Origin of the sequence: Pantoea sp. B_9, from assembly GCF_008632015.1 — a bacterium.
In the GTDB taxonomy this organism is placed as follows: domain Bacteria; phylum Pseudomonadota; class Gammaproteobacteria; order Enterobacterales; family Enterobacteriaceae; genus Pantoea; species Pantoea dispersa.
Map to the genome: position 1 here is coordinate 226,555 of NZ_VWVL01000002.1, position 115,343 is coordinate 341,897.

Here is a 115,343-nt window from a genome sequence, read left to right on the forward strand (position 1 = left end):
GCGCGCCGTCAGGTGCGGCTTCATGGTGTCGAGCCAGAAGAAGGAGTACTTCACCGACTCGCCTTTGTGTTTGGAACCAAATTTGGTCACCAGATGGTAGGTCGCCAGCGGTTTGGCGATCATCACAAATTCGTAGCCCATGCGGTCGGCGCGGATGCAGAAGTCATAATCCTGATGGCGAATATAGCGCGCATCAAACTGGATTCTGGCGGCATCTTCGCGTTTCAGCACGATGGTACTGGTCTGGATAAAGCCGTAACAGCCAAACAGGTACTCCGCCACGGTCTCGTTTTTACCCGGCGGCTGCATCGGCATCACTTTGAGGAAGCTGCCGTCCTGATGAATATTGACCTGGCTGAAGATGACATAGCGCGATTTACCCTGCGCTTCCAGCTTGCGGATGGTATCGCACACTTCCAGCAGCTTGTCCGCGTGCCACTCGTCGTCGGCGTCGAGGAAGCTGATGAAGTCGCCCTGCGCCAGTTCAATACCTTTGTTGCGCGCGCCGGCACCGTTGAGTTTGACCTCAGACAGCTCCAGTTTGATGTCCAGATCCTGATAGCGCTCGCCGCGCACCACCTGCGCCAGTTCCGCGGCATCAGCGGATTTGTCATCCACGATGATGACTTCAAAGTTGCGATAGGTTTGCGCTTTAACGCAATCCAGCGTCGTGACAATCGATTTCGACGCGTTATAAGCGGGAATTACAATTGAGAAGCGGATGTCCTGCATTGCCAGCACCTCTTAAACAGCTGTTCCAGATTCAACGGTAACGCGAGCGGCCTGTAGAAAGGAATCGGCTTTGTTCTGAAAAATCATGCCGTTAGTATTCTTTTTCAATAAGACTTTTCGTACCGTCACGGAAATACCTAAGATTGTGCTGTGTGTATGTTGGGTAGTGCAAAACGCACCGAAAATAAATCGTTATTATGTTCGCGGTATCAATTTCACCGCCGCAGTTTTCTGCGCTTAATCACCGCACGTTCCGTAGCGGCGCAATTTATTGCGCGATAAATCGCGCCGCTACAATACTCTGCGGTGTATCCGCATATTTTGCAGAGGCGCAAGGTATGGCGCTTAGCCAGAGACGCGCCATAAAAAGGGGCGGAAAATCCGCCCCCGATAGTGCTTAGCTTTTGCTCTCTTTGCCGTATTCGTAGTTGTAATAGTCGTAGCCATAACCATAGGCATTCGACGCTTTACGGACCACGGCGTTGAGGATGACGCCTTTAATCTCGATACCGTTCTGAGCGAAGCGCTTGTAGCTGACATCCAGCTCTTTAGTGGTGTTGGTTTCGAAACGCGCCACCATCAGCGAGGTACCGGCCAGCTTACCGATGATGGAAGCGTCGGTTACAGCCAGAATCGGCGGCGTATCGATCAGCACCAGGTCATAGTTCTTGCTTGCCCAGTCCAGCAGCTCCTGCATGCGACGATGCATCAGCAGCTCAGACGGGTTCGGTGGCACCTGACCGCGCGGCAGGAAGTCAAAACCGTACACGCCCTTCTGAATCATCGCCGGCGAGAACTCGCTCTTGCCTGACAGTACGTTAGACAGGCCGGTCTTGTTATCCGCACCCAGCAGCTCGTGGGTATAGCCGCGGCGCATATCACCATCGATGAACAGTACGCGCTGACCTGCTTTGGATACCAGCGTCGCCAGGTTGGCACAGATAAAGGTTTTACCAATACCCGGGCTGGCACCGGTGATCATCAGGATGTTGTTTTTCGCTTCCATCATGGCGAAGTGCAGGCTGGTACGCAGGCTACGAATCGCTTCGATGGAGAGGTCCGTCGGGTTACCCAGCGCCAGCAGCGTGTTGTGCGGATCCGACTTCTCTTTGCTGCCGCGTCGCGCCAGCGCTTCGGTGTCTTTCTTACGCTGCCACTCGGAGAGCGGTACGCTGGCATAGACGTTCATGCCCAGCTCTTCCAGCTGCTCCGGGTTGTCGATCCCGTGGTGGAACAGCGCTTTCAGCAGCACCAGACCAACCGACAGCATCAGACCAACAATCAGGCCCGCGACAATAATCAGCAGTTTCTTTGGTGCCACCGGGCTGGTGCTGGTTTCAGCACGGTCGATGATGCGCACATCACCCACGGTGCTGGCCTTACTGATGCCCAGTTCCTGCTGACGGTTCAGCAGCTGCATGTAGATTTCCTGACCGGCCTGCACATCACGCGTCAGACGCAGAATCTCCTGCTGGGTCTGCGGCATGGCCGAGATTTTCTTGTTCAGCTGCGCCTGTTCCGCTTCCAGCGTTTTGCGTTTTTCCAGCAGCGCGCGGTACGTCGGGTGGTCTTTGGTGAACAGCTGGGAAACTTCGGCTTCACGGAAGGTCAGCTCGTTCAGCTGGCTCTGGACGCTAACGGACGAGTCGAGCGCCGATTTGGCTTCCAGCGACATGTCCACCGACTCGTTCTGACGACGGAAGGTGTTCAGCTTGTCTTCCGCATCGTCCAGCTTGGCACGCACGTTAGGCAGCTGGGTGCGCAGGAATTCGAGGCTCTTTTCCGCCTGCTCAGACTTACGCTCAACGTTCTGCAGCAGATAGTTGTTGACGATCTGGTTCAGCACGCGGCTCGCCTGCTCCTGATCTTCATCCTGGAACTCCAGGCCCAGCACGCCGGTGGTTTTGCCTTTATCGGCGACGGTCAGCGCGCCGAGTACGGTTTTAATCGCCTGCAGGTCGCTCAGCTTGGTAACGCTGAAGCTGGTGCCTTCGTCAGCCTGAATGCCGCTAACCAGCATGGTGACGTCGCCGTGCTGCTCCAGCTGACCGACGCGGCCTTTGAACAGTTCGTCGCCGTCTTTGCTCACGGTATAGGTCTGCGGACCGGTGACTTCCAGCTCAACGGTACGTTTGTCGATGCTGCGCGGAATTTCCAGGCGTGAAATGGCAATCTGCGCCGGCTTGTTGCCCATCAGGCGCGACAGACCTTTACCGATCACCGGGAAGTAGTTTTGCTGAATGACCGTGTCCAGACCGAGGTCGTTAACGGTTTTACCAATCACCATGCGGGATTCGATAATCTGAATCTCGGTGTCTGATGCTGGCGTGGTCGGAATCACATCCTGTAATTCGTTCAGCACCGAGGCGGTGTTTTTCTGCTCCACCTGCACCATAGCGTCCGCGCTATAGATTGGCGTAGCAAACAGTGTGTAGAGCGTTGCCATCAGCATAAAGAAAGCGGTGACCGCCACGATGATCCAGCGATGATCGATCAGCTGTCCCACAAGATGCGCCAGATCCCATCCATTCGAATCTTCTTTTGGCGCAGTCATAACCTTGTTTTTGATATTCATGGATATTCCCAACTATCGGCTTAGTACGTTAACCCATTTCTGGGTAGCGTTTTCCAGTAACCCGTAAACCTCTTCAAAGGCCTCACGGCTTTTTTTGTACGGATCCGCAATTTCCTGTTGGTTAAGCCAGTGGCCCAGCAGCATGGTCTTCCCCCGCGCCGCCGGATCGATGCGGTTCACCTGCTCAACGTGGCGCTTCTCCATTACCAGAATCAGGTCAAAGTCACGGCACATGCTGGCCGTTAACTGCTGAGCCTCATGACCGTCCAGCGAGACGCCATGTTCAGCGGCGACGGCGCTGGCCGTCTTATCCGCCGGATGGCCCTTGAGGGCGCCAAGACCGGCAGAGGCGATACGGGTATGCGGAAGTGCGCGTTTAAACAGACGCTCCCCGGTGGGGGAGCGGCAAATGTTGCCGACGCAGACGACTAACACTGACTTAATCATGGTAAAACCTTAGTCCGACCAGTTGCGGAAACGCAGCGCTGCGGAGCTTGCATCGTCGATACCCACGATGGTCGGCAGCAGTCCGGAAATCACGCGGTTCCAGCGGGTGATTGGTGTTGCGGTGACGTAGACAATGTCGTACGGCTCCAGTTGGAATTCGGTGCCCATCACCATCGACGCCGCATCTTTGGTGTTCAGCTGATAGATGTTGGCGATCTTGGTGCGGTTAGCACCGCGAATCGGACGAATGACGAATACGCCGGTGGCGTCAGAGGTGGTTTGATCCATGCCCTGTGCGTTACCCAGCGCTTCAGCCAGCGTCATGCCGCTGCGGTCCATCTTCAGCGTGGTCTGCTGTTTCACTTCGCCCATTACGAAGATCTTCAGATCGTCGTTACGCGGTACGTAAAGGATATCGCCCGGATAGAGCAGATGGTTCTGGCTCAGGTCGCCGTTTTGCATCAGCGCCTGCAGCGAAATGCGCTGCTCGCGGCCGTTGTGCGTCAGCACCACGTTGCGCCAGTCGGCGTCGGCGGCAAGACCACCCGCGGCGTTCACCGCATCCAGCACGGTCAGCGGCACGTTGGTAATCGGCTGCTGGCCGGAGGTGGTGACCGAACCGGTCACGTAGGCTTTCTGCGAACGGAACGCGGCCACATTGACATCCACCTGCGGACTTTCAATGAACTGCGCCAGACGACGCGCGATTTCACTGCGGATTTCCGTCACGGTGCGGCCTGCAACGCGCACTTTACCGATGTACGGATAGAAAATGGTACCGTCTGCCTGCACCCAGTTACCGGTGTCGCTGGCGCTACGGTACTGACCGGCCGGCGTGGTCAGCTCAGGGTGATCCCATACGGTGACGTTCAGTACGTCGCCGATGCCAACGCGGTATTGATAGCTCTGAATCTCGTTCTGCAGCAGCGGGTTAGCCTGAGCAACCAGCGGCTTCGGACGCATCTGTTCAACCAGACGCGGCGTCAGAGGGAAGACGTTAACGTATTTGTCGATGTCAAAATTGCTATCCTGTTGCTCAATGACATCTTTTCCGCTAGTGGAAAGGTGCGAACCTGGTTCGATGGTGCACCCGGAGAGGAAAGTCGCGGATACCAGTAACGGTATCAATTTAGTTTTCATTATCATCTGGTTCTTCGCTATCAGTTAATGATTGATAGAGGCGAAAACGCCGCTGTGTAAGCGTCTAACAAAAATAAAGGCAAGGAATTAAACACTGAAACTGAGGTTCATTATCATTAGCTCCCTGGTTTATGTTGTCATCCTGGTTGCAGACGACTTCAATTAAAGTGGGTTATCGTTAAGCGGCTTAATAACCCGCTCTGTTCGGGCTCGATAATGGCAGTTATCAGTTACAGACACTCCCAGCACCGGCAGTTATCAGGCGGGAACGTTATTTCGTCCCCTGCCCTTGCTGTCTATCAATAAGCGCCGTCGCGTTTGAGTACCACGCCGACCGTCTTAAACAGAATCGCGATGTCATTCCACAGCGACCAGTTTTTGACATACCACGAATCGAAATAGACGCGCGTCTCATAGTCAACGTCGTTACGACCGCTGACCTGCCACAATCCCGTCATGCCTGGCTTTGCCATCAGGTAATAATCAACATCACCGGCATAACGGCAGAGTTCATCTTCAATCACCGGGCGCGGGCCAACGAGGCTCATGTCACCGCGCACGACGTTCCACAGCTGCGGCAGCTCATCCAGGCTGGTTTTACGGATGAAATGACCGACTTTGGTAATACGTGGATCGTTTTTCAGTTTGAAATCTTTGTCCCACTCGGCGCGGGCTACCGGGTCGGTGCGCAGCACCTCTTCCAGCACCTCTTTCGAGTTAATCACCATCGAGCGGAACTTCAGGCACTTGAACTTGCGGCCATTGAGACCCACACGTTCGTGACCGTAAATCGGTGGTCCGCCATCACGGCCAACCATGAAGCCGAGTACCAGCAGCGCAGGTGACAGCGCGATGATGATGCTGAGCGCGCCGACGATATCGAATGCCCGCTTCAGGACACGCGAGGTGCGTTTCGCCAGGTTGTTATTCACACGCAGAATCATCACTTCATGGCTGAAGATGTAAGCCATATCGGTGCCGTACAGCGGTACGCCGCGCAACGTCGGGATAACCGAGACCGAGCGACAGTTATGCATCGCCAGCATTTTCAGCCAGCGGTCGCGGTGCTGACTCTGCTCAAACTCAACCGCAACGATAAACTGGGTTTCGCTGTTGGTCAGCTGCCACAGCTCCTGCTCGTTATGCAGCACCGGTACACCGGAGATGCTGGCCTGCGGGCAGCTGCCATCGACGTCGAAGAAGGCGATCACGTCAAAGCCCATCACCTCTTCGCTCTGCAGCGCCTGCCAGGCTTCCTGCGCGTTACGGTTGCTGCCAATAATAATGGTTTGCTTTTTCCACATACCGAAATGATTCAGCACGCGTTTGGAAATAGCACGCGCCAGCGGAATCAGCACCAGCGCTAAAATCCACGTTAATACCCAGACAAAACGGGACATCTGCCATTGTGATAATGCTGAAATTGACAAATCGATGACAGAGAAAATGAGAATGGTACGAAAGATCTCTTTCAGCTCAAACCAGAAGGGTTTGCGATAGGTATAATGACGCAGGCGAACCCAGAACCAGCCTGTACAAATTAAGGACAGACAGACATGGGTGGCGATTTTTAAGTTGAGGTCTTTTTCAGAAATATCTGCCAGTGGAGAATCGGCGAACGAATTAATCAGCGCGAGTGCAATAAACAATGCCGCGTTGAAACAAATTAAATCCGAGCACGCCAGTAAAATTTTTGTCAGAAGACTTTTATATGTAAATTCATTATCGCGCATATTTGACTCTTTTATTTTATTTCCCTTAATCCCTAACGCCTAAGCCTGAGTAATTAATGAGCGATGCACTAACTAAACCAGCGAGACAAACTGCGGCGAACTCCCCGGCATTTAGGCCAATTCTCTTTCCAGTTAAGCAAGAAAATTGTGATAAATACCAACAGATTAGTCTGACTTCCTTTTGCCGCAAGGCCAGACAATTCTTAACCTGTGAAAACCACATCAGGCACGCTACCGCCCTTGGCTGTCGCTGCCAATACCGCTTACAACACCCTATTTTTTGTCCGCGCTTTGTCGCCACGCCGGGAAATACCCGCCTTAACCCGTGCACGATCACAATTCACAACATTAAGAAGCTAAACAGCGCGCTATTAACAACATTGGCGCAGACATTTACTAACACGTTGCTATACTAGTTATTACTGGCTTGTTTACAAGTAGGCCCCGTCTTCCCTGCACTATTTTAGGAAAAAGACTACCAGCCATAAGTATTGATGCCAGCCCCGCCAGGCAATTTCACGCCAAATTTCAGAATAATTCGATACCCGTCTTCAGATTAGTCGCATTAAAAATGTACGCTTTTGCCGCCGGATAAGAATAAATAGTGGTCTTCATCCACACAGGATGTTTATCCATACTTTTCACTTATCGCCCGGCTGAACAAGGTAAGATTAATCCTAATAAGCCGCCAGTCCGCGACATCCGTGCGGCCGGGGCGTATTTGTACCCTGTCTGACGATTAACTATCATCAGACTAAGCTCATTTTTAGACATTATGGTGATGAAAGTATGTGGGAGTGGATCATCGATCCGTCGCTCTGGGCAGGATTAGTCACGCTAATCGTTCTTGAGCTGGTGCTGGGTATTGATAACCTGGTTTTCATTGCCATTTTGGTGGAGAAGCTGCCGCCGACGCTGCGCGACCGCGCGCGGGTGTTCGGCCTGCTGCTGGCGCTGGTATCACGGCTGGTGCTGCTGGCGTCGCTGTCGTGGCTGGTTACGCTGACCCAACCGCTGTTCACCCTCCTCCAGCACAGCTTCAGCGCACGCGACCTGCTGCTGCTGGGCGGCGGTATCTTCCTGTTGTTTAAAGCCACCACCGAACTGAACGCCCGGCTGGAGGGCAGCGACGAGGAATCGGGTCAAAATAACAGCGGTGCTAAATTCTGGCCGGTAGTGGCGCAAATCGTGGTGCTGGACGCCATCTTTTCACTTGATGCCGTCATTACCGCCGTCGGTATGGTCAACGACCTGCCGGTGATGATGATCGCCGTGACCATCGCCATCCTATTAATGCTGCTGGCCAGCAAGCCGCTGACGCGCTTCGTTAACGGCCATCCTACCATTGTGATTCTCTGCCTGAGCTTTCTGCTGATGATCGGCTTTAGTCTGGTGGCAGAGGGTTTCGGCTTCGTCATCCCCAAAGGCTATCTGTACGCGGCCATTGGCTTCTCGATTGTGATTGAGATCTTTAACCAGCTGGCGCTGTTTAATCGCCGCCGTTTTCTTACCGCCGGACGGCCGCTGCGCCAGCGCACCGCCGAAGCCGTGCTGCGCATTCTGCGCGGTGAAGCGCAGCGCGCCGATCTGGATGCCGACACGGCATCGCTGCTGAGCGATAACCAGGGCGCAGCGCTGTTTAACCGTCAGGAGCGGCGCATGATCATGCGCGTGCTGGGTCTGGGTCAGCGCCAAATCAACAGCATCATGACGTCACGCCATGACGTCGAGCACATCGATCTGAGCGAAGACCCGCAGTCGATCATGGATAAACTCGACCGCAACCAGCATACGCGCCTGCTGATCACCGAACAGGGACGCGAGCCGCTGGGCGTGGTGCATGTGATCGATCTGCTGCATCAGTCGCTGCACAGTAAATCGCTGGATTTGCGTGCGCTTATTCGCCAGCCGCTGGTGTTTCCCGAGCGCGTCACCCTGCTGCAGGCGCTGGAGCAGTTTCGCCATGCGCGCACCCATTTTGCCTTTGTGGTGGATGAGTTTGGTTCGGTGGAAGGCGTGGTGACGCTGAGCGACGTGATGGAGACCATCGCCGGCAACCTGCCCAATGAAGGGGAAGAGATTGATGCCCGTTACGATATTCAGCCCGCAGAGCATGGCGGCTGGATCGCCAACGGCCATATGCCGCTGGAAGATTTAGCGCTGTATGTGGCGCTGCCGCTCGACGAGAGGCGCAATTACCATACGCTGGCGGGTTTACTGATGGATAGCCTGCAGCACGTGCCGGCCGAAGGTGAGGAGTTGCGCGTCGGGGATTATCTGCTGCGCACCCTGCAGGTGGAGAACCATCGGGTGCAAAAAGTCGAGATTGTGCCGGTCGCGCCCGCACCGTTTATTTAACCCGGTGCCGGGGCGTGATTTGTTATGCGTGTCCGGCCACCAGTGTTGCGATTTGTAGCGGCGCGATTTATCGCGCATGCCTGACATCCGCACCGTTGTAAATTGCGCAATAAATTGCGCCGCTACCCGTCAGTGCAACACGGGGTCGCTGCGCGGATCATCGCGCGATGAACAATCCGATAACGTCGCCCTGGTCCTTTTATTGCCGCGGTGCAGACTTCTGGCTATCCAGCCACTGATTGAGGCGCGTTTTGGCTTCGCCCTGTAACTGCTGGCGCACCACGTCATCCACCGGCAGTGAATACTGCAGATTGCCCCAGCTGCCGTACATGCGCAGCGGAATCGGCTGGCCGTTGAGTACTTTCGCCAGCCGGTCGTCGCCCTGCCAGCCGCGCAGAATCATATTAATGGTGACATCCAGCTGCTGCTTCACCACATCCACGTTGCCGTGGGTTTGCAGCGCCAGCCGGCTGCTGCCGCCCTGCAGATCCGGCAGCGTGACGTTGCCCTGCTTCAGGCTGATGCGCCCGCTTAACTGTTCAATTCCCTGATCATCCGGCTGATCGTTACTGACGCGATTGCTGACGCGCGCCACGGCGCGGCGCACCATCTGCTGTAAATTCAGCTGCGCCAGCTGCAGATTAGTCGCTTCCAGTTCTGCATTGCCCTGCCAGTTCTGTTTCGCCTCCGCCACGCTCAGCCCGGCACCGCTGATGTCGCCCTGGAGCGAGACCGTGCCCTGCAGCGAAGCTGGCAGTTCCAGCGCTTTAAGCAGCGGCGCGATGGCAATGCTGCTCAGCTCCGGCTGAAACGCCACCTGCGTGACCGGCTGACGGATATCCACCGAGCCGGGAATGGAAAAGTGGCCGTCACCAAATTTGCCCTGCAGCTTGTTGAGCGTCAGCAGCCCGCGCTGATTGCGGGCGTCAATTTGCAGATTGCTGAGCGTCAGACCGCGCCACACGCTGCTGTCAGCGTCGAGCGTCAGCTGTAAATCCATGCTGTTGAGCGGCGAGTCGGCATTATTGTGCGCGCGCGGCTCAGCGATCACCGGCGTGCGCATCACGTTAGCCTGCTGCGTGGTGCTGTTATCGCTGGCGGGCGCGCTGGCCATCAGGTTATCCAGATTGAGCGAGGTCGCGTGCAGCGCGAGGTTGAGCTGCTGCGGCAGGGCCAGCCGGCCCTCAGCGCTGCCGTCGAGGGCGCTGTCGTTCGCGGTTAACTGCAGCTTGTTCAGCGCAAACTGCTGCTGGTCGCCATCCCACTGCGCCTGCCCGCTCAGCGTCCCTTTAATGCCCTGCGGCGGCAGGTTCGCGCCGTCCAGCGTGTACTCCAGTTCATCCAGCTGGCCGCTGATACGGTGCGGATAGTGCGCCACGTCCATCTGCCCTTTCAGGTTCAGGCTGAGATTACGCTGATTGCGCGACACGCGTGTCGCCAGCTCAACGCTGGCCTGCCGGTTATCGTCCTGATTCAGGTTGAGGTTGAGATCGCGGAAGTTGTACTCGTCACCGCCCGGCTGCTGCCAGATGAGCAGGCTATCGGCGATGCGCAGTTTACTGATGTTAAAGGTCCAGCCGTTGCTGGCGGCGATGGCCGGTTCACTGTCGCCCGGCTCAATCGGCGCGCCCTGCGGTTTCTGCACCGCACTGTCCGGCGTGGCGCGAATAATCGCGTTTTTCAGCATCACCTGGCTGACGCTCAGCTGATGCGACAGCAGCGGCCACAGATTGACGTCCAGACGCATATTATCGGCGGTCACCATCGGCTGGCTGGCGCCGGGCGCGGTCAGGCTCATGCGGCCCGCCAGAATGCTGAGCTGCGGCCAGACGTGCCAGCGCAGGTCGCCGCTCACTTCAAGCTGATAACCACTGCGCTGTTTTACCTGCTGTACCATATAGGTACGAAAGTCGTTGGGATTGACCAGCAATACCAGTGCCGTCATGCCCGCTACGACCACCACTAACAGGATGGCCAGCGTGGTTATCAGTCTTCTCATTGCATCCTCATCACCGTCAGATTTCAGGCCGCTGGCGCGAAATCACTCCAGGAGAAACGTTAGTCTTTATCAATACGGCTGGCGTCAGCGCCCTGCTGCCCGCGATATTTGGCGTCTTCGCGGCGATTGTAAGGACGCGCCGCCGGCCCGGACAGCGGTTCAAAGCTCAGTGCGCCAATCAGCATGCCGGGACGCAGCGCCAGCGGCAGCTTACCGGAGTTGTAAAACTCCAGCACGATGCGGCCCTGCCAGCCCGGATCGATACGGTGCGCGGTAACGTGCACCATCAGTCCGAGGCGCGCCAGTGACGAGCGGCCATCCAGCCAGCCCACCAGATCGTCGGGGATGGTGACGGATTCCAGCGTCACCGCCAGCGCCAGTTCACCCGGATGCAGAAAGAACGCTTCGCCTTCCGGCAGCACAATCTCGTCGCTCATCACGCGATCCAGCGCCGCGCTCACTTCATGCTTTGGACCACTCAAATCTATAAACGGTGCGGTGTGGCCGCTAAAGGTACGGAACTGGTTACCGAGGCGCACATCCACGGTAGCACCGTTGATGCGCTCAACCGGCGGACGGGGATCGATGGCCAGCTTGCCGCTGTCCAGCCAGCTTTCAATATCGCGATCGCATAATCTCATCGCAGAAACTCCATGATTTAAGTGTAGCGAAAGGTGGTCAGGTTGTGACAAACCGTTCGCGTCACGTCCATCCGGACGCACGGTGTCCCGTTCCGGTCCCGCTGAACCGGACGGGCGCGTCAAAGATACTGGTTAATTTTGGCCTTGAGGATATCAATGGCGATGCGGTTTTTACCACCGCGCGGCACAATGATGTCGGCATACTGCTTGGAAGGCTCAATAAACTGCAGGAACATCGGGCGCACGGTCTTTTGGTACTGGCTCATCACCGAGTCCATCGAGCGCCCGCGCTCGTTGACGTCGCGCTTCATACGGCGCATCAGGCAGATATCCAGCGGGGTATCAACGAAGATCGAGAAGTTAAGCTCCTGGCGCAGCCGTGCATCGGTCAGCAGCAGAATCCCTTCCAGAATAATCACTTTCTTCGGCTTCAGATGAATACACTCGTCGGTGCGGGTGTGCTCAACGTAGCTGTAAACCGGCAGGTCGATATCTTCGCCGGCCTTCAGTGCGCGCAGATGCTGCAGCAGCAAATCGTGGTCCATCGCGCTCGGATGGTCGTAGTTGGTTTTCACCCTCTCTTCCATGGTGAGGTGGCTTTGATCTTTATAGTAGGCATCTTCGGGGATCACACCGATATGCTCGTCACCGACCTGGTCACGGATTTCACGATAGAGCGTGCTGGCAATAAGACTTTTTCCGGATGCGGATGCACCTGCAATGCCAACGATCACGCACTGATGAGACTTGTCAGTCATACTTTTTTAAGACCTGATAACTGGAGCCGGTTTCTGTCTGCACAAAAACAGGCCGATTGAGAGGGTTAGTTGGCGGCAATTATAGGGATTTCACCGGGTTGATGCCAGTGAAAACCGGCGCGCCGCCTTTTCAGACTATCCCGTTTTGCAGCCAGCGGCTTAATCGATACACTGTTTCTCTGCCCGCCGTGTGACTGGCGGGAGCCCGATAGTCGTTGCAAGGAAAAGTATGAGCTGGAGAACCCTGACCTATTTCGGCGACAGTATGTTGCTGATCCCCACTGCGGTGATCATCGCACTGGTGCTGCCGTGGAAAAGCGACAACCGTCGCACCGTCTGGTACTGGCTGCTGGCGTTTGGCCTGGCGGGCCTGCTGGTCAGCATCTCGAAGATTATGTTTCTCGGCTTCGGCATTGGCAGCGCGCGTTATAACTTTACCGGTTTCAGCGGCCATAGCGCGATGTCAGCGACGCTGTGGCCGGTGATGATGTGGCTGATTTCCGGCCGCTGGCCCACGTTCTGGCGTGCCCTGACCATCGGTATCGGCTATCTGATTCCGCTGATGGTGGGATTATCGCGCCTGGTGATCCATGCGCACTCGGTGAGTGAAGTGCTGGCCGGACTGATGCTGGGCTTTACCCTGAGCAGCGCGTTCCTGCTGAGCCAGCGCCGCACCGCGCTGAAGGGTTTTAGCGTGGTGCAGGTGGCGGTGGCATTTTTGATTCCGCTGTTGCTGATGGGCCACGGCCGCGTCGCCACCACCCAGCAGTTCCTCGAGCGTTTTTCCGCTGACCTCGCCGGGCTGGAAAAGCCCTTCACCCGCGCCGATTTGTTCCGCTAAGTGTGTTTATACCTGGTCGCCATGAATGGCGCCCCTACGACAGTTCTGGTGCAGGATGCCGCCCCCCTAAACCGTTCACCGTTTTTGTAGGGTGCGCATTTATGCGCACCTGGTTTCGCTGAGTGCGTTGTACAACCTGGTCGCCATGAATGGCGCCCCTTCGACAGCTCTGTTGCAGGATGCCAACATCCTAACCGTTCACCGTTTTTGTCGGGTGCGCATTCATGCGCACCTGGATGCAGGCCGCAAAAAAACATTTCCGCACAAAGATATCTGACAGATGTGCTAGCATGGATTAAGAGATTGACTGGCGCATTTTTCTTCGAGTAATCAATGCGCGCTGCTGGATTCGTGCATGACTCTTGAGATAACAACCTCGCAGGATAATCCGCAAAAAAAGTGGCTCAGCGCCCTGCTGCTTTGCGCGCTGGCATTTTTACTTACGCTGTTCTGTCTGGAACTGATTGTCGTCAGCGGCCGCATTTCCCCGCTCTGGTACTCCACCGCGTTAATGACTGTCGTGGTGTTCCGCGCGCCCTCGCGACAGGTACCGCTGCTGCTGGCCAGCTGCGTGCTCGGCACGGCGCTGGCCAATCTGCTGGTGATCGGCCCGGCCCTGAGCAATGTCAAATTCGCCATCCTTAATATGGTGCAGGCCATCCTCGGCGGGCTGATGCTGCGCGCGCTGCTCGACCGCAAAGCCCCGCTCAACTCACTGGCCGACTGGATACGCTTTGCGCTGGCTGCGGGCCTGATCGCGCCGCTGCTGGGCGGCGTGGTGGCGCTGTGGATGCTGCACGTTGACGGCCACGCCTCGTTGCCGTTTTTCTCCACATGGGTGATCTCCGAAGTGATTGGCGTGCTGGCCTTCGGTCCGGTGCTGCTGCTGTGGCCTGATAAACCGCTGCGCCAGCTGATCACGCCGGAACGCCAGCTGGAGACGCTGCTCACGCTGATCGTCACGCTGCTGGCCAGCTATCTGGCGCTGCGCTTCCTGCCGTGGCCGTTTACCTTTATCGTGGTGATTCTGTTCTGGTGCGCGGTGCGCCTGCCCAAATTCGAAGCCTTTCTGCTGTTTTTCCTCAACGCCAGCTTTATCTCGCTGCTGCTGGCGCTCGACTGGGTCAACCTGGCGCGCAACGATCTGCTGCTCGGCCAGATCAGCACCTGGCTGCCGTTTCTGCTGGTGCTGCTGCCGAGCCACGTGATGTCGCTGGTGATGGATGCCTTCCAGCGTGAAAAGCACCACATCAGCGAAAGTGAAACCCGCTTCCGCAACGCCATGGAGTATTCCGCCATCGGCATGGCGCTGGTATCGCCGGAAGGCGGCTGGCAGCAGGTCAACCAGTCGCTGTGCCGCACGCTAGGCTTCGCGGCGGAAGAGCTGAAAAAACTCACCTTTCAGCAGATCACCCATCCGGACGATCTCAACAGCGACCTGCAGCAGCTGGAGCGGCTGATCGCCGGTGAGATCCTGACCTATACCCTGGAGAAACGCTATTTCCGTAAAGATGGCGAGATCGTCTGGGCGCGCCTAACGGTCTCGATGGTGCGTGATGCGCAGCTGCACCCGCTCTACTTTATCGCGCAGATTGTGGATATCTCCGAGCTGAAGCAGAGCGAGCAGGTCAACCAGCGGCTGATGGAGCGCATCACGCTGGCCAATGAAGCGGGCGGCATCGGCGTGTGGGAGTGGAACCTGCTAAACGGCGAGATGTTATGGGACAAGCGCATGTACGAGTTGTTTGCGCTGGAGCCGCACCGGGTACCGAGCTACGACCTGTGGCTGCATCTGGTCGATGTTCAGGAACGTGAAGCGGCCGCGCTCACCATTCAGCAGGCGATTGAACGCCGCAGCGCCTTCCAGCTGGAGTACCGCATCAACCTGCCGCAGGGCGTGCGCTACGTGCGCTCCGAGGCCAATAGCATCATCAGCAAGGACGGGCAGATCGAACGCATGCTGGGCATTTGCCAGGACATTACTTCGCTGCGCACGCTGAATGAAGCGCTGTTCCAGGAGAAGGAACGCATGGCGATCACCCTCGACTCGATTGGTGAAGCGGTGATTTGTACTGACGATGAGATGCGGGTGACCTTCATGAATCCGGTGGCCGAGACGCTGAGCGGCTGGCCGCAGGCAAAAGCGGCTGGCATGGCGCTGAGCGAACTGCTGACGATTACGCGTGGCGCGCAGGGGCCGCGCGTGGAGAATCTGTTGCTGTGCAGCCTGCCCGCCAGCAAAACCACACCGGACCTGGAAGAAGAGCTGGTGTTGCATACCCCGGATGGTGCCCAGGTCGAGATTCACTACAGCATCACGCCGCTGAAAACCCTGACCGGCAGCGACATTGGTGCCGTAATGGTCATTCATGACGTCAGCGAGTCGCGCCGCATGATGAAACGCCTGAGCTACAGCGCCTCCCACGATATGCTGACGCGCCTGCCGAACCGTCACAGCTTTGAACAGCAGCTGAAGCGACTGGTGAATGACGCCGCCGCGCATCACAGCGAGCACGTGCTGGTGTTTATCGATCTGGATAAGTTTAAAGCGGTCAACGATACCGCCGGCCATGCCGCTGGCGATGCGTTGCTGCGCGCACTGGCCGATCTCATGCAACAGCACCTGCGCAATAGCGATGTGCTGGCGCGCCTCGGCGGTGACGAATTTGGCCTGCTGCTGCCCTACAGCAATGTTGACCAGGTGCGCGAGGTGGTGCAGGGCATCGTCAGCGCGGTGCATGACTTTACCTTTATCTGGCAGGACCGGCCGTATCACGTCGGTGCCAGCGCCGGTATCACGCAAATCGATCAGCATAACTGCATCAGCAATGTGGTGATGTCGCAGGCCGATGTCGCCTGTTATAGCGCCAAACACGCCGGGCGCGGCCAGTATCAGGTTTACCAGGAAGTTCAGGGATAAACTGCGGCGCTGCCCATTGCCAGCCCGCGTTGGCTGCGCTAAAGTCGCCCCCTTTTTTCTGGCATGGGGGATACAATGTTTATCGGATTCGACTACGGCACGGCTAACTGTTCCATCGCGGTAACGGATAGCGGCACACCGCGGTTACTGACACTGGAAAACGGTCAGCGCCTGCTTCCCTCCATGATTTGCGCGCCCACGCGCGAAGCCATCAGTGAATGGCTGCACCGCCACCATCAGGTCCCCACGCCAGACAGCGAAAGCACCGCGCTGCTGCAGCACGCGCTGCGTTATAACCGCGAAGAGGATATCGAGGTAACGCCCGCCAGTGTGCAGTTTGGTCTGACCGCGCTGCAGCACTATATGGTCGATCCGGAAGAGGTGTGGTTCGTCAAATCGCCGAAGTCGTTCCTCGGCGCCAGCGGCCTGAAACCCCAGCAGATCGCCTTCTTTGAAGATCTGGTGTGCGCCATGATGCTGCACATTCGCCAGCAGGGTGAAACCCAGCTCGATCAACCGATTGACCAGGCCGTGATTGGCCGGCCAATCAACTTCCAGGGGCTGGGCGGTGAAGACGCCAACCAGCAGGCGCAGGGCATTCTGCTGCGTGCCGCACAGCGTGCCGGGTTCCGCGACGTCGAGTTTCAGTTCGAGCCGGTTGCCGCCGGTCTGGAGTTTGAAGCCACGCTGCAGCAGGAGACACGCGTGCTGGTGGTGGATATTGGCGGCGGAACCACCGACTGCTCCATGCTGCTGATGGGGCCGCAGTGGCGTAATCAGTCCGATCGCCGTGCCAGCCTGCTTGGCCACAGCGGCTGCCGCGTCGGCGGTAACGACCTCGATATCATGCTGGCATTCAAAACGCTGATGCCGCTGCTGGGTCTGGGCGGTAATACGCTGAAGGGCACTGCCCTGCCCGCGCTGCCGTGGTGGAACGCGGTGGCGATTAACGATGTGCCGGCACAAAGCGACTTCTACTCGGCTGCCAGCGGTAAGCTGCTGCGCGATCTGGTGCGTGATGCCGAACAGGGCGATAAAGTCGCACATCTGCTGAAAGTTTGGCAGCAGAAGCTGAGCTACCGGCTGGTGCGCGCGGCGGAAGAGAGCAAGATTGCGCTCTCCGATCAGCGCGAGACCGCAGCCTCGCTGGCGTTTATTGCGCAAACGCTGCAGGCGGAGATCAGCGCCGCGCAGCTGGAAGAGGCGATCAATCAGCCGCTGGCGCGCATTCTTGAGCAGGTGCAGCTGGCGCTGGCCAGTTGTGACACCCGTCCGGAGGTGATTTACCTCACCGGCGGCAGCGCCCGTTCGCCGATCCTGCGCGCCGCGCTGCAGCAGGCACTGCCCGACACGCCCATCGCCAGCGGCGATGATTTCGGCTCGGTCACCGCCGGCCTGGCGCGCTGGGCCGAAGTGATGTTCAGATAATTCCCTCTCCCGCTTGCGGGAGAGGGTTAGGGTGAGGGCCAGACAGCTCCGTGCGATTTTCCCCTCACCCTGCCCTCTCCCAAAGGGAGAGGAAAAAGTCACACATTCTGCCAGATTAGAAATTCACGTTCGCACTGATCCCACCCACAAACGCATCTTTCACTTCGCTCACCGCACCCGGTGCCACCACGTATTGCAGGTTTGGACGCAGCTGCAGCCATTTGGTCAGCTGCGCATTGTAATAAACCTCGTAGTTGTACTCGGAACCATCCTGAATCGGCAGATAGGTTGGGCTGTCGAAATCAGTTTCGCCGTTGGCATCATTCTGCTGACGCAGCGAACGGGTATACGCGCTGTTGACGTGAATACGCGCCGCGCCGACGCCAATCTCATCCTGCGGACGCGCATCAAACGGCCCTTTCCAGGTAAAGCTGATGGACTGATAGTTGTCGGTTTTCGAGGTTTTGTGATCGTTCATCACCGCCTGCACCGTCACGCCCAGACCCCGGCTGGCATCGCCGCCCTGCGCGGTCAGCTGCTGCTGTAACAGCACGTAGCCGCCGTAGGCGTGATCCTTGCTCTGATAAGCGCCATCGCGCCAGCTGCCGTAGTTATCGCCGTTGGCCGACGAGTAGTAGTAACCAATGCGGTAGTTACCCGGCAGGTTGGCCGGCCCGAAGGTCGGCTTCCAGCCCAGTTCCACCGGCACCAGGTTGCCTTCGGAGTTGCTGGTATCCAGACGGAAACCGTCACCGCGATCGTAGTTGGCACTGTTCTGGTTGTAGAAGCCCACCTGGAAGAACACTTCCGGCGTGAAGTTAACCTTCACGCGGCCGCCCCACTGGGAAACCGGCCAGTTAAACCAGCGGTCGCCGCGCCAGTTACCCGCCTGGCCGCTGCCGAATGCAAGGTTCTGGAACTTGCTGTCGAAGTTGTCGAAATCTTCCCCGACGGTGACGCGACCGGCTTTCAGGTTGACAGTGTTATCAAACAGCCCTTTGCTGAGCCAGAACTGCGTCAGACGCCAGGTCTGGCCACGTCCGTACACTTCCTGCACCGATGACAGCATGCCGGTACGGCGGTCTGCCACCTGATCGGAGATGTTGCGACCGTTACGGTCGGTAATGGTCATCTGGAACTGCGCATCCTGCCAGTCGAGCAGTTTTTGCAGGTCAAGATTCAGGCCAAACGCCCACTGATCGCTGTAGCGCATCGAGGTGTTGGTATCGGCACCGCCGCCCAGGTTCGAGGCACTCTCCATGGTGTAGTTAACGTCGAACTTCACGCCGTCGTTTTCCAGCTGCGTTCGGTTACCGCCCCAGTCGCCAAACATATAGGGGGAATCGTAGCTGAACGCATCGGCTGCCACCGCCGACGCACTCAACATAGCAAACATCAGGGTGCCCGCTGCCAGGCGAGGCATATGCTGCACTGCTTTTTTTCTGTTCATGATGATTATTCTTCTGTGAATTTCCGGAGAGGAACGGGCAGAGAATAATGCTGAGGTTATGTCAATTTTTGCAAATCTGTGCGCAGTGAGTGCAAAGGTGACAGTGACTTAACGCAATTGTGACAGCGATCGATGAATGGATATCTTCTGGAGGAAAAAGGCATTTTTTGCGTGGCGAAAAAATTATTACGTGACGGGACGCCGCAGCGTCCCGCTTCGCGTTACGGCTTGCTGGCGCTGGCCAGCTCTTCAATCTCCTGCTTGCTGAGCTCCAGCTCAGTGGCTTTCACCAGCTCATCCAGCTGCTGCAGCGAGGTGGCACTGACAATCGGTGCCGTGATGCTCGGTCGCGCAATCTGCCACGCCAGCGCCACCTGGGTAGCAGAGGCGTCGTGCGAGGCCGCGACATCTTCCAGCGCTTCAATGATGCGCTTACCGCGATCGTTGAGGTATTTTTCTACAATGCCCTGGCCGCGCGCGCTTTTACTGGCGTCTTCCGACTTTTTGTATTTCCCGCTCAGGAAACCGCTGGCCAGCGAGTAGTAGTTAATCACGCCGAGACCGTTTTTCACCGCCACCTGCTCCAGTCCGCTTTCATACTCCTGGCGATCGTACAGGTTGTACTCGGGCTGCAGGGTTTCATAGCGCGCCAGTCCCTCCTGCTTACTGATGTCCAGCGCTTCCTGCAGGCGCTGCGCGCTGTAGTTGGACGCACCGATTGCCCGCACTTTGCCCTCTTTGATCAGCGAGTCGAAGGCTTTCAGCGTCTCCACCAGCGGCGTGCTGTCATCATCACGGTGCGCCTGATAGAGATCGATGACATCCGTCTGCAGGCGGCGCAGCGAATCTTCCACGGCCTGGCGGATATAGGCCGGTTTTAGCCCGGTTTTCTCCGGCGTCAGCTCCATGCCTACCTTGGTGGCGAGCACGATACTGTCGCGCTTACCGCTTTTTTTCAGCCACTTACCGATGATGGTTTCCGATTCACCGCCGGCGTTGCCCGGCGCCCAGCGTGAGTAAACGTCTGCGGTATCAATGAAGAACAGCCCCTTTTCCACCAGCGCGTCGAGCAGTGAAAACGAGGTTTTTTCATCGACCGTCCAGCCAAAAACGTTGCCGCCAAACGTCAGCAGCGGCACGCTGATACCGCTGTCGCCCAGCTGACGGGTTTTGTGTTGACGCATGTGATCCTCCTTAGTGAAACGAGACTGGTCTGTCATTCAGCTTAGCAAAGGAAAAAGTCACGCTTATGCGTATTGCTGCCAAAATATTTACTGAATATGAATACTTAGCGTGCCCGGGGCGATATTCTTAATTCCTTCAATTTTTGCCCGACCCGGGCGACTACAATCATTTCGTTTGCGCCGCGGTTCGTTTGCGCGCGCATGTGGGGAAAACGAAACCGCCGGAGAGCACACAGAGCAATGAATAAACGATTAAAAACGAGCCTGATTAGCGTGGTGGTGCTGGCTGCGCTGGCAGGCGCTTACTACTGGTGGCAGCATCCGGCCGAGCCTGCACAGGCTACCCAGGCTGATGGCCAGCCGCATCACGGACGCGGTGGCAACAACGGCGGTGGACGCCGTCCGCTGGCACCGGTGCAGGCCGCAACGGCGACCACCGAAAGCGTGCCCTATTACCTTAGCGGACTTGGCACCGTCACCGCGGCCAACACCGTTACGGTGCGCAGCCGGGTCGATGGCCAGCTGATGGCGCTGCACTTCACGGAAGGTCAGCAGGTGGAGGCCGGCGCGCTGCTGGCAGAAATCGATCCCCGCCCATGGCAGGTAGCGCTCACCCAGGCACAGGGCCAGCTGGCCAAAGATCAGGCGACGCTGGCTAACGCGCGCCGCGACCTCAGCCGTTACGAAAAACTGGCGAAAACTTCGCTGGTGTCGCAGCAGGAGCTGGATACCCAGCGCTCGCTGGTCAGTGAAACCCTCGGCACCATCAAAGCCGACGAAGGCAATGTGGCCAGCGCGCAGCTCAATCTGACCTACAGCCGCATCACCGCGCCGATTGCCGGACGCGTCGGGCTGAAGCAGGTGGATGTCGGCAACTACATTACCGCCGGCGATACCAATGGTCTGGTGGTGATCACCCAGACGCACCCGATTGACGTGGTGTTCAGCGTTGCCGAGAACAACATCAGCCAGATCCTGAAAGCCCAGAAAAGCGGTCAGCCGCTGCCGGTTGAAGCCTGGGATCGCAGCAATAAAACCCTGCTGACCACGGGTGCGCTGCTGAGCATTGATAACCAGATCGACGTCACCACCGGCACCATTAAACTCAAGGCGCGCTTCAGCAATCAGGACGACGCCCTGTTTCCCAATCAGTTTGTTAATGCCCGGCTGAAGGTGGATACGCTGCAAAACGCAGTGGTGATTCCGACCGCCGCGCTGCAGATGAGCAACGACGGCCACTTTGTCTGGGTGGTGAACAGCGATAACAAAGTGAGTAAGAAACGCGTCACCGCCGGGCTGCAGGATAGCCAGAAAGTGGTGATTGATGCCGGGCTGCAGGCCGGTCAGCGCGTGGTCACCGACGGTCTCGACCGCCTGACCGAAGGCGCCACGGTGGAAATTGTCGCCGCACAGAGTACCGCCACGCACAGCACGCGCGCGGCGCAACCGGCTCGCGGAGAACGTCAATAATGCAGGTGATGCCTCCCGACGCCAGCGGCGGCCCGTCACGCCAGTTTATTCTGCGCCCGGTGGCCACCACGCTGCTGATGATCGCAATTTTGCTGGCCGGCGTGCTGGGCTATCGCTTCCTGCCAGTTTCCGCGCTGCCGGAAGTCGATTACCCGACCATTCAGGTCGTCACGCTCTATCCCGGCGCCAGCCCGGATGTGGTGACCTCGTCGATTACCGCGCCGCTGGAGCGTCAGTTCGGGCAGATGTCCGGCCTGAAGCAAATGGCGTCGCAAAGCTCCGGCGGTGCCTCGGTGATTACGCTGCAGTTCCAGCTGACGCTGGCGCTCGACGTTGCCGAACAGGAAGTGCAGGCGGCGATCAACTCTGCCACTAACCTGCTGCCTAACGATCTGCCAAATCCGCCGGTGTACAGCAAAGTGAATCCGGCCGATCCGCCAATCATGACGCTGGCCGTTACCACCACCAGCATGCCGCTGACGCAGGTGCAGGACATGGTGGAGACGCGGGTGGCGCAGAAGATTTCCCAGGTCTCCGGCGTCGGTCTGGTCACGCTCTCCGGCGGCCAGCGCCCGGCAGTGCGGGTGAAGATGAACGCTCAGGCGCTGGCGGCCCTCGGCCTTACCAGCGAGACGGTGCGCACCGCCATCAGCAACGCCAACGTCAATTCGGCGAAAGGCAGTCTTGATGGCCCAACGCGCTCCATCACGCTGTCAGCCAATGACCAGATGACCTCCGCGGAGGATTACCGCAAGCTGATCGTCAGCTACAGCAACGGCGCGCCGGTGCGGCTGGGCGACGTCGCCACGGTTGAACAGGGCGCAGAAAACAGCTGGCTGGGCGCCTGGGCCAACCGTCAGCCGGCGATTGTGCTGAACGTGCAGCGCCAGCCGGGCGCCAATATTATCGCTACCGCTGACAGCATCCGCGCGCTGCTGCCGTCGCTGACCGCCACGCTGCCGAAGTCGGTTGACGTCAAACTGCTCACCGATCGCACCACCAACATTCGCGCCTCGGTAGCGGATACCCAGCATGAGCTGATGCTGGCCATCGGGCTGGTGGTGATGATCATCTATCTGTTTCTGCGCAACGTCCCGGCCACCATTATTCCGGCGGTCGCGGTGCCGCTGTCGCTGGTCGGCACCTTCGCCGCCATGTATTTCCTTGGCTTTTCGATCAATAACCTGACGCTGATGGCGCTGACCATCGCCACCGGCTTTGTGGTCGATGACGCCATCGTGGTAATCGAGAACATCTCGCGCTACATCGAAAAAGGCGAAAAGCCGATGACCGCCGCGCTGAAAGGTGCCGGTGAGATTGGTTTCACCATCATCTCCCTCACCTTCTCGCTGATCGCGGTGCTGATTCCGCTGCTGTTTATGGGCGACGTGATTGGCCGTTTGTTCCGCGAGTTCGCCGTGACGCTGGCGGTGGCGATTCTGATCTCGGCGGTGGTCTCGCTGACGCTGACGCCGATGATGTGCGCGCGCATGCTGAGCGCCGAATCGCTGCGCAGGCAGAACCGTTTCTCCCGCGCCAGCGAGGCGATGTTCGATAAGGTGATTGCCGGCTATGGCCGCTGGCTGACGCGCGTGCTGCGCCATCCCTGGCTGACGCTGTCGGTGGCGCTTGGCACACTGCTACTGACGGTGCTGCTGTGGGTGGTGATTCCGAAGGGCTTCTTCCCGCAGCAGGACAACGGCATCATTCAGGGCACGCTGCAGGCGCCGCAGTTGGTTTCTTACGCCAGCATGGCGCAGCGCACCCGCGACGTGGCGTCGATCATTATGAAAGATCCGGCGGTGCAGAGCCTGACCTCGTTCGTCGGCGTGGATGGCACCAACGCGGCGCTCAACAGCGCGCGGCTGCAAATCAACCTGAAACCGCTGGACCAGCGTGACGATCGTATTCCGGCAGTGCAGCAGCGGCTGCAGCAGGCGATCGATCGCCTGCCCGGCGTGTCGCTGTGGCTGCAGCCGGTACAGGATCTGACCATTGATACCCAGGCGAGCCGCACGCCATACCAGTTTACCCTGCAGTCGGGTTCGCTGGAGTCGCTGGGCAGCTGGGTGCCGAAACTGCTGGCACAGCTCAACACCTTGCCACAGCTGCGCAATGTCAGCAGCGACTGGCAGGATCAGGGGCTGGAAGCCTTTGTACGCGTCGATCGCGACAGCGCCAGCCGGCTCGGCATCAGCATGGCCGACATTGATAATGCGCTGTACAACGCCTTTGGTCAGCGCCTGATCTCAACGATTTACACCCAGGCCAATCAGTATCGCGTGGTGCTGGAGCAGGACAACACGCAAACCCCCGGTCTCGCCAGCCTCGACGCGATTCGCTTGAACAGCAGCGACGGCGGCAGCGTGCCGCTCAGCGCCATCGCGCAAGTCGAAGAGCGCCACGCTGCGCTGAGCATTAATCATCTCGACCAGTTCCCGTCGGCCACCTTCTCGTTTGACGTGGCGCACGGCTACTCGCTCGGCGATGCGCTGCAGGCGATCACCACGGCGGAAGATCAGGTCGGCATGCCGGCAGAGATGATGACGCAGTTTCAGGGCAGCACGCTGGCGTTTGAAGCGGCGCTGACCAGCACCATCTGGCTGATCGTCGCGGCGGTAGTGGCGATGTATATCGTGCTCGGCGTGCTGTATGAGAGCTTCATCCACCCGATTACCATTCTGTCGACGCTGCCCACCGCCGGCGTTGGTGCGCTGCTGGCGCTGATGCTGAGCGGCAACGAGCTGGATATCATCGCCATCATCGGCATCATTTTGCTGATCGGTATCGTGAAGAAGAACGCCATCATGATGATCGACTTCGCGCTGGCCGCCGAGCGTGAACAGGGCATGGCGCCGCGTGAGGCGATCTATCAGGCCTGTCTGCTGCGCTTCCGGCCGATTCTGATGACCACGCTGGCGGCGCTGCTTGGCGCGCTGCCGCTGATGCTTAGTACCGGTGTCGGCGCGGAGCTGCGTCGTCCGCTCGGCATCGCCATGGTCGGTGGCCTGGTATTGAGCCAGGTGCTGACGCTGTTTACCACCCCGGTGATCTATCTGCTGTTTGATCGCCTTGCCCACGCCACGCGCCGGCGTCTGAAAGGCACGGAGGCGCAGTCGTGAAGTTTTTCGCCCTGTTTATCCATCGGCCGGTTGCCACCACGCTGCTGACGCTGGCGATTGCGCTGGCGGGCATTCTTGGCTTCCGTCTGCTGCCGGTGGCGCCGCTGCCGCAGCTGGATTTCCCGGTGATTCTGATTTCGGCCTCGCTGCCCGGCGCGTCGCCGGAAACCATGGCGGCCTCGGTCGCCACGCCGCTTGAGCGCTCGCTGGGGCGCATTGCCGGCGTCAGTGAAATGACCTCCACCAGCTCGCTGGGCAGCACGCGCATCATTCTGGTGTTTGATTTCGACCGCGACATCAACGGCGCGGCGCGCGACGTGCAGGCGACGATCAATGCCGCCCAGAGCCTGCTGCCGACCGGTATGCCCAATCGCCCAACCTACCGCAAAGCCAACCCGTCTGATGCGCCGATCATGATCCTCACCATGACCTCGGACATTTATAATCCCGGTCAGCTGTATGATTACGCATCGACGCAACTGGCGCAGAAGCTGTCGCAGATTGATGGCGTCGGTGATGTCACGGTGGGCGGCAGTTCGCTGCCGGCGGTGCGCGTCGACCTCAATCCGCAGGCGTTGTTTAATCAGGGCGTGTCGCTGGATGCAGTGCGCACCGCCATCAGCAACGCCAACCAGCGCCGTCCGCAGGGTGCCATCGACGATACCCAGCAGCGCTGGCAGGTACGGACCAACGATGAGCTGCAAACCGCCAGCGTCTACCAGCCGCTGGTGGTGCATTACAACAACGGCGCGGCGGTGCGGCTGAGCGATGTGGCGAACGTGCAGGATTCGGTGCAGGACGTGCGCAACGCCGGGATGACCAACGGTAAACCGGCGGTGCTGCTGGTGGTGCGCAAGTCGCCGGACGCCAACATTATTGATACCGTCGACCGCATCCGGGCGGAAATGCCGGAGCTGCATGAGGTGATCCCGGCGGCTATCGACCTGCAAATCGCCCAGGACCGCTCGCCCACTATCCGCGCCTCGCTGCATGAAGTGGAGCAGTCGCTGGTGATCGCCGTGGCGCTGGTGATTCTGGTAGTGTTTTTCTTCCTGCGCGACGGCCGCGCCACGCTGATTCCGGCGGCGGCGGTACCGGTGTCGCTGATTGGTACCTTCGCCGCCATGTACCTGTGCGGCTTCAGCCTGAATAACCTGTCGCTGATGGCGCTGACCATCGCCACCGGCTTTGTAGTGGATGACGCCATCGTGGTGCTGGAGAACATCGCGCGCCACGTCGAAGCCGGCATGAAGCCGCTGCAGGCGGCACTCACCGGGGTGCGCGAGGTGGGCTTTACCGTGCTGTCGATGAGCCTGTCGCTGATTGCGGTGTTCCTGCCGCTGCTGATGATTGGCGGTATTATTGGTCGCTTCTTCTCGGAGTTTGCCATCACGCTGTCGGTGGCGATTCTCATCTCGCTGTTTATCTCCATCACCCTGACGCCGATGATGTGCGCGTATCTGCTGAAACCGCAGGCGAAGCGCAGCCAGCCGCGCACGCGCGGTTTTGGCCGCGTGCTGCTGGCAGTGCAGCAGGGCTATGCGCGCTCGCTGGGCTGGGTGCTGAACCACGCGATCTGGGTGCTGTTGCTGTTGCTCGGCACCGTCGGGCTGACCATCTGGCTGTTTATCACCATCCCGAAAACCTTTATGCCCGAGCAGGACACCGGCCGTCTCAACGGCTTTATCTCCGCCGATCAGAGCATTTCGTTTCAGGCGATGCGCGGCAAGCTGCAGGATTTCATGAATATCATCAAGGCTGACCCGGCGGTCGATAACGTCACCGGCTTCACCGGCGGCTCGCGCACCAACAGCGGCTCGATGTTTGTGTCACTCAAGCCGCTGTCAGAACGCAGCGAAAGCGCGCAGGAAGTGATCGCCCGCCTGCGTGTGAAGCTGGCGAAAGAACCGGGTGCCAACCTCTACCTCAATGCGGTGCAGGATATTCGCGTCGGCGGACGCGAATCGAACGCCAGCTATCAGTACAGCCTGCTGTCGGATAACCTCGCCGATTTACGTGAGTGGGAGCCGAAAATCCGCCAGGCGTTTGCCGCGCTGCCAGAGCTGGCCGATGTGAACTCGGATCAGCAGGACAACGGCAGCGAAATGGCGCTGACTTACGATCGCGAAAGCATGGCGCGCCTCGGCATCGACGTGTCGGCGGCCAATGCGCTGCTGAATAACGCCTTCGGTCAGCGGCAAATCTCCACCATCTACCAGCCGCTGAATCAGTACAAAGTGGTGATGGAGGTGGATCCGCGCTATACCCAGGATGTCAGCGCGCTGGATCAGATGTTCGTGATCAACAGTGACGGCAAAGCGATTCCGCTGAGCTGGTTTGCCAAATGGCAGCCGGCCAACGCGCCGCTGTCGGTCAACCATCAGGGGCTGTCGGCGGCCTCGACCATCTCGTTTAACCTGCCGGAAGGGGTCTCGCTGTCGCAGGCGTCAGAGGCCATTGACCGCACCATCACGGCGATTGGCGTGCCGTCCAGCGTGCGCGGCAGCTTCGCCGGCACCGCGCAGGTATTTCAGGATTCGCAGTCGAACCAGCTGTGGCTGATGCTGGCGGCGATTGCCGCGGTGTATATCGTGCTCGGCATTCTGTATGAGAGCTACGTGCATCCCCTGACGATTCTCTCTACCCTGCCCTCGGCGGGCGTCGGCGCGCTGCTGGCGCTGCAGCTATTTAATACGCCGTTCAGCCTGATCGCGCTGATCGGCATCCTGCTGCTGATCGGCATTGTGAAAAAGAACGCCATCATGATGGTGGATTTCGCGCTGGAGGCGGAGCGCAACGGCAATCTGTCGGCGCGCGACGCCATTTTCCAGGCGTGCCAGCTGCGTTTCCGCCCGATTCTGATGACCACGCTGGCGGCGCTGTTTGGTGCGCTGCCGCTGGTGCTGACCAGCGGGGACGGCGCGGAGCTGCGCCAGCCGCTGGGCATCACCATTGCCGGTGGGCTGGTGATGAGCCAGCTGCTGACGCTGTACACCACACCGGTGGTGTACCTGATGATGGATAAACTGCGCCGTCGGAAAAAGCAGCCGCGGTTGATAACGGAGCCATAACGCCATACCTGCACTAAGCGTAGCGGCGCAATTCAACGCGCGATAAATCGCGCCGCTACGCGACCTGCGGCTGATGAAACTGTTAACACGGGATGACCATGAACGCACAAACCGCCACCGTCCGCTGGCAACTGTGGATTGTGGCCTTCGGCTTTTTTATGCAGACGCTGGATACCACGATTGTGAACACCGCGATTCCGGCGATGGCCCACGATCTCAACGTCAGCCCGCTGCATATGCACTCGGTGATTGTCTCCTACGTGCTCACCGTGGCGGTTACGCTACCGCTCAGCGGCTGGCTGGCGGACCGCTTTGGCGTGCGCAACATCTTCTTCTGCGCCATCGTCCTGTTCAGCCTCGGTTCGCTGCTGTGTGCCTTCGCCACCTCACTCGACCAGCTGGTGATGGCGCGCGTGGTCCAGGGCATTGGCGGCGCGATGATGGTGCCGGTCGGCCGGCTGACGGTGATGAAGATCGTGCCGCGTGAGCAGTACATGTCGGCCATGACCTTTGTCACCCTGCCCGGCCAGATTGGCCCGCTGCTCGGCCCGGCGCTGGGCGGCATTCTGGTGGAGTATGCCAGCTGGCACTGGATCTTCCTGATCAACATTCCGGTCGGCATTATCGGTGCCATCGCCACGCTGCTGCTGATGCCGAACTACACCATGCAGACGCGACGCTTTGACTTCCTCGGTTTTGTGCTGCTGGCGGTGGGCATGGCTACGCTGACGCTGGCGCTCGACGGCCAGCGCAGCGCCGGCGGCTCACCGCTGCTGCTGTGCCTGCTGATTCTGCTGGGGGTGTTTTCCCTGCTGTTCTACCTGATGCACGGTCGCAACAACGATAACGCGCTGTTTAGCCTGAAGCTGTTTGATAACCGTATTTACGCCATCGGCCTGCTCGGCAGCTTCACCGGCCGCATTGGCAGCGGCATGCTGCCGTTTATGACGCCGATTTTTCTGCAGGTGGGCCTCGGCTTTAGCCCGTTCCACGCCGGGCTGATGATGATCCCGATGGTGCTGGGCAACATGGGCATCAAACGCGTGGTGGTGCGCATCGTAAATCTGTTTGGCTATCGTAACGCGCTGGTGGGCGGCACGCTGGCGCTGGCACTGGTGGTGCTGCTGTTTCCCGTGGTGGCGCTGCTCGGCTGGATCTGGCTGCTGCCCGTGGTGCTGCTGTTGCAGGGCATGGTCAATGCCATCCGCTTTTCGTCCATGAATACCCTGACGCTGAAAGAACTGCCGGACGAGCTGGCCTCGAGCGGCAATAGCCTGCTGTCGATGATCATGCAGCTGTCGATGAGTATCGGCGTCACCGTGGCTGGTCTGCTGCTCGGCGCTTTCGGCCATGGCGCGGTGAGCGACAGCGCCGCGACCCATCAAACCTTTATGTACACCTATTTGTGCATGGCGCTGGTGATTGCGCTGCCGGCGCTGGTGTTCTGGCGCGTACCCGCCGATGTGAGTAAAAACGTGGACCTGAGAGGCAGGAGAAAAGGATGAAGCAGCCGGTAAAACTCGGCATCAGCGCCAAACTGTTTATGGCGATTTTTTCCACCTGCATGCTGGTGATCATCACCATGCACTGGGGCGTGCGCCTCAGCTTTGAGCATGGCTTTGTCGATTACATCAAAAAGGGCAACGAGCAGCGCCTGACGCTGCTGAGCGATGCGCTGGCCGATCAATACGAACAGCACGGTAGCTGGGATTTTTTGCGTAACAACGACCGGCTGATTTTCACCATTCTGCGCTCGCTGGAACAGAATCCCGGCAGCGGCACGCAGCTGCCGCCGCACGGCTGGCGCACCCAGTTCTGGATTATCGATCAGCAGTACAAAATATTGTCCGGCCCGCGCTCGCCGGTGCCGCCGGAAGGTTCGCGCCGCAATATCACCACCAGTAACGGCAAGGTTGTTGGCTGGGTGATTGCCTCGCCCGCCGAGCGGCTGACGCGCAGCACCGATATCAACTTTGACCATCAGCAGCGTCAGACCAGCTGGCTGATTGTCGGCCTCACCACGCTGCTGGCCGCGCTGGTCACCTGGCTGCTGGCGCGCGGCCTGCTGGCGCCGGTGAAACGGCTGGTGGACGGCACCCATCAGCTGGCGGCGGGCAAATTTACCACCCGGGTGGAGGTTGGCAGCAGCGACGAAATTGGTCAGCTGGCGCGCGACTTCAACCAGCTGGCGCGCTCGCTGGAGAAAAATGAGAGCAACCGGCGCGCCTTTATGGCCGATATTTCCCATGAGCTGCGTACGCCGCTGGCGATTTTGCGCGGTGAACTGGAGGCGATGCAGGATGGCGTGCGCAAGCTGACGCCCGACGCCATCAGTTCGCTGCAGAGCGAAGTCGCGCTGCTGACCCAGCTGGTGGAAGACCTGCACCAGCTGTCGCTCTCCGACGCGGGCGCCCTCGCCTACCGCAAACAGCCGGTGGATCTGGTCAGTCTGCTGGAGGTGGTGGCGGGCAGTTTTGGCGAACGCTATCGCAGCCGGGGGTTGATGCTCAGCCTGATGCTGCCGGCGCAGGCCAGCAGCTTTGGCGATCCGGACCGGCTGATGCAGCTGTTTACTAACCTGCTGGAAAACAGCCTGCGCTACACCGATGCCGGCGGCACGGTGCAGCTCAGTATGCAGCTCAGCGGCGAGCAGTGGCAGCTGCAGTTTGTCGACAGCGCACCGGGCGTCGAGCGCCAGCAGCAGGCACAGCTGTTTGAGCGCTTCTTCCGCGCCGAAAGCTCGCGCAATCGCGCCAGCGGCGGCTCCGGGCTCGGTCTGGCGATCTGCAAGAATATTGTTGAGGCGCATGACGGCAGCATTAATGCGGCTGACTCTGATTTAGGTGGGCTGAAAATCACGCTAAACTTGCCGTATGTTCCTCACTAGACACCCTTTATGAGCACGGAAAATAGCGATCCCCTGATTCTTGTTGTGGAAGACGAACCCAAACTGGCGCAGCTGATGATTGATTATCTGCAGGCGTCAAACTACCGCACGCATCACCTCGCCGATGGCAACGCGGTACTGAGTTATGTGCAACAAACGCCGCCAGACCTGATGCTGCTGGATTTGATGCTGCCGGGCCGTGACGGCCTGACGCTGTGTCGGGAAATCCGCCGCTTCTCCGAGCTGCCGATTATCATGGTGACCGCACGCACGGAAGAGATCGATCGCCTGCTTGGGCTGGAGATTGGCGCTGACGACTATATCTGCAAACCCTTCAGCCCGCGTGAAGTGGTGGCGCGGGTGAAAACCATTCTGCGCCGGGTGAAACGTTCGCCAGAAGAGGCGCAGCTGGCCTCGCATCTGCTGATCGATGAAGGACGTTTCCAGGCCAGCTGGCGCGAACAGCCGCTGGAGCTGACGCCCGCCGAGTTCCGCCTGCTGAAAACCCTGGCGCTGGAGCCGGGCAAAGTGTTCTCGCGCGAGCAACTGCTGAACCATCTGTATGACGACTATCGCGTGGTCACCGATCGCACCATCGACAGCCACATCAAGAACCTGCGGCGCAAGCTGGAGAACCTTGATGCCGAACAGCCGTTTATTCGCGCCGTGTACGGCATGGGATATCGCTGGGAAGCGGATGTGGGCCGCCTGCTGTAACCGCTTAGATTGATCCAGGTCAATTTACATCGGGAGTCGCCCTGCCTACAATTCCCCACCTTTTGCAGGGCCGCCTGACGCGGCCGCTGCACGTGCCATCCGTGATGGCATGCTGACCTGACATCAGTGAGAACTTCCCATGCTTAAACCCGAACTGCTTTCGCCGGCAGGCACGCTGAAAAATATGCGTTACGCCTTTGCCTACGGCGCCGACGCGGTGTATGCCGGCCAGCCGCGCTACAGCCTGCGCGTGCGCAATAACGAATTCACCCATGAAAACCTCGCTAAAGGCATCAGCGAAGCGCACGCGCTCGGCAAGAAGTTTTACGTGGTAGTAAACATTGCCCCGCACAACGCCAAGCTGAAAACCTTTATCCGCGATCTGACGCCGGTTATCGAGATGCAGCCGGATGCGCTGATCATGTCCGATCCCGGCCTGATCATGCTGGTGCGCGAAGCCTTCCCGCAGATGCCGATTCACCTGTCGGTGCAGGCTAACGCGGTGAACTGGGCCACGGTGAAGTTCTGGCAGCAGATGGGGCTGACGCGCGTGATTCTGTCGCGCGAGCTGTCGCTGGAGGAGATCGCCGAAATTCGCCAGCAGGTGCCGGAGATGGAGATCGAAATCTTTGTCCACGGCGCGCTGTGCATGGCCTACTCCGGCCGCTGCCTGCTCTCTGGCTATCTGAATAAGCGCGATCCTAATCAGGGCACCTGTACCAACGCCTGCCGCTGGGAATATAACGTGGCCGAAGGCCAGCAGGATGAGGTCGGCAACATTGTTGGCTTCCATCAGCCGGTTGCAGTGCAGCCCGCGACGCTCGGCGTCGGTCAGCCTACCGATCGGGTATTCCTGCTGGAAGAGAAGATGAAGCCAGGCGAGGTGATGAGCGCGTTCGAAGATGAGCACGGCACTTACATCATGAACTCGAAAGATCTGCGCGCGGTGGCGCACGTCGAACGCCTGAGCCAGATGGGCGTGCATTCGCTGAAAATTGAGGGCCGCACCAAATCGTTCTACTACTGCGCGCGCACCGCGCAGGTGTACCGCCGCGCAATCGACGATGCGGCCGCCGGCAAACCTTTCGATCCGGCACTGCTGGAGACGCTGGAAGGGCTGGCGCACCGCGGCTATACCGAAGGTTTTTTGCGTCGCCACACCCATGACAGCTATCAAAACTACGAGCAGGGTTTTTCCATTTCGGAGCGTCAGCAGTTTGTGGGTGAATTTACCGGTGAACGGCGCGGTACGTGGGCGCAGGTGGCGGTGAAGAACAAATTCATGCTGGGCGATAGCGTGGAGATCATGACGCCGGACGGCAATCTCAACTGCACGCTGCAGGCGATGCAGAATGACAAGGGTGCCGCGGTTGAGGTGGCGCCGGGAGATGGTCATCGCGTCTGGATCAGCGTGCCGGAGGGGGTCGATCTGGCCTATGCGCTGCTGCTGCGCAATTTTACCGACGGTAACAGCACTTACGATCCGCACGGTAAAAATCGCACTAAATGAAAAGAAAACGGCGAAGTTAGAACAGGATCACAGACCGCCGCTTCGCCGCGCTTTAGAATCGCGCCTGCTGCTAACGAGTAACAACAAACAGCAGGTAGTACCAGGAACCACCTCATTCACCCGCCCGGCTCCCCCGTGCGGGTTTTCTTTTTTTCATCGTTCGCCGATAAAGTTCCCGCCGCAGCTATGCTATAACCACAGCTCTGTCTTACTCATCAGGGAAGCGATAATGCAAAATAAACCCCTCACTTTGCTGATTCTGAATGGAAAAGGCGCAGGCAATGAAGAATTGCGTGCCGCCGTGAATACCCTGCGCGACGAAGGCTTTAACCTGGCGGTGCGCGTGACCTGGGAAAAAGGCGACGGTGACCGCTACGTGCAGGAAGCGCTGCAGCTGCAGGCGGAAACCGTGGTGGCTGGCGGCGGCGATGGCACCATCAATGAGATTGCCACCGCGCTGGCCGCCCTGCCGCCAGCGCAGCGGCCGGTGCTGGGGATTTTACCGCTTGGCACCGCCAACGATTTTGCTACCAGCGCCGGTATCCCGGCAGAAATGGAAGCGGCACTGCGGCTGGCGGTACTGGGCAAAGCCACGGCCATCGATCTGGCGCGGGTGAACGGCGACCGTTACTTCATCAACATGGCGACCGGCGGTTTTGGCACGCGCATCACTACGGAAACGCCGGAGAAACTGAAATCGGCGCTGGGCGGCGTCTCCTATTTTATTCATGGCCTGATGCGCGTTGATGCCCTGAAGCCGGACAGCTGCGAAATCAGCGGACCGGGCTTTCACTGGCAGGGTGACGCGCTGGTGATTGGCATTGGCAATGGCCGTCAGGCCGGTGGCGGACAGCGGTTATGTCCGGAAGCGCTGATCAACGACGGACAGCTCAATCTCAGCATCGTAACCGCCCAGGAGCTGCTGCCAACGCTGCTGCACTCGCTGACGCGCGACGATGAAAACCCGAACATTGTCGCGGCACAGCTGACGTCACTGACCATCCGTTCACCGCATGAGATGACCTTTAACCTCGACGGCGAGCCGCTGTCCGGCAGCGAGTTTGTGATTGAGGTGCAGCCCGGCGCGCTAAGCTGCCGCCTGCCGCCGCAGTGTGCGTTGCTGGCGTAATCATTGGAAAATTCCTGCATTATCCCGGTGCGCATAAATGCGCACCCTGTGAGGCTCGTCATCCCTGCACGCACCGTGTAGGGTCGCCATTCATGGCGACCGGTTACGTGCGTCTGCGGCTGACGCTCTGCATCACACCTTCATCCAGCGGCGCTCCACGGCGGAAATCGCCACCGCTTCCAGCACCTTCTGCACCTGCAGCCCTTCGGCAAAATCCGGCCACATGCGATCGCCGGCGGCGATGCCGTTGATCAGATCGCGAATCTCGACCGTTTTCTGATCGTTAAAACCGATGCCGTGACCGGCCGAGACGCAGAAGCTGGCGTAATCGGGGTGCGCCGGACCGGTGAGAATGGTTTTAAAGCCCTGGCGACCGGCCGGATCGTCGTGCAGATACAGTTCCAGCTCAGCCATGCGCTCCTGCGTGTAGCGCAGCGTGCCTTTGGTGCCGGTCACCACATAAGTCAGCCCCATCTTGCTGCCGCAGGCGATACGCGAGGTTTCAATCACGCCGTGCGCGCCATTTTTAAAGCGCAGCAGCGCGCTGGCCTGATCTTCATTTTCCACCGGCAGCAGACGTGACGGCGCCTTCGGATCCGGTCGCTGTTTGATCACCGTCATCATGTCACCGCTCACCTCATCAATATCACCGACCAGATAGTGCGCCATGTTGACGATATGCGCCGCCAGATCGCCAAGCGCGCCGAGACCGGCCAGCGCTTTCTGGCAGTGCCAGTCGAGCGGCGTCTCCGCGCGCGCCAGATAATCTTCGTTATGGGTGCCGTAAAAGTGCACCACTTCGCCGATCTCACCGCGCGCAATAATCTCCCGCGCCAGCTGGCTGGTGGGGTTTTTCATGTAGTTGAAGCCCACCAGGGTTTTCACCCCCGCCTGCTCTGCCGCCTGCACCATCTCTTCGGCATCGGCCACCGAGAGCGACAGCGGCTTTTCGGAGTAAACGTGCTTGCCGTGGCGAATCGCCTCCAGCGCCATCTCTTTGTGCAGGAAATTGGGCGCGCAGATATCGACTACGTCGATGTGCGGATCGCGCACCAGCTCGCGCCAGTCGCCCGTCGAACGGGCAAAGCCAAACGTCGCCGCCTGCTGCGCCGCCAGCGCCGGATTCACCTCTGCCAGCATCTCGCGCACAATCTCGCCCTTCAGGGCGAACACCGTGGGTGCCTGCGCATAGGCAATCGCGTGACAACGCCCAATATATCCACTGCCAATCATACCGATTCTGACTTTGTTCATGCTGCACCTGCGGTTCACGGGGATGAGTTTCACGGAATATATGTTTCGTTTTGGGCGGCGACAACGGCGAAATGAAATATCTGTGATCATACATGCGAGGTATCTGACAGAAGCGACAAATCAGAATGTAATTTTGCATAGCATTGGTGACATCTCTCACAATCAGGCACAGTGCTGGCGCTAATTCGCGCCATCGCGCGGGCCCGCGTCGGGCAATTGACGCTTTATTCAGCAGTCAGAAAAAATTGTGAAAAAGAGCTTTGACAAGCCACAGCCTGCCCGATAATATGCGCCCCGTTCCAAACGATTCCTCTGTAGTTCAGTCGGTAGAACGGCGGACTGTTAATCCGTATGTCACTGGTTCGAGTCCAGTCAGAGGAGCCAGATTTAGAAAAGCCTGCTTTTAGAGCAGGCTTTTTGCTTTTCTGCGTTCTGACGTTCAGATACCGCCATACCACTCGTAACCGCGATCTTCCCAGTAGCCGCCGCGTCCGCCCCACAGCTGGGCAAACGAATCCACCACTTTGATTTCCATCAGATACTTGGCGTGCTTGTAACCGAGCTGGCGCTCGACCCGGAGACGCAGCGGCGCACCGTGCGCGACCGGCAGCGGCTGATCGTTCATACGGTAGGCCAGCAGCGTTTGCGGATGCCACGCATCCTGCAGATCGATACTTTCGTAGTAGCGCCCGCTGCCGTCCAGCGTCTGCTCCAGCTCGTCGGCACACAGGAACACTACGTAGCGGGCACCTTGCCGCAGGCGCGCCGCATCCAGCACCAGTCCGAGCGGTACGCCCTGCCATTTGCCAATCGCGCTCCAGCCCTCCACGCAGTCGTGCCGGGTAATCTGTGTGCGACTGGGGAACCGCTGCAGATCGCTGAGCGATAAACTCAGCGGCTGTTGCACCAGCCCGGTGACGCGCAGCCGCCAGTCGGCAAACCCGTTCGCCAGCAAACGCGCATATTCGTCGGAGTCAGGCATTTGCGTGCCGTTGGCGCGGAACAGCGGCGAAATATCGGCCTCGCTGAACTCCGGTGCCAGCCGCTGGCCGCCCAGCAGGCGCTGGCTGGCACGCGTCAGCCGCTCGGTCTGATTGAGCCAGCCGCTGACCGTGTCATTTTGCGTCAGTTGATCGCAACCGCTCAGCAGCGCCGCGCCGGCGCCGGACAGCGCGCCCAGCAGCAGGCGGCGACGCGACAGCTCGATTTTCATGATGGGGTATCCTCTTTGTCGATCGCGTAACGGCCGGTGATCATCGAACGCAGGTTATTGAACACGCCTGACACCAGCACCATCACCACATGCACCAGCACAAACAGCACCAGCAGCGTGGCGGTGATAAAGTGCACCGTGCGCGCCGTCGGACGGCCGCCAAACAGATCGGGTAAAAACGGCAGCGCCGCATCCAGCGCTGGCGACAGGGTTAATCCACTGAGCAGCATCAGCGGCAACAGTATGAAGATCACCAGCAGATAGCTGAGTTTCTGCAACGCGTTATAGCGCCGCGCCGCTTCACCGCGGGCGAAGCGCAGCCGGGCGTGGTCGCAAATCTCCTGCCACAAATGACGCGCGCCCAGCTGCTGACGGTCGGGCAACAGATCGCGGCGAAAGTGCCGGTGCCAGAAACCGTGCAGCAGATAAATCACGCCGTTGAACAGCAGCAGCCAGGCAAAAAAGAAGTGCCAGTGGCGACCGGCTCCCAAATCCTGCCACGACGGCAGCGTCAGCCAGCCGGGGAACGCGCGCGCCGTCAGCGTACCCTCCAGCTTCGAGACACCGAGCACGCCGGTGGTATTCAGTTGCAGCGAGCCGAGCCGGACAAATCCCTGCTGCTGACGATTGCCGATTTCAAACACCGGCTGCTCATGGTCCGCGCCATACAGGCCAACATACAGACGCGGATGCGCATTAAAGATTTGCAGTCCGCTCATCAGCAGTACGGCAAAACACAGGGCGTTGACCCAGTGCGTCACGCGCACCAGCAGCGAATGACGACGGATTAGCGTTTTACTGCGGGAAGGTGAAGGCTGTTGCATCATCAAGCCCCTTACCAGCCAGGCGAGGCCTGGCTGGAGCCGGATTACATCGGCGGCACTACGCCGTTTTTGCCGACAATGATATTGCCTGCGGTGAGCTTACCGTCGGCACCCTTCTCGGCCGGAACAAACACCGTGGTGCCGGGTTTCAGGTCATCCGGGGTGGCCGCCGCCAGCGTCACCACCGGCGTACCGGCCGGAATAGCAATTTTTTTCTGATGGCCGTGATAGCTCACCGTCACTTCGCTGTTGTCCACCGAGGTGACGCTATTGGCGACTGTGGCGTTGGTCATTGAGCTGCCCGGCTTCAGATCCCAGCTGAAGTTGCCCTCGCCTGCGCCTTTCAGCTGCGCCGGGAAAATCAGCACTTCGAGCGCGCCATCTCCGCCGCCCGCTTTCGGCAGTGAGGCTATGCCCACGTAATCGCCCTTTTTAATGTCGCTGATGCTGGCCTTCGCCACCGCAGACACCATCGCGCCTGGCTTCATGGCCACGCTGACCTCCGATCCTTCGCGTGACTTGATAGTGAGCTGCTGCCCGTTTACCGATTCAACAACGCCACGTACCTGCACTTTTTGCCCTGCCATCTCTGCCGCCATCGCCGGCGACAGCGTGGCGCCGGCCAGCAGTGAACCGGCAATCAGCAGTGAAAGGCGTTTGTAATGTGATAAGACCGTCATGGAGTGTTCCTTTTGATGATAAGCGCTGCCTCAGCGGCAGCCCTGTGCCAGAAATCATTCAACCTGAAGCGCAATAACATTGCGGCAAAAGGCGCTGGAAAACAAACCTACTAGTTGGTAGATTAAAAAACAAGATAATTTTTCACCCTGTACTTTGTCATGTCATTATTTTGTCTTAGCCTGAGCCTCGCGCAGATCCAGCGCCTGGGTTGAACATTGGGAGCATCAGTATGGAAATGCAGTTACGATCGGCCACGTTAGCGCTGCTGATTTGCAGCTGTTCCGCCGCCGCGGCAGAACTCAGCAGTCCTTCGCCGGGCCAGCTTATTAACACGCGTTTGTCTTACATGAAGGATGTGGCGGGTTATAAAGCGCAGCATCATCAGCCGATTGAAGATTTGGGTCAGGAGCGCAAGGTGCTGGACAAAGCCCTGGCGGAAGCGCGTGAGCTGGGTCTGGACGATGCCACGGTGCAGCCGTTTATTCAGGCACAGATGGACGTGGCGAAAGCGGTGCAGTATCGCTATCGCGCCGACTGGCTGGCGACGCCGGAGCCGCACTGGCAGCCGCGTCCGCTGGATGAGGTGCGCAAAAGCATTGGTCATTACAGCGACGCGATTCTGACGCAGCTTGCCGCGCAGTTGAAACAGGGCGCGACGCTGCAGGCACCACAGAAGGCCGAATTTATGCGCGACATTCAGCAGCGCAACGTGTCATCGCAGGATAAAGAGCTATTGTGGCGCACGCTCAGCGCGGTAACGTTACGGCAGCCGTAATGTTGCGCGGCGAACGTGCCGTCGATCGCAGCAGGCCTGTCATTTTGCTGCGTTTTTCCCGGTTGCCATAAATGGCGAGCCTGCAAACTGGCTAATGACCTTACAGGGTGCGCAGTGATGCGCACCGCAACGCCATTCTGAAACTTCTCTTTGCAACTACCCCATCCGCTCTGTGATTGCGTTCACAACTCTGCAACAGCAACTTGTATGGTAGTATTATTACGCGTATTTTTTCATCATTACTGTCGCGTTATTGCTGGTGCGCCGCGCCTTCAGGCCACCAGCCAGGAGTAAATGATGAAAAGTGTGGTGATTGAACAACCGGGTAAACTGCTGCTGGCCGAGCGCGCGCTGCCACAGCCCGCCGCTGATGAAGTACGGGTAAAAGTGAAATTTGCCAGCATCTGTGGCTCTGACGTGCACATCTGGCACGGTCACAATCCATTTGCCCGCTATCCGCGCGTGATCGGCCATGAGTTCTTTGGCGTGATTGACGCGGTCGGACAGGACGTTGATGCCAGCCGGCTGGGCGAGCGCGTGGCGGTCGATCCGGTGGTGAGCTGTGGCCACTGCTATCCCTGCTCCGTTGGCCGTCCTAATGTCTGTCAGTCGTTGCAGGTGATTGGCGTCCACCGCGACGGCGGCTTCAGCGAGTATGCGGTGGCGCCAGCCCAAAATGCCCATCGCCTGCCGGCGAGCATTCCCGACCAACTCGCCAGCCTGGTTGAGCCCTTCACCATTGCCGCGAATATCACGGCGTTCCTCAAACCGCAGCCACAGGATGTGGCGCTGATTTACGGTGCCGGTCCGATGGGGCTGACCGCCATTCAGGTGCTGAAAGGCGTGTACGGCGTACAGCAGGTGCTGGTGGTCGACCGCCTGCCGGAGCGGCTGGCGCTGGCGCAGCAAAACGGTGCCGATCGCCTGTTCAACAACAGCGAGATCCCGCTGGCGGCGCAGCTGGAAGGCGTTCAGCCGACGCTGATTATCGACGCCGCCTGCCATCCGGCGATCCTCGCTGAAGCGGCTGCGCTGGCCTCGCCGGCGGCGCGCATCGGCCTGCTCGGGTTTTCTGCTGAGCCGTGCAGCCTGACGCAGCAGGCGTTGACCAGCAAAGAGCTGTCGCTGTTTACCTCGCGCCTGAACAGCAACCGCTTCCCGCAGGTGATTGCGTGGCTGGAACAGGGGCTGATCAAGCCGGAGAAACTGGTCACCCACTATTTCCCGCTGGCGCAGATCGAGCGCGCCATGACGCTATTTGAACAAGACCCACGCACCTGCTGCAAAGTGATCCTGCAAATGGATTGAGTGATGCGCCACACCAGATGTCCCTGACGCCGGTGCGTACCCGCCGGCCACAACAATAATCCCCTGCATAAATCAGGCGCAGCGCCGCGGTCATCAAGGTCATCTCCCCGTGATGCTGCAGCCTGAAGAAGAACAGGGAAACGGAGTTTCTATGCTGAAGAATCTACGCTGGACCCTCGTACTGCTGCTGTTCCTGGTGTATATGATCAACTACCTCGATCGTATTGCCCTGTCGCTCACCGTGCCGCTGGTGGAAAAAGATCTGATGATCAATGCCGAGCAGTTCGGCCTGATCTTCGGCAGCTTCTTCTTCGGCTACGCGCTGTTCAACTTTATTGGCGGTTTAGCCACCGATAAATTCGGCCCGACGATTGTGCTCGGCACCGCCGTCGGCATGTGGTCGCTGTTCTGCGGCATGACCGCGCTGGCGACCGGTTTCTGGTCGATGATGATTCTGCGCGTACTGTTCGGCATGGCGGAAGGTCCGATTTGCGCCTCGGCCAACAAAGCCATCAACGGCTGGTTCCCGAAAAAGCAGGCCGCCACCGCCATGGGCCTGCTGAGTGCCGGTTCCCCGCTCGGCGGCGCGGTCGCCGGGCCGATTGTCGGCTACCTGGCGCTCTCCTTCGGCTGGCGTCCGGCGTTTGTGGTGATCTGCCTGATTGGCCTGGTGTGGATGGCGCTGTGGTTCTTCTTCGCCGCCGATAATCCGGCGCGCAGTAAGCGCGTCTCAGCGCAGGAGCGCGCGCTGGTAGAGAAACTGAAAGCGGAAGAGCCGGCAGATATCATCGACGCGGACGGCAAAGCGCACGGCATGGGCTACTATCTGCGTCAGCCGATTATCCTCGTTACCGCATTCGCCTTCTTCTGCTACAACTACATTCTGTTCTTCTTCCTGAGCTGGTTCCCGGCCTATCTGGTGCAGGCGCACGGGCTGGATATCAAAGCCATGAGCATCACTACCATGATCCCGTGGATTGTCGGCTTCGTTGGCCTGGCGCTGGGCGGCTGGATTTCCGATAAAATCTTTAATATTACCGGTAAGCTGCTGCTATCACGCAAGATTGTGCTGGTAGTGTCGCTGCTGGCGGCAGCGATATGTGTGGCGCTGGCGGGCACCATCAAAGAGGTGAATTCGGCGGTGATCATGATGTCGATCTCCATCTTCTTCCTCTACATCACCGGTGCCATTTACTGGGCGATTATTCAGGATGTGGTGCACAAGAGCCGCGTCGGCAGCATCAGCGGCTTTATTCACCTGATTGGCAGCCTGTCCGGCATTATCGGCCCGATCGTTACCGGCTTCATCGTGCAGCACACCGGCAAATTTGACAGTGCCTTTGTGCTGGCGGGCGTGGTGGCGGCCCTTGGCGCGCTGCTGGTGCTGTTTGTGATTCGCAGCCCGAAAGCCAGCGACAAACCGGTTTCCGTTTAATCGAATGACTCTGCCGGGGCGCCGCGCGCCCCGTTTGCCACAAGGATTATGCATGTTACAACCCGATCGCCTTCCCGCTGACGTACAGCGCCCCCGTTACGACCGCAGCCAGCTGAAAACCCGCATGGTGCACATCGGTTTTGGTGCCTTTCACCGCGCGCATCAGGCGCTGGCCACTGACCAACTGGCGCAGCACGGCAGCGACTGGGGCTACTGCGAAGTGAATCTCAACAGCGGCGCGCTGATCGCCGCTCTGCGCCAGCAGGATTTGCTGTACAGCGTAACCGAAATGGCCGACGACAGCCTGCACACACGCATTGTTGGCGTAATTACCCAGGCGCTGCACGCGAAAAGTGACGGTATTGAGGCGGTGATTGAAGCGATGAGCCAGCCGGAAATCGCCATCGTGTCGATGACGGTCACGGAAAAAGGCTACTGTTCGCTGCCGTCGAGCGGCCAGCTCGACCTGACGCATCCGGACATCATGCACGATGTGGCGCATCCTGACGCGCCGCGCTCGCTGCCCGGCGTGATCCTGGCGGCGATTGAACGCCGTCGCCAGCGCGATCTGCCGCCGTTCAGCGTGATGTCGTGTGACAACATGCCGGAGAACGGCCACGTTACGCGCAATGTGATAACCCAGCTGGCGCAGCGTCGCAGCCCGGCGCTGGCGGATTACATTCAGACCCACCTCACCTTTCCCTCAACCATGGTGGATCGCATCGTACCGGCGATGACCGATGAGGCTTTCGCGACGCTGGAAGCGCGGCTGGGCAGTCGCGATCCGGTGGCGGTGGAGGCCGAACCTTTTTTCCAGTGGGTAATTGAAGATAACTTCGTCAGCGGCCGCCCGGCGTGGGAACAGGCCGGTGCAGAGCTGGTGCGTGATGTGCTGCCGTATGAAGAGATGAAGCTGCGCATGCTCAACGGCAGCCACTCGTTCCTGGCTTATCTCGGCTACCTGGCCGGGTATCAGCTCATCAGCGATTGCATGGCCGATGCGAATTTTCGTCAGGCGGCGCGCGCGCTGATGCTGCAGGATCAGGCACCCACGCTGCGCACGCAGGATGTCGATTTGGTCGCCTATGCCGATTCGCTGATCGCCCGTTACGAAAACCGGGCGATTAAACATCGCACTTATCAAATCGCCACCGACGGTACCCAGAAGCTGCCACAGCGCCTGCTGGATAGCGTGCGCTGGCATCTGCGTAACGGGACGGCCTGTGATTATCTGCTGCTGGGCGTAGCAGGCTGGATGCGCTATATCAGCGGCGTCGATGAGCAGGGCGCGGCGATTGAGATTCGCGATCCGCTCAACGCGCAGCTGGCCAGCATTGTTGCCAACAGCGAGGATGGCCCGCAGCGCGTTGAGGCCTTACTGCGCCTGCAGGCAGTGTTCGGCGACGACTTACGTTATCACACGGTGTTTGTTACGCGGCTTACTGAGCTGTATCAGCAGCTGCGGCTTACCGGTGCACGCGCCACGGTGCAGGCGCTGGTCACAGAAGGCTAAGCCGCCTGCACAAATGTGTAGCGCAGACGCAGCGTGCTGATTAGACTGACGCTTTCTCATCGGGCTGGCGGCGGCCAGCCGTAATACGGATATTGCTGCATGTCGATTGCCTATACCATAACCACCAGCGAACCGGTAAATCAGCAAATTTATCGCTATCTGCGGAAGGATATCGTGACCTGCGTGATCCATCCGGGCTCGCTGCTGTCGGAGAAAGAAGTGTCGGCGCGCTTCAACGTGTCGCGGCAGCCGGTGCGGGAAGCCTTTATCAAACTGGCGGAAGCCGGCCTGGTGCAGGTTCTGCCGCAGCGCGGCACCTTCGTGCGCAAAATCTCCGCCCAGCGCGTGGCCGACGGCCGTTTCATCCGTGAAGCGGTGGAGATCGCCGTGGTTCGTCGCGCCGCGCTGGAGATCGCTGCCACCGGACTGATGGCGCTGGAACACAATCTGCAGCTGCAGCGACTGGCAGCGGAACGCCACGACAGCCAGGCGTTTCTGGCGCTCGACGATGAGTTTCACCGGTTGATTGCCGAAGGCATTGACTGCCTGCTGGCGTGGGAGACGGTGGAGAACATTAAAGCGACGATGGACCGCGTGCGCTTTCTGACGCTGAGCGAAGTGTCGCCGCCGGAGAGCCTGATTCAGCAGCACGAAGAGATTTTTGCCGCGCTGAAAGCGAAGAATGCCGATGCGGCTGAGAAGGCGATGCGGCGACATCTGCAGGAGATGATTCTGACCATCACGCCGATTGCCGAGCGCAACAGCGAATGGTTTGAAGGGCCGTAGTGCTGTGGTGGGTGAGCTTGCGGTGCGGTGTGATGCCCTCACCCCGGCCCTCTCCCACCGGGAGAGGGAGCTGTTCCAGTAAGCTGTCAGAGAATTAACGCATTAAAAAACCGCACAAAACAGTCCCCTCTCCCGCCTGCGGGAGAGGGTTAGGGTGAGGGTGAAAAAAACGCACCTCACACCATCAGGCAATCGTCACATCCTTCGCCAGATACACATCCTGCACCGCATTAATCAGCGCCACGCCCTCTTTCAGCGACTTCTTAAACGCCTTGCGTCCGAGAATCAGCCCCATGCCGCCGGCGCGTTTATTGATCACCGCCGTACGCACCGACTCCGCCACATCGGTCGCACCGGCTGAAGCACCACCGGAGTTAATCAGCCCGGCGCGGCCCATGTAGCAGTTGGCCAGCTGGTAGCGCACCAGATCGATCGGATTCTCACTGGTCAGCTTGCTGTACACGCGCTCATCGGTGTGGCCAAACTTCACCGCGTTATAACCGCCGTTATTCTCCGCCATTTTCTGCTTCACAATGTCGGCACCAATGGTAGCCGCCAGATGGTTAGCCTGGCCGGTTAAATCGGCGCTGGCGTGATAATCCACCCCATCCTTCTTAAAATCGTTGTTGCGCAGATAAGCCCACAACACCGTCACCATGCCCAGCTCGTGCGCGCGCTCGAAGGCCGCTGCAATTTCCTCGATCTGCCGGCGTGACTGCTCAGAGCCAAAATAGATGGTGGCGCCAACCGCAACCGCGCCCATGTTGAATGCCTGCTCGACGCTGGCGTACAGCGTCTGGTCATACTGCGTGGGATAGCTCAGGGTTTCGTTATGGTTTAGCTTGACCATAAACGGGATACGGTGCGCGTAGCGACGTGACACGGAGGCCAGCACGCCATAGGTTGATGCCACACAGTTGCAGCCGGCTTCAATCGCCAGCTCGACGATATTCTTCGGGTCGAAATAGGCCGGATTGGCGGCGAACGAGGCGCCAGCAGAGTGTTCCACGCCCTGATCCACCGGCAGAATCGACAGATAGCCGGTACCCGCCAGACGGCCGGTGTTGTAGAGCGTCTGCATATTGCGCAGAACCGCAGGAGAACGATTGTTATCAATCATCACGCGATCGACATAATCCGCGCCCGGCAAATAAAGGCTGTCCGCTGGAATGGTCATGCAGCGATGTTGAAGAAGCGTATCCGCTTCTTTACCCAATAACTGTACGATGTCCGTCATGTTCGCTCCTGATAAATGGCTGGAAAAGAACCGGCACCTGCCGATTCGCCCCCACAGCCTGGACCGAAACGCGCCAGGCTGGCAAATTGCTGACTCCATTTTTCAGACGGATACGCAGTGAAAAAACGGCAATCTGGCGTTACGCCCTACCACCACTGATGGAAATGATGCACCGGCCCAATGCCGTGGCCGACCTCAAGCGAATCGGCGTGCAGTAGCGCCTGCTGCAGCCAGGCCTTGGCCTCCGCTACGCTGCCCGCCCAGTCCGCATGGCGCGGTCGCAATGCCGCCAGCGCCGCCGACAGCGTACAGCCAGTGCCGTGCGTATGACGGGTGTTAACGCGCGGTGCGGTAAAGCGCTGGCGGCCGGCACGGGTGATCAGCCAGTCCGGGCTTTCCGCATCGCTGAGATGACCGCCCTTCATCAGCACCGCTTCGCAGCCCAGTTCCAGCAGCGCATCGCCCTGCTGCAGCATAGTCGCTTCGTCCTGCGCCATGCGGCAACCCAGCAGCGCCGCGGCTTCCGGCAGATTGGGCGTGATCAGCGATACCTGCGGCAACAGCCGTTCACGAATGCTGGCTACCGCATCGGGCGACAGCAGCGCATCGCCGCTTTTGGCAATCATCACCGTATCCAGCACCACAAACGGCAGGCTGGCGCGTTTCAGCTTCTCTGCCACCACCTCAACGATCGCCGTCTCCGCCAGCATACCGATTTTCGCGGCGTCAATGCGCACGTCGTCCAGCACCGAGTCGAGCTGCGCCGCGACAAATGCCGGTTCGATGCGATACACCGACTGCACGCCGCGGGTGTTCTGTGCCACCAGCGCGGTAATCACGCTGGTACCGTACGCGCCGAGCGCGGAGAAGGCTTTCAGATCCGCCTGGATGCCCGCACCGCCGCTGGGATCGGTACCGGCAATGGTCAATGCATTGATGCGTTTCATGCCGCCACCTCCAGCGTCCACAGCGCATCGAGAAAAGCGGCGACGAAGCTGCCGGGCCCTGCCACGCCGCGCGCGGCCTGCTCTCCCGCCAGTGACATTACGCGGCAGGCCGCTGCCACGTGCTGGATGCGCTCGCCCGGCAGGCTGCTGCACGCCGCGACGACGGCGGATAGCGCACAACCGGTGCCGACCACGCGCGTCATCAGCGGGCTGCCGCCGGGAATTGCCAGCGTCTGGCGGCCATCGGTGACGTAATCGACTTCGCCGGTTACCGCGACGATAGTCGTGCAGCGTTGCGCCAGCTGCTGCGCGGCGTTCAGTGCGGCATCGGCCTGATGCACGCTATCCACGCCGCGTCCGCCCGTGGCCTGGTGGGCTAAGGCGAGAATCTCTGAAGCGTTGCCGCGAATGGCCGCCGGTCGCAGGCTCAGCAGTTGCTGACAGAATTCCGTACGCAGGGTTAGTGCGCCTACCGCCACCGGATCGAGCGTCCACGGCGTGCCGGCCTGATTAGCGGCCTGTACCGCCGCCAGCATCGCATCGCGGCGATCATGGGTTAAGGTGCCGACGTTAATCAGCAGCGCATCGGCAAAACCGGCAAACTGCGCCGCTTCATCGCCATCAATCACCATCGCGGGCGAAGCCTGCAGTGCCAGCAGCACGTTGGCGGTAAAAGTTTGCACCACGTCGTTGGTCATACAGTGCACCAGCGGTGCCTGCTGCCGCAGCAGTTGCAGAGAGTGCGCGAGTTGCGCCGGGGAAAGAGGGTCAGGCTGTGTCATAAGGCTCCCAACCGGCAATCAGGAAGGCGAATGCGGTCAGGCATCTGACTTCCCTACGCTGGCATTATCCAGATCAGGTATTACGGGTATTTCTCAGCCTTCACAAAGAAGGGCACCCCGAGTCATGCACGTCCGTGTCAGACGTGCCTTCACAGCATAAAGGGTCAGCTTAAAGTTGTAAATCCTGCGGCAGGTGCACTTTTTTTGCCGGACAACGATGAGCAAAAATACGTGCGCCATCAATTTTCATGATTTTTTGATCATCAGGAAAATACAAACAAATCGACGGAGATCAATTTTCCCAAAAGCCCTAAAATTCATCAGGATGGTTAATTTAATCTGCCGGGGCAGTATGCGGGAAATAAACAGAAGAAAGCGCGCAACTTGATTAATATCAAACCGGCCGGCGGCGTAACACGGCCTAATTCCCTTCCGGATTTGAAGACCGCTGTTTCACCTTCACCCGGAATCGCTAATGACTTTATTCAGTTTTCTTCCGCACGCGCACCACTGGCACAATATCACCATTTCCCGTCAAGGCGCCGTTGCACCCGGCGGCCGTTACCGGTACTCCACGTACCTCGAAGCCGAATGCAAACGCTGCGGCGAGCGCATCCATAAAATTTATTATCGCGATATCAGCGATGAACAGGCGCGTCGCTGGCTGGGATAAAAAAAGCCCCGCAACACAGGTTGCAGGGCGCTTGCGTGGCTATCGCAAAACTTATTCAGCCGGTTTGGTGCGGATCAGGTAATCAAACGCGCTCAGTGACGCTTTGGCCCCTTCCCCGCTGGCAATGATGATCTGCTTGTACGGCACCGTGGTGCAGTCGCCGGCGGCAAATACGCCTTTCAGGCTGGTTTCGCCTTTAGCGTCGATCAGGATCTCGCCCATGCGGTTGCGCTCTACCGCGCCTTCCAGCCAGTTGGTGTTAGGCAGCAGGCCAATCTGTACGAAGATACCGCTCAGCGCCAGTTCGTGGCTGGTCTGGTTATTGCGGTCGATGTAGGTCAGACCGGTAACTTTACTGCCGTCGCCTTTCACTTCGGTGGTCTGCGCGTTGAGGATCACATCGACGTTTTTCAGGCTGCGCAGTTTATCCTGCAGCACTTTATCGGCGCGCATTTCGCAGGCGAACTCCAGCAGCGTGACGTGCTCGACAATACCGGCCAGATCGATGGCCGCTTCAACGCCGGAGTTACCGCCGCCGATCACCGCCGTGCGTTTGCCTTTAAACAGCGGGCCGTCACAGTGCGGGCAGTAGGTTACACCTTTGGTGCGATACTGCTCTTCGCCCGGAACGCCCATGTTGCGCCAGCGTGCGCCGGTAGCAATGATGATGCTGCGTGATTTCAGCACCGCGCCGGAAGCGGTTTCGATGGCGTGCAGGCCGCCCTCTTTGGCTGCCGGAATCAGCTTGATGGCGCTCTGGGTGTCAATCACGTCAACGTCATAGTCATCAACGTGCGCACGCAGGGAACCGGCAAGCTTCGCCCCTTCGGTTTTCGGCACGGAGATGTAGTTTTCAATGTCAACGGTGTCCAGCACCTGGCCGCCAAAGCGCTCGCCCATCAGGCCGGTACGGATGCCTTTACGCGCCGAGTAGATGGCCGCCGCAGCGCCCGCCGGGCCGCTGCCGACGATCAGCACTTCATAGGCATCACGCTTGTTCAGCTCTTCAGCCGCACGCTTATCCGCGTTGGTGTCTACCTTACCGACGATTTCTGCCAGGCTCATGCGACCCTGACCGAACTCTTTGCCGTTGAGGTAAACCGCCGGCACGCCCATGACGTTGCGTTCGGTGATCTCGTTCTGGAACATGCCACCGTCAATGGCGGTATGACGGATGCGCGGATTGAGCACCGCCATCAGGTTCAGCGCCTGTACCACGTCCGGACAGTTGTGGCACGACAAAGAATAATAGGTTTCGAAATGCAGGTCGCTGTCCAGCGCAACAACCTGATCCAGCAGGCTCTGCGCCTCTTTCGACGGATGTCCACCGGTCTGCAGCAGAGCCAGCACCAGTGAAGTAAATTCGTGGCCCATTGGCGAACCGGCAAAGCGCGGACCGCTATGGCTGCCTGGGTTAGTAATCAGGAATGATGGTTTACGTACCGGTTGATCGTTCTCTTCACGGAAGCTGACTTTATCAGACAGACTCGCGATATCGGTCAGCAGAGTACGGATCTCTGCGGATTTTGCGCCATCGTCCAGTGTGGCAATCAACTCAACCGGTTTCGTTAGTTTCTCAAGGTAGGCCTTGAGCTGGGTTTTTAAATTGGTGTCGAGCATAGTGAGTTCCTGTGAAGAAAATCGGGTGCCGCAGCACCCGATGGAAGAAAGATCAAAGGGCTTAGGTGACTTAGATTTTGCCAACCAGGTCCAGTGATGGAGCCAGCGTTGCGTCGCCTTCTTTCCATTTAGCCGGGCAAACTTCACCTGGATGAGAAGCCACGTACTGAGCCGCTTTCACTTTACGCAGCAGGTCAGACGCGTCACGGCCGATGCCTTCTGCAGTGATTTCGATGGCCTGGATGATGCCTTCCGGGTCAACGATGAAGGTACCGCGGTCAGCCAGGCCTTCTGCTTCACGCATGATTTCGAAGTTACGGGTCAGAGCACCGGTCGGGTCGCCGATCATCGCATACTGGATTTTCGCGATGGTGTCTGAAGAACCGTGCCAGGCTTTGTGGGTAAAGTGCGTGTCAGTTGAAACGGAGTAGATGTCTACGCCCAGTTTCTGGAACTCTTCGTAGTGGTCTGCCACGTCACCCAGTTCAGTCGGGCATACAAAGGTGAAGTCAGCCGGGTAGAAGAAGAAAACACTCCATTTACCTTCAACGTCTTTCTCGGTTACGTCGATGAATTCGCCGTTTTTGAATGCAGCGTTTTTGAACGGTTTGATTTTGGTATTGATGATAGACATGGGTGACCTCCGTTAAAAAGATGTGATGCAGGCTACATAATTTTCGGGCCAACTTCTAATATGCAGACGTTATCAATCAGATAATCAAAAGCTATCAAAGTGCCGACGCCAGATTTGATGCGGCTTGCCGCGGCATTCTACACAGAAAAGCCGCAGAGTTAACAGGCTTTATCTTTGCGCGCGGCAACTGCTATTTTTTTATAAACATTCAATCATCTTTGCTGCACGATTCAACTGCGTGCGCAACGCCGCTAAAAAACGTGCCCGCTTACTCGTCATGGAGTCTGGAAGTGAAAATTCGTCTTTTTGAAGAAGCCGACCGCCCTTTTCTACGCACGCTGTATCTCGCGGCGCGCCGTCATAACTGGACATGGCTGGCCGGCGACGACTGGCAGTTGGAAGATTTCGACGCGATTATTCCCGGTGAAACGGTACTGGTGGCGGAGATCGACGGCCACCGCGCAGGGTTTGCCGGCGTGATGGATAACGATAATTTTTTGCACAGTTTGTATGTTGATCCGGCCTTTCAGGGCCAGGGCGTCGGCAGTGCGCTGCTGAACGCAGTGCAGCAGCGTTTTACCTCCACCGGCGCGCTGAAATGTCTGCTACAGAACGAAGCGGCGCTGCAGTTTTATCAGCAGCACGGCTGGCAGCGCGAAGCGCTGGGAGAGAGTGAACAGGGCCAGTACGTGTTGATGCACCTGCCGCTGGCGTCACGCACCAGCGGCAGCTAAGGCTTAAACCGCGCGGAAGGCGATGTCGCCCGGAATCACCTCACCCTGCCAGTAAAGCTGGGCGGCAACCCGGCCCGCAAGTTCACGATACAGCGCGGTGAATTCACTCTCCGGACGGCGAATCACGGTCGGTTCACCATCGTCGAGATCTTCGCGCAGATTAATGTGCAGCGGCAGCTGAGCCAGCAGGCGGGTGTGATAATCCTCAGCCAGCTTCTGCGCACCGCCGGTACCAAAAATCGGCTCGTGATGGCCGCATTCGCTGCAGATGTGCATGCTCATGTTTTCCACCACGCCCAGCACCGGCACGCTGACTTTTTCGAACATCACCATGCCCTTGCGCGCATCAATCAGCGCAATGTCCTGCGGCGTGGTCACCACCAGCGCGCCGGTCACCGGCACGTTCTGCGCCAGCGTCAGCTGAATGTCACCGGTGCCCGGCGGCATATCCAGAATCAGGTAATCGAGATCCGGCCACAGCGTCTCGTTCAGCAGCTGCATCAGCGCCTTGCTGGCCATCGGTCCGCGCCACACCATGGCGTTATCGTCGGTGACCAGATAGCCGATAGAGTTGGTTGCCAGGCCGTGCGCCATGATCGGTGCCATGTGCGTGCCATCCGGCGAGGTGGGACGCTGCTTTTCGGTGCCGAGCATGTCCGGGATCGACGGACCGTAAATATCCGCATCAAGAATACCGACGCGCGCGCCTTCGGCCGCCAGCGCCAGCGCCATATTCACGGCGGTGCTGGATTTGCCCACGCCACCTTTACCGGAGCTGACGGCGACGATGTTTTTCACCCCGTTGACGCCCGGCTGATTTTTCACGCGTTTCAGGGTGGCGATGTCATGACGCAGCCGCCAGTCGATGGCGCGCGTGTTGGTCAGGCGCAGCAGTTCCGCGCTGGTCTGGGCTTTCAGCGCCTCAAACGCGCTGGCCCAGGCAAATGGCATCACCAGTTCAATGTGCAGCTTGTCGTCGAGCAGCGCCACGTGGCGCAGCGCTTTGAGGGTAGTCAGATTGTGTTGCAGCGTCGGATGCTCAAACTCGCTCAGCACGCCGATAACCACGGCGCGCAACGCTTCAGGTGAATGATGGTCCCGGGATTGTGCGGTCATCCCAACTCCTTATTTAGTCATGACGCCAGACGATGGCGGTGTGCCATCAATCATATCAGATAGGCGCTAAAAGTGACGTGGCCGAGCTGCTGTGTTTACGCCAGAGGGTGCTTCGGTTAACATCTAAGCCCGATTTTTTATTCACGGAATGCTACGCAAATTATGACTCAAGTCGCTAAAAAACTACTGGTAACGTGCGCCCTGCCGTACGCAAACGGCTCTATCCACTTAGGTCACATGCTTGAACACATTCAGGCTGACGTGTGGGTCCGTTACCAGCGAATGCGTGGCAATCAGGTGTTCTTCATCTGTGCGGACGACGCCCACGGCACGCCGATCATGCTGAAAGCCCAGCAGCTGGGTATCGCGCCAGAGCAGATGATTGCGGAAATGAAGCAGGAGCATGAGACCGATTTCGCAGGTTTCAACATCAGCTATGACAATTATCACTCCACGCACGGCGACGAAAACCGCCAGCTGTCTGAGCTGATTTACACGCGCCTGAAAGAGAACGGTTTCATTAAAAACCGCACCATTTCGCAGCTATACGATCCGGAAAAAGGCATGTTCCTGCCTGATCGCTTCGTCAAAGGCACCTGTCCGAAATGTAAATCACCCGATCAGTACGGCGATAACTGCGAAGTGTGCGGCGCGACCTACAGCCCGACCGAGCTGATTGAGCCGAAATCGGTGGTGTCAGGTGCGACGCCGGTGATGCGCGATTCTGAACACTTCTTCTTCGATCTGCCGTCCTTCAGCGCGATGCTGCAGGCGTGGACGCGCTCCGGTGCGCTGCAGGAGCAGGTGGCAAACAAGATGCAGGAGTGGTTTGAAGCCGGTCTGCAACAGTGGGATATCTCCCGCGATGCGCCGTACTTCGGCTTCGAAATCCCTGGTGCGCCGGGCAAATACTTCTACGTCTGGCTGGATGCGCCCATCGGCTACATGGGGTCGTTTAAGAACCTGTGCGACAAACGCGGCGACATCGATTTCGACGAGTTCTGGAAGAAAGATTCCAGCACCGAGCTGTATCACTTCATCGGCAAAGACATCGTCTATTTCCACAGCCTGTTCTGGCCAGCGATGCTGGAAGGCAGCAATTTCCGCAAGCCGACCAACCTGTTTGTGCATGGTTATGTCACGGTGAACGGCGCGAAGATGTCGAAATCGCGCGGCACCTTTATCAAAGCCAGCACCTGGCTGCAGCACCTTGATGCCGACAGCCTGCGCTACTACTACGCGGCCAAGCTCTCTTCGCGCATCGACGATATTGACCTTAATCTGGAAGATTTCGTTCAGCGTGTGAACGCTGACATCGTTAATAAGGTGGTGAACCTCGCCTCGCGCAACGCCGGCTTTATCACCAAACGCTTTAACGGCCAGCTGGCAAGCGAACTGGCAGATCCGGCGCTGTATCAGACCTTTGTTGATGCGTCAGAGAAGATCGGTGAAGCCTGGGCCAGCCGCGAGTACAACCGTGCGATCCGCGAGATCATGGCGCTGGCCGACCTGGCCAACCGCTACGTTGACGAGCAGGCACCGTGGGTGGTGGCGAAACAGGAAGGCCGCGATGCCGACCTGCAGGCGATTTGCTCGATGGGTATCAACCTGTTCCGCGTGCTGATGACCTGGCTGAAGCCGGTACTGCCGTCGCTGAGCGAGCGCGCAGAAGCCTTCCTGCAAAGCGAACTGAGCTGGGATGGCATTGCGCAGCCGCTGCTCAACCACAGCGTAGCGCCGTTTAAAGCGCTGTATGGTCGTATTGAGATGGCAAAAGTGGAGGCGTTGATTGCGGCTTCGAAAGAGGACGCAGCAGCGGCGAACCAGCCGGCGGCAAGCGGTCCACTGGCCGATGCACCAATTGGCGAGACCATCACCATTGATGACTTCGCCAAAGTCGACATGCGCGTAGCGCTGATCGAGCAGGCTGAGCTGGTAGAAGGCTCCGATAAGCTACTGCGTCTGCAGCTGGATCTGGGTGGCGAGAAGCGCCAGATTTTCTCGGGCATTCGCGCCGCTTATCCGGATCCGTCGGTGCTGGTGGGCAAGATGACCATCATCGTCGCCAACCTGGCGCCGCGCAAAATGCGTTTCGGCGTGTCCGAAGGCATGGTGCTGTCTGCCGGCCCTGGCGGCAAAGATCTGTTTGTGCTGTCAGTGGATAGCGGCGCGCAGCCGGGTATGCCGGTGAAGTAAGGGTTGGTGCGCGCTGGCCCTCACCCTAACCCTCTCCCGCCTGCGGGAGAGGGAACCGCTGAGTGCGGGGTTTGGGTTCAGAGCCAGGCCTGCACCTCGTTCGATTGCCTCCCTCTCCCGCTTTTGCCGGTGGGACCGAACAGCGCACGTTGTTAACCTTGTATCAAACCTGCACATAGCAAAATCCCGCACAAGACTACCCCCTCTCCCGCCTGCGGGAGAGGGCTGGGGTGAGGGGAAAACCGCACCGCGCTTATCGCGCCAGCATCAGACAGCGATAAATCTCCGCCATCACCACCTCAAACTCATTAAACTCCTGATGATTCCAGAAGCGCAGCTTTGTGCTGACAGTGAATAGCGGTGCCCAGCCGACTATGCCGGTGTAATAACGGTTGGTGCGCGCTGGCCCTCACCCTAACCCTCTCCCGCTTACGGGAGAGGGAACCGTTAAGTGCGGGGTTTGGGTTCAGAGCCATGCCTTTACATAGCAAAACACCGCACAAGACTACCCCCTCTCCCGCCTGCGGGAGAGGGCTGGGGTGAGGGGAAAACCGCACCGCGCTCATCGCGCTAACATCAGACAGCGATAAATCTGCGCCATCACCACCTCAAACTCATTAACCGCCTGATGATTCCAGAAGCGCAGCTTTGTGCTGTCAGTGGATAGCGGTGCCCAGCCGGGTATACCGGTGAAGTAAGGGGTGGTGCGCTCTGGCCCTCACCCTAACCCTCTCCCGCCTGCGGGAGAGGGAACCGCTGAGTGCGGGGTTTGGGTTCAGAGCCAGGCCTGCACATAGCAAAACCCCGCATAAGACTACCCCCTCTCCCGCCTGCGGGAGAGGGCTGGGGTGAGGGGAAAACCGCACCGCGCTCATTGCGCCAACATCAGACAGCGATAAATCTCCGCCATCACCGCCTCAAATTCATTAAATACCTGATGATTCCAGAAGCGAATAACGCGCCAGCCGCAGCGCTGTAAATACGCCGTGCGTCGGGCATCGTAAGCCTGATCTTCAGGTGCATTGTGCTGTCCGCCATCCAGTTCCACGATCAGCGATCGCTCAACACAGGCAAAATCAACGATATACCCTCCAACAGGATGCTGGCGGCGAAACTTCGCGCCACACACATTTCGGTTGCGTAAATAGCGCCATAGTTTTTGCTCCGCTTGCGGCATCGCCTTTCGCAGCGCGCGCTGCGGTTGCACGGTGTGGTTCATCGCTGCTCCTTCGCTCTGCGCACCAGCTTACGCCGCTTTACTCAGCTTCAAAGCAAAGGTGTTGAAATCCTGAATCTGCATTCCAGTGTGATCGCTAGCACGCTAAGCGCTTAATGCGTATGATGAAGCGCCACGAAAACAGGAGCCTGACATGCCCACCGTGCTATCTGCCTGCTGGCGCTATCTGCGCGCCTTTGCCATCGTCTATGCCGCGCTGTATGCCGGCAACGGCCTTGCCGCCCTGCTGCCATTTACCATTCCCGGCAGTATCCTTGGCATGCTGTTGCTGTTTGCCCTGCTGGCGCTGCAGATTATTCCGGTAACGTGGGTGAAACCCGGCTGTCAGCTGTTGATCCGCTACATGGCGCTGCTGTTTGTGCCGATCAGCGTTGGCGTGATGGGCTACACCGATATCCTCAGCGCACAGTTTGGCCCGATTGTCGTCTCCTGCATGGTCAGCACCCTGCTGGTATTACTGATTGTCGGCCTGAGCGCCGAGCGCCTGCAGCGTCCGAAGGAGTCTGGCCATGAGTGACGCCTGGTGGTCACTGCCGCTTACTGTGGTGGCGTATCTGCTGGCACGCCGTCTGGCAGCCAGAATCAACCTCTCCATCGTCAACCCGCTGCTGGTAGCCATGGCGATCATTATTCCACTGCTGCTGCTGACGCACCTGCCCTACGCGCGCTATTTCGCCGGCAGCGCGCTGCTTAATCAGCTGCTGCAGCCCGCCGTGGTGGCGCTGGCGCTGCCGCTGTATGAGCAGATGCACCAGATTCGCGCGCGCTGGAAAACCATCATCAGCGTCTGTTTTATCGGCAGCATTACCGCCATGGTGTCCGGCACGGCGATCGCGCTGTGGATGGGAGCGACGCCGGAAATCGCGGCCACCATCCTGCCGAAGTCGGTGACCACGCCCATCGCCATGGCAGTGTCGGGCTCGCTACACGGTATTCCGGCCATCAGCGCCATTTGCGTGTTGATTGCTGGCGTACTGGGTGCGGTGTTTGGCCACATGCTGCTGAATCTGTTTAAGGTGCGCAGCAAGTCCTCACGCGGGCTGGCGATTGGCAACGCGTCACACGCACTCGGCACCGCGCGCGCCGCGGAGATTGACTATCAGGAAGGCGCCTTCAGCTCACTGGCGCTGGTAATCTGCGGCATCATCACTTCGTTACTGGCGCCCTTCATTTTTCCTTTGCTGATGCGCTGGCTGGGGTAAAACTTGCGAGAGATCTCGCAAAGTTGAAACAAGCCAATCAGCTTGCATTGTCATAGCGACATGGATCACATATAAACCTTGAGGCGGCGCTTCGCCGCTGACGAGTTAATGAGGCCATAACATCATGCATGCACGATTCACTTCCGTTTTCTCTGCCCTGCCCGCTGCGCTGCAGAGCGCGCTTCAGCCGCTGCTGGACGCCGCTGATTTTCACGGCGTGCTGCGACCGCAGGAGGTGACTCAGCTGCAACAGGCAACCGGTCTGGATGATGATGCGCTGGCACTCGCACTGCTGCCGATTGCCGCCTGTTGTGCCGTGGCACCGGTTTCCCACTTTAACGTGGGCGCTATTGCGCGCGGCATCAGTGGCCACTGGTACTTCGGTGCCAACATGGAGTTTTTACAAGCGCCGCTCCAGCAAACGGTCCACGCCGAGCAGAGCGCAGTCACGCATGCCTGGCTGCGGGGCGAAGCAGAGCTGGCAACCATTACCGTCAACTACACGCCGTGCGGACACTGCCGCCAGTTTATGAATGAACTCAATAGCGGTACGGCGATTCGCATCAGCCTGCCGGGCCGCGCGGTCAGCACCCTGGCCGACTATTTACCCGATGCCTTTGGCCCGGCCGATCTCAATATCAGTGAACGGCTGCTGACGCCGGTCGACCACGGTTTCCTGCCGCAGGGCGATGCGCTGCAGCAGGCCGCGATTGATGCCGCCAGCCACAGCCATGCACCGTACAGCCAGAGTTATAGCGGCGTGGCGTTGCAGAGCCGCAGCGGCCAGATTTACCCCGGGCGCTATGCCGAAAATGCCGCCTTCAATCCGAGCCTGCCGCCATTACAGGCCGCGCTGATTCTGATGAATATGCACAACGAAGCGCTGGAGGAGATTCAGCAGGCGGTGCTGGCAGAAAGCGCCGACGCCACGCTGAGCCAGTTTGATGCCACCCGCACCACCCTCGCCGCGCTCGGCTGCAGCAATTTCTCGGTTACTTTAGTTTCGAAACCAACAGTTTAGTGATCCTTTTACCGCTTTTGTGACCTTCTATTAACAAAAGCTGTACATCTGCAGGAATTTTCATAGGATCGGGCGCCAGAACTTCACAATAAACGGGTCTGGCGTTACCTTCTTGCTGGCGACACGTCAGAAAACACTGCAACCGGAGCAAACACTGCATGGAACTCGAGTACGAAAGTAAACGTCCGCTGTATATTCCTTACGCGGGTCCGATCCTGCTGGAATTTCCGCTGTTGAACAAAGGCAGCGCCTTCTCGCTGGAAGAACGTAACGAATTTAACCTCAATGGCCTGCTGCCAGACGCCGTAGAAACCATCGAAGAGCAGGCCGAGCGCGCCTGGCGTCAGTTCCTGGACTTCAAAAACAATAACGACAAGCACGTCTACCTGCGCAACATCCAGGACACCAACGAAACGCTATTCTATCGCCTGCTGGACAACCACCTGGAAGAGATGATGCCGATCATCTACACCCCAACGGTTGGCGCGGCCTGCGAGCACTTTTCAGAAATTTATCGTCGCGCGCGCGGGGTGTTTATCTCCTACAACAACCGCGACCGCATTGAAGACATGCTGCAAAACGCCACCAAGCAGAATGTCAAAGTCATCGTGGTCACCGACGGCGAGCGTATCCTTGGCCTCGGCGATCTGGGCATCGGCGGCATGGGCATTCCTATCGGTAAGCTGTCGCTGTATACCGCGTGTGGTGGCATCAGCCCGGCCTACACCCTGCCGGTGGTGCTGGATGTCGGCACCAATAATCAGCAACTGCTGAACGATCCGCTCTACATGGGCTGGCGCCATCCGCGCATCACCGGCGAAGAGTATGAAGCCTTCGTTGATGAATTCATTCAGGCGGTGAAGCGCCGCTGGCCAAACGTGCTACTGCAGTTTGAAGATTTCGCGCAGAAAAACGCCATGCCGCTGCTGGAGCGTTACCGCGATGAGATCTGCTGCTTCAATGACGATATTCAGGGCACGGCCGCTGTCACGGTGGGCACGCTGATCGCCGCCAGCCGCGCTGCAGGCAGCCGTCTGTGCGAGCAGAAAGTGGTGTTCCTCGGTGCCGGTTCCGCCGGCTGCGGTATTGCCGAGCAGATCGTCGCACAGATGAAATCCGAAGGCCTGAGCGATGATGAAGCGCGCGCGCGCGTGATGATGGTAGACCGTTTCGGCCTGCTCACTGACAAATTGCCTAACCTGCTCGATTTCCAGAGCAAGCTGGTGCAGAAGAGCGACAATCTGAAAGACTGGGACGTGACCAGCGATTCGATTTCACTGCTCGACGTGGTGCGCAATGCCCAGCCGGATATCCTGATCGGCGTTTCCGGCCAGCCGGGACTGTTCACCGAAGAGATCATTCGCGAGATGCACAAGCACTGCAAACGCCCGATCGTGATGCCGCTCTCGAACCCGACCTCACGCGTGGAAGCGACCCCGGCTGATATCATCGCCTGGACCGACGGCGACGCGCTGGTCGCCACCGGCAGCCCGTTTGCACCGGTCACCTGGAAAGGCAAAACCTACCCGATTGCCCAGTGCAACAACTCCTATATCTTCCCGGGTATCGGTCTCGGCGTGATCGCTGCCGGTGCCACCCGCGTAACGGATTCGATGCTGATGACCGCCAGCCGCGCGCTGGCTGACTGCTCACCGCTGGTTAACGACGGTGAAGGTCCGGTGCTGCCAGAGATTAAGGACATCCAGGGTGTCTCCAAAGTGATCGCCATGGAAGTGGGCAAAGCGGCGCAGCTGGCGGGCGTGGCGGTGGTCACCTCCGAGGACGTACTGTCGAAAGCCATCAACAACAACTTCTGGCTGCCGCAGTATCGTCACTACCGCCGTACCTCGATTTAATTGCAGACCGACGCTGCCGCACGCTTCAGGCGCGGCAGCGCTTAAAAAAACGCCAGCCGACCGGCGCGAACTTGCTTAGCCGTGCCGCCTCAAGTAGCCTTGACCCATCTGAATTTTCGTCAACCGAGTGCCCGTGCGCATACTTAAACGCGTTTTCTTTGGTCTGTTTATCATCATCTTACTGGTGATGGCGACCGCGCTCGGCCTCGATCGCTGGATTAGCTGGCGAACCGCGCCGTTTATTTATGAAGATGTCGCTTCGCTGCCGCATCGTCAGGTCGGCGTGGTGCTGGGCACCGCCAAGTATTACCGCACCGGCGTCATCAATCAGTATTACCTGTATCGCATTCAGGGCGCGCTCAACGCTTACAACAGCGGCAAGGTGAATTATCTGCTGCTGAGCGGCGATAATGCGCTGCAGAGCTACAACGAGCCGATGACCATGCGACGTGATTTAATCAAAGCCGGCGTCGATCCCTCAGACATCGTGCTGGATTATGCCGGTTTCCGTACGCTGGATTCGATTGTGCGCACACGCAAAGTCTTCGACACCAACGACTTCATCATCATTACCCAGCGCTTCCACTGCGAACGCGCACTGTATATCGCCCAGCATCTGGGCATTCAGGCGCAGTGCTACGCCGTGCCGTCGCCCAAAAATATGCTGTCGGTACGGTTCCGCGAGGTGGGTGCGCGTCTCGGTGCGCTGGCGGATCTCCATCTGATGAAGCGCGAGCCGCGTTTCCTTGGCCCGCTGGTGCCGATTCCGGCGGTGCATGAAGTGCCTGAAGATGCGCAGAGCTACCCGGCGGTCACACCGGAACAGTTGCTTGAGCTGGAAGAGAAGCTGCGGAAATAGCAGAAGCGAAACAAATAAAAAAGGGCCGCGTTGCCGCAGCCCTGATGGTTGACCTTGTTCTCTGCTATTTCTTACGCGCGTATTTCAGCGAATCAAGCGCCACGGCGAAGATGATGATGCCGCCCTTGATGATGTACTGCCAGTACGGGTTCACGCCGATGTAGGTCAGACCGTAGTTGATGACGGTGAAGATGATCACACCGGTCACCACACCCGCGACGGTACCTACCCCGCCAGCGAACGACACGCCGCCCACCACGCAGGCTGCAATCGCATCCAGCTCATACATAAAGCCGAGGTTGTTGGTGGCGCTGCCGATACGGCCCGCTTCCAGCATCCCGCCGAAGGCATAGAACACGCCGGACAGCGCATACACCAGGATCAGGTTAAGCGGAACGTTAACGCCAGAGACTTTCGCCGCTTCCGGGTTACCGCCGATAGCAAAGATGTTTTTGCCGAAGCGGGTTTTGTTCCACAGGATCCAGACGAACACGATGGCGATAATCGCATAGAAGGTGATGAACGACAGCTTGAAGTCGCCGAAGCGCAGGAAGCCCTGGGCAAACTTCGAGAAGCCAGCGTCAAAACCGGCAATCGGTGAAGCGCCCACGAAGTCGTAGTACAGCGAGTTGATGCCGTAAACGATGATCATGGTGCCCAGCGTAGTGATAAACGGCGTCACCTTCAGGTAAGCGATGATCACGCCGTTAACCAGACCAATCACGCCACCGATGATGCACACGGTCAGAATCACCAGTGGAATCGGCACGGTTTCCAGATGCGGGAACACCTTGTTGGCGTTATCCATCGACTGCAGCAGCGTTGCTGCCACCACCGCCGCCAGACCCACCTGGCGCCCTGCCGACAGGTCGGTGCCCTGGGTCACGATCAGACCGGCTACGCCGAGGGCGATAATAATACGGACCGATGACTGAGTCAGAATGTTACTCAGGTTCATCAGGCTCAAAAAGGTCGGATCCTGGAAAATAATAATCGCCAGCAGTACCAACAGGACAACATAAATGCCGCCCTCTTTTAACCAGGTTAGCGCATTCTTTTTAGTAGTCGCTTTCATGTTAAAGCCCTTGCTTCATTAAAGGTGTAATGACGCTAAACGCAGGATTTCATTCTGCGAGGTCGTTTTAGTATCGACAATGCCCGCTACCTGACCATTACTCATTACCAAAATACGGTCGGTAATGCCCAGCAGCTCTGGCATTTCAGAAGAGATAATAATGATGCCCTTTTCTTTTTTCGCCAGCTCCGAGATCAGCTGATAAATCTCGAATTTAGCGCCGACGTCAATACCGCGCGTCGGTTCATCAAGCATCAGTATTTCCGGCTGCGTCAATAACCAGCGACCAATAATGACTTTTTGCTGGTTACCGCCGGAGAGCGATCCAATTTGGGTATGATGGCCGGGCGTTTTCACCCGCATGGCATCAATGACCCACTGGGTATCGCTTTTCATGCGTTTATTATCCAGCAGACCCATACTGGATTTATATTTCTTGATATTAGAAATGAGCGAGTTAAAGCCAATATCCAGGTAGGCATAAATCCCGGTGGAACGCCGCTCTTCCGTCACCAGCGCAAAACCATGGTTGATGGCTTCGTTGGCGCTGTGGTTATTAATCGCTTTACCGTGCAGTTTAATGGTGCCGCCCGACTTCTCACGGATACCAAATAAGGTTTCCACAATGTCAGTACGCTTGGCACCCACCAGGCCGGCAATCCCCAGAATCTCGCCTTTGTGCAGATCAAACGAGATATCACGGATCGATGGCTGGCGCAGCGAGGTCAGATTGCGCACCTCCAGAATCACTTCACCCGGCACGTTAGTTTTGTCCGGGAAGCGCTGGTTGAGCGAACGGCCGACCATCATGGCGATGATCTTGTCCATGTCCAGCCCTTCCAGCGGCTGAGTGGCAATCCACTGGCCGTCACGCAGAATGGTGATCTCATCGCACAGCTGGAAAATCTCTTCCATTTTATGCGAAATATAAACAATACCGCAGCCGCGATCTTTCAGCTTACGGATAATGGTGAACAGGTGGTTAACTTCTTTTTCGGTCAGCGATGACGTGGGCTCATCCATAATGACGATTTTCGCGTCATAGGAAAACGCCTTGGCGATTTCAATCATCTGCATTTGCGATACCGAAAGCGTCGCGACTTTATCACGCGGATCGATATCAATATCTAATTCATCAAAGATCGCTTTGGTATCACGATACATTTTATCCTGATCGACAAACGGACCTTTGCGCGGATAGCGCCCTAGCCACATGTTGTCCATCACGTTGCGCTGCAGCACCAGGTTTAATTCCTGATGCACCATTGAAACGCCATTTTCCAGCGCCTCTTTGGAGGATTTGTAATCTATTTCCTCACCCTGAAACAGGATGCTCCCCGTATCCTTTTTATAAATCCCAAACAGGCATTTTAATAAAGTGGATTTACCGGCGCCGTTTTCACCCATTAAGGCATGGACGGAGTGCGGCCGCACTTTTAAATTCACATTATCTAAGGCTTTCACCCCTGGAAATGATTTCGAGACATTCGTCATCTCCAGCAGATATTCTCGCTGTGTGGTCGGATTCTCACTGGCCATAATTTACCTGGCTAAAAAAAGCGTTGGTCAGATGCAATAAGGCGCGGCAGAAAAGCCGCGCCCGGGACGAATTACTTCACAAACTGCGACAGGTTTTCTTTATCAACCGGTACGTACGGTACACGTACTACTTTGCCATCCATCTTGAAGTTGGTACCTGCGGTTGGCTCTTTGCCATTGGCCAGGTTGTTAGCAATGTCCAGCGTGGCTTTCGCCTGGTTTTCCGCATCGTTCAGCACGGTACCGGCCATCGCACCGGATTTCACCAGCGCCAGCGCTTCTGGCAGGGCGTCAACACCAAACACCGGAATGCTGGTTTTGTTGTGCGCCTTCAGCGCTTCAACCGCACCCATCGCCATCGCATCGTTGTTCGCGATGATTACTTCAATTTTGTTGGCGTTCGGGCCAGACAGCCAGGCGTCGACTTTGTCTTTCGCCTGCGCGGTATCCCACATTGCGGTATCCATCGCCAGCTGCTGGGTTTTGATGCCGTCTTTATTCAGGGTTTCGATAACGTATTTGGTACGCGCTTCGGCATCCGGATGGCCCGGTTCACCTTTCAGCAGTACGAACTGAATCTGACCGTCTTTGTTCAGATCCCAGGCTGGCGTGGCTTTCCAGTGTTTCTCGATCAGCTCACCCTGCTTGATGCCGGACTCTTTGGAGTCGGTACCGACATAGTAAGCTTTGTCGTAGCTGGCCAGCACTTTCGCGTTAGGCTCTTTGTTGAAGAACACCACCGGCACGTCGTTCGAGCGCGCTTTGTCGATCACCACTGCCGCAGCAGCCGGATCCACCAGGTTGATAGCCAGCGCTTTCACGCCTTTCGCCATCAGCACGTCAATCTGGTCGTTCTGTTTGGATTGGTCGTTCTGTGAGTCGTTCATCAGCAGCTGAATGCCGCCAACGGCTTTCGCCTCTTTTTCGATGTCTTTGCGCACCATCGACATGAAGTTGTCGTCATATTTATAAATTGTCACGCCAATGCGGGTATCGGCGGCGTGCGCAGTTGCACCAAACATCATGCTGGCAACCAGTGCTGTGAGCGTGAAAACCTTCTTATTCATGGTATCTCCGGTTTTTTTATGCAGGGTATTTCATCGCGCCGTATTGCCTGCGGGCAGACAGCGCAGTCGGTTGAAACGCTATTTTTTATGGGGCAGGCGCTGCTACCAAGCCGGACCACCATCGCTATCCTGACTTCCCTGTAGGTAAACGCTTCCTGAAGTGTGTTGTGAACCATTTCAATCGGCTACTGAAACCAGACCGGGGAAGGAAAGCCCGGCGTTACATAATGTTTCAGTCCGGTAAGACGCTGCCATCATAGTGAGCGCCATGTTAATTAACTGTGAATACAATCACAGATTGGAAACGGTTACACGGCGCTATCGCCTGAATTAGTGACCGACTCCACAATTTGCCGCTGCGCCACCGAATGGCGCCGCACCAGCGTAGGCATGAAGCAGTGCGCGGCGTGCGGATCGAGCGTGCCTGCTGCGCCCTGCAGGGCCAGCTCAGTCGCCAGTTTCGCCATAGAAACAATGGGATAGCGCACCGTGGTCAGTTGCGGGTCGGTGTAACGGGAAATGGGGATGTCATCGAAGCCGATGACAGAGAAATGCTGCGGCACCTGAATACCGTTATCTTTCAGCGCAGTGAGCGCACCGGCCGCCATGCCATCGTTATAGGAGAACACCGCAGTGAGGTGCAGATTGCGCCCCAGCAATTCCACCATCGCGGCTTCACCGCCCTGCATGTCCGGTTCGGCATGCGCAATCCAGCCCTCCGGCGGGCGGATGCCCTGCTCCGCCAGTGCCTGCAGCCAGCCGTCGCGGCGCTGCGCCACGTCCTCAATCGGATGGCTCGAACTGAGGTAACCAATGCGCTGATGGCCCTGCTGTAACAGCATGCGCGTCGCTACCTGCGCACCAGTGACATTGTCGAGGCAGACGCAGCGGTGCTCGTATCCCGGAATAGTACGATTAATCAGTACCATACCGGGAACCTGATCCATAAACCGCGCCAGCTCCGCGTCTGTAAGCGTTTTCGCGTGCACCACCAGCGCGTTGCAGCGCTGGCGAATCAGCACTTCAATGGCATGGCGTTCTTTCTCTTCCTGATGCCACGAATTGCTGATGAGCACATGCTTGTGCATGCGCTGCGCCACGGTATCCACCGCTTTAACCAGCGCACCAAAGAAGGGATCGGAAACGTCCATGACTACCACGCCGATGGTATCGCTCACCTGGGTAGCCAGCGCCTGCGCGTTGGCATTCGGCCGGTAGCCGAGCAATTCAACCGCCTGCAGCACGGCTTCGCGGGTATCAGAGGTGACTGCACTGCTGTTATTGAGCACCCGCGACACGGTGGCAACGGAAACCCCGGCCTGACGGGCGACATCACGAATCGTTATCATGCAGTTGTTCCACAGAGGAGAAAATGCGCGACTGGCGCGTAACGGCGCTATTCTGTCAGGGCATCGGAAACAGCTGCGTGAATTACGTCACACGGATGAAAACGGTTACATACAATTATGCAACCTTTGTGATGAACATCATTATCTGCCAGCGGATGCGTTGTCTGCTTTTCCGGCGGCGAGCTGCGTCAGCCGGCGCCAGATCCACTCCATCGGTCCCTGCGGGAAGACGCGCAGCCACAGCACGGAGAACAGAATATTGACCAGCCAGATGGCCGGTACAAAAGCCAGTAGCTGCAGGCGGTCAAATTTGAGGAACAGATCGAAGCGGTAGAACAGCGTGGTGCAGATTAGCGTCTGCAGCAGATAATTGCTCAGCGCCATGCGCCCGACGCACTGAATGGCGTAACTGAACCGCGTGGCGGCGATGGCCGGCCAGTAACCGAGACAGAGCGCAGCGTAGCCAAGGCTGATAAACGGACTGGCGAGATCGCGTGGCACCTGCAGGAAAAAGCCGCTCCAGCGAAATTCCCACTGTAGCAGCCACTGTGCCAGCACGCCGGGTATGGCAATCAGCCAGCCGATGGTCAGTAACAGCGCCGCCGCGCGTCGGTAGTGTTGCAGACTAAACTGGCCGCTCAGCCAGCCGCTGCGCATCAGCGCGGCACCGATCAGCATCAGCCCGGCCAGCTGCCAGCCATACTGCGAAGCCAGCGCCATCAGGCCGGATGACAGGTGTTCGAGGCGATTCTGCACCGCTTCCCAGCCGCCGACCAGTTTCCAGTAGCTCTCATACTCCAGATCTGCCGCGCCCGGCAGCCACGAACGCGTCGGCTGCGGACTGGAGATGACGCCAAACACCAGCAGCACGGCACAGCCCACCAGATAGAGCAGCACGCCGGTATGTAATAGCGCCCGCTCCGACGGCACGTCACGCAGCATGCGCCAGACAATCAACCCAATCAGCCCATAATCCAGCAGGATGTCGCCTTCCCACAGGAACACCGCGTGGATGAACCCGATGAAGACCAGCAGCGTTAAGCGTGAGGAGATCCAGCGGCTGCCGCGCGGCACCTGCAGGGCCAGTCCGGCACCAAACAGCAGCGCAAACAGCGTCAGGAATTTTAGCTGCGCCAGACCATCCATGATTGCCCAGGTCCAGGCATCAGAAACGGAGGCTTCACCCTGCCAGGCCGGATTGAGATAGGCCGCCGAGGGCAGACCAAAGCCGACGATATTCAGCAGCAATATGCCGAGAATGGCGCAACCACGAATGAAATCCAGCGCGAGATAGCGTTGCATCGAGTGCCCTGACGGTGAGAGGAACACGGGCGACAACGACGCCGCCCGCGCTGCTTAGCTGTGGCGTACCGCGCGCAGAAACTCCTGACGCGTGTTCTGGCTCGATTTGAACAATCCGCCGAGTGAAGTGGTGGTGGTCGCGCTGGTCGCATCTTTGACGCCGCGCGCTTTCACGCAGTAGTGCACCGCATCGATCGACACCGCCACGTTATTGGTGCCCAGCAGGGTTTGCAGCGCCACCAGCACCTGCTGGGTTAAACGCTCCTGCACCTGCGGACGCTGGGCGAAGAACTGTACGATACGGTTAATCTTCGACAGACCAATCACCTTGTCTTTAGGGATATAGGCCACGGTGGCTTTGCCGTCGATGATCACGAAGTGGTGTTCACAGGTGCTGGTCAGGGTGATATCACGCACGGTGACCATTTCATCCACCTTCATCTTGTTTTCGATGACGGTGATTTTCGGGAAGTTGGCGTAATCCAGACCTGAAAAGATTTCGTCGACGTACATCTTCGCTATGCGGTGCGGCGTCTCCATCAGGCTGTCGTCTTCCAGGTCCAGATTCAGCAGCTGCATAATCTGGGTCATGTGGCCGGCGATCTCACGCTTGCGTGACGCGTCGTCCATGTCGCGCACCGGGGCGCGTAATGGCGTTTCCAGGCCACGCGCCAGCAGTGCTTCGTGAACCAGGGCGGCTTCCTGACTTAAGGTGCTCATCGTACTCTTCTCCGGCAGGTGATGCGCCCGCAGGTCTGCGCCTGCGGGGGAAATTCTGAGCGCGTATTGTGAAACACAACGCGCGCTTAATCCAGCAATCAATCCGATTGGAAATGAAAGCGTTTCAGGTGGGCGATCGCCGCATCACCAGCGCCCCCGCCAGCAGCAAACCGCCTCCGGCCACCCACAGCGCCGGATCGAGCCGGTGCCACAGCAGGCTGGAAATCCAGGACAGCAGCGGTCCACCGAGCTGTCCGATGGCATAACCGGTCGTGAGCAGGCCGGCGAGATAGCGCGCGTGGTGCGGCGCCAGCTCCCGGCTGTACTGCAGCGACAGCTGCACCACGCAGAGAAAGCCGCCGCCAATCAGCAGCGCCGCCAGCAGCAGACCGTTGATGCCCGGCAGTACGATGGCCGCGATTACGCCCAGCGCCTGCGCCCACAGCACCAGCGCCAGCCGCCGATGGCTGCTGCCCCAGTGGCGCGTCACGATCCCCAGCACGATGCCGATCACCGCCGCCCCGCCAAACACCGGCCAGACAAACTGCGCAAAAGCGCTATCAGGAAAACGCGCCGCCGCCATTTGCGACAGGAAGGTGGCGGGCAGAATATAGCCAAAGCCGGCGAGGCTGTAGCTGAGGATCAGGCGCTTCAGGTCACGCGTCAGCAGCAGCGGCTCGGCGGCCTGTTGCGGGCGATGCAGCTGTCCGCTGCGCGGCAGGAAGCGCGCAATCGCGGCAATCAGCAGCAGCGCCAGCACACCGTACGCCGCCCAGGCAAACGCCGCACTCACGCCGCTGGCGTGCAGCAGTACCGCCAGCATGCCGCTGATGAAGATGCCGGTGCCGGGACCGGCAAACACCGCTGCCGACAGGCCCGGCCGGCCGTGATGCAGCAGTTGCTCATTGCTCCATGCTGCCACCAGCACCATTGCCCAGCCGCTGGCGACGCCGATCAGGAAACGCACCACCGCATGCAGCCACGGCCCGCTGATACAGGCGGACAGCAACGTCAGCGCGACGGCACCCCAGACGCCCAGCTGCAGCCGCCACTCCACGCGCCGCTGCGCGCGCATCGCGTCAAACGATCCGGCCAGATAACCGAGATAGTTCAGCGCCGCGACCAGGCTGGCGCTGGCGAGCGTGAGCTGACCGTCGTGAATCATCAGTGGCACCTGCGGGGTAAACGCAAATCGCCCAATCCCCATTGCAACCACTAAACTTAAAAACGCGCTAAGCGCAACTCGCCACGCCATTCTGACTCCGGATCGATTGGATTATCACTTGTCAGCAGCATGCATGACGTTTAGACTCACGAAAAGTGAATAATATTAACCAAGTTGTTTACGAGAAGAGAATATGGATTTAGTACAGCTCCGCATGTTCTGTTCCGTGGCCGAAACCGGCTCACTGGCGCGCGCCGCCGAAATGCTGCATCGCGTGCCGTCTAATCTCACCACGCGACTGCGACAGCTGGAAGAAGAAATCGGCGTCGATCTGTTTATTCGTGAGAAGCAGCGCATTCGTTTGTCGCCGATGGGCCACAATTTCCTCAATTATGCGCAGCGTATTCTGGCGTTGAGCGACGAGGCGCTGAACATGGCGCGCGCCGGTGAACCCGGTGGTAACTTTGCCTTCGGTTCGATGGAGAGCACCGCCGCCACCCGCCTGCCGGGATTGCTGGCCGCTTATCATCAGCGCTTCCCCAACGTCGCGCTGTCGCTGGTGACCGGCACCTCAGGCGATATCATCGATAAAGTGCGCGCCGGCACGCTGGCGGCGGCGCTGGTGGATGGTCCGGCCAGTCATGACGATCTGAATGGCTGCATCGCCTTTCGTGAAGAGATGGTGCTGATCACCAGCCTCGAACACGCGCCGATTCACAGCGCCCGCGATACGCAGGGCGATACGCTGTTTGCCTTTGGCAACAGCTGCTCGTACCGCACCCGGCTGGAGTCCTGGTATCGCGACAGCCAGAGCGCACCGCACAGCGTTATGGAGATTCAGTCTTATCACGCCATGGTCGCCTGCGTAGCCGGCGGCGGCGGCGTGGCAATGATTCCCGCCTCGGTGCTGGCGCAGATGCCGGCCCGCGCGCGCGTGCAGCAGCACAGCCTGCCGCCGACCTGGCGCGACACGGCCACCTGGCTGATGTGGCGCCGCGACGCCTTTACGCCCAACGTTGAGGCGCTGAAGTATCTGATTATTGAAATGTTTGATGACCGCCCGCTCAACGATGAACTGCTGCATCCGCTGCAGGCCGCTGAGTAAGCGTTATTTTTTATCCAATCACGACATCACAGGAAGAGGGATTGCATGAACATGATTAAAACCCGCGCGGCCGTGGCCTGGGCTGCTGGCGAACCGCTGAAGATTGAAGAAGTGGATCTGATGCCGCCACAGAAAGGGGAAGTGCTGGTGCGCATCGTTGCCACCGGTGTGTGCCATACCGATGCTTACACCCTGTCAGGTAAAGATCCGGAAGGCGTATTCCCGGCGATCCTCGGTCACGAAGGTGGCGGCGTGGTTGAAGCGGTGGGCGAAGGCGTTACCAGCGTGGCGGTCGGCGATCACGTGATCCCGCTGTACACGCCAGAGTGCGGCAAGTGTAAATTCTGTCTCTCCGGCAAAACCAACCTGTGTCAGGCAATCCGCACCACGCAGGGCAAAGGGCTGATGCCCGACGGCACCACCCGCTTCTTCAAAGACGGCAAGCCAATCTTTCATTACATGGGCACCTCGACCTTCTCTGAATACACCGTCGTACCGGAAATCTCCCTGGCGAAAATCAGCAAAGAAGCGCCGCTGGAAGAAGTGTGCCTGCTTGGCTGTGGCGTGACCACCGGCATGGGCGCGGTGATGAATACCGCCAAAGTGAAAGAAGGCGACACCGTGGCGATTTTCGGCCTCGGCGGTATTGGCCTGTCGGCGATCATTGGGGCGAAAATGGCGAAGGCCGGTCGCATCATCGGTATTGATATCAACACCAGCAAGTTTGACCTGGCGCGCAAACTGGGCGCAACCGACCTGGTTAATCCGAAAGATTTTGCTAAGCCAATTCAGGAGGTTATCGTCGAGATGACCGACGGCGGCGTGGACTTCTCGTTTGAGTGTATCGGTAACGTCAACGTGATGCGTTCCGCGCTGGAGTGCTGCCATAAAGGCTGGGGCGAATCAGTGATTATCGGCGTTGCCGGTGCCGGCGAAGAGATTTCTACCCGGCCGTTCCAGCTGGTCACCGGACGCGTATGGCGCGGGTCGGCGTTTGGCGGCGTGAAAGGACGCACCCAGCTGCCGGGCATCGTGCAGGATTACCTCGACGGTAAGTTTGCGCTGAATGATTTCATCACCCACACCATGCCGCTGGAAGAGATCAACGAGGCATTTGAGCTGATGCATGAAGGCAAATCGATCCGTTCCGTGGTGCATTTTAATAAATAAGCAGGAGGCGACATGGCATCCACTCTGGAGCTGCTGGAAGAACACCGTATTTTTGGCGGCTGGCAGCAGCGCTGGCGTCATCAGTCCGCCGTGCTCAACTGCCCGATGACGTTCAGCATTTTTCTGCCACCGCCGCGCGACGACGCGCCACCGCCGGTGGTGTGGTTTCTCGCCGGGCTGACCTGCAACGATGAGAACTTCACCACCAAAGCCGGTGCGCAGCGCGTGGCGGCCGAACTCGGTCTGGTGCTGATTATGCCGGACACCAGCCCGCGCGGCGATGCAGTGGCCAATGACAGCGGGTACGATCTGGGCCAGGGTGCCGGGTTTTATCTCAATGCCACGCAGCAACCGTGGGCGGCACATTATCGCATGTTCGATTATCTCAGCGAGGAGCTGCCGGCACTTGTGGCGGATAACTTCAAGCTGAGCGATCGCCAGTCGGTAATGGGACATTCGATGGGCGGCCACGGCGCGCTGGTGCTGGCGCTGCGCCTCGGCGGGCGCTTTGCGTCGGCGTCCGCGTTTGCGCCAATCGTCAACCCGACCGAAGTGCCGTGGGGACAGAAAGCCTTTGCCGCCTATCTGGGCGACGATCGCCAGACGTGGCGCGAGTGGGATAGCTGCCTGCTGATGCAGAACGCTGAGCATCGCCTGCCGGTGCTGATCGATCAGGGCGATAGCGATCAGTTCCTCGCCGATCAGCTTCGCCCGGAGCGGCTGGAAGCAGTGGCGCGCGAGCAGAACTTCCCGCTGGAGCTGCGTATCCAGCCGGGGTATGACCACAGCTACTTCTTTATCGCCAGCTTTGTGGAAGACCATCTGCGGTTCCACGCGCAGCATTTACTGGCGTAGTGCACTTCTCTGCCCCTCTGATGCTGAGGGGCAGAACGTGTCTGGCGTCAGGCCAGCGATTCCGCCACCAGCCCATCAATCATTACCTGCGGCATGCCCTGTGAGCAGTGCTCAATGCGGCCGCGCACGCCATACACCTGCGCCAGCGTCTCCGGCGTAATCACCTGCGACGGCACACCGTCGGCCAGCAGTTGCCCCTGCTTCAGCATCAGCGCGTGATCGGCATGACGCAGCGCGATGTTGATATCATGCACCACCACCACCGTTACCATGTTTCGCAGCCGGGTTTCGCGCCGCACCAAATCCATCACGTGGAACTGATAATTTAAATCCAGCGCGCTGAGCGGTTCATCCAGCAGCAGCAGTTCCGGACGGCGAATCAGCGACTGCGCCAGCCCGACCAGCTGCTTCTGGCCACCGGACAGCTGATCAAGATAACGCATCGCCAGATGGGCAATGCCCAGCTGCTCCAGCAGGTGCATGATTTCCGCTTCACTGGCGGCGCTGTGTAATCCGCCGGAGGCACGCTGCGCCACGATGATCGACTCCAGCACGTGCAGATGCACACCGGCTGGCAGCGTCTGCGGCAGATAGACCACGCGCTGCGCGCGCCGGGCAAACGGCTGGCTCATCAGCTCTTCGCCATTGAGCCACAGCTCGCCCTGCCCTTTGCTCAGACCGGCCAGCGCACGCAGCAGGGTCGATTTGCCGCAGCCGTTGGGCCCCAGCAGCACGGTGATTTTGCCGCGTGGCAGCTGCGTGACATTGAGATCGTCGATGACGTTCCGCTTCGGGTAACCGGCGTAAAAGTGGCTGACGCGTAAGCCCTGCTCCATCACACTGTCCCCCGATGCCGCAGAATAATGCTGAGAAAGAACGGCACACCCACCAGCGAGGTGACGATGCCGACCGGAATGATGACGCCGGGAATGAGGTTTTTCGAGGCCACCGACGCCAGCGACAGCACCAGCGCGCCGGTCAGCGCACTGGCCGGCAGATAGTAGCGGTGATCTTCACCAAACATCATGCGCGCAATGTGCGGCGCGACCAGGCCGATAAAGCCGATCGGGCCGACGAATGCCACCGCCAGCGCTGAGAGAATGCTGATGCGCAACAGCGTCGCCAGCCGCAGACGCCGCACATCAATGCCGAAGCTCACCGCGCGATCTTCACCAAGGCGCAGCGCCGTGAGTTTCCAGCTGCTGAGCATCGAGAACGGCAGCAGGATGGCAAAGGCGGCGCTCAGCACGCCCAGTTTTTCCCATGAAGCACGCGCCAGACTGCCCATGGTCCAGAACACCAGGCCCTGCAGCGTATCTTCGCTGGCGATGAACTGCATCATCGAAACCAGGGCGTTAAAGGTGAACACCAGCGCGATGCCAAACAGCACCACGCCGGAAGTTGAGACTTTGGTCCAGCGCGTGATGCCATCCAGCATCAGCGCGGCAAACAAGGCGAAGACAAAGGCATTGGCGGAGATCAGCCACTGGTCCGGCACGCCGGGAATACCGATGCCGAGAATGATTGCCAGCGCGGCACCAAACGCCGCTGCCGACGAGACGCCGAGCGTAAACGGGCTGGCCAGCGGGTTATTAAGGATGGTCTGCATTTCAGCACCGGCGAGGCCGAGTGAGAAGCCGACCACCACTGCCATCAGCGCATACGGCAGACGGATGTCCCAGACGATCACGCGCGTGCCGGCGTCCACCGCTGCGGGATGGAGCAGCGTTTGCCACAGCGTGTCGAGAGTCAGGCCGGCCGGGCCAAGGGTGAAATCGAGGATAACTGAAGCGAGGATCGCCAGCACCAGCACACCAATCAGCAGCAGTCGCTGACGCAGAACCTGACGATAACGGGTCAGGGTATCGGCTTCGGTGCCATGTTCCGCCACCAGCGCGGAGTCCGTACTACGCATTGTTCTACCTGTTTCCTGTCGCCTTATAACGGCTGCCACAATAGAGCAGGTGATAATAATTATCAATGCTGTCTCTGTAACAAAGCCCGAATGGTTTGCGCCAGGTTTGCATAGCGTAATAGATCGCAAAAAAACGCGGCCGTGGCCGCGTTGTCAGGCAATGCTGCCTGTTTGCCAGCGCAATAAATTGCGCCGCTACAGAGGGTTGCACCGATTTGTAGCGGCGCGATTCATCGCGCAAAATCGCGTCAAGGCCGCGTTGTCAGGCATTACTGCCTGTTTGCCAGCGCAATAAATTGTGCCGCTACAGAGGGTTGCACCGATTTGTAGCGGCGCGATTCATCGCGCAAGACCGCGTCCAGGCCGCGTTGTCAGGCATTACTGCTTAAAGGAAGGGAATTCCATCTCGCTGTATTTTACGAAGCGGGTGCCGCGCGTCAGCTTATATCCCAGCCAGATCACCAGGAACAGCGGAATGCCGATATAGGTTGCGGCTACGCCGTACCAGTCGATGCGATCGGCGAGGAATGCCTGATAATTCTGCCCCAGCGTAATGATCAGACACAGCGCGAACGCAAACATCGGACCCAGCGGGAAGAAGCCGGAGCGGTAAGGCAGATCGGCCAGATTCAGCCCCTGCGCCACATAGCCGCGGCGGAAGCGATAATGGCTGATAGCAATGCCGAGCCAGGCGATAAAGCCGGTCATCCCTGACGTATTCAGCAGCCACAGGTACACTTCCTGATTGCCAAATTTCGAGGTCAGGAAGCACAGCGCTGCCACCACCGTGGTTGCCAGCAGGGCATTGCGCGGTACGCCGCCTTTCGACAGTTTCGCAAAAATGCGCGGTGCCTTGCCTTCCTGCGCCAGGTTAAACAGCATGCGCGTTGAGGCGTACATGCCGGAGTTACCCGCCGACAGCACCGCCGTCAGGATCACCGCGTTCATCACCGCCGCCGCGGACAGCAGACCGGCATTCTGGAACACCAGCGTGAACGGGCTGACGCTGATATCGGTGACATCGTTATGCAGCAGCTGCGGATCGGTATACGGCAGAATCAGGCTGATGATCAGGATCGCGAACACATAGAACAGCAGAATACGCCAGAACACCTGGCGCACCGCGCGCGGGATATTCTTCGCCGGGTCTTCTGATTCACCGGCGGCAATCCCGATCAGTTCGGTGCCCTGGAAGGAGAAACCGACAATCATCGCCACGCCAATCATCGCCGCAAACCCGCCGGCAAACGGCGCATCTCCCACCGTCCAGTTGTGCCAGCCAGCATTTTCCGCGCCGCGCAGGATGCCGGTAATCATCAGCACACCGACCACAATAAAGATGATGACGGTGGCGACTTTGATCAGCGAGAACCAGTATTCCGCCTCGCCGAAGCCTTTGACCGAAATGTAGTTGAGCAGGAACATCAGACCGAGGAACAGCGCGCTCCAGATCCAGCCTGGCGTGTCCGGGAACCAGTAGTTCATCACCAGCTGTGAGGCGACGAGGTCAACGGCGATGGTTACCGCCCAGTTGTACCAGTAGTTCCAGCCCAGCGCGAAGCCAAAGCCCTCTTCGACATATTTGGCGCCGTAGGTGGCAAAGGAACCGGAGACCGGCATAAACGCCGCCAGTTCGCCGAGGCTGGTCATCAGGAAGTAGACCATCAGGCCGATCAGCGCGTAGGAGAGTAACGCACCGCCAGGACCCGCCTGAGAGATAGTGGCACCCGAGGCGACAAACAGGCCGGTGCCGATAGAACCGCCAATGGCGATCATGGTGAGATGGCGCGCTTTTAATTCACGGCGCAGCCCAGGTTGTTGTGTTGTTTTTGAGTCATTATGCATGTGTAAACGCTATGCTGGATAAAAATAAGGCGCGATTGTAGCAGCAAAGCCTGCACTGTATAGCATTCGCCTCGGGTTATTAGTTACCTTCATAATCGGACGGGAATTATTAGCCACAGCACAGGACAGACCGCAGCTATTCCCGGCAATAGGCGAGGAAGCGGCTCAGCGCTTTCGACAGATGTTTCTGCCGGTGATGGATGCGATACAGGGTGCGCGTCAGGCGCGGCAGGGGCACCGGCACTTCCGTCAGCGTGCCCGCCTCCAGCAGATCGGTAATCACCCGGCGCGATAAGCAGCTGATGCCCATGCCGTGGCGCACCGCGTGTTTAATTGCCTCCGAATTGCCTAACTCCATCCCCAGCTGAAACTGCGGCAGGTGCGACAGCAGCAGGTAATCGACAATCTCACGCGTACCGGAACCGCGCTCGCGCAGGATCCACGGCGCAGCGGCCAGCGTCTCCAGCGTCACCGGCTGCCGTAACAGCGGCGCATCCGGCGCGGCGAACACCACCAGTTCATCTTCCAGCCACGGTTCGCTGATGATATCCGGCTCATGGCACGGCCCTTCAATCAGGCCGATATCGACGCGAAAATCGGCCACCGCATTGATGGCGTCCTGGCTGTTGCCGACGCTCAGCTCCAGCGGCAGCGTGGGAAAATCACGGCGATACGCGGCGATCATCCCCGGCAGCAGATAGTTGCCGATGGTGCTGCTGGCAAACAGGCGAATCGCTCCGTTGTCCTCTTTAAACAGCTGTTCGATCTCAATCGCCTGCTCCAGCAGCCCGACCGCACGCGGATAGAGCAGCCGGCCGTGCTCGTTGAGCACCAGCCGTTTACCGACGCGGTCAAACAGCTGCACGCCGAGCTGACTTTCCAGATCGGCCAGGGCCGCGCTGACCGCCGACTGCGACAGCGCCAGCACCTGCGAGGCCTGAGTGGTGGAGCCGCTTTTCAGCACCTCGGTAAACACTTCAATCTGACGCAGCGTAATGTGCATGCGTGCTCCTTACATGGCGTACCGCTTCACCAGATAGATCACCACCGCCAGCCAGATCAGCAGCATCAGAATCAGGCCGCTCCAGCTGACGATCTTTTTGCCGCGCGCCCGTTGCACCTCGGCGCGTTCGGCGCTGCTGATGCGCACGTCGCGCGGCAGCAGACGCAGCAGGATCATCACGCCAAGCGGGATGATAATCGCGTCATCCAGCAGGCCAATAATCGGGATGAAGTCCGGAATCAGATCGATGGGGCTGAGCGCATAAGCGACGATGCCAAACGCCAGCAGCTTAAACCACCACGGCGTACGCGGATCGCGACAGGCAAACCACAGCGTCAGCACGTCCCGTTTGATGAGCTTCGCCCAGCGGCGCAAGCGCATGAACATTGTTGCCCTTCCTTATCACTTATTCCGGTTGATTATAAATATATTATCAATTTCACTTTTAAGCCAGCCAGGCGCACGCTAAAGCCTCACTGAGGAGAAGCGTATTATGGCTGAACTAAGCGTCAACAAAACCCCTTTTCATGTTCATCGCTGGCTGCCGGGACTGCTGCTGACCGCCGCCATCGCCGCAGGTGCCGCGTGGCTGGCCAGTCAGCCGTGGCTGGCGGGCGCGGGATTCGGCGCGCTGACGCTGGCCATCATTATCGGCATCGTGCTGGGTAATAGCCTGTATCCCCGCGTTGCGACCCCGTGCGACAGTGGGGTGCTGCTGGCCAAACAGCGACTGCTGCGACTCGGCATCATTCTTTACGGCTTCCGCATCACCGTACAGCAGATCGCCGATGTCGGCGTCAGCGGCGTGCTGATTGATGTGCTGGTGCTGAGCTCAACCTTTCTGATCACCTGCCTGATCGGCATTCGTGTTCTGAAAATGGATCGCGAAACCGTGTGGCTGATTGGTGCCGGCAGCAGCATTTGCGGTGCGGCAGCGGTGCTGGCAAGTGAACCGGTGATCAAAGCCGCACCGTCGAAAGTGGCGGTCGCGGTGGCCACCGTGGTGCTGTTTGGCACCGTCGGCATTGTGCTGTACCCGTTTCTCTGGACGCTGCTGCCGCAGGTCAGCGCGCAGCACTTTGGCGTATTTACCGGCTCGACGCTGCACGAAGTGGCGCAGGTGGTGGCGGCTGGCCATGCAATGGGCGCGGAAACGGAGAACACGGCGGTGATCGCCAAGATGCTGCGGGTGATGATGCTGGCACCGTTTCTGCTGATCCTCGGCAGCTGGCTGCAGCGCCAGCGCAGCCACCAGCGTCAGGCACAGCAGCCGATCCGCTTTCCGTGGTTTGCCCTGCTGTTTATTGTGGTGGCGCTGTTTAACTCGCTGCATCTGCTGCCACCGCCGATGGTAGCGGGACTGAATCAGCTGGCGAATCTGCTGCTGGCGATGGCGATGGCGGCGCTGGGCTTAACCACCCGTTTTGGCGCGCTGAAGCAGGCGGGCGTCAAACCGCTGCTGCTTGGTCTGCTAATGTTTATCTGGCTGATTCTCGGCGGCGGCGCACTGAATGTGCTGGTGCAACATTTCATGGCGTAAGCGCATCCGCTATCATGGGCGTTTTGCATCAGCAATCGCCCATTCAGGAGAGCGGCATGAAATATATCGGCGCACACGTAAGCGCATCCGGCGGCGTAGACCAGGCAGTGATCCGTGCCCATGAAATCGAAGCCACAGCCTTTGCGCTGTTCACTAAAAATCAGCGCCAGTGGAAAGCCGCGCCGCTCTCTGCGCAGGTGATCGACGCCTTTAAAACCGCCTGCGATCAATACAACTTTAGTGCCGCGCAAATCCTGCCGCACGACAGCTATCTGATTAACCTCGGCCACCCGGTGATGGACGCGCTGGAGAAATCGCGCGAGGCGTTTATCGATGAGATGCAGCGCGCCGAACAGCTTGGCCTGACGCTGCTCAACTTCCATCCCGGCAGCCACCTGCAGCAGATTGATGAAGATGCCTGCCTGAAGCGCATCGCCGAGTCGATCAACATTGCGCTGGATAAAACCCACAACGTGGTAGCGGTGATTGAGAATACAGCCGGTCAGGGCAGCAACCTCGGTTTCCGCTTTGAACACCTCGCGGCGATTATTGACCACGTCGAGGATAAGTCGCGCGTCGGCGTATGCATTGACACCTGCCACGCCTTCGCTGGCGGATATGATTTACGCAGCGAAGCCGCCTGTGAAGCTACCTTTGCCGAGTTTGAGCGCGTGGTGGGCTTTCAGTATCTGCGCGGTATGCACCTGAACGATGCCAAAAGCACGCTCGGCAGCCGCGTGGATCGCCATCACAGCCTCGGCGAGGGCAACATTGGCAAGACCGCGTTTAGCTGGCTGATGAAGGATGCGCGTTTTGACGGTATCCCGATGATTCTCGAAACCATCAATCCGGATATCTGGAAGGATGAAATTGCCTGGCTGAAGGCCGAGCAGCAGGCGTAACGGGTTTCACCGGGGCCTGTCGCCAATAAAAAAAGGGAGCCGCGGCTCCCTTTGTTGTTCCTGGCTGCCGTTACGCGGCTTTGGCCAGTTCCTCTTCCGGACGTTTCAGAATCGCATAGCCCAGACCCGCAATCAGCGTACCAATCACAATCGCCAGCAGGTAACCCAGCACCGGGGTAATGGCGCCTGGAATCAGCAGGACGAACAGTCCGCCGTGCGGCGCCATCAGTTTGGCACCCATCGCCATGGAGATCGCACCGGTCACTGCGCCACCCACGATACAGCATGGCAGCACGCGCATCGGATCTCGCGCCGCAAACGGAATGGCACCTTCGGAGATAAAGCACAGGCCGAGAACCAGCGCGGCTTTACCGCCCTCCTGCTGACCTTTATTGAACTTACGACGCGCTACCAGCGTTGCCAGCCCCATCGCCAGCGGTGGCACCATACCGGCCGCCATGATCGCGGCCATCGGCGCGTAGGTTTGCGAACTCAGCAGACCAACACCAAAGGCGTAAGCCACTTTGTTCACCGGACCGCCCATGTCGGTACACATCATGCCGCCCAGAATCGCGCCCAGCAGGACCGCGTTAGCAGTGCCCATGTTCGCCAGCCAGCTGGTCAGGCCGCTCATGATGCCGGCAACCGGTTTGCCTACCACGTAAATCATCAGCAGGCCGGTAATCAGACTGGCCACCAGCGGAATGATCAGAATCGGCTTCAGCGCCTCCATACTTTGCGGCAGCTTCACTTTGCTGCTCAGCAGTTTCGCGGCGTAACCGGCAATGAAACCGGCGATGATGCCGCCAAGGAAACCGGCGTTGATGCTGGTGGCGATCATGCCGCCAATCAGACCCGGCGTCAGGCCCGGACGGTCAGCAATCGAGAAGGCGATAAAGCCCGCCAGCACCGGCACCATCAGCGCAAAGGCGCTGCCGCCACCGATCTGCATCAGTGCCGCGGCTAAGGTGCCCTGCTCTTTGAACGCGGTAATCCCAAAGGCGAATGACAGCGCAATGCTCAGACCGCCGGCGACCACCATCGGCAGCATATAAGATACGCCAGTCAGCAGATGCCGATAGGCACCGGCTTTCTCTTTGCTGTCGCTCTGGCTGGCTGCCGCCTGGTTGCCGGAAGGCTGCCAGACTTTGGCTTCCGCCTGCGCTTTATCCAGCTCCTGTGCGGTTTTCTTCAGCGCCAGACTGGTGGAGGTGCGGTACATCGGTTTGCCGGCAAATTTCGCCAGGTCAACGTCGATATCCGCCGCAACGATCACCAGATCGGCCGCCGCCACTTCTTCAGGGGTGATCGGGTTGCCGGCGCCGACTGAGCCGCGGGTTTCCACTTTTACCCACCAGCCACGCTTGCTGGCTTCCGCCTCAATCGCCTCGGCTGCCATGAAGGTGTGCGCCACGCCGGTCGGACAGGCAGTGACGGCCACAATACGTTTCTGCCCGGTGCTCTGCGCCGGTGCGCTTGCCGCCGGGGTTGCCGCAGCCGGCTGCCACGGTTGCGCCGCATCTTTAGCCAGCGCCAGCGCGGCCTGCGGATCGCGCAGCGCCTGCTGCACGTCCACGAGAGCAACGGACTTGCCGGCGAGCTGCGCGTTGTCGGTAACCTGCTGGCCAATCACCAGCACCAGTTCGGCGTCCGCGGCGCTGTCGACCAGCGTCAGTCCCGCCTGCCCTGCCGCCGCCTGCAGACGTTCCGAGGCTAAATGGCCTGATGCCAGGCCGAGTGAAGAATCTTTTATCAGCAGCGTTTTCATTATCGCTCTCCTGCTGTTAGTTAACGGGTTGTAAGTCGACACGCGCCATCATCGCGGCCAACTGGGTACGATCGGTCACGCCGACGTTGCTCTGGCTGACGGCCATGGCCGCCACCGCCGTCGCCAGACGCAGCGTGTGTTCACTGGATTCCCGCATCAGCAGGCCATAAATCAGGCCGCCAACCATCGAATCTCCGGCGCCTACGGTGCTGACCACTTCACACGCAGGCGGTTTGGCGATCCATTCGCCAGAGGCATTGACCCACAGCGCGCCTTCCGCACCGAGGGAGATCACCACGTGGGCAATGCCCTGCTCGCGCAGCTGGTGCGCGGCGTCAATCACATCCTGCAGCGTCGGCAGCTTGCGGCCAGCCCAGATCTCCAGCTCGCGGCGATTGGGTTTTACCAGCCACGGTGCCGCTTTCAGACCGGCCACCAGCGCTTCACGGCTGCTGTCAAAAATGATGCATGGGCAGTGGGTGCGCAGATCACTCATCCATTTGGTGAAGGCGTCCGGCGCAACGCCGGCTGGCAGGCTGCCGCTGACACACACCATATCGAACTGGCCCAGCCAGGTCAGCGAGTCGGCAGTGAAGCGGTCCCAGTCCTGGGGCGTGACGTCAAAGCCCGAAAAGTTGAGGTCGGTGACGTCGCCGTCTTTTTCCGTCAGCTTAACGTTAATGCGGGTACGGCCCTGCACCACCTGAAAACGGTTAGCAATACCGAGTTCGCTGAACAGCTGCTGAAAGCCGTCCTGATTCTCTTTGCCGAGGAAGCCGCCGACGGTGACGTCGATGCCGAGATCTTTCAGCACTTTGGCGACATTAATGCCTTTACCCGCAGCGTGCAGCCCGGTGGTTTTGACCAGGTTAACTTCGCCGCGCTCGATCTCCGGCGTGTAGCCGACCAGATCGTACGCCGGGTTCAGGGTGATAGTGGCAACGCGACGACTCATGCTGCCCCCTCGCCCAGACCGCCATTAATGGCTTCTTCGATAGCGTGCAGTGCCTGCTGCGCATCGTCACCGCTGGCGGTGAAACGCAGACGATGGCCTTTCTTCACGCCCAGCGCGACCACCTTCATCAGGCTGCGCCCGTTAGCCGGCTTACCGCTGCCGTCGAGATTGGTCACGGTGATATCGCTGTTGAACTGCTTGATCACGCTCACCAGCGCGGTGCCCGGACGCGCATGCAGACCGTGCTCGTTGCGGATGGTGAATTCCGCGGTTAAGACGTCCGCAGCTTCATCCACTTCGCTGGTCAGCAACGCAAGAATGCCTGCCGCGTCCGCCTTCAGCAGGCGTTCAGCCTGATTGTTCAGCAGCAGATTGCTGAGGTAACCCAGCACCTCAAGCGGGCGCTGATCGGTGGCGGCGACCGTCAGCAGCAGCGCTACCGGTTCGCCCTGATGTGTCAGCGGCGTCGCGCTGCGGCTCACTGCCACCGCGCTGTTGAGGTTGCCGTGCGTGCTGTCGCTCAGCCAGATGCCCTGACCGAGGCTGAGCGGCGCGTGCGAGACGACGTCCGCGACAAAGCTGGCGTCGACGGCACCGGCCGCCTGCAGACGACCGGCGTTCAGCGCCTGCAGCGTCATCAGATCGCTGGCGGCCACGTCGGTGGCGATCAGCGACGTATCGAACTGGAATTCAGCGGCCTGCTTTTCACCCATCAGCAGTGCGCGCAGCTCTTCAGCAGAGGCAGATTTCAGCTGCTCTGCGATGCTGTCATCGCTTAATACGTGGGTCAGCTGGCGCAGCAGCGCGAGGTGCTCGTCAGATTTAGCGGCAATGCCGATGGCGACGTACGCCGTCTGGCCATCGCCCCAGTCCACGCCCTGCGGGAACTGATAAACCTGTACGCCGGTTTTCAGCACCAGATCGCGGGTATCGGTGGTGCCGTGCGGAATGGCGATGCCGTTGCCGAGAAAGGTGGTGGTTTGCTGTTCGCGCGCCAGCATGCCGTCGACGTAGCCTTCGGCCACATTTCCGGCCGCAGTAAGCGCAGCGGCAACCTGACGAATGGCCTGTTCTTTATCGGACGCGCTGGCGCCGGTGTGAATGGCCTGAACTTCGAGCTGGAACATATTTCTCCTCGCTTGCTGAAAGTGAATCGTTTCAGCCTGATGGCGAAAAAATACGCTGTACGACACGGACTTAGCCGGGAGGACAACGCTGAAACGTTTCAGGGAATATGGTACAGCACCCGGTTACAGGCAAGAAAATGCGCAATCGGCGTAGCAGATTTTTGATGCTCCGCACACTTCGCGGCGGATTTAGGATTTTTCACAGCGGGCGCGCTGACGCGTTGCTGTAACGCAGCGCCTGTGACGAGCGTGCTGTTCAGCTCGCGTCAGCTGAAACTCAGGGCGCGGTATCCGCTTCCAGCTGCAGCAGGTAGATCATGGCGTCGGCGCGGCTGTTGCCACACATCTCCGCCTGTGGCTGTAAACCGGCACACACCGCCGGACGCAACGGCGAGCCAAAGATTTTGCAGCGCTGCTGTTCGTCGAGCTGAACGCAACGGGTATTGGCCGGTTTGCCGTCAGGCATACCGGGAATGGGGGAAGAGATGGAGGGGGCTGTGCAGCAGGCACCGCACTGGTCTCGACATAACATCATGCGCTCCTGCAAAGATTAGCGGCCGACAATAGCAGTCTGCACCGCGGAATTCTATGTGCGACCAACAATTTTCACCGGCCTCACTTGCCTGTTTTTCACCGCGCGAGTAAGTTGGCGCGCATCTACCTGATTATAGCGAATCAAGCATTATGCCAAAGGCAAACGAAATCAAAAAAGGAATGGCCGTCACCTGGAACGGTAAACTGTTGCTGGTGAAGGATATCGATGTCCAGAGCCCAAGCGCGCGCGGTGCCGCCACGCTGTACAAGATGCGTTTCACCGATGTGCGCACCGGCCTGAAAGTTGAAGAGCGCTTCAAGGGCGACGACATTATTGATGCCATCCAGCTCAGCCGCCGCGCAGTGACCTTCTCATACATCGACGGCGACGAATACGTGTTTATGGATGACGAAGATTACACGCCGTACAGCTTTAAAAAAGATCAGATCGAAGAAGAGCTGCTGTTTATTCCTGAAGGCGGCATTCCCGGTATCCAGGTGCTCACCATGGATGGCCAGGTGCTGGCGCTGGAACTGCCACAGACGGTAGACATGGAGATTGTTGATACCTCACCTGGCATCAAAGGGGCATCCGCCAGTGCGCGCACCAAACCGGCGGGCATGAGCACCGGGCTGTCGATTCAGGTGCCGGAGTACCTGAGCAATGGCGATCGCATCCGTATCCATATTGCCGAGCGTCGTTATATGGGACGCGCCGATTAAGCGCACGATTTTCTCCGGCGGCGGTTGATTGTTATAGTATAACAACAGCCTGCGCGCCGGATGCGGTTGTCCGGCGCGGCTATTTTAACGGAGTAAATCATGACGCGCGTGAACCTGATTACCGGTTTTCTCGGTAGCGGTAAAACCACCACCCTGTTACATCTGCTGGCGCACAAACCGGCCAATGAAAAGTGGGCCATTCTGGTCAACGAGTTTGGTGAGATCGGCATTGACGGTGCCCTGCTCGCCGACCGCGGCGCCACGCTGAAAGAGATCCCCGGCGGCTGCATGTGCTGTGTTAACGGCCTGCCGCTGCAGGTCGGGCTGAATATGCTGCTGAAGCAGACTCAGCCGGACCGCCTGATCATCGAACCCACCGGCCTTGGCCATCCCAAACAGTTACTGAATATGCTGCGCGCGGCGGTCTATCAGCCGTGGATCCGCGTGGACGCCACGCTGACGCTGCTCGATCCGCGTCAGTTAGCCGATACGCGCGTCACGGAGAATGAAAACTTTCGCGACCAGCTGATCGCCGCAGACATCATCATCGCCAATAAGAGCGACAAATGGGATGCGGAAGATCGTCAGCGGCTGGCGAGCTGGCAGCAGCAGCATTTAGGCGACCGTCAACTGGTGGAAGCCAGCTGGGGCAATATTGATCCGGCGTTGCTGAGTCAGCCGGCATTGGCGGATCGTGCGGTACCCGATGCCGCGCATCATCATCATTCGTCACGCCCGCAGGGGCTGGCGGCGCTGAAACTGGAAGGCGAAGCGCGCTGGCGTCGTGCGTTAAATGAAGGTCAGGGCTATGCTTCCTGTGGCTGGATTTTCGATGGTGACACGGTGTTCGATACTATTCCGGCTTTAGAGTGGGCGCGGCTTGCGCCGGTGGATCGCGTGAAAGGCGTGCTGCGTACCGCTGACGGTCTGGTCAGCATTAACCGTCAGGGCGAAGACCTGTTCATCGAAACGCGCCCGGTCACGCCGCCGGATAGCCGTATCGAATTGATCCACCATCAGGCCGCCGACTGGAACGCCTTGCAGACTGCCCTGTTGAAGATTCGTTTAAATTAGCTGCGGTAGGTTTGCCCGTTATTTTTTTCTTTTTGAGTTACTTTTATGCGCACTACTCGTTTGATTACCATCCTGCTGCTGAATGCGCTGGGTGTGATGCTATTTATGTCGTGGTATCTGCCGCCGGAGCACGGGTTCTGGTTTGCTCTCGACAAAGGCATCTTTTTTGGCTTTAACGACCAGATGGTCGACCATCACGGCTTTGCGCTGCTGGTGGCGATCACCAATTTCCGCGGTTTTGATGCGGTGTCGCTACTGGCGATGGGCCTGCTCTATCTGTGGTTCTGGCGCCGCGAAACGCCGCAGGGCCGACGTCGTATGCTGGCGATTGGTATCACCATGCTGCTGACGGCGGTGATTCTTAACCAGCTGGGCCATCTGCTGCCGGTTAAGCATGCCAGCCCGACGCTGTTCTTTGATAACGTGCATCGCGTCAGCGAACTGACCGGCATTCCGGCAAAAGATGCGTCCAGAGACAGCTTCCCCGGCGACCACGGCATGATGCTGATTATCTTCGCCTGCTTTATGTGGCGCTATTTCGGCTTCCGCGCCTTCCTGATGGGCCTGCTGATTGTGGTGCTCTTTTCCCTGCCGCGCGTAATGGCAGGCGCACACTGGTTTACCGATATCGCGGTCGGTTCGCTTTCGGTGGTGCTGGTGGGCCTGAGCTGGTGGTTATTAACACCGGCCAGTGACAAACTGGTGAACTGGCTCTATCGTTCGCTGCCCGGAAAATATAAACCCCAGGCGTAATAGTTTAGCGCGGGCGATTATTCCCTGTTTTTAAGATCGCCCGCGCTTATTTAATCCTGCAATAAATTATTAGCGGACTAATCGTTTTCTGATAAAAGAAAAACCTATGCGTCAAATCGTCTGACAATGGCGTTATTCCTGGCCTGTCCAGTCAGAACCCTCTTAAAATCTCCCTTAGCGCCAGAATTAGCCGCTGTTCCTGCCGTTAATTGACGCTTAAATCGCTACCAGTTGTTGATAAAGTAACCGTTGTGTTACAGATTGATTTCACATCAAAAAAACCTATAAAAATTTATATAAAAGCACTCGCCACGCGGTCTGTAATCGGTTAACCTCAACTCCGATTACTACCGTGCAGCATAAAATTCGGTACCTTAAGCAACAAAAATGTGTGCATTAACACATTTTAGTAATTAAGGAATTGTCTTAGAGGGTCGCACTTATTAATCTCAACCCGTTTTGTCATCTGGCTGGCGACATTCTGTCGTAAGGACATCGAAGGAAAACACGTACAATGGTCAAGTCTCAACCAATTCTGAGATACCTCAGGCGGATTATTCCCGCAGTAGCATTAGCAACCCTCTTATCGGCATGTAGCAGTACCCATAACGGTCAGAACGCGAATAACGAGAATCATGAAGTTAACAACCAGAATGGTTTTTTACTTCAGGCGTCTCAGGACGAATTTGAACAAATGGTGCAGAACGTGGACGTTAAGTCCCGCATCATGGAGCAGTACAGTGACTGGAAAGGTGTGCGTTATCGCTTAGGCGGCGACACCAAACGCGGCATTGACTGTTCTGCTTTTGTTCAGCGCACCTTTCGCGAACAGTTTGGTTTAGAACTGCCGCGTTCCACATCGGAACAGCAGGACAGCGGTAAAGAGATTTCACGCAGTAAACTGCGTCCGGGTGATTTAGTGCTGTTCCGCGCCGGCTCCACCGGTCGCCATGTCGGCATCTATCTCGGCAACGACAATTTTGTACACGCGTCTACCAGCAGCGGCGTGATGATTTCCAGCCTTAACGACAGTTACTGGAAAAACCGCTACCGCGAAGCGCGTCGGGTACTGGCAAAAAACCCCAGTTAACCCCCTTCCTTCCTGATGTTCTCAGCCAGAGAATCTGAAAACGCTGCCCCGGCAGCGTTTTTTTTCGTCTGCGGTTGCTTAAGCCAAATCCATGGCGGAAAAAGTAATTGTGAATCAAAAATATAACGAGACTTTTCGCGCAGCCTCGTTATATTCTCGTTGCCTTGAACCAGCACAGTTGTATGCGTTTTTATAATAAAAAGGGCAAGATCAGGGGAACCAACTCCATGCCACTGTCGGGGACGTTAAATCGTCATGCCAGCTACTCGCGGCGCATCGCCTGGAGTAGCGTAATTATTGGGGTCGCGTTTTTTATCCTGTTTGTCACCGTCCTGCTCACGCTGACCTGGCAAAAACGCGTCCAGCAACACCAGCAGCTGCTGGCTCACAGCCGTGACGATCTGCAACAGGTGATGTCAACCCTGGTCGAGAGCCTTTATCCACTGCAGCAATACACTCAACTCAGCTGCAACAGCGTCAACCGTGAGCTGACCTCTCGCGCCGCCTTTGCCGGCAACATTCGCGCGATATTACTGGTACGCGACGGCAACGCTTACTGCTCTTCGGCCACCGGCGCATTTCTGCTGGCCGCCAGCGCCATTTCACCCGATTCAGAGCTGGAGCGCGACCGTGACGTCCGCCTGCTGCCCGGCACGCCGCTGCAGCCCGCCAAACCAGCGCTGGCGCTGTGGCTGAAAAGTCCGGGAGCGAACGAAACCGGCATCCTCGCCACCATGAACCTCAGCATGACGCCTTACCAGCTGCTGGCCTCTTACCATCCCGAAATCACGCGCATGGCGCTGGTGGCAGGCGACAGCGCGCTGCTCAGCGGCACCAGCCAGGTGGTGCGCAGCCGCGATTTGCCGCCCGCCCTCACCGACCTGACGCTTGATGACGGCAGCATGCGCTTTGTGCTTTACGGCAGCACGCTGGCCTCACGCGATTACACGCTGGCGTTGCTGACCGGCCTGCTGCTGGCGCTGCTGGTTGCCGCAATCAGCTGGCTGCTGCTGTCGCTGCATCAGCGACCGGGACGTGAAATCCTGCTTGGCATCCGGCGCGGTCAGTTTCACGTTGAGTATCAGCCGCTGGTAACGGCACACAACGGCAAACCCTATGGCGTTGAAGCGCTGCTGCGCTGGACTCACCCGGTTGAAGGCATGATCCCCCCTGATGTATTTATCAGCCACGCCGAAGCGCAAAACCTGATTATTCCTCTGACCCAACATCTGTTCAGCCTGGTAGCGCGCGACGCGCGTTTTCTCTGTCAGCAACTGCCGCGCGGCACCCGTCTCAGTCTGAATATGTCACCGCAGCATCTGGCATCGGCCAGTTTTCGCCGCGACGTGCAAGCGTGGATCGCCAGTATGCCCGCCGATCATTTTAACTATGTATTTGAAATCACCGAGCGCACCATGGTGCGGGAGAAGAACGCCGGCGAAATCTTCGCCTGGCTGCATGAACACAATTTCAAGATTGCCATCGATGATTTTGGCACTGGCCATAGCGCGCTGATCTATCTGGAAAAATATCCGTTCGACTACCTGAAAATCGATCGCGGCTTTGTGCAGAGTATCGGCACCGAAACCGTAACCTCGCCGGTACTTGACACCGTGTTGCTGCTGGCAAAGAAACTCAACCTGAAAACCGTGGCGGAAGGGGTGGAAACCGGCGACCAGGCGGCCTGGCTGGTTAACCGGGGCGTCACGCATCTGCAGGGGTATCTGTTTAGCCGCCCGCTGCGCCCGGAAAAGCTGATTAGCTACTATCAGAACCAGGCCAGTTTGGGTTAACGTCACGTACCGCGCATGAAACTGCTACCATACAGTGCGGATTACCACAGGGAGAGCGCCCCACTTATGCTGCTTCGTCTTGCCACAGCACTACTGATGTGCAGCGCCATTGCGCCGGTGCACGCGGTCACTATCCATGAAAGCTATGCCTTTGCGAAGCTGGGCGAACCGAAATACGCGGTCAACTTCAGCCATTATGATTACGCCAATCCGGCGGCGCCAAAAGGTGGCAAGATCACCCTCGCCGTGGTGGGCACTTACGACAACTTCAACCGCTATGCGTCGCGCGGCAACCCCGGTATCGGCACTGACACGCTGTACGACGGCCTGTTTACCACCTCAGACGATGAGCCCGGCAGCTACTATCCGCTGATCGCCGAATCAGCACGCTATCCCAGCGATTATCACTGGATGGAGGTGTCGATCAATCCGCACGCGCAGTTTCAGGACGGTACGCCGATCACCGCACAGGATGTCGCCTTCACCTTCAGCAAATTCATGACCGAAGGCGTGCCGCAGTTTCGCGTGGCGTTTCGTGGCGTGCAGGTGAAAGCGCTGAACCGGCTGACGGTGCGCATTGAGATGCCCAAACCAGATAAAGACCTGGTGCTGAGCTGGATCACGCTGCCGGTGCTGCCGGAAAAATTCTGGCAGAACAAAAAATTCAATGAGCCGATTGGCTATCCGCCGCTCGCCAGCGGACCTTACCGCGTCACTTCGTACAAATCCGGCCAGTTCATCCAGTATAGCCGGGTGAAGAACTACTGGGCGGCCAATCTGCCGGTGAACCGCGGTCGCTTTAATTTTGATACCCTGCGCTACGACTACTATCTTGATGACAACGTGGCTTTTGAAGCGTTTAAGGCCGGTGCCTATGACCTGCGCGAAGAGAGTTCGGCGAAGAAATGGGCCACACAATATCGCGGGCGCAACTTCACCAGCCACGCCATTGTGAAAGCCACCACGCCGAATGACGTCGCCACCGACACGCGCTGGCTGGCGTTCAATAACGAGAAAGCATTGTTTGCCGACCGCCGCGTGCGCGAGGCGCTGACGCTGGCGTTTGATTTTGAGTGGATGAACAAAGCGCTGTTCTACGGCGCTTACAAGCGGACCGACAGCTACTTCCAGAACACCGCTTACGCCGCCAAAGGCTATCCTGACGCCGATCAGCTGGTCCTGCTCGCGCCCTACAAGGCGCAGCTGCCTGCCGAGGTCTTTAACAACGCCTACGCGCCGCCGCACTCTGACGGCAGCGGCTTTGACCGCAACAATCTGCTGCAGGCGATGGCGCTGCTGAAGCAGGCCGGCTGGCAGATCAAAAATCAGCAGCTGGTGAACGTGAAAACCGGCCAGCCGTTTCAGTTTGAACTGTTGCTGCGCAGCGGTTCTCTGAACGACTGGGCGCTGCCGTTCCAGCACAGCCTGGCACGGCTTGGCATTACGATGACGCTGCGTCAGGTGGACAGTTCGCAATATCTGCGCCGGCTGCGCGAAGGCGATTACGACATGATTCCGTCGCTTTATCAGGCGATGCCGTGGCCTTCCACCAGCCTGCAGTATGTCTGGCAGTCGGATTACATCAGCTCCTCGTGGAACACCGCGCGGGTAAAAGATCCGCTGGTCGACCATTTCGTGCAGCAGATCGTGGCGCATCAGGGCGATGAAAAAGCACTGCTGCCGCTCGGTCAGGCGCTGGATCGCCTGCTGCTGTGGAACGCCTACATGATTCCGATGTGGTACAACGCCGAACAGCGGCTGGCCTGGTGGGACAAGTTTTCCCATCCGCAGATTAAACCGGCGTTTGCCACCGGGCTGGAAAACTGGTGGTACGATGTGAACAAAGCCGGTCGTTTACCGGCCGATCGACGCTGAGGAGAGCGGTTTGGGTGCTTATTTCCTGCGCAGGCTGTTGCTGATTATTCCCACGCTGTGGGCCATCATCACCCTGAATTTCTTTATCGTACAGATTGCGCCGGGTGGTCCGGTCGATCAGGCGCTGGCCAACATCCAGTTTGGTCATAGTACCGGTCTGCCTGGCAGCGGCGGCAGTGACAGCGGTGCGCGCGGTGCGCTGGTGCGCGACAATCCCGGCGACAGCCAGTACCGCGGCGCGCGCGGGCTGGATCCGGAGGTGGTGGCAGAAATAACCCATCGCTACGGCTTCGATAAGCCACTGCTGCAGCGCTATGGCGAAATGCTGTGGAATTACCTGCGTTTTGACTTTGGCGACAGCCTGTTTCGTAACGCCTCGGTGCTGCAGCTGATTAAAGAGAGCCTGCCGGTGTCGATCAGCCTCGGGTTGTGGAGCACGCTGATCATCTATCTGGTGTCGATTCCGCTGGGCATCAAAAAAGCGGTGCGCAACGGCAGCGCGTTTGATATCTGGAGCAGCATCTTTATCATCATCGGCTACTCAATTCCGGCGTTTTTGTTTGCCATCATGCTGATTGTGCTGTTTGCCGGCGGCAGCTATCTCGACTGGTTCCCGCTCCGCGGCCTCACTTCGCCGCAGTTTGATACGCTGCCGTGGTACAGCAAAATCAGCGATTATCTGTGGCATATCACCCTGCCGGTGCTGGCTACGGTAATTGGCGGCTTTGCCACCCTGACTATGCTGACGAAAAATTCGTTCCTTGATGAGGTGCGCAAACAGTACGTCGTCACGGCGCGCGCCAAGGGTCTGGATGAGAAGCGCATCCTGTACGGCCACGTGTTCCGCAACGCCATGCTGCTGGTGATCGCTGGGTTTCCCGCCACCTTTATCAGTATGTTTTTCACCAGCTCGGTGCTGATTGAAGTGATGTTCTCACTCAACGGCATGGGGCTGCTCGGCTATGATGCCACCATTCAGCGCGACTATCCGGTGATGTTCGGCACGCTGTATATCTTTACGCTGATTGGCCTGCTGATGAATATTCTCAGCGATCTGACCTATACGCTGGTCGATCCACGCATTGATTTTGAGGGCCGCTGATGCGTTTATCTCCCGTTAACCAGCAGCGCTGGCAGCGCTTTCGTCATAACCGGCGCGGCTACTGGTCGCTGTGGCTGTTTCTGCTCATTTTTGTGCTGTCGCTGGGCGCGGAATTATTAGCCAATGACAAACCGCTGCTGGTGCACTATCAGCAGCGCTGGTACGCACCGCTGCTGTTTAACTACAGCGAGAGCGATTTTGGCGGCCAGTTTGCCACGGCGGCCGATTACCAGGATCCGTGGCTGAAGCAACGTATTGACCAGCAGGGCTGGGCGCTGTGGGCCCCCATTCGCTTCAGCGACAGCACCATTCATTTCGCCACCGACGTGCCCTTCCCGTCACCACCGTCCGCGCAAAACTGGCTGGGTACCGATGCTAACGGTGGCGATGTACTGGCGCGTCTGCTGTACGGCACGCGCATCTCGCTACTGTTCGGTTTGCTGTTAACGCTGTTCTCCAGCGTGATTGGCATTGTGGTGGGTGCCCTGCAGGGCTACTTTGGCGGCCGCGTTGACCTCATCGGCCAGCGATTGATTGAAGTGTGGTCCGGCATGCCGACGCTGTTCATGCTGATTCTGCTCTCCAGCGTGATCCAGCCCAATTTCTGGTGGCTGTTACTGCTGACGGTGATCTTTGGCTGGATGAGCCTGGTGAGCGTCGTGCGCGCCGAGTTCCTGCGCACGCGTAACTTTGACTATATCCGCGCCGCACGCGCGCTGGGCGTAAGCGATAGCCGCATCATGCTGCGCCACATGTTGCCCAACGCCATGGTCGCCACGCTCACCTTTCTGCCGTTTATCCTGTGCGGTTCGATCACCACGTTAACCTCACTGGATTTTCTTGGCTTCGGCCTGCCGGTGGGCTCGCCGTCGCTGGGCGAACTGCTGCTGCAGGGAAAAAACAATTTACAGGCACCGTGGCTTGGCCTTTCTGGCTTCTTCGCCCTCGCCCTGCTGCTGTCGCTGCTGATTTTTATCGGCGAAGCGGTACGCGATGCCTTTGATCCGAGCCGGGGGCGCTAAATGAGTTTGTTAACGGTGAATCATCTGGCGGTGGCGTTCGGGCCGCGCCGCGTGGTGGAAGATATCTCGCTGCGCATCGACGCCGGCGAAACGCTGGCGCTGGTGGGCGAATCGGGATCGGGCAAGAGTGTGACGGCGCTGTCAATTATGCGTCTGCTGCCGCAGCCGCCGGTGAGTTATCCGCAGGGCGAAATTGTGTTTGACGGGCGCGATGTGTTACAGGCCAGCGAACGTGAGATGCGCGGGCTGCGTGGCAACCAGATGGCGATGATTTTTCAGGAGCCGATGGTGTCACTCAATCCGCTGCACAGCGTGGAAAAGCAGCTGTATGAAGTGCTGTCGCTGCACCGTGGCATGCGGCGTGAAGCGGCGCGCGCTGAGATTCTCAGTTGCCTCGATCGCGTAGGCATTCGCCGGGCCGCGACGCGCCTGCAGGATTTTCCGCACCAGCTGTCCGGCGGCGAGCGCCAGCGCGTGATGATCGCCATGGCCTTGCTGACGCAGCCCAAACTGCTGATTGCCGATGAGCCCACCACGGCGCTGGACGTCACGGTGCAGGCACAGATTTTACAGCTGCTGCGCGAACTGCAGCGTGAACTGAACATGGGCATGCTGTTCATTACCCACAACCTGAACATTGTGCGTCAGCTGGCCCACAGCGTGACGGTGATGCGCAACGGGCGCGAGGTGGAACACAACCGCTGTGACGCACTGTTTCGCCAGCCACAGCAGCCTTATACCCGCGAGCTGCTGGCCGCCGAGCCGGACGGCGCACCGGTGCCGCTGATCGACGCGCCGCCGCTGTTGCAGGTAACTAATTTGCAGGTGGGTTTCCCGATTCGCCGTGGACTGCTGAAGCGCACCGTGGCGGAAAAAACCGCGCTACACAATCTCAGTTTTACCCTGCGGCGCGGCGAAAGCCTCGGGTTAGTCGGCGAATCCGGGTCAGGCAAAAGCACCACCGGCCTGGCGCTGCTGCGCCTGATTGCTGCGCGCGGCGAGATCTGGTTCGACGGCCAGCCGCTGCATCAGCTGAGCGCGAAGCAGCTACTGCCGCTGCGCCAGCGCATTCAGGTGGTGTTTCAGGATCCCAACTCTTCACTCAATCCGCGCATGACGGTACAGCAGGTGATTGCCGAAGGGCTGGCGGTGCACCAGCCGCAGCTTAGTGCTGCCGAACAGGAAGCCAGAGTCATTGCGGTGATGGAAGAGGTTGGTCTGGAGGCAGCGAGCCGCAGCCGCTACCCGGCGGAATTCTCTGGCGGTCAGCGCCAGCGTATCGCCATTGCCCGCGCGCTGATCCTGCAGCCGCAGCTGATCGTGCTGGATGAACCCACCTCGTCGCTGGACCGCTCGGTGCAAAAGCAGATCCTCACCCTGCTGCGCCGTTTACAGCAGCAGCATCAGCTGGCGTATCTGTTTATCAGTCACGATTTGCAGGTGGTGCGCGCGCTGTGTCATCAGCTGGTGGTGTTGCGCCAGGGTGAAGTGGTGGAACAGGGTGAATGCGAAGCGCTGTTCAACGCGCCTGCAGCAGAGTATACGCGTCAGCTGCTGGCTTCCGCGCAGGGCGAGATCGGGCCTCAGTGACCGTCAAAGGTTTCGGCGATCGCCACGCCCTGATTTTTCAGACAGCAGTTAGTGGCGCTCTCGTCGCCACGCTGAATCAGTAAACACGGCTGCCCTTCACATTCGGCAATTTTGCACTCGACCTGAATCTGCGCCAGCGTTTCCTGTAGCTGCTGCAGGATCTCCAGCGCAGGATGGCCATCATGGCTCAGCAGGCGCAGCGCGACCAGATCCCCGTCATGCGCGCCGTTCGCTGCTTCCTGGCGTTCAATGGCGCCGGCATGTTCCAGCGACCAGCGGTAAAGTTGTGGTAAACGATGCACAACCGAGAGTTGCAGCATAGTGTTTCGGTTCCCAGAGACAGTAACGTTATTCACAACGGACGGCTTCATCGCGGTGAATCCCCACCTGGCAAGCTCAGCATACGGACGTCAAGGATAGCCTTCTCGTTTTAAGCACAAAGCGTGATGCAACTTTATTATTTGCGAGCTTTCTCGCATTTATGCCTATGTTTACCGCGTTACGCGGCGCTTAACAATCATTTTAGACGCAATGTCGTTACTTTTTTATCAATTAATTTTCACAATATGGAAACATTAAGCAGAGCGAGAGTGCGGAGAGGGGCAAATCAGGAGGTGAAATAACAGCGGGCTCAGCATAGACCCGCCGCCATCACGCGGTGTGGCGCGGACGGGCGGCGTAGCTGAACAACACGATTGAGACGGTAGCGCACAGCGCGATGGTGGCGACCATCGGCCAGGCGCTGTTGACGCTGACCAGCGACAGTAGCGCGCCAACCAGCGCACCGACGCCAAAGCGCAGCGTACCGGCCAGCGAGGATGCGGTGCCGGCCATATGGGGAAATTCGTCAAGGATCACCGCCATCGCATTGGAGGAGACGGTCGATACGCAGCCAATAAACATTGCCACGCCAAACACCAGCGGCAGGAAACCGAGGTTAAGCGCGCTGACAATCAGCAGCCAGATGCCCATGGCAAACTGAATCAGCAGACCGAGGCGGAACATCGCCAGCGGTCCGAAACGGCGCACCGCGCGGCTGTTAATCAGCGTCATGACAAACAGAAACACCACGTTGAGGCCAAAGTAGTAGCCGAAATTCTGCGGCGACACGTGGTTCACTTCAATGTAAACAAACGGCCCGGCGTTAAGAAAGGTAAACAGCCCGGCAAACGAGAAGCCGCTTGCCAGCATATAGCTGAAGGCGCGTTTGTGCCGCACCAGCGCGACAAAATTGCTCAGCGTGGTGCGCAGGTGAAAACGCTGCCGCTGCTCGGGCTTAAGCGTTTCGCGGATCTGCGTTACCACCAGCACGGTGGTAATCAGTGCGGCCAATGCCAGCGTCCAGAAGATGGCGTGCCAGTTCCACAGCAGCAGCAGCCAGCCGCCGATGATCGGGGCCAGCAGCGGCGCAATGGTGGTGATCAGCATGACAAACGACATCATGCGCGAGAAATCTTCTTTCGAATAACTGTCGCGCATCAGGGCGTTAATCACCACGCTGGCCGCGGCGGCGGAGAGCCCGTGCAGGAAACGCATCAGAATCAGCTGGTCAATGGATTGCGACAGCGCACAGGCTGCCGCCGCGCAGGCGAAAATCAGCGTGCCAAGCACAATCACCGGTTTACGTCCGTAGCTGTCGGCCAGCGGGCCATACACCAGCTGACCAATGGCGAAGCCGAGGATGTAGAGATTCAGCGTCATCTGTACGCTGCCGGCCGACACCGCGAATTCACGGGCAATTTGCGGCATCGCCGGCAGATACATATCAATGGAGAGCGGCATCAGCATCGCCAGCAATCCCAGAATCACCACTAATCCCACCGGTGAATTTTTTTCCTTACGCACCACTGTCTCCCGCTATTTGCGCTGTTTCAGTTCGTCCGGCAGGCCGATGCTGTTGATTTCCGCCTCGGTCAGTTCACGGTATTCGCCTTCACCGAGCTCCTCATCCAGCACAATCTCACCGATGCTTTCGCGATGCAGCGCCGTGACGTGGTTGCCCATCGCCGCAAACATACGTTTCACCTGGTGATAGCGCCCTTCACTGAGGGTGAGGCGCGCGGCTTTCTCATCGAGGATTTCCAGCTGCGCCGGTTTGGTCAGATCTTTCTCGTTGTGCAGCTGAATGCCGGCAGCAAATTTTTCGATCAGCCCCGCGTCAAGCGGCTGCTCCAGTTCCACCAGGTAGGTTTTCTCCAGGTGATGGCGCGGAGAAGTAATGCGATGCGACCACTGACCATCATCGGTCAGCAGCACCAGCCCGGTGGTATCAATATCCAGCCGCCCTGCCGCGTGCAGTTTGAACGCCGCCGGCTCCTCAATGAAATAGAGAATGGTGGGATGGTCCGGATCGTCGGTAGAGCAGACATAGCCCTGCGGTTTATTCAGCATGAAATAGCGCGGGCCCTGCTGCACCGTCAGCGGATTGCCGTCGTACTCTACGGCATCGTCCGGCAGGACTTTATACGCGGTGTCGCGCACCACTTCGCCATTGATGGTGATCTTTCTGCCACGTATTTCACGGCCGGCGATGGCACGGCTAACTTCCAGTTGCTGAGATATGAATTTGTCGAGTCGCATGAATTCGCTTTTTTGCCTGTTACTGCGGAGGGGAACTGAAACGGCATTTGCCCGGTAAATCATTTACAGCGTAGCGCGGCGGCCACGGCATAATTGAGAGCAGGGTTAACCGTTGAAAAAGTGTGGGCAGTATAGCCTGAACCTTCGCCTGCTAATAGTGCCGATCCTGCGTTTCAGCCACTTTCATGGCATAATGCGCGTCCGTTCCAGAAAAAGCCGGTTCCCATGTCGTTTACCCTGCGCCCCTATCAGCAAGAAGCCGTTGATGCCACCGTTGCCCATTTTCGCCGCCACGCCACGCCAGCGGTGATTGTGCTGCCGACCGGCGCCGGCAAAAGCCTGGTGATCGCTGAACTGGCGCGGCTGGCGCGCGGTCGCGTGCTGGTGCTGGCTCACGTCAAAGAACTGGTGGAGCAGAACCACAGTAAATATCAGGCGTATGGCCTGCAGGCGGATATCTTCGCCGCGGGCCTGCAGCGCAAGCAGAGCGAAGGTAAAGTGGTATTCGGCAGCGTGCAATCGGTGGCGCGCAATCTGGCCAGTTTTGACAGCGCCTTTTCGCTGGTGATCGTCGATGAGTGCCATCGCATCAGCGACAACGAGGAGAGCCAGTATCAGCAGCTGTTCGCCCATCTGCGCCAGCACAATCCGCAACTGCGTCTGCTGGGGCTGACCGCCACGCCATTCCGTCTGGGCAAAGGCTGGATTTACCAGTACCACTATCACGGTATGGTGCGCGGCGACGATAACGCGCTGTTCCGCGACTGCATCTACGAATTGCCGCTGCGCTATATGATCAAACATGGCTTTCTGGTGCCACCCGAGCGGCTGGATATGCCGGTGGTGCAGTACGATTTCAGTCGGCTGATCCCGCAGAATAATGGCCTGTTCAGTGAGGCCGATCTTAACCGCGAACTGAAACAGCAGCAGCGCGTCACGCCGCAGATTATGCGACAGATCATTGAGTTCGCTGAGACGCGCCGCGGCGTGATGGTGTTTGCCGCGACCGTTGAACACGCGCGGGAAATCCTCAGCCTGCTGCCGGAAAACAGTGCGCTGGTGTCGGCGGAAACCCCGGTGAAAGAGCGTGACCGGCTGATTCAGCAGTTCAAAGCGCAGCAGCTTAAGTTTCTGGTTAACGTGGCGGTGCTGACCACCGGCTTCGACGCGCCGCACGTCGATTTGATCGCCATTCTGCGCCCGACCGAATCGGTCAGCCTGTATCAGCAAATTGTCGGTCGCGGGTTGCGGCTGGCACCGGGCAAAACCGACTGCCTGATCCTTGATTACGCCGGAAACCCGCACGATCTCTTTACGCCCGAAGTCGGCGCACCGAAAGGCGCCAGCGATAACCAGCCGGTGCAGGTGTTTTGTCCGGCCTGCGGCTTTGCCAACACCTTCTGGGGCAAGGCGACCGAAGATGGCCACGTCATTGAGCACTTTGGCCGCCGCTGTCAGGGCGTGCTCGACGATGACGAGGGCCATCGCGCGCAGTGCGACTACCGTTTCCGCTTCAAAAGCTGCCCGGACTGCGGTGCAGAAAATGATATCGCCGCGCGCCGCTGCCAGCAGTGCGACAAGGTGCTGGTCGACCCCGATGATATGCTGAAAGCGGCGCTGAAGCTGAAAGACGCGCGCGTACTGCGCTGTAGTGGTATGACGCTGGCGCACGGACGCGATGATAAAGGCGAGTGGCTGCAAGCCACCTATTACGATGAGGATGGCACCGACGTCAGCGAGCGTTTTCGCCTGCGCACCCCGGCGCAGCGCACTGCCTTTGAGCAGCTGTTTATGCGGCCACATCAGCGTGCGCCCGGCGTGGAGCTCGGCTGGCAGACCGCCGCCGATGTGGTGGCGTTACAGCCGCTGCTGCGCCATCCCGATTTTGTGGTGGCGCGCGCCAAAGGCCACTTCTGGCAGGTGCGGGAAAAAATGTTCGATTATCAGGGACGCTATCGCCGCGCCAACGAGCTGCGCTAAGCGGCGGAATCATTTGCCCCGCTGTGGCAATCCGGCTATAATGCCGCCCGCTTTTGCATCCGTAAAAGCGTATTGAATAACCGTCCTGTTGCTGGGTCGCCTGTAGCAGGAACTATAGAAGAGATCTTGAGATGTTCACTATTAATGCAGAAGTACGTAAAGAGCAGGGTAAGGGTGCGAGCCGCCGCCTGCGCGCAGCGAACAAATTCCCGGCCATCATCTATGGCGGTAAAGACGCTGCGGTTTCTATCGAACTGGACCACGACGCTGTGATGAACATGCAGGCTAAGCCTGAGTTCTACAGCGACGTGCTGACTCTGGTTGTTGACGGTAAAGAAACCAAAGTTAAAGTTCAGGCTGTTCAGCGTCACCCGTTCAAGCCAAAACTGCACCACATCGACTTCGTTCGCGCTTAATCGCTAACGGGTTGACGAAAAAACGCCGCATTTGCGGCGTTTTTTTATGGCGCAAATCCGGCGATCACTGACCGCCGGTACGACGCTGCAGCTGATCGCGCAGATTCGGCGGCGTGCCTTTAATGGTCAGCGTATCGGTGGCCGGATCCCAGAAAATGCGCTCGCCCAGCAGCATGGCATCAAAGTTAAGCGTTAATCCCCCGCCGCTACCGGCAAACTTCGTCAGCTGACGCAGGGTGCTGCGGTCAGCCGGGAAATGCTCTTCCAGCTCATAACCCTGTTCCTGGGTAAACGCCTGAAAGGTTTTTTCGCCCAGCGGCGGCAGTTCGCTGGAGAGATCTTCCAGCGCAATCTCCTCGCCCGCCTGCAGCTGTTCATTGCAGTAGCTGTAGACCTGCTGGCGATAGTTCTGTCGCTCATTTTTATCCAGGCTGGACTCGGCACAGTAATCATCTATCGCCTGCAGCAGCCCGCGGTTCTGTGCTTTGGTGTCCAGACCGACGCTGGCGCCGAGGAAATCCATGAAGAAATCGGCCACTTTACGCCCCACGCGTCCGCGCAGGAAGGTCAGGTAGCGCGTGGATTCCGGGTTGGTTTCCCACTCGGTGAGATCGATACGCGCCACGATATCGGCGTGGTTGATGTCCAGATAGTGCGTGCTGCTGATGTCGAGCTGCTCGTTAACGCGCATGCTCGACTGGCTGTTTAGCACCGCCACCAGCAGATACTCCACCGCCAGATAGCGATAGTGCAGAAACAGCACCACGCCGCCTTCAGCAAACGGGTATTTGCTCAGCTCGTCGCGCAGGCGTCCGGTAGCCGCACGGCTGAACGCCAGGAAGTCATCCTGCCCTTTGCGGCAGTTGCGCAGCGCTTCCGCCAGCTCGCTGTCTTCATTAAACAGGCCGTAAGCCTTGCTTTTGGCGCTATAGACGCGGTGTAACTCTTCCGCCATCTCTTCCACCGCCTGCGTGGCAGGTAACAGGGTATCGCGCAGCACCAGTTCCAGCTGGTTTTCATCACGTTTGACTAACTGATGCAGGGCAATCTGGTCGATATCCAGACTCATGGTAGACTCTCCTTTTGGCTCAGGCGCGTATTCAAACACCGCCCGCAGCCGCTTTCAACTGCGCGCACAAACTGATCGTTCTGCTTGCGATAAAATTGCGGAAAAAAGTGCGTTGTTACGGTAATATACCGCGTTTTCACACTTGATTAGTCGACGATATGCCACAATCATCCCGTTACAGCGACGCGCGCGTCGAACAGCTTCTCGCGCAGCTGGCGCAGGTTCTTGAAAAAGACAAAGCGCCAACCGATCTTTCCCTGATGGTGTTGGGGAACATGGTGACCAATTTGATCAACACCGACATCGCACCGGCCCAGCGCCGCAGCCTCGCCCGCTCGTTTGCGGAAGCGCTGCAGTCTTCCGTGCGCGATGACAACGCCCACTAAATTGCAGATTTGACCTCATAAATATGGTAACCAACCGGCAGCGCTACCGTGAAAAAGTCTCCCAGATGATCAGCTGGGGGCACTGGTTTGCCCTGTTTAATATTCTGTTTGCGCTTATTTTAGGCAGCCGCTACCTGTTGGTCGCCGACTGGCCCTCTTCCCTCGCCGGCCGTATTTATGCGTTTACCAGCTGGATTGGCCATTTCAGCTTTATCGTGTTTGCCGCTTATCTGCTGATTATCTTCCCGCTGACCTTTGTCGCCATGTCGCAGCGGTTGCTGCGCGTGCTCTCCGCCGTGGTCGCCACCGCCGGGCTGACGCTGATTATGGTCGACAGCGCGGTGTTCAGCCGTTTCCATCTGCACCTCAATCCGGTGGTGTGGGAACTGGTGGTCAACCCCGATCAAAGCGAGATGGCGCGCGACTGGCAGCTGATGTTTATCAGCGTACCGCTGATTTTCCTGGTTGAGATGCTGTTTGCCACCTGGAGCTGGCAAAAGCTGCGCAGCCTGAACCGGCGTTCGTTTGGCAAGCCGCTGGCCGCGCTGTTTATCAGCGCCTTCTTTGCCAGTCATCTGCTGTATATCTGGGCGGACGCCAACTTCTACCGGCCGATCACCATGCAGCGTGCCAACCTGCCGCTCTCCTATCCGATGACCGCACGGCGCTTTCTGGAGCGACACGGTCTGCTGGATGCGCAGGAGTATCAGCGCCGTCTGGTGCAACAGGGCGATCCGGAAGCGCTGTCGGTGCAGTATCCGCTCAGCGATATTACGTTCCGCGATGGCGGAACGCGTCACAACCTGCTGATTCTGACGGTGGACGGCCTGAACAATGCCACGGTGGATAAAGCGCTGCCATCGCTCAATCAGTTCGCCAGTGAAAATGTGCGCTTTACCCAGCATTACAGCGCCGGACTGCAGCCGGAAAAAGGCCTGTTCGGCCTGTTCTACGGTATCTCCTCCAGCTACATGGACGGCGTACTGGCGGCGCGCATGCCCTCTGCCCTGCTAGGCGCGCTGAACAGCCAGGGTTATCAGTTCGGTCTGTTCTCTTCCGATGGCTTTAGCCAGCCGCTGTACCGTCAGGCGCTGCTGGCGGATTACAGCCTGCCGCAGGCTGATACCCAGCCTAACAGCACCACGGTGACGCAGTGGCAGAACTGGCTCAATGGTCAGAAAGGCGGCGCGCCCTGGTTCTCATGGATTGCGCTCAACGGCGTGACGGTAACCGGCGACAGCACCAAAGCGCGCCAGCGCAGCTATATGCGCCAGGCGACAGGCGTGGATGAACAAATCGCGACGGTGCTGCATACGCTGCAGCAGAATGATGCGCTGAAGAATACCGTGGTGGTGATCACGGCGCAGCGCGCCATCACCTTCGACAACAGCGATAATCCGGGCAACCGCGCGACGCTGCAGGTACCGCTGGTGGTGCACTGGCCGAATACCCCGGCGCAGAGCATCGATCGCCTGACCGATCAGCAGGATGTGATGACCACGCTGATGCAGCGCCTGCTGCACGTGCGCACCAGTCCGGTTAACTATTCACAGGGTGAAGATCTGTTTGCCGCGCAGCGCAGCCATAACTGGGTCGCCAGCAGTGAAGATGGCAAACTGGTGGTGACCACGCCAACGGTGACGCTGGTGCTCAGCAACAACGGTAACTACAGCGCGTACGATGCCCAGGGCAAAGAGCTGAAAGATCATAAACCTCAGCTGGCCCTGCTGTTGCAGGTGCTGACGGAAGAGAAACGGTTCACGGCAAACTGATTAATTATGAGGCAGTTAAGCTGCCGACATATTGCAATCGCCAACGGAACCAGTAGTATAACCCTCCACGTTCGGCACGTAGCGCAGCCTGGTAGCGCACTGTCATGGGGTGTCAGGGGTCGGAGGTTCAAATCCTCTCGTGCCGACCAAAATCCCAAAGAAAAGCAGCCTTTTACGGCTGCTTTTTTATTGCCTGCATTTTGCGAGGGTTAAACCCGGCGCGCCCCGAGCGCGGTGGTTTTCAGCGCGCGGACTGCCACGCGTCTAAGGGTTAAACGTCAGCGGAACTTCCGTCTCGCAGGATTGCACCAGAATCAACGGGCATTTCTTTACCTTACACGCCTGCGAATAAGCCAGCTCGCACACTTCGCAGATATCGCGCACTTCCGACTCATATTCATACTCCATGAAGTAGCGAAACGTACCGCTGCGCGTGTCGCTGCGCCAGAAGCGTTGCGGTTCCAGGATTTCATCCAGCTGCCTGAAGGTCAGGGCTGAGGGGTTGTGAAAACCCACTCTTACACGATATTTAGTCATGCCCTGATAATTATCGAGTTTTGGCCGCGTTGCCAGCCGGAAACAATTCTCGCTGGGATAGGGAAAATCTTTGCTAACGCTGGCACATTGGGCGCCGCAACCCTATCCGTAACGGTTGCGGCGCAGAGGAAAGGCTTTGACCGTCAGCGCTGGATTTTCAATTCATCATCCCAGCGGTCTGGCGCCGCGTTTGCGGGATCGTGATCCTGCAGCAAAAACTCGCCGTTTTGCTGGGCGATCTGCTCACCGGTATCGGTAATCGCGTTTTGAATAAACACCTTTGCCTGCGCGCCATTCACAAAGGTGAGCTGATGGAAGGCGGTTTTGTTGCCCCAGTCTTTTGACGGCGTTGAAATATAGCGGATGGTGTAACTCTGGTCCTCAACGCTGCCCTGCATCACATAGAGGCCATAATGATTTTCGCCCTGCGACAGGATTTTATACACCCCGTTGCTGTAGTAATAAATCACCGCATCCGGGAACGGCTTTTCATCATAGAGTTTGCGGTAGTGCAGTTTATGCACAAAGGTGGGTTTGCCGGGCACCACTTCAATATTGCCCTGCGCATTCTGGAAGCTGAGATCTGCTGCCTGTGCAGCGCCTACGCTCATGCAACCCAGTAACATTATGCCAGCCAGTTTTTGCATCGTTCGCTCCTTAGCCTCTTCGTCAGCCACCAGCATGTTACGCCCACGCTTTACCCCGGTTAAACGAAGCGGCTATCGATGTGAGATGGGCTTCATAATACAGCCACTACAGGAAGGATAGAGATAGAAAATGACCGCGTCATTACCGCGCCAGACGCGGCTATTCGGCACCACTGCGACAGGCCCTCACCTTACTGTTCAGGGTACAAAATTCTGCAGCATAATCTCTCCTCAGGCTTCATTCATTCTGCGAATCAGGTACTTAACTGAAGTCAGCAAAGCCGAGCGGGATCACGTTTTTACTGATTTGTGACAGCAATTCATTAAAGTGAAACAAAACTGTCACAGATTTCCCCTACCCTAAAACTCCCGTTTATTTGATGGAATCTCGTTATGGTCATCAAAGCAAAAAGCCTGCAGGATGCGGAAGAACTCCTGCACTCAGGCATCAGCAAAGTAGAGCTGGCGTATGATATTGGCAGCGATGATTTCTTCCGCCTGGCGAGCCACTGGTGCGACCGTGGTGCACGCATTACCAAAGGCCACCACCATTTTGTGGTGCAGATGAAGAGCTTCGCTATCCCGCCAAATCGCTAACCCGCAGCAGCCTTTTCGGCTTGCCCTGCCCGCGGCTGACTGGTAAAACACGCTTTTCCATCAGCCGTTACTCGTTATGTTCTCAGCCGAAACGCCCCTGCCGCTGCCCGCTTGTGGTTTTATCACCGCCGCTGGCCACACCGCTGAATCGCTATCGCTGGCGTGGTGCCGCTTTGATCGGCAACAGTGGCACGCCGCTTTACCTGCGCAGTGGCAACTGCCGCTGCCGTCCGCGCTACAGCACGCAGCCAGCAAACGCAAAATTGAATATCTCGCCAGCCGCTGGCTGGTGCGGCAACAGCTGGCGCAGCTGGGAATCACTGATTTTGTGCTGCACAACGCGCCGGATCGCTCACCGTGCTGGCCGGCAGGCATTCGTGCTTCACTGTCGCACAGCCATGACTGCGTGGTGATGGCCGCGACGCGCGAGGCATTGTATGTGGGTATTGATGTTGAGCAGGTGATGGCAGAGGAAACCGCGCAGGACACGGCGGAACTGCTGATGAACGCGCAGGAGCGCGCGCTGCTTGAGGGGCAGCCGCTGCCCTTTGCGCAGGCGGCAACGCTGCTGTTTTCGCTGAAAGAGAGTCTTTATAAGGCGCTATGGCCGCGGCTGCATCAGCCCATGGCGTTTCATCAGGCTGCGCTGATCGATATCGACCTGCCGCAGCAGCGCGCGCGGTTGCAGCTGTGTCAGGATTTCAGCGCGGAATTTACCCGCAGCACCGTGCTGGACGCACGCTTCTGGCTGCAGCCGGCGCGCGTGGTCACACTGCTCACTCACCCGGCCTGCACGCAATAAAAAACCGGCGCGGAATGAGCCCGGGCCGGTGACAACACAAGACGACAGAAGTGTTCCAGGGAGGCAGAGACGAGGATCTCTGCTGCCATTCACTGTATCCCGCTGACAACGTCCTGCCCAATAAGGGTTTTTGCTAAGCTTTGCCGCCAGCCGTCAATGGCCGGTATCGGTGCGTTTGACGGCGTCCAGCGTGGCCATTTCGCGCTCGCGGCCGGTCAGCTCGCTTAACTGCCCATCGCGCATTTCCAGCAGCCGATCGGCATGAATAAAGTAGTGATCGTCATGGCTGATGGCGAACACGGTTTTGCCGGATGCCTGGAGCCACGGCAGCAGCTCGCGGTAGAAGATGCGGCGGAAGTGCGGGTCCTGATCGGCCGCCCACTCATCGAGCAGCAGGATATCGCGCTCCTCTGCCGCCGCCAGCAGCAGAGCAAGCCGCTTGCTCTGCCCTTTCGACAGCTGCAGGTTGAGTACCCGGTTGCCTTCCAGCTTCAGCTTGTCCTGCATTTTCAGCCGTTCCAGCCACTGCTGCACCAGCGCCGGATTAGCCGGCTCACCACCGCGACGAATCAGACGATCAAACAGGTGCACGTCAGTGAACACCGCCGAGAAGTGCTGGCGATAAACATCAAGGTTATGCCAGTCCACCTCGTTACCGTCCAGCAGCAGGCGGCCCGAATGCGGCTGATACAGGCCGGTCAGCAGCATCGCCAGCGTGGATTTACCGCTGCCGTTACCGCCAATCAGAAACACCAGTTCACCGCGGCGCAGCGTCAGGTTGATCGGCCCGACGGCAAAACCGTGCTCGCCATAATGGAAACAGACGTCGCGCAGCTCCAGCGTCTGCCAGTCGCTCACCGTCGGCAGCGCGTTGAAACCGGCGCTATAGGGAGCCAGATCGAAGGTATTAATTTTCCGCAACGCCACCTGTGCGCTGAGCAGCGTCGGCAGCGCGCCTACTGCCGCCAGCAGCGGCGTGCGCAGGAACAGCAGCGTCAGCGAATAGGTCGCGGCGACAGCGGTATTGGCCCAGCCCAGACCGTTGGCCATGAAGAACACAATACCAATCGCGCCGAGCATCATAATGTTCGACCAGTTCACCGCGCTGAGATGGAAGGTATCGGCGCGCACAATGTGACGACGATAATCCGTGGCATTTTCCTGATACACGGTGTCGTAAATCAGCCGGGCGCGCTCGCGGTTAAGCTGCAGCTCTTTGCGCCCTTCAATGATGGTCTGAAAATCGCGGTACAGCTCGTCCTCGATGTCGCGCAGCTTCGCCATGTGCTGATAAACACGCGACACCAGCAGCCAGCCGCCGATCAGCGTCACCACCAGCCACAGCGTGGTGATCAACAGCATTTGCGGTGACAGCCACGCCAGATAGATCGCGGAACCCAGCGTAATAATGATGCCCTGAATCAGCTCCGGCAGGCGCACAAACGCGATAGTGATGGCACGCACGTCGCTGGTCAGGCCGGCCAGCAGCTGAGCGTTACCAATCTGCTCAATGCGTTCAACCCGGGTATCCAGAATACGTTTGATAAACTCACCGCGCAGCCGCCAGACAAAATGGTGGCCGAGCTGAGTCAGCGCCAGCTGCGACGCCAGCGTCACCGCCATCAGCAGAAACAGCTGGGCGAGAAAGCCCGGCAGCACGGTGAGCGAGGTATTAACTGCCACGATCAGTTCATTATTGATGTAGGCGATCAGCCCGATACCCAGCGCGGCGCTGAGCAGCGTCAGCACAATCACGCCGATAAACGGCCAGCGGTACTGGCGAAAAACAACCTGAAGCAATGCCATTAAAAATTATCCAGAGGTCAACCAGGCAGCCTGCAGTTTAATGGCGCCTCGGGTGAAGGCAAGAATAATTCTCATCCGTTTTACGGTTACTGGGCGCGGCGGAATGTCAGGTTGTAACGGAACGCGCCAGCCTGCGGATGGATGCCCGCTTTTAGCGGCAAAATGCCGTGATAGCGCAGGCGCGACGGACCGCCCCATACCACGATATCGCCGTGCTCCAGCAGCACGCGCTGCGTCGCATCGCCGCGCTCGAAACCGCCAAACTGAAAAACGGCCGGCAGGCCAAGCGATACCGAGACAATCGGCTGGCGTAAGTCTTTCTCATCCTTATCCTGATGCAGCGTCAGTTTGGCACCGGGCTCATAGCGGTTAATCAGGCAGGCATCCGGATTGAAACCGGCAAAGCCGGCCTCCTGCGCGGTCTGCTGCGCCAGCGTGCGGAACAGCGCGGGCATCGGCGGCCATATACGGCAGCTGCTGACATCCTGTTCGGTGTACTGGTAACCGCGCGAATCGGTCGACCAGCCGAAATCGCCGCAGTTGGTCATGGCGACTGACATGCGATGTCCACCCGGCGTGATGCGATGGGCAAACGGGTTAAGGGCCGCGACGTCATGAATCGCCGCCAGCAGCGCATCGGCCTGCTCGCGCGCCCGGCGACGCAGAATCACCGCGCCCTCGGCCAGCGGTTCCTGCCATGGCGCATCCTCACTAAATAGATCCAGCACAGTTACCTCCTGTCAGGTCAGGGCTGATCGATAAGAAACGATTTGAACTGTGGCGACATCCAGTGGCTGAAGCCGTCGCCCTGCTTTGTAATCAGATACACCGCCAGATGCTGTTTCAGCGCCAGCGCTTTGGCACGCTCGGTGCCGAGCACCATCAGCCCGGTGTCCCAGCCGTCGGCTTCCAGCGCGGTGGTGGCAATCACCGTGGCTGAGACCAGCCGGTGATCGATGGGTCGGCCGCTGGCCGGATCGATCACGTGCGAAATGCGTTTGCCATCCAGTTCATAATAGTTGCGATAGCTGCCGGAGGTGCTGATTCCGTGCCCCTGCAGATCGACGCGTGCCTCCACCGCGTTCTCGCGATCGGTCGGTTTCTGGATGGCGACCCGCCACGGCTGCTGGCTGGCATTCAGGCCGCGACTCAGCACCGCCCCGCCCACCGACACCAGATAATTAGTGATACCCTGCTGCTCCATCAGCCGCGCCAGGTGATCGGTGGCGTAGCCTTCGCCCATGGTGGAGAGATCGACATACAGGCCAGGCAGATCTTTCTGCAGCCACTGGCCGTTCACCGTTTCAATCACACGCAGGTGCTGCAGGCCGGTCTGCGCTTTGGCGGCGGCGATAGCGGCATCCGATGGCGTATGCGCCGGCTGCTGCGCCGGGCCAAAGCCCCACAGATTCACCAGCGGTCCGACGGTAATGTCCATCGCGCCGCCGGTCAGCTGACCGATGCGCAGCGCGCGGGTGACGATATCGGCCATATCGGCACTGACCGGCTGGGGATCCTGCCCCTGATACTGGTTGAAGCGCGACAGCACCGAGTCCTTTTTCCAGGTAGAGAGTTCGCCATCGTCGCGATCGAGCTGCTGCTGAATTGCCTGCTGCAGCGCGGCCTTACGCTGAGCATCCACGCCCGCCAGACTCACGCGCCACACCGTTCCCATGGTTTTGCCTTCCAGCACCAGCGCCTGCTGCGCTGGTTTTTGCTCGCACCCGCTCAGCAGCAGTGCTACCATGCCTGTCAGCAGAATGTTCTGAAAATTCATCAATTCCTCGTCTGTAACTCATTACTACAGCCTATTACAAAGCATAACTCGCTTGTAAAACCGTCTAAAGCTGCTTGAAGTTGATCGCTGGCTGGCACAGCATACTGCGTTCCTGCACGAGAATCCTTACAGGAGCGACAGATGATTTATATGATTCTTGCTATTACCGCCGGGTTATTTGCTTACGGAAGCTTCCGTTGCTGGCAGCACTATCGCCACCGCCTGATTCAGCACTATCCGTCGCGCCGACGTTAAGGCATTGCACCAGCGTCGTGCATCCTGCACCGCTTCAGCGCTGGCGCAGTGTAACAAAGCGGCCACGGGGCGCGTGGCGCTGAGAGCGGTGGCATGGCATGAATTGTGCAGCGTTGATGCTGGGTTGAACATCAGCGAGGTGCAAGATGAGTAAGGCAACAGAACAACAGGATAAATGGCAGCGCTGGCTGAGCTTTTCCGCCTTTACGCTGGCGGGCGTGGCGCTGGAAGGCAGCCTGCCGCCTGCCACCACATCCCCGCAGCAGGCGGCAAAGGCCAGACGCTGGCGCAACGCGCCGTAAATTACAGACCCAGCTCGCTCAGGCCCGGATGATCGTCCGGGCGTCTGCCAGCCGGCCAGTGAAACAGCCGCGCTTCAGCGCTGATCGGCAAATCGTTGATGCAGGCGAAGCGCTGAATCATCAGACCATCGGCACCAAAGTGCCAGTTTTCATTGCCGTAGCTGCGGAACCAGTTGCCGCTGTCATCGCGCCACTCATAGGCAAAACGCACCGCCAGCTTATCGTGGTGCCACGCCCACAACTCTTTAATCAACCGATAATCCAGCTCGCGGTCCCATTTGCGCTGCAGAAAGGTCACGACGTCCGCGCGGCCGTTAACGAATTCGCTGCGATTGCGCCAGCGGGTATCTTCACTGTAAACCTGCGACACGCGCTGCGGATCGCAGCTGTTCCAGGCATCTTCCGCCATACGCACTTTTTCTAAGGCACTTTGATGATCGAACGGGGGGATGAGCATTTTTTATCTCCTGATGATGTAGACAGGTCTGTCTACTTGATTCATCCTGCCGTATGTAGACAATTCTGTCTACCCCCGAAAACAGGAATTTTTTCTTATGCTCGCACCCCTGCTGTTTGATGCCAGCGCCAGCGCGCGCGATCGCATCCTGCTCAGCGCGCAACAGCTGTTTTATGCGCAAGGCATCCGTGCTACCGGCATCGATAAAGTGATTGCCGCGGCTGGCGTGACCAAAGTGACCTTCTACCGCCACTTTCCGGCCAAAAATGACTTAATTCTGGCGTTTCTGCAGCAGCGCCATCAGCGCTGGATGAGCGGCTTTCGCAGCGCGCTGGCGCAGCAGCCTGCCATCAACGTGGCGCTGCCGGCTGCGTTACTGAGCTGGTTTCAGGAGGAGGATTTCCGCGGCTGTGCGTTTATTAATAGCGCGGCAGAACTGGCTGATACCCTGCCGGAAGCGAGCGCACTGATTCGCCAGCACAAGCGGGAGATGGCGGCCGCCATTGCCGAAAGACTCAGCGCGGCGCAGCAGGAAAAAACCGGGCAGATCGTGTTGCTGGTGGATGGCGCAATCGTGCAGGTTCAGATGGGGGAAGCGGCGCAGCAGGTGACGGCAACGCTGCAGGCGGCGCTGAACGCGCTGCTGGAGAGCAGAGCGTGACCCGCAGGCCACGCTCTCCGGCTTAGAACTGGTAAACCAGGCCCAGCGCAACGATGTCGTCGGTGTTGATACCGGCCGCATCGGTGAAGTTGTTGTCGTCCAGCAGGTTGATCTGGTAATCAACATAGGTCGACATGTTTTTGTTGAAGTAATAGGTCGCGCCCACGTCGACATATTTTTTCAGGTTCTGGCTGCCGTAACCTTCGATATCGCTGCCGCGTGAGGAGACGAAGGCCAGAGACGGACGCAGACCGAAGTCAAACTGATATTGTGCCACCAGTTCCCAGTTGTCCGCTTTGTTGGCATAGCCGTACGCAGCGGAATCCACCGCGCCGAAGCGGGTTGCGTTGTAAGAACGGGTGTACATCGCCGCCAGATACACGTTGTTAGCGTCATATTTCAGACCGCCAGTGTAGGCTTCGGCTTTATCACCGCGACCGAGAATGCCTGGCGCGTTGCCGTTCTGATTGTTGGTACGGTCAGACTGGAACATCGCCGCACCCAGACCGAAGCCGGAGCCAAGATCGTAGGTGGTGCTCAGGCCCCAGCCGTCGCCGTTCTCACCCAGGACATCACGACCGGAAGAGGATTCGGTTGGGTTGTCGTTTTTGCCCTGATACTGCACGGCAAAGTTCCAGCCATCCACCAGGCCGAAGAAGTTGCTGTTGCGGTAAGTCGCCAGGCCGTTGCTGCGCTGGAACATGAAGTTGTCCGCGCCGTAGGTGTCACCACCAAACTCCGGCAGCACGTCAGTCCAGGCGCCGATGTCATACAGTACGCCGTAGTTACGGCCGTAGTCGAACGAGCCCGCATCACCGAATTTCAGGCCGGCGAAGCCGACACGGGTGTAGCTGTTAGCGGTACCCTGCGATTCTGCGGTGTTCAGCGCAGCCTGGTACTCCCACTGACCGTAGCCGGTCAGCTGGTCGGTCACCTGAGTTTCACCTTTAAAACCAAAACGCAGGTAAGACTGGTCACCGTCCTGGCCATCGTTGTCCGAGAAATAGTGCAGGCCGTCTACTTTGCCGTAGAGGTCTAATTTGTTGCCATCTTTGTTATAAATTTCAGCTGCGCTTGCTGAGCCTGCCACCAGCAATGCAGGAATCATCAGGGAGAGAACGCGACGTTTCATTTTATTACCCTCTGTAATGTGCCTTTTATATGTGCCACTGCTAACTGAATGCTTAAAAATTCAGCCGGCAAGCCATTGTTATTTTATGGAGAGCAATAATCTATCACGAAAATGATACTAAATTTCCGAAAGTGTTTCATTGTATTAAATAGTTATTTCTAAATGTAAATTTCGCGGAACTAATAATCAGCACACATCGGCAAAAAATATCGCACTAATTGATAAACCAATTTTATTCATTTAAATACATAGGGATAAGATGAGATAAGCTGCCGCACTGAATGATAAAACTTAACGCCACTCAGCGCATACAATTACTCCCGCTATCATCATTTATTTCATTATTACCTTCATTCACCCCGAATGAGAGATTTACCCTAATTCCCGCCGGACATGATTGTCCGGCATTTTTTTGCCTGCCATTTTTCTTACGCTGTGTAATTTAATGTAAACCTGTTTGCTGAGGTTAAATTAACCGCCACTCAGGACGCCATTATTTGTTCATTTTCGCACTTTTTGTTCATTACTTAGCCATGATTGCGCAATGTTAATTTCCGGTCGTAATAAAGTTGCACGGGAATATAGCCGATGAGTTTCTCCAACCGTTTGCGGAATATTCTTTACCACTATTCAGTTAGTTAGCGTTGCTGCAGCAATCGTTTTTCATCCAACTTAAGCCAAATTTTCACTGAATCTGTCGGTTTAATAACGGTCAGAGAGCTTATGGAGTCCAGGAAATGTCTGGAAAAGCGCAGCGCCTGGCAAAAGATCGGTAATATGCTCGCTTCTGGCGACCATTTTTGCCCTGCTCTTCGCCTTCATTGAGCGGTGCCGCGCCAGCTTTAATGCTAAACTTCGTCGCTCGAACGACTTATGACAACGACACCTTTATGACAGCACTGGACGCCGCACAGCCCAACAAATTGCATCAGCGTGTCAATCTGGGAACACGCCTCGTTTTTCTCATCGCCGGTTTAAGCATGTCTGCCTGGGCGCCGCTGGTGCCGTTTGCCAGCCAGCGTCTCCAGCTGACGGGCGCGTCGCTGGGCGGCCTGCTGCTGTGTCTCGGCATTGGTTCTCTGGCGGCAATGCCGGTGACCGGTGCGCTGGTGGCACGCTTTGGCTGCCGCCGCGTTATGCTGTGCTCCACGCTGGTGGTGCTGGCCGTACTGCCGCTGCTGGCGACACTGAATGTGATGTGGCTGATGGCCGCCACACTGATGGTGTTCGGTGCCGGGCTCGGCATGCTGGATGTGGCCATGAATGTACAGGCGGTTGAGGTTGAGAAAGCGGCGGCCAAGCCGATGATGTCCGGTTTCCACGGTTTCTTCAGTCTTGGCGGTATTCTTGGCGCCGGCGCGGTCAGCCTGTTACTTGGCGCGGGTCTGACACCGCTGCAGGCGATGGGCGTGATCATGCTGCTGATGGTGCTGCTGTTGCTGTGCAGCCTGCCGACGCTGATGACGGAGCGCCTGCATCAGCCTGATCAACCCTGGCTGGTGATCCCGCGCGGCTGGGTCGCCTTCCTCGGTTGCCTGTGCTTTATTCTGTTCCTTGCGGAAGGCGCGGTACTCGACTGGAGCGCCCTGCTGCTGCTGCAAAGCCCGGGCATGAGCGTGGCGCACGCCGGCCTGGGTTACGCCATCTTCTCCATCGCCATGACCATAGGTCGTCTGACGGGCGATAAAGTGATTCAGCGCTTTGGCCGCTATCCGGTGATGCTGACCGGTGCGCTGGCGGCGGCAGCCGGCATGACGTTAGCGGTGCTGCTGCCGTGGCCGCAGGCGGCGCTGCTGGCCTTTTTGCTGGTGGGCTTTGGCCTGGCCAATACCGTGCCGATGCTGTTTAATGCCGCCGGTAATCAACAGGATATGCCGGCCAATCTGGCGATTTCCGCCATGACAACGCTCGGCTATGCGGGTATTCTTTCAGGCCCGGCTTTAATCGGCTTTATTTCCCAGTGGCTCAGCCTGAGCGGCGCGTTTTTACTTATCGCCCTGCTGCTGCTGGCGGTTGCCGCCAGCGCCCGGCTGGTCGCGCGTTAATTGCAGGATCCTGAGACACCTATGCTGCCTTATAAATTTCCGCTGACCTCCGGCAACGTAACGCGCTTTTTCGTGGTGTTTAACCTGGTGCTGTTTCTCGCGCTCGGCGCCATGGTGCATAACAGTGTGAATGCGTGGATCATGGAAAAGCGCTACGCCATGACCGACCTGGCGCGCGCGATGCAAAAACGCATTGATGCTTACCGCTTTGCCACCTGGCAAATCTATGAAAATCTCGCCACCAGCGCCGCGGGTTCTACGCCGAACAGTAGCCTGCAGGAGACGCGCCTGCGCCCGGACGTTTACTATCTGGAGAAAACCCGCCGCAAGACCGAAGCGCTGATTTTCGGCTCGCACGACAGCAGCACGCTGGATATGACGCTGCGCATGTCCAATTATCTCGATACGCTGTGGGGCGCTGAAAATCCGGCGTGGTCGATGTACTTCCTCAATGGTCAGGACAACAGCCTGATCATGATCTCGACCCTGCCGCTCAAGGATATGGCGACGCGCTATAAAGAGAGCGCGATCAATACGCTGGTGGACAGCCGCCGTGCCGAAATGCTGCAGCAGGCCAATGCGCTCGACGAACGCGAAAGCTTCTCGCCGCTGCGCCACTTTGCCTGGCAGAACGATCACTACTTCACGCTGCGCACCACGTTTAACCAGCCAGGTCATTTAGCCACGGTGGTGGCGTTCGATCTGCCGGTTAACGATTTGATTCCACGCAGTATGCCGCTGGAGAATTTCCAGCTGCGCCAGGATGCCAGCCAGCCCGGCAGCGCCACCAGCGATGACGCCAGCAGCGAAAGCACCGCGGTGACGCTGGTTAACCCGAATCTGGAGATTGCCGCCACGCTGCCCAGCACCTCGCTCCAGCTGGTGTACCGGGTGCCGCTCGCCAGCCTGGCGATGGATACCCTGCACAACCTGATGTGGCCGCTGCTGATCAATCTGTTGCTGTTCCTGCTGTCTATTGCCGGCATTACGCTGCTGCGCCAGCAGTCACTGCGACCGAATGAGAACCAGAGCGCCGAGCTCGATTCGCTGCGTATGCTGAATGAGGAGATCGTCGCCAGCCTGCCGGTCGGGCTGCTGGTGTATGACTTTGGTACCAACCGCACCCTGCTGAGCAACAAAATCGCTGAGCATCTGCTGCCGCATCTCAATCTGCAGAAGATCATCAATATGTCCGATCAGCATCAGGGCGTGCTGCAGGCTACCATCAATAACGAAGTGTATGAGATTCGCCACGCGCGCAGCATGCTGTCGCCGCACACCCAGCTGTTTATGATGCGCGATCAGGATCGCGAGCTGCTGGTGAATAAGAAGCTGCAAAAAGCGCAGCAGGTGCTGGATCGCAACCACCAGATGCGCCAGCAGCTGATGCAGAATCTTGGCCATGCGCTTAATCGTCCGCTGCAGAGCATGGTGACGCAGCTGGTGCAGCTCAGCCAGCGCGATGACGACGAGAGCGTGCTGGATCTGCTGGATGAGAGCCAGGGTCTGGCGCGGCTGGTGGACGATATCGTCCTGCTCAACCGGCTGGAAGCCCACGACTGGTCGCCGGATGCGGGCGTGTTTAACCTGCAGGATCTGCTGGATGAGATTGCGCTGGAGAGCCTGCCGCTACTTCGGCGCAAAGGACTGACGCTGGTGGTCAACAATCAGCTGGCCAACGACGAGATGCGCTTTGGCGATCGCCGCGCGCTGCGTAAAGTCCTGACCACGCTGATGCATTACGCGCTCACCACCACGCAGTGGGGCAAGATTTCCCTCGATATCAAAGCCAGCGACAGCAAAGCCAACAGCGTGCTGTTCCAGCTGGTGGATACCGGCTCAGGCCTGACCGGCGACGAGCTGGCCAACGTCGATTTCCCTTACCTTGGCGAAACCACGCAGGATCGTTACGGTCAGGCGTCCGGCATGGCGTTTTTCCTGTGTAAGCAGCTGTGCAAACAGATGGGCGGCCAGCTGGAGATTATCGCCAAACCGGATATCGGCACGCGCTACAACATTCAGCTGCCGCTGGCGCTGGAGCAGCAGAGCGAGCAGGAAGAGAAACTGCTGGAAGGCGTGACGGCGCTGGTGGATATCGCGGTCGAAGACGTACACAAAATTGTCTGCCGCCACCTCGAGAACTGGGGGG

The 115,343-nt window shown here is 58.4% G+C and carries 97 protein-coding genes, 2 tRNA genes and 1 riboswitch (2 of these 100 only partly in view); of the genes, 51 read left to right on the forward strand and 48 right to left on the reverse strand.

All coding sequences use genetic code 11. The annotated features are described in order from the left end of the window. From F3I21_RS07930 to wbaP, 5 genes are all read right to left on the reverse strand, one after another. Positions 1-732, reverse strand: the 5' portion of a protein-coding gene (locus F3I21_RS07930) for a glycosyltransferase family 2 protein (protein ID WP_058757292.1). Its footprint begins 186 nt before the window's first position; only the first 732 of its 918 coding nucleotides appear in the window; its start codon is at positions 730-732; its stop codon lies off the left edge, out of view. Between the two features lie 397 nt (positions 733-1,129). After that, entirely contained in the window at positions 1,130-3,307 is a 2,178-nt protein-coding gene (gene wzc, locus F3I21_RS07935) for a tyrosine-protein kinase Wzc (RefSeq protein ID WP_021509327.1), read from the reverse strand. Positions 3,308-3,319: 12 nt separating this feature from the next. Continuing rightward, the gene (locus F3I21_RS07940; RefSeq protein WP_021509326.1) at positions 3,320-3,754 is read right to left on the reverse strand and encodes a protein-tyrosine-phosphatase; all 435 of its coding nucleotides are present in this window, start codon (positions 3,752-3,754) and stop codon (positions 3,320-3,322) included. Between the two features lie 9 nt (positions 3,755-3,763). Beyond that, positions 3,764-4,894: a polysaccharide export protein gene (locus F3I21_RS07945; protein WP_031280061.1), complete on the reverse strand. Its 1,131-nt coding sequence runs from the start codon at positions 4,892-4,894 to the stop codon at positions 3,764-3,766. Positions 4,895-5,193: 299 nt separating this feature from the next. Next, positions 5,194-6,627 (reverse strand): undecaprenyl-phosphate galactose phosphotransferase WbaP, encoded by a 1,434-nt coding sequence (gene wbaP / locus F3I21_RS07950; RefSeq protein WP_058757291.1) that lies wholly within the window; start codon positions 6,625-6,627, stop codon positions 5,194-5,196. Between the two features lie 789 nt (positions 6,628-7,416). Between wbaP and F3I21_RS07955 the strand changes: the two genes are divergently transcribed. Next, positions 7,417-8,985, forward strand: coding sequence for a TerC family protein (locus F3I21_RS07955; RefSeq protein WP_021509323.1), 1,569 nt, complete (start codon positions 7,417-7,419; stop codon positions 8,983-8,985). A gap of 199 nt (positions 8,986-9,184) precedes the next feature. Here the strand turns inward: F3I21_RS07955 and asmA are convergent, their stop codons facing one another. From asmA to udk, 3 genes are all read right to left on the reverse strand, one after another. After that, the gene (asmA, locus tag F3I21_RS07960; RefSeq protein WP_150058656.1) at positions 9,185-10,984 is read right to left on the reverse strand and encodes an outer membrane assembly protein AsmA; all 1,800 of its coding nucleotides are present in this window, start codon (positions 10,982-10,984) and stop codon (positions 9,185-9,187) included. Between the two features lie 59 nt (positions 10,985-11,043). Further along, positions 11,044-11,625: a dCTP deaminase gene (dcd, locus tag F3I21_RS07965; RefSeq protein ID WP_021509321.1), complete on the reverse strand. Its 582-nt coding sequence runs from the start codon at positions 11,623-11,625 to the stop codon at positions 11,044-11,046. 119 nt (positions 11,626-11,744) lie between these two features. Continuing rightward, entirely contained in the window at positions 11,745-12,383 is a 639-nt protein-coding gene (gene udk / locus F3I21_RS07970; protein ID WP_010615887.1) for a uridine kinase, read from the reverse strand. Positions 12,384-12,612: 229 nt separating this feature from the next. Between udk and F3I21_RS07975 the strand changes: the two genes are divergently transcribed. From F3I21_RS07975 to yegD, 3 genes are all read left to right on the forward strand, one after another. Continuing rightward, positions 12,613-13,224: a phosphatase PAP2 family protein gene (locus tag F3I21_RS07975; protein ID WP_021509320.1), complete on the forward strand. Its 612-nt coding sequence runs from the start codon at positions 12,613-12,615 to the stop codon at positions 13,222-13,224. A gap of 355 nt (positions 13,225-13,579) precedes the next feature. Beyond that, positions 13,580-16,144, forward strand: coding sequence for a diguanylate cyclase (locus F3I21_RS07980; protein WP_150058657.1), 2,565 nt, complete (start codon positions 13,580-13,582; stop codon positions 16,142-16,144). A 75-nt stretch (positions 16,145-16,219) separates the two neighbouring features. Beyond that, the gene (gene yegD, locus F3I21_RS07985; RefSeq protein WP_150058658.1) at positions 16,220-17,572 is read left to right on the forward strand and encodes a molecular chaperone; all 1,353 of its coding nucleotides are present in this window, start codon (positions 16,220-16,222) and stop codon (positions 17,570-17,572) included. A gap of 115 nt (positions 17,573-17,687) precedes the next feature. Here yegD and F3I21_RS07990 read toward each other — a convergent pair whose 3' ends face one another. Together F3I21_RS07990 and F3I21_RS07995 are read right to left on the reverse strand one after the other, a co-directional pair. Beyond that, positions 17,688-19,022 (reverse strand): carbohydrate porin, encoded by a 1,335-nt coding sequence (locus tag F3I21_RS07990; protein WP_021509317.1) that lies wholly within the window; start codon positions 19,020-19,022, stop codon positions 17,688-17,690. Positions 19,023-19,243: 221 nt separating this feature from the next. Then, positions 19,244-20,206 (reverse strand): aldo/keto reductase, encoded by a 963-nt coding sequence (locus tag F3I21_RS07995; RefSeq protein ID WP_058780349.1) that lies wholly within the window; start codon positions 20,204-20,206, stop codon positions 19,244-19,246. Between the two features lie 240 nt (positions 20,207-20,446). On the opposite strand from F3I21_RS07995, the gene F3I21_RS08000 reads away from it, so the two are divergent. From F3I21_RS08000 to yegS, 8 genes are all read left to right on the forward strand, one after another. Beyond that, positions 20,447-21,676, forward strand: a complete 1,230-nt coding sequence (locus F3I21_RS08000) for an MdtA/MuxA family multidrug efflux RND transporter periplasmic adaptor subunit (protein WP_058757285.1) — start codon at positions 20,447-20,449, stop codon at positions 21,674-21,676. Continuing rightward, positions 21,676-24,798 carry an MdtB/MuxB family multidrug efflux RND transporter permease subunit gene (locus tag F3I21_RS08005; protein WP_150058659.1) on the forward strand — a complete coding sequence of 1,041 codons (3,123 nt, stop codon included), beginning with the start codon at positions 21,676-21,678 and terminating at the stop codon, positions 24,796-24,798. Before F3I21_RS08000 ends, F3I21_RS08005 begins: the two co-directional genes overlap by 1 nt. Then, positions 24,795-27,869 carry a multidrug efflux RND transporter permease subunit MdtC gene (gene mdtC / locus F3I21_RS08010; protein WP_150058660.1) on the forward strand — a complete coding sequence of 1,025 codons (3,075 nt, stop codon included), beginning with the start codon at positions 24,795-24,797 and terminating at the stop codon, positions 27,867-27,869. Before F3I21_RS08005 ends, mdtC begins: the two co-directional genes overlap by 4 nt. Before the next feature lie 98 nt (positions 27,870-27,967). After that, entirely contained in the window at positions 27,968-29,374 is a 1,407-nt protein-coding gene (gene mdtD, locus F3I21_RS08015; protein WP_031280060.1) for a multidrug transporter subunit MdtD, read from the forward strand. After that, positions 29,371-30,756, forward strand: a complete 1,386-nt coding sequence (gene baeS, locus F3I21_RS08020) for a two-component system sensor histidine kinase BaeS (protein ID WP_150058661.1) — start codon at positions 29,371-29,373, stop codon at positions 30,754-30,756. The genes mdtD and baeS overlap by 4 nt, the downstream gene beginning before the upstream one ends. A 9-nt stretch (positions 30,757-30,765) precedes the next feature. Further along, entirely contained in the window at positions 30,766-31,473 is a 708-nt protein-coding gene (baeR, locus tag F3I21_RS08025) for a two-component system response regulator BaeR (RefSeq protein WP_031280058.1), read from the forward strand. A 139-nt stretch (positions 31,474-31,612) separates the two neighbouring features. Then, positions 31,613-32,983: a tRNA 5-hydroxyuridine modification protein YegQ gene (yegQ, locus tag F3I21_RS08030; RefSeq protein WP_021509309.1), complete on the forward strand. Its 1,371-nt coding sequence runs from the start codon at positions 31,613-31,615 to the stop codon at positions 32,981-32,983. Between the two features lie 229 nt (positions 32,984-33,212). Further along, positions 33,213-34,112: a lipid kinase YegS gene (gene yegS, locus F3I21_RS08035; protein WP_058757280.1), complete on the forward strand. Its 900-nt coding sequence runs from the start codon at positions 33,213-33,215 to the stop codon at positions 34,110-34,112. 132 nt (positions 34,113-34,244) lie between these two features. Here yegS and F3I21_RS08040 read toward each other — a convergent pair whose 3' ends face one another. Then, positions 34,245-35,366, reverse strand: a complete 1,122-nt coding sequence (locus F3I21_RS08040) for a Gfo/Idh/MocA family protein (RefSeq protein WP_058757279.1) — start codon at positions 35,364-35,366, stop codon at positions 34,245-34,247. 308 nt (positions 35,367-35,674) lie between these two features. Between F3I21_RS08040 and F3I21_RS08045 the strand changes: the two genes are divergently transcribed. Further along, positions 35,675-35,750 (forward strand) — tRNA-Asn (locus F3I21_RS08045). A gap of 55 nt (positions 35,751-35,805) precedes the next feature. On the opposite strand, the gene F3I21_RS08050 is transcribed toward F3I21_RS08045, so the two are convergent. From F3I21_RS08050 to F3I21_RS08060, 3 genes are read right to left on the reverse strand one after another with little or no spacing between them, the layout of a single operon-like run. Continuing rightward, the gene (locus tag F3I21_RS08050) at positions 35,806-36,579 is read right to left on the reverse strand and encodes a molybdopterin-binding protein (protein ID WP_150058662.1); all 774 of its coding nucleotides are present in this window, start codon (positions 36,577-36,579) and stop codon (positions 35,806-35,808) included. Further along, complete coding sequence (locus F3I21_RS08055; RefSeq protein WP_150058663.1) at positions 36,576-37,406, reverse strand: cytochrome b/b6 domain-containing protein; 831 nt, start codon at positions 37,404-37,406, stop codon at positions 36,576-36,578. The genes F3I21_RS08050 and F3I21_RS08055 overlap by 4 nt, the downstream gene beginning before the upstream one ends. A 41-nt stretch (positions 37,407-37,447) precedes the next feature. Beyond that, positions 37,448-38,083, reverse strand: a complete 636-nt coding sequence (locus tag F3I21_RS08060) for a hypothetical protein (protein WP_104093096.1) — start codon at positions 38,081-38,083, stop codon at positions 37,448-37,450. Positions 38,084-38,313: 230 nt separating this feature from the next. Between F3I21_RS08060 and F3I21_RS08065 the strand changes: the two genes are divergently transcribed. The 5 genes from F3I21_RS08065 (at position 38,314) to F3I21_RS08085 (ending at position 43,901) form a co-directional block, all read left to right on the forward strand. Beyond that, positions 38,314-38,859 (forward strand): chorismate mutase, encoded by a 546-nt coding sequence (locus F3I21_RS08065; protein ID WP_058757275.1) that lies wholly within the window; start codon positions 38,314-38,316, stop codon positions 38,857-38,859. A 297-nt stretch (positions 38,860-39,156) separates the two neighbouring features. Further along, positions 39,157-40,167 carry a Zn-dependent oxidoreductase gene (locus tag F3I21_RS08070; RefSeq protein WP_150058798.1) on the forward strand — a complete coding sequence of 337 codons (1,011 nt, stop codon included), beginning with the start codon at positions 39,157-39,159 and terminating at the stop codon, positions 40,165-40,167. A 151-nt stretch (positions 40,168-40,318) separates the two neighbouring features. Continuing rightward, complete coding sequence (locus F3I21_RS08075) at positions 40,319-41,602, forward strand: MFS transporter (RefSeq protein ID WP_058757273.1); 1,284 nt, start codon at positions 40,319-40,321, stop codon at positions 41,600-41,602. Positions 41,603-41,654: 52 nt separating this feature from the next. Then, positions 41,655-43,115: a mannitol dehydrogenase family protein gene (locus F3I21_RS08080; protein WP_150058664.1), complete on the forward strand. Its 1,461-nt coding sequence runs from the start codon at positions 41,655-41,657 to the stop codon at positions 43,113-43,115. Positions 43,116-43,214: 99 nt separating this feature from the next. Next, positions 43,215-43,901: a GntR family transcriptional regulator gene (locus F3I21_RS08085; protein ID WP_058769948.1), complete on the forward strand. Its 687-nt coding sequence runs from the start codon at positions 43,215-43,217 to the stop codon at positions 43,899-43,901. Positions 43,902-44,085: 184 nt separating this feature from the next. Here F3I21_RS08085 and fbaB read toward each other — a convergent pair whose 3' ends face one another. The 3 genes from fbaB to thiM all read right to left on the reverse strand — a co-directional run bounded on the left by fbaB (position 44,086) and on the right by thiM (position 46,867). Beyond that, positions 44,086-45,138, reverse strand: a complete 1,053-nt coding sequence (fbaB, locus tag F3I21_RS08090; protein ID WP_058757271.1) for a class I fructose-bisphosphate aldolase — start codon at positions 45,136-45,138, stop codon at positions 44,086-44,088. Between the two features lie 146 nt (positions 45,139-45,284). After that, positions 45,285-46,085: a bifunctional hydroxymethylpyrimidine kinase/phosphomethylpyrimidine kinase gene (thiD, locus tag F3I21_RS08095; protein WP_150058665.1), complete on the reverse strand. Its 801-nt coding sequence runs from the start codon at positions 46,083-46,085 to the stop codon at positions 45,285-45,287. Then, positions 46,082-46,867, reverse strand: coding sequence for a hydroxyethylthiazole kinase (thiM, locus tag F3I21_RS08100; RefSeq protein WP_150058666.1), 786 nt, complete (start codon positions 46,865-46,867; stop codon positions 46,082-46,084). Before thiM ends, thiD begins: the two co-directional genes overlap by 4 nt. A 33-nt stretch (positions 46,868-46,900) precedes the next feature. Continuing rightward, positions 46,901-46,997: riboswitch (TPP riboswitch) on the reverse strand. Positions 46,998-47,342: 345 nt separating this feature from the next. Here thiM and F3I21_RS08105 point away from each other — a divergent pair. Continuing rightward, positions 47,343-47,540 carry a hypothetical protein gene (locus F3I21_RS08105; RefSeq protein WP_021509295.1) on the forward strand — a complete coding sequence of 66 codons (198 nt, stop codon included), beginning with the start codon at positions 47,343-47,345 and terminating at the stop codon, positions 47,538-47,540. Positions 47,541-47,591: 51 nt separating this feature from the next. On the opposite strand, the gene ahpF is transcribed toward F3I21_RS08105, so the two are convergent. Both ahpF and ahpC read right to left on the reverse strand, forming a co-directional pair. Continuing rightward, complete coding sequence (gene ahpF, locus F3I21_RS08110) at positions 47,592-49,160, reverse strand: alkyl hydroperoxide reductase subunit F (RefSeq protein ID WP_150058667.1); 1,569 nt, start codon at positions 49,158-49,160, stop codon at positions 47,592-47,594. A 70-nt stretch (positions 49,161-49,230) separates the two neighbouring features. Further along, on the reverse strand, positions 49,231-49,794 hold the full coding sequence (gene ahpC, locus F3I21_RS08115) for an alkyl hydroperoxide reductase subunit C (RefSeq protein WP_010617942.1): 564 nt from the start codon (positions 49,792-49,794) through the stop codon (positions 49,231-49,233). Between the two features lie 290 nt (positions 49,795-50,084). Between ahpC and F3I21_RS08120 the strand changes: the two genes are divergently transcribed. Next, complete coding sequence (locus F3I21_RS08120) at positions 50,085-50,528, forward strand: GNAT family N-acetyltransferase (protein ID WP_058757267.1); 444 nt, start codon at positions 50,085-50,087, stop codon at positions 50,526-50,528. A gap of 3 nt (positions 50,529-50,531) precedes the next feature. Here the strand turns inward: F3I21_RS08120 and apbC are convergent, their stop codons facing one another. Further along, a complete protein-coding gene (gene apbC, locus F3I21_RS08125; RefSeq protein ID WP_058757266.1) occupies positions 50,532-51,644 on the reverse strand; it encodes an iron-sulfur cluster carrier protein ApbC in 1,113 nt (370 codons plus the stop codon). A gap of 162 nt (positions 51,645-51,806) precedes the next feature. Here apbC and metG point away from each other — a divergent pair, with 162 nt between their 5' ends. Then, positions 51,807-53,840, forward strand: coding sequence for a methionine--tRNA ligase (gene metG / locus F3I21_RS08130; protein ID WP_150058668.1), 2,034 nt, complete (start codon positions 51,807-51,809; stop codon positions 53,838-53,840). A gap of 871 nt (positions 53,841-54,711) precedes the next feature. On the opposite strand, the gene F3I21_RS08145 is transcribed toward metG, so the two are convergent. After that, entirely contained in the window at positions 54,712-55,059 is a 348-nt protein-coding gene (locus F3I21_RS08145; RefSeq protein ID WP_150058669.1) for an endonuclease domain-containing protein, read from the reverse strand. Between the two features lie 151 nt (positions 55,060-55,210). Here F3I21_RS08145 and F3I21_RS08150 point away from each other — a divergent pair, with 151 nt between their 5' ends. From F3I21_RS08150 to sanA, 5 genes are all read left to right on the forward strand, one after another. After that, positions 55,211-55,594 (forward strand): CidA/LrgA family protein, encoded by a 384-nt coding sequence (locus F3I21_RS08150; RefSeq protein ID WP_021509289.1) that lies wholly within the window; start codon positions 55,211-55,213, stop codon positions 55,592-55,594. Further along, positions 55,587-56,279 (forward strand): CidB/LrgB family autolysis modulator, encoded by a 693-nt coding sequence (locus F3I21_RS08155; RefSeq protein WP_150058670.1) that lies wholly within the window; start codon positions 55,587-55,589, stop codon positions 56,277-56,279. Before F3I21_RS08150 ends, F3I21_RS08155 begins: the two co-directional genes overlap by 8 nt. A 124-nt stretch (positions 56,280-56,403) precedes the next feature. Beyond that, positions 56,404-57,300, forward strand: coding sequence for a cytidine deaminase (gene cdd, locus F3I21_RS08160; RefSeq protein WP_150058671.1), 897 nt, complete (start codon positions 56,404-56,406; stop codon positions 57,298-57,300). Between the two features lie 158 nt (positions 57,301-57,458). Beyond that, the gene (locus F3I21_RS08165; RefSeq protein ID WP_058757262.1) at positions 57,459-59,156 is read left to right on the forward strand and encodes an NAD-dependent malic enzyme; all 1,698 of its coding nucleotides are present in this window, start codon (positions 57,459-57,461) and stop codon (positions 59,154-59,156) included. A gap of 139 nt (positions 59,157-59,295) precedes the next feature. Further along, positions 59,296-60,015: an outer membrane permeability protein SanA gene (gene sanA, locus F3I21_RS08170; RefSeq protein ID WP_150058799.1), complete on the forward strand. Its 720-nt coding sequence runs from the start codon at positions 59,296-59,298 to the stop codon at positions 60,013-60,015. Positions 60,016-60,079: 64 nt separating this feature from the next. On the opposite strand, the gene mglC is transcribed toward sanA, so the two are convergent. The 7 genes from mglC to F3I21_RS08205 form a co-directional block, all read right to left on the reverse strand. Beyond that, positions 60,080-61,090, reverse strand: a complete 1,011-nt coding sequence (gene mglC / locus F3I21_RS08175; RefSeq protein WP_021509284.1) for a galactose/methyl galactoside ABC transporter permease MglC — start codon at positions 61,088-61,090, stop codon at positions 60,080-60,082. 18 nt (positions 61,091-61,108) lie between these two features. After that, on the reverse strand, positions 61,109-62,629 hold the full coding sequence (gene mglA, locus F3I21_RS08180; RefSeq protein WP_021509283.1) for a galactose/methyl galactoside ABC transporter ATP-binding protein MglA: 1,521 nt from the start codon (positions 62,627-62,629) through the stop codon (positions 61,109-61,111). Between the two features lie 71 nt (positions 62,630-62,700). After that, entirely contained in the window at positions 62,701-63,696 is a 996-nt protein-coding gene (gene mglB, locus F3I21_RS08185; RefSeq protein WP_021509282.1) for a galactose/glucose ABC transporter substrate-binding protein MglB, read from the reverse strand. Positions 63,697-64,004: 308 nt separating this feature from the next. Continuing rightward, the gene (gene galS / locus F3I21_RS08190) at positions 64,005-65,045 is read right to left on the reverse strand and encodes an HTH-type transcriptional regulator GalS (protein ID WP_150058672.1); all 1,041 of its coding nucleotides are present in this window, start codon (positions 65,043-65,045) and stop codon (positions 64,005-64,007) included. A 141-nt stretch (positions 65,046-65,186) separates the two neighbouring features. Then, positions 65,187-66,347 carry a DUF418 domain-containing protein YeiB gene (gene yeiB, locus F3I21_RS08195; protein WP_058769939.1) on the reverse strand — a complete coding sequence of 387 codons (1,161 nt, stop codon included), beginning with the start codon at positions 66,345-66,347 and terminating at the stop codon, positions 65,187-65,189. 54 nt (positions 66,348-66,401) lie between these two features. Further along, complete coding sequence (folE, locus tag F3I21_RS08200) at positions 66,402-67,067, reverse strand: GTP cyclohydrolase I FolE (protein WP_021509279.1); 666 nt, start codon at positions 67,065-67,067, stop codon at positions 66,402-66,404. Positions 67,068-67,191: 124 nt separating this feature from the next. Beyond that, positions 67,192-68,322: a YbfB/YjiJ family MFS transporter gene (locus tag F3I21_RS08205; RefSeq protein ID WP_021509278.1), complete on the reverse strand. Its 1,131-nt coding sequence runs from the start codon at positions 68,320-68,322 to the stop codon at positions 67,192-67,194. A gap of 103 nt (positions 68,323-68,425) precedes the next feature. On the opposite strand from F3I21_RS08205, the gene F3I21_RS08210 reads away from it, so the two are divergent. Genes F3I21_RS08210 through fghA form a run of 3 tightly spaced genes read left to right on the forward strand, consistent with a single transcriptional unit; the run spans position 68,426 to position 71,362 of the window. Further along, on the forward strand, positions 68,426-69,337 hold the full coding sequence (locus tag F3I21_RS08210) for a LysR family transcriptional regulator (RefSeq protein WP_058757258.1): 912 nt from the start codon (positions 68,426-68,428) through the stop codon (positions 69,335-69,337). A 45-nt stretch (positions 69,338-69,382) separates the two neighbouring features. Beyond that, positions 69,383-70,507, forward strand: coding sequence for an S-(hydroxymethyl)glutathione dehydrogenase/class III alcohol dehydrogenase (locus tag F3I21_RS08215; RefSeq protein ID WP_021509276.1), 1,125 nt, complete (start codon positions 69,383-69,385; stop codon positions 70,505-70,507). Between the two features lie 12 nt (positions 70,508-70,519). Next, positions 70,520-71,362, forward strand: coding sequence for an S-formylglutathione hydrolase (fghA, locus tag F3I21_RS08220; RefSeq protein ID WP_021509275.1), 843 nt, complete (start codon positions 70,520-70,522; stop codon positions 71,360-71,362). Between the two features lie 47 nt (positions 71,363-71,409). Here fghA and F3I21_RS08225 read toward each other — a convergent pair whose 3' ends face one another. The 5 genes from F3I21_RS08225 to F3I21_RS08245 all read right to left on the reverse strand — a co-directional run bounded on the left by F3I21_RS08225 (position 71,410) and on the right by F3I21_RS08245 (position 76,512). After that, positions 71,410-72,198 carry an ABC transporter ATP-binding protein gene (locus F3I21_RS08225; RefSeq protein ID WP_021509274.1) on the reverse strand — a complete coding sequence of 263 codons (789 nt, stop codon included), beginning with the start codon at positions 72,196-72,198 and terminating at the stop codon, positions 71,410-71,412. Next, positions 72,198-73,277: an iron ABC transporter permease gene (locus F3I21_RS08230; RefSeq protein ID WP_058757255.1), complete on the reverse strand. Its 1,080-nt coding sequence runs from the start codon at positions 73,275-73,277 to the stop codon at positions 72,198-72,200. The genes F3I21_RS08225 and F3I21_RS08230 overlap by 1 nt, the downstream gene beginning before the upstream one ends. 378 nt (positions 73,278-73,655) lie before the next feature. Continuing rightward, positions 73,656-75,122 carry an amino acid permease gene (locus F3I21_RS08235; RefSeq protein WP_021509272.1) on the reverse strand — a complete coding sequence of 489 codons (1,467 nt, stop codon included), beginning with the start codon at positions 75,120-75,122 and terminating at the stop codon, positions 73,656-73,658. Between the two features lie 136 nt (positions 75,123-75,258). Beyond that, entirely contained in the window at positions 75,259-76,125 is an 867-nt protein-coding gene (gene yieE, locus F3I21_RS08240) for a DNA-binding transcriptional regulator YeiE (protein WP_021509271.1), read from the reverse strand. 9 nt (positions 76,126-76,134) lie between these two features. Further along, positions 76,135-76,512, reverse strand: a complete 378-nt coding sequence (locus F3I21_RS08245; protein ID WP_058757253.1) for a YkvA family protein — start codon at positions 76,510-76,512, stop codon at positions 76,135-76,137. 106 nt (positions 76,513-76,618) lie between these two features. On the opposite strand from F3I21_RS08245, the gene F3I21_RS08250 reads away from it, so the two are divergent. Together F3I21_RS08250 and nfo are read left to right on the forward strand one after the other, a co-directional pair. Then, on the forward strand, positions 76,619-77,665 hold the full coding sequence (locus F3I21_RS08250) for a YeiH family putative sulfate export transporter (RefSeq protein ID WP_150058673.1): 1,047 nt from the start codon (positions 76,619-76,621) through the stop codon (positions 77,663-77,665). Between the two features lie 56 nt (positions 77,666-77,721). Beyond that, a complete protein-coding gene (nfo, locus tag F3I21_RS08255) occupies positions 77,722-78,567 on the forward strand; it encodes a deoxyribonuclease IV (protein ID WP_058775787.1) in 846 nt (281 codons plus the stop codon). 70 nt (positions 78,568-78,637) lie between these two features. On the opposite strand, the gene fruA is transcribed toward nfo, so the two are convergent. The 4 genes from fruA to F3I21_RS08275 all read right to left on the reverse strand — a co-directional run bounded on the left by fruA (position 78,638) and on the right by F3I21_RS08275 (position 82,949). Continuing rightward, entirely contained in the window at positions 78,638-80,335 is a 1,698-nt protein-coding gene (gene fruA, locus F3I21_RS08260) for a PTS fructose transporter subunit IIBC (RefSeq protein ID WP_021509267.1), read from the reverse strand. Between the two features lie 16 nt (positions 80,336-80,351). Further along, positions 80,352-81,290 carry a 1-phosphofructokinase gene (gene fruK, locus F3I21_RS08265; protein ID WP_021509266.1) on the reverse strand — a complete coding sequence of 313 codons (939 nt, stop codon included), beginning with the start codon at positions 81,288-81,290 and terminating at the stop codon, positions 80,352-80,354. After that, a complete protein-coding gene (fruB, locus tag F3I21_RS08270; RefSeq protein WP_150058674.1) occupies positions 81,287-82,417 on the reverse strand; it encodes a fused PTS fructose transporter subunit IIA/HPr protein in 1,131 nt (376 codons plus the stop codon). The genes fruK and fruB overlap by 4 nt, the downstream gene beginning before the upstream one ends. Before the next feature lie 277 nt (positions 82,418-82,694). Further along, positions 82,695-82,949 (reverse strand): YkgJ family cysteine cluster protein, encoded by a 255-nt coding sequence (locus F3I21_RS08275; RefSeq protein ID WP_058757250.1) that lies wholly within the window; start codon positions 82,947-82,949, stop codon positions 82,695-82,697. A 152-nt stretch (positions 82,950-83,101) separates the two neighbouring features. Between F3I21_RS08275 and yeiP the strand changes: the two genes are divergently transcribed. The 9 genes from yeiP (at position 83,102) to yejF (ending at position 93,973) form a co-directional block, all read left to right on the forward strand. Beyond that, a complete protein-coding gene (gene yeiP, locus F3I21_RS08280) occupies positions 83,102-83,674 on the forward strand; it encodes an elongation factor P-like protein YeiP (RefSeq protein ID WP_031280049.1) in 573 nt (190 codons plus the stop codon). Positions 83,675-83,773: 99 nt separating this feature from the next. Beyond that, positions 83,774-84,748 carry a GTP-binding protein gene (locus F3I21_RS08285; RefSeq protein WP_058769931.1) on the forward strand — a complete coding sequence of 325 codons (975 nt, stop codon included), beginning with the start codon at positions 83,774-83,776 and terminating at the stop codon, positions 84,746-84,748. A gap of 45 nt (positions 84,749-84,793) precedes the next feature. Further along, positions 84,794-85,501: a phosphatase PAP2 family protein gene (locus tag F3I21_RS08290; RefSeq protein ID WP_058769930.1), complete on the forward strand. Its 708-nt coding sequence runs from the start codon at positions 84,794-84,796 to the stop codon at positions 85,499-85,501. Positions 85,502-86,015: 514 nt separating this feature from the next. Further along, positions 86,016-86,591 (forward strand): bifunctional murein DD-endopeptidase/murein LD-carboxypeptidase, encoded by a 576-nt coding sequence (gene mepS / locus F3I21_RS08295; RefSeq protein WP_031280047.1) that lies wholly within the window; start codon positions 86,016-86,018, stop codon positions 86,589-86,591. 227 nt (positions 86,592-86,818) lie between these two features. Next, on the forward strand, positions 86,819-88,384 hold the full coding sequence (locus F3I21_RS08300; protein WP_058780320.1) for a cyclic di-GMP phosphodiesterase: 1,566 nt from the start codon (positions 86,819-86,821) through the stop codon (positions 88,382-88,384). 66 nt (positions 88,385-88,450) lie between these two features. Beyond that, positions 88,451-90,259, forward strand: coding sequence for an extracellular solute-binding protein (locus F3I21_RS08305; protein WP_150058675.1), 1,809 nt, complete (start codon positions 88,451-88,453; stop codon positions 90,257-90,259). A gap of 10 nt (positions 90,260-90,269) precedes the next feature. Beyond that, on the forward strand, positions 90,270-91,361 hold the full coding sequence (locus tag F3I21_RS08310; protein WP_059009158.1) for a microcin C ABC transporter permease YejB: 1,092 nt from the start codon (positions 90,270-90,272) through the stop codon (positions 91,359-91,361). Then, positions 91,361-92,383: an ABC transporter permease gene (locus tag F3I21_RS08315; RefSeq protein WP_021509256.1), complete on the forward strand. Its 1,023-nt coding sequence runs from the start codon at positions 91,361-91,363 to the stop codon at positions 92,381-92,383. Before F3I21_RS08310 ends, F3I21_RS08315 begins: the two co-directional genes overlap by 1 nt. Beyond that, positions 92,384-93,973 (forward strand): microcin C ABC transporter ATP-binding protein YejF, encoded by a 1,590-nt coding sequence (gene yejF / locus F3I21_RS08320; protein WP_150058676.1) that lies wholly within the window; start codon positions 92,384-92,386, stop codon positions 93,971-93,973. Here the strand turns inward: yejF and F3I21_RS08325 are convergent. From F3I21_RS08325 to rsuA, 3 genes are all read right to left on the reverse strand, one after another. Then, positions 93,967-94,293, reverse strand: coding sequence for a hypothetical protein (locus F3I21_RS08325; protein ID WP_021509254.1), 327 nt, complete (start codon positions 94,291-94,293; stop codon positions 93,967-93,969). The two genes, yejF and F3I21_RS08325, sit on opposite strands and share 7 nt — an antisense overlap. Positions 94,294-94,624: 331 nt before the next feature. After that, complete coding sequence (locus F3I21_RS08330) at positions 94,625-95,818, reverse strand: Bcr/CflA family multidrug efflux MFS transporter (RefSeq protein ID WP_021509253.1); 1,194 nt, start codon at positions 95,816-95,818, stop codon at positions 94,625-94,627. 12 nt (positions 95,819-95,830) lie between these two features. After that, positions 95,831-96,553 (reverse strand): 16S rRNA pseudouridine(516) synthase RsuA, encoded by a 723-nt coding sequence (rsuA, locus tag F3I21_RS08335; protein WP_021509252.1) that lies wholly within the window; start codon positions 96,551-96,553, stop codon positions 95,831-95,833. A gap of 225 nt (positions 96,554-96,778) precedes the next feature. On the opposite strand from rsuA, the gene F3I21_RS08340 reads away from it, so the two are divergent. Both F3I21_RS08340 and rplY read left to right on the forward strand, forming a co-directional pair. Next, on the forward strand, positions 96,779-98,533 hold the full coding sequence (locus F3I21_RS08340) for a DEAD/DEAH box helicase (RefSeq protein WP_150058677.1): 1,755 nt from the start codon (positions 96,779-96,781) through the stop codon (positions 98,531-98,533). Positions 98,534-98,664: 131 nt separating this feature from the next. Continuing rightward, a complete protein-coding gene (gene rplY, locus F3I21_RS08345) occupies positions 98,665-98,949 on the forward strand; it encodes a 50S ribosomal protein L25 (RefSeq protein ID WP_010618083.1) in 285 nt (94 codons plus the stop codon). Positions 98,950-99,013: 64 nt separating this feature from the next. Here the strand turns inward: rplY and yejK are convergent, their stop codons facing one another. After that, positions 99,014-100,018, reverse strand: a complete 1,005-nt coding sequence (yejK, locus tag F3I21_RS08350) for a nucleoid-associated protein YejK (RefSeq protein WP_150058678.1) — start codon at positions 100,016-100,018, stop codon at positions 99,014-99,016. A gap of 158 nt (positions 100,019-100,176) precedes the next feature. Here yejK and F3I21_RS08355 point away from each other — a divergent pair, with 158 nt between their 5' ends. The 3 genes from F3I21_RS08355 to F3I21_RS08365 all read left to right on the forward strand — a co-directional run bounded on the left by F3I21_RS08355 (position 100,177) and on the right by F3I21_RS08365 (position 102,325). Further along, positions 100,177-100,404, forward strand: a complete 228-nt coding sequence (locus tag F3I21_RS08355) for a YejL family protein (RefSeq protein WP_021509249.1) — start codon at positions 100,177-100,179, stop codon at positions 100,402-100,404. A 23-nt stretch (positions 100,405-100,427) separates the two neighbouring features. Continuing rightward, complete coding sequence (gene yejM / locus F3I21_RS08360; RefSeq protein ID WP_150058679.1) at positions 100,428-102,176, forward strand: LPS biosynthesis-modulating metalloenzyme YejM; 1,749 nt, start codon at positions 100,428-100,430, stop codon at positions 102,174-102,176. Between the two features lie 72 nt (positions 102,177-102,248). Next, positions 102,249-102,325, forward strand: a tRNA-Pro gene (locus F3I21_RS08365). 115 nt (positions 102,326-102,440) lie between these two features. On the opposite strand, the gene F3I21_RS08370 is transcribed toward F3I21_RS08365, so the two are convergent. Further along, the gene (locus F3I21_RS08370; RefSeq protein WP_150058680.1) at positions 102,441-102,713 is read right to left on the reverse strand and encodes a hypothetical protein; all 273 of its coding nucleotides are present in this window, start codon (positions 102,711-102,713) and stop codon (positions 102,441-102,443) included. 143 nt (positions 102,714-102,856) lie between these two features. Then, positions 102,857-103,360: a hypothetical protein gene (locus F3I21_RS08375; RefSeq protein ID WP_223815648.1), complete on the reverse strand. Its 504-nt coding sequence runs from the start codon at positions 103,358-103,360 to the stop codon at positions 102,857-102,859. Between the two features lie 393 nt (positions 103,361-103,753). Here F3I21_RS08375 and F3I21_RS08380 point away from each other — a divergent pair, with 393 nt between their 5' ends. Then, positions 103,754-103,957: a hypothetical protein gene (locus F3I21_RS08380; RefSeq protein ID WP_150058681.1), complete on the forward strand. Its 204-nt coding sequence runs from the start codon at positions 103,754-103,756 to the stop codon at positions 103,955-103,957. A 76-nt stretch (positions 103,958-104,033) separates the two neighbouring features. Continuing rightward, entirely contained in the window at positions 104,034-104,759 is a 726-nt protein-coding gene (locus F3I21_RS08385) for a 4'-phosphopantetheinyl transferase (protein ID WP_150058682.1), read from the forward strand. A gap of 153 nt (positions 104,760-104,912) precedes the next feature. On the opposite strand, the gene F3I21_RS08390 is transcribed toward F3I21_RS08385, so the two are convergent. From F3I21_RS08390 to apbE, 3 genes are all read right to left on the reverse strand, one after another. Continuing rightward, positions 104,913-106,565, reverse strand: a complete 1,653-nt coding sequence (locus F3I21_RS08390) for a multidrug ABC transporter permease/ATP-binding protein (protein ID WP_150058683.1) — start codon at positions 106,563-106,565, stop codon at positions 104,913-104,915. Positions 106,566-106,651: 86 nt separating this feature from the next. Continuing rightward, positions 106,652-107,293, reverse strand: a complete 642-nt coding sequence (alkB, locus tag F3I21_RS08395) for a DNA oxidative demethylase AlkB (protein WP_150058684.1) — start codon at positions 107,291-107,293, stop codon at positions 106,652-106,654. A gap of 17 nt (positions 107,294-107,310) precedes the next feature. Further along, entirely contained in the window at positions 107,311-108,342 is a 1,032-nt protein-coding gene (apbE, locus tag F3I21_RS08400; protein ID WP_021509242.1) for an FAD:protein FMN transferase ApbE, read from the reverse strand. Positions 108,343-108,743: 401 nt separating this feature from the next. On the opposite strand from apbE, the gene F3I21_RS23205 reads away from it, so the two are divergent. Beyond that, positions 108,744-108,899, forward strand: a complete 156-nt coding sequence (locus F3I21_RS23205; protein WP_164861051.1) for a hypothetical protein — start codon at positions 108,744-108,746, stop codon at positions 108,897-108,899. Position 108,900: 1 nt separating this feature from the next. Here the strand turns inward: F3I21_RS23205 and F3I21_RS08405 are convergent, their stop codons facing one another. After that, positions 108,901-109,356 carry a nuclear transport factor 2 family protein gene (locus F3I21_RS08405; RefSeq protein WP_150058685.1) on the reverse strand — a complete coding sequence of 152 codons (456 nt, stop codon included), beginning with the start codon at positions 109,354-109,356 and terminating at the stop codon, positions 108,901-108,903. Positions 109,357-109,453: 97 nt separating this feature from the next. Here F3I21_RS08405 and F3I21_RS08410 point away from each other — a divergent pair, with 97 nt between their 5' ends. Then, complete coding sequence (locus tag F3I21_RS08410; protein ID WP_058758443.1) at positions 109,454-110,017, forward strand: TetR/AcrR family transcriptional regulator; 564 nt, start codon at positions 109,454-109,456, stop codon at positions 110,015-110,017. 22 nt (positions 110,018-110,039) lie between these two features. On the opposite strand, the gene ompC is transcribed toward F3I21_RS08410, so the two are convergent. Further along, on the reverse strand, positions 110,040-111,149 hold the full coding sequence (gene ompC / locus F3I21_RS08415) for a porin OmpC (RefSeq protein ID WP_031280043.1): 1,110 nt from the start codon (positions 111,147-111,149) through the stop codon (positions 110,040-110,042). Between the two features lie 890 nt (positions 111,150-112,039). Here ompC and F3I21_RS08420 point away from each other — a divergent pair. Together F3I21_RS08420 and rcsD are read left to right on the forward strand one after the other, a co-directional pair. Then, entirely contained in the window at positions 112,040-113,194 is a 1,155-nt protein-coding gene (locus F3I21_RS08420; RefSeq protein WP_150058686.1) for an MFS transporter, read from the forward strand. Positions 113,195-113,218: 24 nt separating this feature from the next. Then, positions 113,219-115,343: the 5' portion of a phosphotransferase RcsD gene (gene rcsD / locus F3I21_RS08425; protein ID WP_150058801.1), read on the forward strand. The gene runs 533 nt beyond the window's last position; 2,125 of the gene's 2,658 nt are visible here — the first part of the coding sequence; the start codon lies at positions 113,219-113,221; the stop codon falls past the right edge of the window.

Coding starts and splice junctions, on each gene's coding strand:
- apbC (WP_058757266.1), bottom strand. CDS start 51,644: ATGACCGCACAATCCCGGGACCATCATTCACCTGAAGCGTTGCGCGCC.
- yegS (WP_058757280.1), top strand. CDS start 33,213: ATGCAAAATAAACCCCTCACTTTGCTGATTCTGAATGGAAAAGGCGCA.
- fruA (WP_021509267.1), bottom strand. CDS start 80,335: ATGAAAACGCTGCTGATAAAAGATTCTTCACTCGGCCTGGCATCAGGC.
- rsuA (WP_021509252.1), bottom strand. CDS start 96,553: ATGCGACTCGACAAATTCATATCTCAGCAACTGGAAGTTAGCCGTGCC.
- ahpF (WP_150058667.1), bottom strand. CDS start 49,160: ATGCTCGACACCAATTTAAAAACCCAGCTCAAGGCCTACCTTGAGAAA.
- F3I21_RS08355 (WP_021509249.1), top strand. CDS start 100,177: ATGCCACAATCATCCCGTTACAGCGACGCGCGCGTCGAACAGCTTCTC.
- nfo (WP_058775787.1), top strand. CDS start 77,722: ATGAAATATATCGGCGCACACGTAAGCGCATCCGGCGGCGTAGACCAG.
- apbE (WP_021509242.1), bottom strand. CDS start 108,342: ATGAATTTTCAGAACATTCTGCTGACAGGCATGGTAGCACTGCTGCTG.
- yegQ (WP_021509309.1), top strand. CDS start 31,613: ATGCTTAAACCCGAACTGCTTTCGCCGGCAGGCACGCTGAAAAATATG.
- F3I21_RS08215 (WP_021509276.1), top strand. CDS start 69,383: ATGAACATGATTAAAACCCGCGCGGCCGTGGCCTGGGCTGCTGGCGAA.
- F3I21_RS08390 (WP_150058683.1), bottom strand. CDS start 106,565: ATGGCATTGCTTCAGGTTGTTTTTCGCCAGTACCGCTGGCCGTTTATC.
- F3I21_RS08145 (WP_150058669.1), bottom strand. CDS start 55,059: ATGAACCACACCGTGCAACCGCAGCGCGCGCTGCGAAAGGCGATGCCG.
- thiD (WP_150058665.1), bottom strand. CDS start 46,085: ATGAAACGCATCAATGCATTGACCATTGCCGGTACCGATCCCAGCGGC.
- F3I21_RS08155 (WP_150058670.1), top strand. CDS start 55,587: ATGAGTGACGCCTGGTGGTCACTGCCGCTTACTGTGGTGGCGTATCTG.
- fbaB (WP_058757271.1), bottom strand. CDS start 45,138: ATGACGGACATCGTACAGTTATTGGGTAAAGAAGCGGATACGCTTCTT.
- yieE (WP_021509271.1), bottom strand. CDS start 76,125: ATGCACATTACGCTGCGTCAGATTGAAGTGTTTACCGAGGTGCTGAAA.
- F3I21_RS08210 (WP_058757258.1), top strand. CDS start 68,426: ATGGATTTAGTACAGCTCCGCATGTTCTGTTCCGTGGCCGAAACCGGC.
- F3I21_RS07955 (WP_021509323.1), top strand. CDS start 7,417: ATGTGGGAGTGGATCATCGATCCGTCGCTCTGGGCAGGATTAGTCACG.
- F3I21_RS08205 (WP_021509278.1), bottom strand. CDS start 68,322: ATGGCGTGGCGAGTTGCGCTTAGCGCGTTTTTAAGTTTAGTGGTTGCA.
- F3I21_RS08225 (WP_021509274.1), bottom strand. CDS start 72,198: ATGGAGCAGGGCTTACGCGTCAGCCACTTTTACGCCGGTTACCCGAAG.
- F3I21_RS08150 (WP_021509289.1), top strand. CDS start 55,211: ATGCCCACCGTGCTATCTGCCTGCTGGCGCTATCTGCGCGCCTTTGCC.
- wzc (WP_021509327.1), bottom strand. CDS start 3,307: ATGAATATCAAAAACAAGGTTATGACTGCGCCAAAAGAAGATTCGAAT.
- mglB (WP_021509282.1), bottom strand. CDS start 63,696: ATGAATAAGAAGGTTTTCACGCTCACAGCACTGGTTGCCAGCATGATG.
- F3I21_RS07945 (WP_031280061.1), bottom strand. CDS start 4,894: ATGAAAACTAAATTGATACCGTTACTGGTATCCGCGACTTTCCTCTCC.
- yeiB (WP_058769939.1), bottom strand. CDS start 66,347: ATGCAACGCTATCTCGCGCTGGATTTCATTCGTGGTTGCGCCATTCTC.
- F3I21_RS08075 (WP_058757273.1), top strand. CDS start 40,319: ATGCTGAAGAATCTACGCTGGACCCTCGTACTGCTGCTGTTCCTGGTG.
- F3I21_RS08085 (WP_058769948.1), top strand. CDS start 43,215: ATGTCGATTGCCTATACCATAACCACCAGCGAACCGGTAAATCAGCAA.
- F3I21_RS23205 (WP_164861051.1), top strand. CDS start 108,744: ATGAGTAAGGCAACAGAACAACAGGATAAATGGCAGCGCTGGCTGAGC.
- F3I21_RS08245 (WP_058757253.1), bottom strand. CDS start 76,512: ATGTTCATGCGCTTGCGCCGCTGGGCGAAGCTCATCAAACGGGACGTG.
- F3I21_RS08230 (WP_058757255.1), bottom strand. CDS start 73,277: ATGCGTAGTACGGACTCCGCGCTGGTGGCGGAACATGGCACCGAAGCC.
- F3I21_RS07980 (WP_150058657.1), top strand. CDS start 13,580: ATGACTCTTGAGATAACAACCTCGCAGGATAATCCGCAAAAAAAGTGG.
- F3I21_RS08055 (WP_150058663.1), bottom strand. CDS start 37,406: ATGATGCAACAGCCTTCACCTTCCCGCAGTAAAACGCTAATCCGTCGT.
- metG (WP_150058668.1), top strand. CDS start 51,807: ATGACTCAAGTCGCTAAAAAACTACTGGTAACGTGCGCCCTGCCGTAC.
- F3I21_RS07975 (WP_021509320.1), top strand. CDS start 12,613: ATGAGCTGGAGAACCCTGACCTATTTCGGCGACAGTATGTTGCTGATC.
- F3I21_RS08250 (WP_150058673.1), top strand. CDS start 76,619: ATGGCTGAACTAAGCGTCAACAAAACCCCTTTTCATGTTCATCGCTGG.
- fruK (WP_021509266.1), bottom strand. CDS start 81,290: ATGAGTCGTCGCGTTGCCACTATCACCCTGAACCCGGCGTACGATCTG.
- yejM (WP_150058679.1), top strand. CDS start 100,428: ATGGTAACCAACCGGCAGCGCTACCGTGAAAAAGTCTCCCAGATGATC.
- F3I21_RS08375 (WP_223815648.1), bottom strand. CDS start 103,360: ATGCAAAAACTGGCTGGCATAATGTTACTGGGTTGCATGAGCGTAGGC.
- F3I21_RS08065 (WP_058757275.1), top strand. CDS start 38,314: ATGGAAATGCAGTTACGATCGGCCACGTTAGCGCTGCTGATTTGCAGC.
- F3I21_RS08340 (WP_150058677.1), top strand. CDS start 96,779: ATGTCGTTTACCCTGCGCCCCTATCAGCAAGAAGCCGTTGATGCCACC.
- F3I21_RS08235 (WP_021509272.1), bottom strand. CDS start 75,122: ATGCATAATGACTCAAAAACAACACAACAACCTGGGCTGCGCCGTGAA.
- F3I21_RS08370 (WP_150058680.1), bottom strand. CDS start 102,713: ATGACTAAATATCGTGTAAGAGTGGGTTTTCACAACCCCTCAGCCCTG.
- udk (WP_010615887.1), bottom strand. CDS start 12,383: ATGACTGACAAGTCTCATCAGTGCGTGATCGTTGGCATTGCAGGTGCA.
- F3I21_RS08040 (WP_058757279.1), bottom strand. CDS start 35,366: ATGAACAAAGTCAGAATCGGTATGATTGGCAGTGGATATATTGGGCGT.
- F3I21_RS08060 (WP_104093096.1), bottom strand. CDS start 38,083: ATGACGGTCTTATCACATTACAAACGCCTTTCACTGCTGATTGCCGGT.
- F3I21_RS08380 (WP_150058681.1), top strand. CDS start 103,754: ATGGTCATCAAAGCAAAAAGCCTGCAGGATGCGGAAGAACTCCTGCAC.
- dcd (WP_021509321.1), bottom strand. CDS start 11,625: ATGAGATTATGCGATCGCGATATTGAAAGCTGGCTGGACAGCGGCAAG.
- F3I21_RS08005 (WP_150058659.1), top strand. CDS start 21,676: ATGCAGGTGATGCCTCCCGACGCCAGCGGCGGCCCGTCACGCCAGTTT.
- F3I21_RS08300 (WP_058780320.1), top strand. CDS start 86,819: ATGCCACTGTCGGGGACGTTAAATCGTCATGCCAGCTACTCGCGGCGC.
- baeR (WP_031280058.1), top strand. CDS start 30,766: ATGAGCACGGAAAATAGCGATCCCCTGATTCTTGTTGTGGAAGACGAA.
- F3I21_RS08000 (WP_058757285.1), top strand. CDS start 20,447: ATGAATAAACGATTAAAAACGAGCCTGATTAGCGTGGTGGTGCTGGCT.
- rplY (WP_010618083.1), top strand. CDS start 98,665: ATGTTCACTATTAATGCAGAAGTACGTAAAGAGCAGGGTAAGGGTGCG.
- F3I21_RS08420 (WP_150058686.1), top strand. CDS start 112,040: ATGACAGCACTGGACGCCGCACAGCCCAACAAATTGCATCAGCGTGTC.
- F3I21_RS08405 (WP_150058685.1), bottom strand. CDS start 109,356: ATGCTCATCCCCCCGTTCGATCATCAAAGTGCCTTAGAAAAAGTGCGT.
- F3I21_RS08050 (WP_150058662.1), bottom strand. CDS start 36,579: ATGAAAATCGAGCTGTCGCGTCGCCGCCTGCTGCTGGGCGCGCTGTCC.
- ahpC (WP_010617942.1), bottom strand. CDS start 49,794: ATGTCTATCATCAATACCAAAATCAAACCGTTCAAAAACGCTGCATTC.
- F3I21_RS08305 (WP_150058675.1), top strand. CDS start 88,451: ATGCTGCTTCGTCTTGCCACAGCACTACTGATGTGCAGCGCCATTGCG.
- ompC (WP_031280043.1), bottom strand. CDS start 111,149: ATGAAACGTCGCGTTCTCTCCCTGATGATTCCTGCATTGCTGGTGGCA.
- yejF (WP_150058676.1), top strand. CDS start 92,384: ATGAGTTTGTTAACGGTGAATCATCTGGCGGTGGCGTTCGGGCCGCGC.
- mglC (WP_021509284.1), bottom strand. CDS start 61,090: ATGAAAGCGACTACTAAAAAGAATGCGCTAACCTGGTTAAAAGAGGGC.
- fghA (WP_021509275.1), top strand. CDS start 70,520: ATGGCATCCACTCTGGAGCTGCTGGAAGAACACCGTATTTTTGGCGGC.
- mepS (WP_031280047.1), top strand. CDS start 86,016: ATGGTCAAGTCTCAACCAATTCTGAGATACCTCAGGCGGATTATTCCC.
- thiM (WP_150058666.1), bottom strand. CDS start 46,867: ATGACACAGCCTGACCCTCTTTCCCCGGCGCAACTCGCGCACTCTCTG.
- F3I21_RS08105 (WP_021509295.1), top strand. CDS start 47,343: ATGACTTTATTCAGTTTTCTTCCGCACGCGCACCACTGGCACAATATC.
- F3I21_RS08080 (WP_150058664.1), top strand. CDS start 41,655: ATGTTACAACCCGATCGCCTTCCCGCTGACGTACAGCGCCCCCGTTAC.
- galS (WP_150058672.1), bottom strand. CDS start 65,045: ATGATAACGATTCGTGATGTCGCCCGTCAGGCCGGGGTTTCCGTTGCC.
- F3I21_RS08290 (WP_058769930.1), top strand. CDS start 84,794: ATGCGCACTACTCGTTTGATTACCATCCTGCTGCTGAATGCGCTGGGT.
- F3I21_RS08315 (WP_021509256.1), top strand. CDS start 91,361: ATGCGTTTATCTCCCGTTAACCAGCAGCGCTGGCAGCGCTTTCGTCAT.
- baeS (WP_150058661.1), top strand. CDS start 29,371: ATGAAGCAGCCGGTAAAACTCGGCATCAGCGCCAAACTGTTTATGGCG.
- F3I21_RS08275 (WP_058757250.1), bottom strand. CDS start 82,949: ATGTTATGTCGAGACCAGTGCGGTGCCTGCTGCACAGCCCCCTCCATC.
- yejK (WP_150058678.1), bottom strand. CDS start 100,018: ATGAGTCTGGATATCGACCAGATTGCCCTGCATCAGTTAGTCAAACGT.
- F3I21_RS07940 (WP_021509326.1), bottom strand. CDS start 3,754: ATGATTAAGTCAGTGTTAGTCGTCTGCGTCGGCAACATTTGCCGCTCC.
- F3I21_RS08285 (WP_058769931.1), top strand. CDS start 83,774: ATGACGCGCGTGAACCTGATTACCGGTTTTCTCGGTAGCGGTAAAACC.
- asmA (WP_150058656.1), bottom strand. CDS start 10,984: ATGAGAAGACTGATAACCACGCTGGCCATCCTGTTAGTGGTGGTCGTA.
- yeiP (WP_031280049.1), top strand. CDS start 83,102: ATGCCAAAGGCAAACGAAATCAAAAAAGGAATGGCCGTCACCTGGAAC.
- fruB (WP_150058674.1), bottom strand. CDS start 82,417: ATGTTCCAGCTCGAAGTTCAGGCCATTCACACCGGCGCCAGCGCGTCC.
- yegD (WP_150058658.1), top strand. CDS start 16,220: ATGTTTATCGGATTCGACTACGGCACGGCTAACTGTTCCATCGCGGTA.
- F3I21_RS07990 (WP_021509317.1), bottom strand. CDS start 19,022: ATGAACAGAAAAAAAGCAGTGCAGCATATGCCTCGCCTGGCAGCGGGC.
- F3I21_RS08070 (WP_150058798.1), top strand. CDS start 39,157: ATGAAAAGTGTGGTGATTGAACAACCGGGTAAACTGCTGCTGGCCGAG.
- F3I21_RS08325 (WP_021509254.1), bottom strand. CDS start 94,293: ATGCTGCAACTCTCGGTTGTGCATCGTTTACCACAACTTTACCGCTGG.
- wbaP (WP_058757291.1), bottom strand. CDS start 6,627: ATGCGCGATAATGAATTTACATATAAAAGTCTTCTGACAAAAATTTTA.
- F3I21_RS08410 (WP_058758443.1), top strand. CDS start 109,454: ATGCTCGCACCCCTGCTGTTTGATGCCAGCGCCAGCGCGCGCGATCGC.
- cdd (WP_150058671.1), top strand. CDS start 56,404: ATGCATGCACGATTCACTTCCGTTTTCTCTGCCCTGCCCGCTGCGCTG.
- F3I21_RS08165 (WP_058757262.1), top strand. CDS start 57,459: ATGGAACTCGAGTACGAAAGTAAACGTCCGCTGTATATTCCTTACGCG.
- mdtD (WP_031280060.1), top strand. CDS start 27,968: ATGAACGCACAAACCGCCACCGTCCGCTGGCAACTGTGGATTGTGGCC.
- F3I21_RS08385 (WP_150058682.1), top strand. CDS start 104,034: ATGTTCTCAGCCGAAACGCCCCTGCCGCTGCCCGCTTGTGGTTTTATC.
- F3I21_RS07995 (WP_058780349.1), bottom strand. CDS start 20,206: ATGCGTCAACACAAAACCCGTCAGCTGGGCGACAGCGGTATCAGCGTG.
- folE (WP_021509279.1), bottom strand. CDS start 67,067: ATGAGCACCTTAAGTCAGGAAGCCGCCCTGGTTCACGAAGCACTGCTG.
- mglA (WP_021509283.1), bottom strand. CDS start 62,629: ATGGCCAGTGAGAATCCGACCACACAGCGAGAATATCTGCTGGAGATG.